This is a genomic window from Mangrovimicrobium sediminis (genome assembly GCF_004745945.1).
Classification (GTDB): Bacteria; Pseudomonadota; Gammaproteobacteria; order Pseudomonadales; family Halieaceae; genus Mangrovimicrobium; species Mangrovimicrobium sediminis.
Genome location: NZ_SRLE01000012.1, coordinates 114,558 through 229,900, shown reverse-complemented (window position 1 = coordinate 229,900; position 115,343 = coordinate 114,558). Strand labels below are relative to the sequence as shown.

92 protein-coding genes, 1 tRNA gene and 1 riboswitch (2 of these 94 cut by a window edge) are annotated in these 115,343 nt (G+C 66.0%); of the genes, 43 read left to right on the top strand and 50 right to left on the bottom strand.

Going from position 1 to position 115,343, the window contains the following annotated elements:
* From E4634_RS17305 to E4634_RS17275, 6 genes are all read right to left on the bottom strand, one after another.
* On the bottom strand, window positions 1-492 hold the 5' portion of the coding sequence (locus E4634_RS17305) for a tetratricopeptide repeat-containing sulfotransferase family protein (RefSeq protein ID WP_135445911.1). Its footprint begins 1,023 nt before the window's first position; only the first 492 of its 1,515 coding nucleotides appear in the window; the start codon lies at window positions 490-492; the stop codon falls past the left edge of the window.
* A 296-nt stretch (window positions 493-788) separates the two neighbouring features.
* Window positions 789-1,331: a VPLPA-CTERM sorting domain-containing protein gene (locus tag E4634_RS22150; RefSeq protein WP_206046928.1), complete on the bottom strand. Its 543-nt coding sequence runs from the start codon at window positions 1,329-1,331 to the stop codon at window positions 789-791.
* 28 nt (window positions 1,332-1,359) lie between these two features.
* Window positions 1,360-1,455, bottom strand: a riboswitch (cyclic di-GMP riboswitch).
* 310 nt (window positions 1,456-1,765) lie between these two features.
* Window positions 1,766-3,118, bottom strand: a complete 1,353-nt coding sequence (gene prsR / locus E4634_RS17290; protein ID WP_135445910.1) for a PEP-CTERM-box response regulator transcription factor — start codon at window positions 3,116-3,118, stop codon at window positions 1,766-1,768.
* Window positions 3,108-5,222: an XrtA/PEP-CTERM system histidine kinase PrsK gene (gene prsK, locus E4634_RS17285; RefSeq protein ID WP_135445909.1), complete on the bottom strand. Its 2,115-nt coding sequence runs from the start codon at window positions 5,220-5,222 to the stop codon at window positions 3,108-3,110. Before prsK ends, prsR begins: the two co-directional genes overlap by 11 nt.
* Before the next feature lie 64 nt (window positions 5,223-5,286).
* The gene (locus E4634_RS17280; protein ID WP_135445908.1) at window positions 5,287-5,559 is read right to left on the bottom strand and encodes a hypothetical protein; all 273 of its coding nucleotides are present in this window, start codon (window positions 5,557-5,559) and stop codon (window positions 5,287-5,289) included.
* A 203-nt stretch (window positions 5,560-5,762) separates the two neighbouring features.
* Complete coding sequence (locus E4634_RS17275; protein ID WP_135445907.1) at window positions 5,763-7,067, bottom strand: UDP-glucose dehydrogenase family protein; 1,305 nt, start codon at window positions 7,065-7,067, stop codon at window positions 5,763-5,765.
* A gap of 159 nt (window positions 7,068-7,226) precedes the next feature.
* Here E4634_RS17275 and E4634_RS17270 point away from each other — a divergent pair, with 159 nt between their 5' ends.
* A complete protein-coding gene (locus E4634_RS17270) occupies window positions 7,227-8,528 on the top strand; it encodes a serine hydrolase domain-containing protein (protein WP_167854959.1) in 1,302 nt (433 codons plus the stop codon).
* 67 nt (window positions 8,529-8,595) lie between these two features.
* Here E4634_RS17270 and E4634_RS17265 read toward each other — a convergent pair whose 3' ends face one another.
* The 9 genes from E4634_RS17265 to E4634_RS17225 all read right to left on the bottom strand — a co-directional run bounded on the left by E4634_RS17265 (window position 8,596) and on the right by E4634_RS17225 (window position 17,868).
* Window positions 8,596-9,111, bottom strand: a complete 516-nt coding sequence (locus E4634_RS17265) for a VPLPA-CTERM sorting domain-containing protein (RefSeq protein ID WP_135445905.1) — start codon at window positions 9,109-9,111, stop codon at window positions 8,596-8,598.
* A 374-nt stretch (window positions 9,112-9,485) separates the two neighbouring features.
* The gene (locus tag E4634_RS17260; RefSeq protein ID WP_135445904.1) at window positions 9,486-9,932 is read right to left on the bottom strand and encodes a VPLPA-CTERM sorting domain-containing protein; all 447 of its coding nucleotides are present in this window, start codon (window positions 9,930-9,932) and stop codon (window positions 9,486-9,488) included.
* Between the two features lie 499 nt (window positions 9,933-10,431).
* Window positions 10,432-10,977 (bottom strand): PadR family transcriptional regulator, encoded by a 546-nt coding sequence (locus E4634_RS17255; protein ID WP_135445903.1) that lies wholly within the window; start codon window positions 10,975-10,977, stop codon window positions 10,432-10,434.
* A 122-nt stretch (window positions 10,978-11,099) separates the two neighbouring features.
* Window positions 11,100-11,765: an exonuclease domain-containing protein gene (locus E4634_RS17250; RefSeq protein ID WP_135445902.1), complete on the bottom strand. Its 666-nt coding sequence runs from the start codon at window positions 11,763-11,765 to the stop codon at window positions 11,100-11,102.
* A gap of 2 nt (window positions 11,766-11,767) precedes the next feature.
* The gene (locus E4634_RS17245) at window positions 11,768-13,645 is read right to left on the bottom strand and encodes a DUF294 nucleotidyltransferase-like domain-containing protein (RefSeq protein WP_135445901.1); all 1,878 of its coding nucleotides are present in this window, start codon (window positions 13,643-13,645) and stop codon (window positions 11,768-11,770) included.
* Window position 13,646: 1 nt separating this feature from the next.
* On the bottom strand, window positions 13,647-14,114 hold the full coding sequence (locus E4634_RS17240) for a hypothetical protein (protein ID WP_135445900.1): 468 nt from the start codon (window positions 14,112-14,114) through the stop codon (window positions 13,647-13,649).
* A gap of 302 nt (window positions 14,115-14,416) precedes the next feature.
* Window positions 14,417-16,147, bottom strand: a complete 1,731-nt coding sequence (locus E4634_RS17235) for a sodium:solute symporter family protein (protein ID WP_135445899.1) — start codon at window positions 16,145-16,147, stop codon at window positions 14,417-14,419.
* A gap of 11 nt (window positions 16,148-16,158) precedes the next feature.
* Window positions 16,159-16,428: a DUF4212 domain-containing protein gene (locus E4634_RS17230; protein ID WP_135445898.1), complete on the bottom strand. Its 270-nt coding sequence runs from the start codon at window positions 16,426-16,428 to the stop codon at window positions 16,159-16,161.
* A gap of 93 nt (window positions 16,429-16,521) precedes the next feature.
* Window positions 16,522-17,868 carry a DcaP family trimeric outer membrane transporter gene (locus tag E4634_RS17225; RefSeq protein WP_206046927.1) on the bottom strand — a complete coding sequence of 449 codons (1,347 nt, stop codon included), beginning with the start codon at window positions 17,866-17,868 and terminating at the stop codon, window positions 16,522-16,524.
* A 380-nt stretch (window positions 17,869-18,248) separates the two neighbouring features.
* Between E4634_RS17225 and E4634_RS17220 the strand changes: the two genes are divergently transcribed.
* Entirely contained in the window at window positions 18,249-18,926 is a 678-nt protein-coding gene (locus E4634_RS17220) for a response regulator transcription factor (protein ID WP_206046926.1), read from the top strand.
* 21 nt (window positions 18,927-18,947) lie between these two features.
* On the opposite strand, the gene E4634_RS17215 is transcribed toward E4634_RS17220, so the two are convergent.
* Window positions 18,948-20,297, bottom strand: coding sequence for a malonyl-CoA decarboxylase domain-containing protein (locus tag E4634_RS17215; protein WP_135445897.1), 1,350 nt, complete (start codon window positions 20,295-20,297; stop codon window positions 18,948-18,950).
* Window positions 20,298-20,471: 174 nt separating this feature from the next.
* Here E4634_RS17215 and rep point away from each other — a divergent pair, with 174 nt between their 5' ends.
* A complete protein-coding gene (gene rep / locus E4634_RS17210) occupies window positions 20,472-22,469 on the top strand; it encodes a DNA helicase Rep (protein ID WP_135445896.1) in 1,998 nt (665 codons plus the stop codon).
* 22 nt (window positions 22,470-22,491) lie between these two features.
* Here the strand turns inward: rep and E4634_RS17205 are convergent, their stop codons facing one another.
* The 4 genes from E4634_RS17205 to E4634_RS17190 all read right to left on the bottom strand — a co-directional run bounded on the left by E4634_RS17205 (window position 22,492) and on the right by E4634_RS17190 (window position 28,701).
* Window positions 22,492-23,031 carry a hypothetical protein gene (locus tag E4634_RS17205; protein WP_135445895.1) on the bottom strand — a complete coding sequence of 180 codons (540 nt, stop codon included), beginning with the start codon at window positions 23,029-23,031 and terminating at the stop codon, window positions 22,492-22,494.
* 137 nt (window positions 23,032-23,168) lie between these two features.
* Window positions 23,169-26,336 (bottom strand): efflux RND transporter permease subunit, encoded by a 3,168-nt coding sequence (locus tag E4634_RS17200; RefSeq protein WP_135445894.1) that lies wholly within the window; start codon window positions 26,334-26,336, stop codon window positions 23,169-23,171.
* Window positions 26,337-26,344: 8 nt separating this feature from the next.
* Window positions 26,345-27,484 carry an efflux RND transporter periplasmic adaptor subunit gene (locus E4634_RS17195; protein ID WP_135445893.1) on the bottom strand — a complete coding sequence of 380 codons (1,140 nt, stop codon included), beginning with the start codon at window positions 27,482-27,484 and terminating at the stop codon, window positions 26,345-26,347.
* Between the two features lie 794 nt (window positions 27,485-28,278).
* Window positions 28,279-28,701 carry a c-type cytochrome gene (locus tag E4634_RS17190; RefSeq protein WP_135445892.1) on the bottom strand — a complete coding sequence of 141 codons (423 nt, stop codon included), beginning with the start codon at window positions 28,699-28,701 and terminating at the stop codon, window positions 28,279-28,281.
* 159 nt (window positions 28,702-28,860) lie between these two features.
* On the opposite strand from E4634_RS17190, the gene E4634_RS17185 reads away from it, so the two are divergent.
* Complete coding sequence (locus E4634_RS17185; protein WP_135445891.1) at window positions 28,861-29,490, top strand: glutathione S-transferase family protein; 630 nt, start codon at window positions 28,861-28,863, stop codon at window positions 29,488-29,490.
* A 37-nt stretch (window positions 29,491-29,527) separates the two neighbouring features.
* Here E4634_RS17185 and E4634_RS17180 read toward each other — a convergent pair whose 3' ends face one another.
* From E4634_RS17180 to E4634_RS17160, 5 genes are read right to left on the bottom strand one after another with little or no spacing between them, the layout of a single operon-like run.
* Window positions 29,528-30,787 carry a hypothetical protein gene (locus E4634_RS17180; protein WP_135445890.1) on the bottom strand — a complete coding sequence of 420 codons (1,260 nt, stop codon included), beginning with the start codon at window positions 30,785-30,787 and terminating at the stop codon, window positions 29,528-29,530.
* Window positions 30,784-31,491, bottom strand: coding sequence for an ABC transporter ATP-binding protein (locus E4634_RS17175; protein ID WP_135445889.1), 708 nt, complete (start codon window positions 31,489-31,491; stop codon window positions 30,784-30,786). Before E4634_RS17175 ends, E4634_RS17180 begins: the two co-directional genes overlap by 4 nt.
* A gap of 10 nt (window positions 31,492-31,501) precedes the next feature.
* Window positions 31,502-32,740 (bottom strand): ABC transporter permease, encoded by a 1,239-nt coding sequence (locus tag E4634_RS17170; protein ID WP_135445888.1) that lies wholly within the window; start codon window positions 32,738-32,740, stop codon window positions 31,502-31,504.
* Window positions 32,737-33,969: an ABC transporter permease gene (locus tag E4634_RS17165; RefSeq protein ID WP_135445887.1), complete on the bottom strand. Its 1,233-nt coding sequence runs from the start codon at window positions 33,967-33,969 to the stop codon at window positions 32,737-32,739. Before E4634_RS17165 ends, E4634_RS17170 begins: the two co-directional genes overlap by 4 nt.
* A complete protein-coding gene (locus E4634_RS17160; protein ID WP_135445886.1) occupies window positions 33,966-34,718 on the bottom strand; it encodes an outer membrane lipoprotein-sorting protein in 753 nt (250 codons plus the stop codon). Before E4634_RS17160 ends, E4634_RS17165 begins: the two co-directional genes overlap by 4 nt.
* 150 nt (window positions 34,719-34,868) lie before the next feature.
* On the opposite strand from E4634_RS17160, the gene E4634_RS17155 reads away from it, so the two are divergent.
* The 3 genes from E4634_RS17155 to E4634_RS17145 all read left to right on the top strand — a co-directional run bounded on the left by E4634_RS17155 (window position 34,869) and on the right by E4634_RS17145 (window position 37,683).
* On the top strand, window positions 34,869-35,969 hold the full coding sequence (locus E4634_RS17155) for a DUF3080 family protein (protein ID WP_135445885.1): 1,101 nt from the start codon (window positions 34,869-34,871) through the stop codon (window positions 35,967-35,969).
* Window positions 35,970-36,069: 100 nt separating this feature from the next.
* Window positions 36,070-36,687 (top strand): DUF4136 domain-containing protein, encoded by a 618-nt coding sequence (locus E4634_RS17150; RefSeq protein WP_135445884.1) that lies wholly within the window; start codon window positions 36,070-36,072, stop codon window positions 36,685-36,687.
* 54 nt (window positions 36,688-36,741) lie between these two features.
* Window positions 36,742-37,683 (top strand): diacylglycerol/lipid kinase family protein, encoded by a 942-nt coding sequence (locus tag E4634_RS17145; RefSeq protein ID WP_167854958.1) that lies wholly within the window; start codon window positions 36,742-36,744, stop codon window positions 37,681-37,683.
* On the opposite strand, the gene E4634_RS17140 is transcribed toward E4634_RS17145, so the two are convergent.
* Window positions 37,680-39,362, bottom strand: coding sequence for a glycoside hydrolase family 3 N-terminal domain-containing protein (locus E4634_RS17140; protein ID WP_135445882.1), 1,683 nt, complete (start codon window positions 39,360-39,362; stop codon window positions 37,680-37,682). The genes E4634_RS17145 and E4634_RS17140 overlap by 4 nt on opposite strands.
* A 185-nt stretch (window positions 39,363-39,547) precedes the next feature.
* On the opposite strand from E4634_RS17140, the gene murA reads away from it, so the two are divergent.
* Both murA and E4634_RS17130 read left to right on the top strand, forming a co-directional pair.
* Complete coding sequence (murA, locus tag E4634_RS17135; RefSeq protein ID WP_135445881.1) at window positions 39,548-40,801, top strand: UDP-N-acetylglucosamine 1-carboxyvinyltransferase; 1,254 nt, start codon at window positions 39,548-39,550, stop codon at window positions 40,799-40,801.
* A 156-nt stretch (window positions 40,802-40,957) separates the two neighbouring features.
* Window positions 40,958-41,773 carry an SDR family oxidoreductase gene (locus E4634_RS17130; protein WP_135445880.1) on the top strand — a complete coding sequence of 272 codons (816 nt, stop codon included), beginning with the start codon at window positions 40,958-40,960 and terminating at the stop codon, window positions 41,771-41,773.
* A 15-nt stretch (window positions 41,774-41,788) separates the two neighbouring features.
* Here E4634_RS17130 and E4634_RS17125 read toward each other — a convergent pair whose 3' ends face one another.
* A complete protein-coding gene (locus tag E4634_RS17125; RefSeq protein WP_167854957.1) occupies window positions 41,789-42,319 on the bottom strand; it encodes a VOC family protein in 531 nt (176 codons plus the stop codon).
* Between the two features lie 430 nt (window positions 42,320-42,749).
* Between E4634_RS17125 and E4634_RS17120 the strand changes: the two genes are divergently transcribed.
* Window positions 42,750-43,964 (top strand): cytochrome P450, encoded by a 1,215-nt coding sequence (locus tag E4634_RS17120; RefSeq protein ID WP_135445878.1) that lies wholly within the window; start codon window positions 42,750-42,752, stop codon window positions 43,962-43,964.
* Between the two features lie 28 nt (window positions 43,965-43,992).
* Here the strand turns inward: E4634_RS17120 and E4634_RS17115 are convergent, their stop codons facing one another.
* Complete coding sequence (locus tag E4634_RS17115; protein WP_135445877.1) at window positions 43,993-44,907, bottom strand: VOC family protein; 915 nt, start codon at window positions 44,905-44,907, stop codon at window positions 43,993-43,995.
* Window positions 44,908-44,915: 8 nt separating this feature from the next.
* The gene (locus E4634_RS17110; protein WP_167854956.1) at window positions 44,916-45,536 is read right to left on the bottom strand and encodes a TetR/AcrR family transcriptional regulator; all 621 of its coding nucleotides are present in this window, start codon (window positions 45,534-45,536) and stop codon (window positions 44,916-44,918) included.
* A 378-nt stretch (window positions 45,537-45,914) separates the two neighbouring features.
* Here E4634_RS17110 and doeB2 point away from each other — a divergent pair, with 378 nt between their 5' ends.
* The 4 genes from doeB2 (at window position 45,915) to E4634_RS17090 (ending at window position 51,110) form a co-directional block, all read left to right on the top strand.
* The gene (doeB2, locus tag E4634_RS17105; RefSeq protein ID WP_135445875.1) at window positions 45,915-47,075 is read left to right on the top strand and encodes a N(2)-acetyl-L-2,4-diaminobutanoate deacetylase DoeB2; all 1,161 of its coding nucleotides are present in this window, start codon (window positions 45,915-45,917) and stop codon (window positions 47,073-47,075) included.
* A gap of 150 nt (window positions 47,076-47,225) precedes the next feature.
* Window positions 47,226-48,461 carry an aspartate aminotransferase family protein gene (locus tag E4634_RS17100; RefSeq protein WP_135445874.1) on the top strand — a complete coding sequence of 412 codons (1,236 nt, stop codon included), beginning with the start codon at window positions 47,226-47,228 and terminating at the stop codon, window positions 48,459-48,461.
* Complete coding sequence (doeA, locus tag E4634_RS17095) at window positions 48,458-49,744, top strand: ectoine hydrolase (RefSeq protein WP_135445873.1); 1,287 nt, start codon at window positions 48,458-48,460, stop codon at window positions 49,742-49,744. Before E4634_RS17100 ends, doeA begins: the two co-directional genes overlap by 4 nt.
* A complete protein-coding gene (locus E4634_RS17090; protein WP_135445872.1) occupies window positions 49,728-51,110 on the top strand; it encodes an NAD-dependent succinate-semialdehyde dehydrogenase in 1,383 nt (460 codons plus the stop codon). Before doeA ends, E4634_RS17090 begins: the two co-directional genes overlap by 17 nt.
* Window positions 51,111-51,248: 138 nt before the next feature.
* Here E4634_RS17090 and E4634_RS17085 read toward each other — a convergent pair whose 3' ends face one another.
* A complete protein-coding gene (locus E4634_RS17085; protein ID WP_135445871.1) occupies window positions 51,249-52,163 on the bottom strand; it encodes an oxidoreductase in 915 nt (304 codons plus the stop codon).
* Window positions 52,164-52,565: 402 nt separating this feature from the next.
* Between E4634_RS17085 and car the strand changes: the two genes are divergently transcribed.
* From car to E4634_RS17070, 3 genes are all read left to right on the top strand, one after another.
* Window positions 52,566-56,114, top strand: a complete 3,549-nt coding sequence (gene car / locus E4634_RS17080; RefSeq protein WP_135445870.1) for a carboxylic acid reductase — start codon at window positions 52,566-52,568, stop codon at window positions 56,112-56,114.
* A 49-nt stretch (window positions 56,115-56,163) separates the two neighbouring features.
* The gene (locus E4634_RS17075) at window positions 56,164-56,883 is read left to right on the top strand and encodes a TetR/AcrR family transcriptional regulator (protein WP_135445869.1); all 720 of its coding nucleotides are present in this window, start codon (window positions 56,164-56,166) and stop codon (window positions 56,881-56,883) included.
* 290 nt (window positions 56,884-57,173) lie between these two features.
* Window positions 57,174-58,994, top strand: a complete 1,821-nt coding sequence (locus tag E4634_RS17070; protein ID WP_206046925.1) for a di-heme-cytochrome C peroxidase — start codon at window positions 57,174-57,176, stop codon at window positions 58,992-58,994.
* Here E4634_RS17070 and E4634_RS17065 read toward each other — a convergent pair.
* The gene (locus E4634_RS17065) at window positions 58,991-60,874 is read right to left on the bottom strand and encodes a pyruvate kinase (RefSeq protein ID WP_135445868.1); all 1,884 of its coding nucleotides are present in this window, start codon (window positions 60,872-60,874) and stop codon (window positions 58,991-58,993) included. The two genes, E4634_RS17070 and E4634_RS17065, sit on opposite strands and share 4 nt — an antisense overlap.
* 205 nt (window positions 60,875-61,079) lie before the next feature.
* Between E4634_RS17065 and E4634_RS17060 the strand changes: the two genes are divergently transcribed.
* Window positions 61,080-61,156, top strand: a tRNA-Arg gene (locus E4634_RS17060).
* Here the strand turns inward: E4634_RS17060 and E4634_RS17055 are convergent.
* On the bottom strand, window positions 61,127-61,348 hold the full coding sequence (locus E4634_RS17055) for a hypothetical protein (protein ID WP_135445867.1): 222 nt from the start codon (window positions 61,346-61,348) through the stop codon (window positions 61,127-61,129). The genes E4634_RS17060 and E4634_RS17055 overlap by 30 nt on opposite strands.
* A 193-nt stretch (window positions 61,349-61,541) precedes the next feature.
* Here E4634_RS17055 and E4634_RS17050 point away from each other — a divergent pair, with 193 nt between their 5' ends.
* Entirely contained in the window at window positions 61,542-62,165 is a 624-nt protein-coding gene (locus E4634_RS17050; protein ID WP_135445866.1) for an outer membrane protein, read from the top strand.
* A gap of 47 nt (window positions 62,166-62,212) precedes the next feature.
* Here the strand turns inward: E4634_RS17050 and E4634_RS17045 are convergent, their stop codons facing one another.
* Complete coding sequence (locus tag E4634_RS17045; RefSeq protein WP_167854955.1) at window positions 62,213-63,562, bottom strand: phospholipase D family protein; 1,350 nt, start codon at window positions 63,560-63,562, stop codon at window positions 62,213-62,215.
* A 797-nt stretch (window positions 63,563-64,359) separates the two neighbouring features.
* Between E4634_RS17045 and E4634_RS17040 the strand changes: the two genes are divergently transcribed.
* The 3 genes from E4634_RS17040 to E4634_RS17030 all read left to right on the top strand — a co-directional run bounded on the left by E4634_RS17040 (window position 64,360) and on the right by E4634_RS17030 (window position 67,542).
* Window positions 64,360-64,812 carry a DUF2721 domain-containing protein gene (locus tag E4634_RS17040; protein ID WP_135445864.1) on the top strand — a complete coding sequence of 151 codons (453 nt, stop codon included), beginning with the start codon at window positions 64,360-64,362 and terminating at the stop codon, window positions 64,810-64,812.
* Between the two features lie 96 nt (window positions 64,813-64,908).
* On the top strand, window positions 64,909-65,526 hold the full coding sequence (locus E4634_RS17035; protein ID WP_206046924.1) for a paraquat-inducible protein A: 618 nt from the start codon (window positions 64,909-64,911) through the stop codon (window positions 65,524-65,526).
* A gap of 126 nt (window positions 65,527-65,652) precedes the next feature.
* Window positions 65,653-67,542 (top strand): acyltransferase family protein, encoded by a 1,890-nt coding sequence (locus tag E4634_RS17030; protein ID WP_135445862.1) that lies wholly within the window; start codon window positions 65,653-65,655, stop codon window positions 67,540-67,542.
* On the opposite strand, the gene E4634_RS17025 is transcribed toward E4634_RS17030, so the two are convergent.
* The 3 genes from E4634_RS17025 to E4634_RS17015 all read right to left on the bottom strand — a co-directional run bounded on the left by E4634_RS17025 (window position 67,539) and on the right by E4634_RS17015 (window position 71,785).
* On the bottom strand, window positions 67,539-68,918 hold the full coding sequence (locus tag E4634_RS17025; protein ID WP_135445861.1) for an aromatic ring-hydroxylating oxygenase subunit alpha: 1,380 nt from the start codon (window positions 68,916-68,918) through the stop codon (window positions 67,539-67,541). The two genes, E4634_RS17030 and E4634_RS17025, sit on opposite strands and share 4 nt — an antisense overlap.
* 181 nt (window positions 68,919-69,099) lie before the next feature.
* Entirely contained in the window at window positions 69,100-71,388 is a 2,289-nt protein-coding gene (locus E4634_RS17020) for a TonB-dependent receptor (RefSeq protein ID WP_206046923.1), read from the bottom strand.
* Between the two features lie 154 nt (window positions 71,389-71,542).
* Entirely contained in the window at window positions 71,543-71,785 is a 243-nt protein-coding gene (locus E4634_RS17015) for a hypothetical protein (protein WP_167854954.1), read from the bottom strand.
* 206 nt (window positions 71,786-71,991) lie between these two features.
* Between E4634_RS17015 and E4634_RS17010 the strand changes: the two genes are divergently transcribed.
* Together E4634_RS17010 and E4634_RS17005 are read left to right on the top strand one after the other, a co-directional pair.
* Window positions 71,992-73,593 carry a GMC family oxidoreductase gene (locus E4634_RS17010; protein ID WP_135445859.1) on the top strand — a complete coding sequence of 534 codons (1,602 nt, stop codon included), beginning with the start codon at window positions 71,992-71,994 and terminating at the stop codon, window positions 73,591-73,593.
* Window positions 73,594-73,627: 34 nt separating this feature from the next.
* Complete coding sequence (locus E4634_RS17005) at window positions 73,628-74,611, top strand: LLM class flavin-dependent oxidoreductase (RefSeq protein WP_135445858.1); 984 nt, start codon at window positions 73,628-73,630, stop codon at window positions 74,609-74,611.
* A 36-nt stretch (window positions 74,612-74,647) separates the two neighbouring features.
* Here the strand turns inward: E4634_RS17005 and E4634_RS17000 are convergent, their stop codons facing one another.
* Window positions 74,648-75,382: a S1 family peptidase gene (locus E4634_RS17000; protein ID WP_135445857.1), complete on the bottom strand. Its 735-nt coding sequence runs from the start codon at window positions 75,380-75,382 to the stop codon at window positions 74,648-74,650.
* Between the two features lie 238 nt (window positions 75,383-75,620).
* On the opposite strand from E4634_RS17000, the gene E4634_RS16995 reads away from it, so the two are divergent.
* From E4634_RS16995 to E4634_RS16985, 3 genes are read left to right on the top strand one after another with little or no spacing between them, the layout of a single operon-like run.
* Complete coding sequence (locus E4634_RS16995) at window positions 75,621-76,499, top strand: SDR family NAD(P)-dependent oxidoreductase (protein ID WP_135445856.1); 879 nt, start codon at window positions 75,621-75,623, stop codon at window positions 76,497-76,499.
* On the top strand, window positions 76,492-77,034 hold the full coding sequence (locus E4634_RS16990; protein ID WP_135445855.1) for a nuclear transport factor 2 family protein: 543 nt from the start codon (window positions 76,492-76,494) through the stop codon (window positions 77,032-77,034). The genes E4634_RS16995 and E4634_RS16990 overlap by 8 nt, the downstream gene beginning before the upstream one ends.
* A gap of 10 nt (window positions 77,035-77,044) precedes the next feature.
* A complete protein-coding gene (locus E4634_RS16985) occupies window positions 77,045-77,908 on the top strand; it encodes an SDR family NAD(P)-dependent oxidoreductase (protein ID WP_135445854.1) in 864 nt (287 codons plus the stop codon).
* Between the two features lie 15 nt (window positions 77,909-77,923).
* Here E4634_RS16985 and E4634_RS16980 read toward each other — a convergent pair whose 3' ends face one another.
* Window positions 77,924-79,756 carry a M2 family metallopeptidase gene (locus E4634_RS16980; RefSeq protein WP_135445853.1) on the bottom strand — a complete coding sequence of 611 codons (1,833 nt, stop codon included), beginning with the start codon at window positions 79,754-79,756 and terminating at the stop codon, window positions 77,924-77,926.
* A gap of 316 nt (window positions 79,757-80,072) precedes the next feature.
* Here E4634_RS16980 and E4634_RS16975 point away from each other — a divergent pair, with 316 nt between their 5' ends.
* On the top strand, window positions 80,073-82,268 hold the full coding sequence (locus tag E4634_RS16975; protein ID WP_135445852.1) for a hypothetical protein: 2,196 nt from the start codon (window positions 80,073-80,075) through the stop codon (window positions 82,266-82,268).
* Window positions 82,269-82,313: 45 nt separating this feature from the next.
* Here the strand turns inward: E4634_RS16975 and E4634_RS16970 are convergent, their stop codons facing one another.
* Both E4634_RS16970 and E4634_RS16965 read right to left on the bottom strand, forming a co-directional pair.
* A complete protein-coding gene (locus E4634_RS16970) occupies window positions 82,314-85,682 on the bottom strand; it encodes an EAL domain-containing protein (protein WP_135445851.1) in 3,369 nt (1,122 codons plus the stop codon).
* A gap of 251 nt (window positions 85,683-85,933) precedes the next feature.
* Window positions 85,934-86,533 (bottom strand): TetR/AcrR family transcriptional regulator, encoded by a 600-nt coding sequence (locus E4634_RS16965; protein ID WP_135445850.1) that lies wholly within the window; start codon window positions 86,531-86,533, stop codon window positions 85,934-85,936.
* Window positions 86,534-86,623: 90 nt separating this feature from the next.
* Between E4634_RS16965 and E4634_RS16960 the strand changes: the two genes are divergently transcribed.
* From E4634_RS16960 to E4634_RS16915, 10 genes are all read left to right on the top strand, one after another.
* A complete protein-coding gene (locus tag E4634_RS16960; RefSeq protein WP_135445849.1) occupies window positions 86,624-87,610 on the top strand; it encodes a zinc-dependent alcohol dehydrogenase family protein in 987 nt (328 codons plus the stop codon).
* A 2-nt stretch (window positions 87,611-87,612) separates the two neighbouring features.
* Window positions 87,613-88,839, top strand: coding sequence for an MFS transporter (locus E4634_RS16955; protein ID WP_135445848.1), 1,227 nt, complete (start codon window positions 87,613-87,615; stop codon window positions 88,837-88,839).
* Window positions 88,836-90,788 carry a pyrroloquinoline quinone-dependent dehydrogenase gene (locus E4634_RS16950; protein WP_135445847.1) on the top strand — a complete coding sequence of 651 codons (1,953 nt, stop codon included), beginning with the start codon at window positions 88,836-88,838 and terminating at the stop codon, window positions 90,786-90,788. The genes E4634_RS16955 and E4634_RS16950 overlap by 4 nt, the downstream gene beginning before the upstream one ends.
* A 13-nt stretch (window positions 90,789-90,801) precedes the next feature.
* Window positions 90,802-91,236: a nuclear transport factor 2 family protein gene (locus E4634_RS16945; RefSeq protein WP_135445846.1), complete on the top strand. Its 435-nt coding sequence runs from the start codon at window positions 90,802-90,804 to the stop codon at window positions 91,234-91,236.
* A gap of 30 nt (window positions 91,237-91,266) precedes the next feature.
* Window positions 91,267-92,208: a DUF7064 domain-containing protein gene (locus E4634_RS16940; protein ID WP_135445845.1), complete on the top strand. Its 942-nt coding sequence runs from the start codon at window positions 91,267-91,269 to the stop codon at window positions 92,206-92,208.
* 2 nt (window positions 92,209-92,210) lie between these two features.
* Window positions 92,211-92,891, top strand: coding sequence for a phosphotransferase-like protein (locus tag E4634_RS16935; RefSeq protein WP_135445844.1), 681 nt, complete (start codon window positions 92,211-92,213; stop codon window positions 92,889-92,891).
* A gap of 106 nt (window positions 92,892-92,997) precedes the next feature.
* Window positions 92,998-94,245, top strand: a complete 1,248-nt coding sequence (locus tag E4634_RS16930) for a cytochrome P450 (RefSeq protein ID WP_167854953.1) — start codon at window positions 92,998-93,000, stop codon at window positions 94,243-94,245.
* A gap of 40 nt (window positions 94,246-94,285) precedes the next feature.
* Window positions 94,286-96,346 (top strand): PQQ-dependent dehydrogenase, methanol/ethanol family, encoded by a 2,061-nt coding sequence (locus E4634_RS16925; protein WP_135445842.1) that lies wholly within the window; start codon window positions 94,286-94,288, stop codon window positions 96,344-96,346.
* Window positions 96,306-97,985, top strand: coding sequence for a collagenase (locus tag E4634_RS16920; protein ID WP_135445841.1), 1,680 nt, complete (start codon window positions 96,306-96,308; stop codon window positions 97,983-97,985). Before E4634_RS16925 ends, E4634_RS16920 begins: the two co-directional genes overlap by 41 nt.
* A gap of 44 nt (window positions 97,986-98,029) precedes the next feature.
* Window positions 98,030-99,598 carry a DUF1570 domain-containing protein gene (locus tag E4634_RS16915; protein ID WP_135445840.1) on the top strand — a complete coding sequence of 523 codons (1,569 nt, stop codon included), beginning with the start codon at window positions 98,030-98,032 and terminating at the stop codon, window positions 99,596-99,598.
* Here the strand turns inward: E4634_RS16915 and E4634_RS16910 are convergent.
* The 3 genes from E4634_RS16910 to E4634_RS16900 form a co-directional block, all read right to left on the bottom strand.
* On the bottom strand, window positions 99,552-100,319 hold the full coding sequence (locus E4634_RS16910) for an alpha/beta fold hydrolase (RefSeq protein ID WP_135445839.1): 768 nt from the start codon (window positions 100,317-100,319) through the stop codon (window positions 99,552-99,554). The two genes, E4634_RS16915 and E4634_RS16910, sit on opposite strands and share 47 nt — an antisense overlap.
* Before the next feature lie 62 nt (window positions 100,320-100,381).
* A complete protein-coding gene (locus E4634_RS16905) occupies window positions 100,382-100,744 on the bottom strand; it encodes a hypothetical protein (protein ID WP_135445838.1) in 363 nt (120 codons plus the stop codon).
* A 7-nt stretch (window positions 100,745-100,751) separates the two neighbouring features.
* Window positions 100,752-101,945: a zinc-binding metallopeptidase family protein gene (locus E4634_RS16900; protein ID WP_135445837.1), complete on the bottom strand. Its 1,194-nt coding sequence runs from the start codon at window positions 101,943-101,945 to the stop codon at window positions 100,752-100,754.
* Window positions 101,946-102,258: 313 nt separating this feature from the next.
* Here E4634_RS16900 and E4634_RS16895 point away from each other — a divergent pair, with 313 nt between their 5' ends.
* On the top strand, window positions 102,259-104,427 hold the full coding sequence (locus E4634_RS16895; protein WP_135445836.1) for a hypothetical protein: 2,169 nt from the start codon (window positions 102,259-102,261) through the stop codon (window positions 104,425-104,427).
* An 891-nt stretch (window positions 104,428-105,318) separates the two neighbouring features.
* On the opposite strand, the gene ahpF is transcribed toward E4634_RS16895, so the two are convergent.
* The 3 genes from ahpF to E4634_RS16880 all read right to left on the bottom strand — a co-directional run bounded on the left by ahpF (window position 105,319) and on the right by E4634_RS16880 (window position 109,873).
* Window positions 105,319-106,902, bottom strand: a complete 1,584-nt coding sequence (gene ahpF / locus E4634_RS16890; RefSeq protein WP_135445835.1) for an alkyl hydroperoxide reductase subunit F — start codon at window positions 106,900-106,902, stop codon at window positions 105,319-105,321.
* Window positions 106,903-106,983: 81 nt separating this feature from the next.
* Window positions 106,984-107,547 carry an alkyl hydroperoxide reductase subunit C gene (ahpC, locus tag E4634_RS16885; RefSeq protein ID WP_135445834.1) on the bottom strand — a complete coding sequence of 188 codons (564 nt, stop codon included), beginning with the start codon at window positions 107,545-107,547 and terminating at the stop codon, window positions 106,984-106,986.
* A gap of 148 nt (window positions 107,548-107,695) precedes the next feature.
* Window positions 107,696-109,873 (bottom strand): sensor domain-containing diguanylate cyclase, encoded by a 2,178-nt coding sequence (locus E4634_RS16880; protein WP_240725236.1) that lies wholly within the window; start codon window positions 109,871-109,873, stop codon window positions 107,696-107,698.
* Between the two features lie 166 nt (window positions 109,874-110,039).
* Between E4634_RS16880 and E4634_RS16875 the strand changes: the two genes are divergently transcribed.
* The gene (locus tag E4634_RS16875; RefSeq protein ID WP_135445832.1) at window positions 110,040-110,939 is read left to right on the top strand and encodes a hydrogen peroxide-inducible genes activator; all 900 of its coding nucleotides are present in this window, start codon (window positions 110,040-110,042) and stop codon (window positions 110,937-110,939) included.
* A gap of 13 nt (window positions 110,940-110,952) precedes the next feature.
* Here E4634_RS16875 and E4634_RS16870 read toward each other — a convergent pair whose 3' ends face one another.
* Window positions 110,953-111,726, bottom strand: coding sequence for a class I SAM-dependent methyltransferase (locus E4634_RS16870; RefSeq protein WP_135445831.1), 774 nt, complete (start codon window positions 111,724-111,726; stop codon window positions 110,953-110,955).
* Window positions 111,726-112,355 (bottom strand): TetR/AcrR family transcriptional regulator, encoded by a 630-nt coding sequence (locus E4634_RS16865; protein ID WP_135445830.1) that lies wholly within the window; start codon window positions 112,353-112,355, stop codon window positions 111,726-111,728. The genes E4634_RS16870 and E4634_RS16865 overlap by 1 nt, the downstream gene beginning before the upstream one ends.
* Before the next feature lie 239 nt (window positions 112,356-112,594).
* Between E4634_RS16865 and E4634_RS16860 the strand changes: the two genes are divergently transcribed.
* From E4634_RS16860 to E4634_RS16850, 3 genes are all read left to right on the top strand, one after another.
* Entirely contained in the window at window positions 112,595-113,536 is a 942-nt protein-coding gene (locus tag E4634_RS16860; RefSeq protein ID WP_135445829.1) for a homocysteine S-methyltransferase family protein, read from the top strand.
* A gap of 87 nt (window positions 113,537-113,623) precedes the next feature.
* The gene (locus E4634_RS16855; RefSeq protein WP_135445828.1) at window positions 113,624-113,911 is read left to right on the top strand and encodes a 4a-hydroxytetrahydrobiopterin dehydratase; all 288 of its coding nucleotides are present in this window, start codon (window positions 113,624-113,626) and stop codon (window positions 113,909-113,911) included.
* Window positions 113,912-113,917: 6 nt separating this feature from the next.
* Window positions 113,918-114,229 (top strand): antibiotic biosynthesis monooxygenase family protein, encoded by a 312-nt coding sequence (locus E4634_RS16850; protein WP_135445827.1) that lies wholly within the window; start codon window positions 113,918-113,920, stop codon window positions 114,227-114,229.
* Between the two features lie 16 nt (window positions 114,230-114,245).
* On the opposite strand, the gene E4634_RS16845 is transcribed toward E4634_RS16850, so the two are convergent.
* Both E4634_RS16845 and E4634_RS16840 read right to left on the bottom strand, forming a co-directional pair.
* A complete protein-coding gene (locus tag E4634_RS16845; protein ID WP_135445826.1) occupies window positions 114,246-115,142 on the bottom strand; it encodes an enoyl-CoA hydratase-related protein in 897 nt (298 codons plus the stop codon).
* A 17-nt stretch (window positions 115,143-115,159) separates the two neighbouring features.
* Window positions 115,160-115,343 carry the end of an acetyl-CoA C-acetyltransferase gene (locus E4634_RS16840; RefSeq protein ID WP_135445825.1) on the bottom strand. 1,025 nt of this gene lie beyond the right edge of the window, so 184 of the gene's 1,209 nt are visible here — the last part of the coding sequence; the start codon falls outside the window, past its right edge; the stop codon is at window positions 115,160-115,162.

Here is a 115,343-nt window from a genome sequence, read left to right as displayed (position 1 = left end):
CGCGATTTGGCTGAGCCCGAACATAGCCAGTACATCACCGGGGGTACTTTGCAGGGCCAGATCGAAGTGTTCGGCGGCGCGCGCTGCCTCCCCGGTAGTGATAAAGGTATCGGCCAGTGCCCGCTGCAGGCCTCCAGCTCGCTCGGCGGGGGCGCGCTCCAGGGCACCGCTCAGCAGGGAAAGGGCTCGAGCCGGCTCACCGAGTTCACTGTAAAAGGCAGCGACTTCGATGACCGGGTCGGCGTCGTCCGGGAACATGGCCTGCAGGCGGTAGGCCAGCATCTGCGCCGCCTCGTCCTCGCCTCGGGCGCGCAGGCTGGCCAGCAGGCGGCAGGCCGGGCCAGCGTTTTGCGGGCATTGCTCCATGGCCTGGCTGTAGATGTGTTCAGCCGCACCGTGGTCGCCGCGCTGGGCGGCAGCGGCGGCCAGGCGCATGGCCCGGGCCAGCGGCAGGCGTCGCGGGTTCGCGCCGAAAGCATCGCGAAGCTCCACCGGTGTGTTGTCTGCGCCCGGGGCCCCGCGTCGATGTTTCTTCTTTTTATGGGTTTTTGCCACGCTGCAATTCAGGGGTTTTCACTGAGAGTTTTCGTTATGTGTATTGCGCCTGTTGCATTGGCGCTTTGGTCCAGTGCTCGGCTCTGCCACCATGATTGGGCGGCACGGGGCTGTCAATACACGTTCGGCGCTTGGGGGCTGCAGCGCCGGCCATCCTGGAGCCGCGCAGCCGGCAATAAAAAACCCGTGGCGATTCCATTCGCCACGGGTTTTGAACAACGCTGATGCGTTGGTTACGCAGCTGCCTTGCGGCGGCGAGTAACACCGGTCAGGCCGAGCAGCGCAGAGCCGAACAGCCACACCGCGGCGGGAACCGGCACGGCGCTGACATTGAAGGTCACAGTCTTCAGGGCACCCTGGGCCAGGTCGCTTACGGTGTACTGGATACCAGAGGCATCGAAGCTGTCCAGGTTGAAGCTGTCGTAGGGGTTCGGGTTCATGTCTGCATAGGGGCAGATGTCGAAACCGGAGACCGGCGTACAGGTGTCGTTGTCCTCGACGAAGGTGCCGGCGAACAGGTTGACAGTCTGGGTACCGGTGATGAAGTTCTCTGCGCCCACGGACGGAACGATCGTGGTCACGGAGAAATCCAGGCTCATGATGCCGGTGGCATCATCGAAGGTGCCGCTGACTTCATAGGAGAACGTGCTCTGGGAGATGCCACCGATGGTAGCGTCGCCGGAGCCGGTGCCCTCTACCTGGACGACTGCCGCGGATGCCGAACCCGCGGATGCCGCGAGAATCGCAGCGGATGCAAAAGTCGCAAGTTTATTCATTGAGAGTGCCTCTACTTATTGAACTTCGTAGGGCGGCCCAGCCAACTCGAAACACAACCCCTCCTGGATATCGAGTCCTGTGACTTTCCGTCCCGGGGTCGCCCCCGGTTTGGCCTTTCCTCGCCTAGTAATGGTGCGTACCCGAAGCAGAACTGCACTGGAGGCTTCGATGCTCGCCCCCGGTACTATTCAACTAGTGTGCCAAGCAGCACAGGCCCTTGTTTTAACGCGGTTTTTTGCCTCGAAATTGGTGCCTGATAGCCTGTATGGGCCAGTCGTTCGGCAAATCCCGGGGCGATTGTAAATATTCCTGACTGAAGTACTCGGGCGGCACAGGTGAACCCCCTGCGCAGGCGGCCAGGCGGCATGCCGGGCGGCGCCGGGTGTCAGGTTTTTTTACAGGGAGGAGTGACGCGCAGGCGCGCCACTGTGAATTAACGCAGCTGGTATTTTTCCAACAACTTGTAGAGCGTGGGACGGGTCACCCCCAATACCTGGGCCGCATCGCTGATATTGTGGTCGCACTGCACCAGCGCGCGCCACACCACGCGGCGCTCGGCGTCCTCGCGCACCTGCTTGAGGTTGATGGGCAGCGGTTCGCCCTCTACATCCGCGAGTTCCAGGTCGGCGGCGGCAATCTGGCCATTGTCGGAGATGATCATCGCGCGCTTGATTTTGCTCTCCAGCTCACGCACGTTGCCCGGCCAGGCGTAGGCCTCGATGGCTTCGATGGCATCCTTGCCCAGCACCCGGCGTGGACCGCCCAGTTCCTGGTTGAAGCGCTCGAGGAAGGCCTTGGCCAGCAGTACGGCATCGCCGTCGCGCTCGCGCAGCGGCGGGATGCGGATGCTGATCTCGCTGATGCGGTAGTAGAGGTCCTCGCGGAAGGTCTTGTTCTCGATCATCTGCAGCACGTTCTGGTGGGTGGCGCAGATGATGCGCGTATCCACCGGGATTTCCTTGCGGCCGCCGACGCGCTCGACGACGCGCTCCTGCAGGAAGCGCAGCAGCTTGGCCTGCAGCTCCAGTGGCAGGTCGCCGATCTCGTCGAGGAACAGCGTGCCGCCGTGGGCGCGCTCGATCTTGCCGATGTGCTGGGAGGTCGCACCGGTGAATGCGCCTTTCTCATGGCCGAACAGTTCGGACTCGAGCAGGGTGTCGGGAATCGCGGCGCAGTTGATGGCGACAATGTTCTTGCTGCCGCGCGGGCTGCGCGCGTGGATCGCCTGGGCGATGCGCTCCTTGCCGGTGCCGCTGGCGCCGAGCAGCAGCACGGTGATGTCCACCGGCGCGACGCGCTCGACCATGCGGCACACTTCGAGCATCTGCGGGCTGCTGGCGATCACGCCCTCCAGGGGGGATTCCTTCTGATTCAGCTGCAGGCGCTTGTTCTCCGCCTCCAGCTCATACACCCGGTAGGCGCGCTCGACGATAAGCCCGAGCACTTCGGGGTCGACGGGCTTCTGGTAGAAGTCGTAAGCGCCGAGGCTGATCGCCTCGATGGCGTTGGCGCGGTCGTTGTCTCCGGTGACCACCACGATACGGGTCTCTGGCGCCAGGGAGAGAATTTCACGCAGCGTGGCAAAGCCTTCGGAGACCCCGCCCGGGTCCGGCGGCAGGCCGAGATCGAGCAGGACCACGCCGGGTTGCTCGCGGCGCAGGATGGCGATCGCCTCGTCCCGGTTGCCGGCGAGTGCGACAGCATAATCTTCAAAAGCCCAACGTAACTGATTTTGCAGCCCGCGGTCGTCTTCCACTACCAGCAGGCACTTCCTGTCATCCGCCAACTACGACATCCCCGGGTTTTTCTATTGTTATATGCAAATGCGGCGCACATGGTAGCACCACAGTAAAGCAACTGCCCACCCCCGGGGTGCTGTGTACGTGCATCTCGCCGCCCAGGCTGCGCACGTACTCGCGGCTCTCCACCACGCCGATACCCATGCCGGTGAGCCCCTTGGTGGTATCGAAGGGCGTAAACAATCGGTGCTTGATGAAATACTCGTCCATGCCCTTGCCGGAGTCGCGGATGGAGATCTTCACCCGCCCATCCACCGGCTGCAGGTTGATGCTCACCCTGCCATCCGGCGGCGTCGCCTCCTGGGCGTTCTGGATCAGGTGGCCGAACACCGTCGCCAGTTGCTCGCTGTCGGCCTCCACCTGGTAGTCCGCCCGCGGTGGCGAGAACTCCGGCTGCGGCCGCGTGGCGCTCTTCGAATCGACCACCCGCTGCAGCAGCGGCACCAGTTCCACCGGCTCCTTGGCCTCGCCGCGCACGCCGCTGCGCATCTGTGCCATCAGCCGGGTCATGCGCTGCACCGAGTGCTCGATGGTCTCGAACACGTCGTCCAGGAATTCCGGGTTGTTGCGGTGGCGCGCGGCGTTGGAAACGATCAGCGACTGCTGCGCGAGAATGTTCTTCAGGTCGTGTACCACATAGGCCGAGAGCCGGTTGAAGGCCTCGAACTGGCGCGCCTCGACGAGGTCCGCGTGGGCCTGGAAGCGCGCCAGGTGGGTGGCGGCGGCGCGCCCGGCCACCTTGAGCAGGTCGCGGTCCTCCCAGTTCAGGGCCGGCACGATGTCCGGCTTGAGCAGCAGCAGGATGCCCTGTAGTCGGTCGGTGAACATCAGCGGGACGATGAGCCAGGCGCGCGGCAGGGACTCCAGCGCCTCCGGCAATTCCAGTTCAGCGTAGATCGCGGGGTTGTCGCGCAGCTCGTCGAGATCGATGATCCAGCCGGTGCGCTCCAGCCAGGTGGCCATGGATGAGAAATCTCCCAGCGGGCCGGGGTCGGCCATCTGCCACTGTTCGATCAGCGTGAAATTACGTGCCTCGGTGCGCATCCACAGCAGCGCCGAGGGGCTGCCGCAGATCTTGGTCATCGCCTGGGTGATCGCCCGCGGCGTGGAGCTGGCGCTCTCCGCCAGGGTCTGGGTGAATTCCAGCCATTCGCGCCGGTAGTCGTAGCGGTAACTGAAGAAATGCTTGCTGAGCCAGACCCGCACCAGGTCGCGCACCCGCGCCGAAAGCACCACGGTGAGAAACGCCAGCGCGGCCATGGACAGAAAGGTGATCTGCAGTACGCCGCCCCAGGTGCCGCCCATGACGTTGATCGCGTAGGCGACACAGGCGATGAAGATCAGGTAGACGCCGGCCACCAGCAAGGTGACCGTGTGGAACACCACGTGCCGGGAGACCTGCATTTCCGGGCTGCGGATGCGGCTGCGAATCACCGACAGGCCGATCAGCGGCGCGGTCACCGCGACCACCGCTCCGCGCGCCTGCCACATCACCGGGTTGAGCTGGCGCAGGATCAGCGCCTCGGTGTACATCAGGAAGTCGTAGACGAAGATGAACCCCAGGCCGAGGCACATGTACTTGATGCGCCAGCGCTCGGAGGTCGTGCTGATGCGGTAGACCTGCTCCAGCAGCACCAGCGTGCCCAGGGAAAAGCACAGCCACATGAAGTAGGTGAAGTCGCGCTCGAGGGATTGCGGCAAGCCAAAGGCGCGCAGCGCCCAGTCCAGGGTGAACAGGTGCAATAGCAGCAGCACGACGCCGGCGAAGAACCAGGGCAGCCAGCGCCGGGTGGAAAAGAAGTGGCCGGAGCCGCGCAGCTTCATGCCGTACATGTTGTAGAGCATGAACATCCAGGCGCCGTTGCGCGCCGCTTCCGCGACCTGGTAGAGCTTCACCGGCGGGTAATCCAGCAGCGAGCCGAGTCCGACCACGGCCCCCCAGATCGCCGTCAGCGACACGCACACGGTGGCCGCCAGTGAAATGGCGCGATTGCGCAACAACGCGGACAACCCGATTCCCAACAGGGAATAGGTCACCCAGGTCGAGCCGTAGCTGATCAGGTTGATGTCGATCTCTAACCCCCCCGCCAAACCCGCGAGAGCTTATTATTATAGGGCTTCGCCGGCTCTGGCCGGGGTCGCCGTTTCAGGCTGCTTACGCGGCTTCGCGCTTGCGCCGGTCCGGTAGTTTACGCCGGTCTTCGGGGATTAGCATACCGTCCAGCGACAACGGAAATGATACCGGTCTGCCGCTGCGCCGGTCGCGGGAACTGCGCTCGCGATAGCGGTGCCCGGCGCCGCCATTGAGGCCGAGGCTGGCGCGGTCGCCCTTGTCACCGTCGCCGATATAGGTGCGGTTGGCATCGGCGAGGATATACAGCGCCAGTACCACCGAGGCGAAGCCCATAACGGCGAGGATGATCAACACAGAGTCCATTCTTCTAGGGAGCCCGCAGCATGTAGGGAAGTATTTGGTGACTTCGGTGCTGAAAACCTTAAAGCAATTATTACGCCGATACAAAAATTATGTGTTCAAACAGTGAGATAGCTCACATTAAAAATATCGGAATGGTGACACTGTAAACGTTTATGACACATGTGTGACAACTTCAGAGTGGGGTAGTGCGCAGCTCAGCGGCCAACACAGGTATAGCGGAAGCCGTACTCGGCCATCATCTTCGGCTCATAGACATTGCGCAGGTCGATAAAGGCGTCGCCGCGCATGCTGGCCTTGACCCGCGGCAGGTCCAGCCCGCGGTAGGCGTTCCACTCGGTGAGCAGGACCACCGCGTCGGCACCCTCGATGGCGGTGTAGATATCGTCGGCATACTCTACTGAGTCGGGCAGCAGGGCCTTGGCCTCACGCATGCCCTGCGGGTCGTGGGCAACAATCACGGCGCCCTTGTCCACCAGCGGCGGCAGGATGGACAGCGCGGGCGCGTCGCGCATGTCGTCGGTCTCCGGTTTGAAGGTGAGGCCGAGCACCGCGATGCGCTTGCCCGCCTCGGAACCGTCCAGCGCGTGGCGCACTTTCTGCACCATGCGCGCCTTCTGCGCGGCGTTGACCTCGACCACGGATTCCACGATGCGCGAGGACACGCCGTACTCCTGGGCGGTGCGTACCAGCGCCAGCGTATCCTTGGGGAAGCAAGACCCGCCATAGCCGGGCCCCGCATGCAGGAATTTCTTGCCGATGCGCCCATCCAGCCCCATGCCGCGGGCCACCGCGTGGACGTCCGCGCCCACCGCCTCGCACAGTTGGGAGATTTCGTTGATAAAGCTGATCTTGGTGGCGAGGAAGGCGTTGGCGGCATACTTGATCAATTCCGCACTCTCCAGGTCAGTGACCAGGATGGGCGCCTCGATCAGGTTGAGCGGCCGGTACAGTTCGCGCAGCAGCGACTCGGCGCGTGAACTCTCCACGCCGAGAACCACGCGGTCGGGGCGCAGGAAGTCACTGATCGCCGCGCCCTCGCGCAGGAATTCCGGGTTGGACGCGACATCGAAATCCGCACCCGGGTTGGTCTCGGCGATGATGCGCCGCACCTGTGCCGCGGTGCCCACCGGTACCGTGGATTTATCCACCACCACGGTATAGCCGCGCAGGTGCGGCGCGATGTCCCGGGCGGCGGCATACACGTACCCGAGGTCGGCGTGGCCGTCGCCGCGCCGCGTGGGTGTACCCACGGCGATAAACACGAGATCGGCCTCGGTCACCGCCTCCGCCAGCGCGGTGGTGAAGCGCAAGCGGCCGGCCTCGCGGTTGCGGGTGACCAGGCTGGAGAGGCCCGGTTCGTAGATAGGGATCTGCCCCGCCGTAAGCGCATCGATGCGCTCCTGGTTGAGATCGACACAGACGACATTTGCGCCAAATTCGGAAAAGCACGCACCGGAAACCAGGCCCACGTATCCCGCGCCGATCATCACCACATTCATAGTTGTCTCTCTTTCAAAATTTTAGTGCCGGCATTGTTCAGTGCCGACGTGAAACATGCAAGCTGCAGGCCATCTGGTGGGTGCGCGGCGCCTCCGGGGGCGCTTTTCCCTATGCGCTGTGGGGTATATGCTAGACCCCGCCAGATCGGGAGAACCACCATGCTTGCCTGCCTGACCAGAAAAGCCCTCGCCAACCCCTTCCGCCGGGTCGCAATCCCGGACGATCTCGACAGTATTACCAGCATAGATGACAAAGCCGAGATTCCCGCGGAGGAGAGCGGGCTGCAGCCGGACGCCGCCGAGGCGATCTGGGACGCCACCCTGGGCCTGTACCGCACCGGTGTGCACCCGCTGATCAGCATCTGCCTGCGGCACCGCGGCAATATCCTGCTCAACCGCATCGTCGGCTACCAGAAGGGCGACGCGGCAGACCCGAAAGCGGTGGTCGCCAAACTGAACACCCCCATCTGCCAGTTCTCCGCCGCCAAGGGCGTGAGCGCCATGCTTCTGCACCTGCTGGCCGAACAGGGCGAGATTCACCTGCTCGACCCGATCAGCTATTACATTCCGGCCTACGGTTCCAACGGCAAGCACAACACCACGATTTTCCAGCTGCTGGCCCACCGCGCCGGCGTTCCCGGCGTGGGCGAGCGGGTCGACCCCAGGGAGTTGTTCGACCGCGAGGCGATTGTCGAGCGCATTTGCGCCGCAAAGCCGCTGGACTACCACGGCCGCACCCAGGCGTACCACGCGATCACCGGCGGCTTCATCATCGACGAGTTGATACGCGTAACCACCGGCCTCACCGCGCAGCAGTACATGGACCGCCACTTCCGCAAGCCGCTGAAGATGCGCTACTTCCGCTACGGGCTCACCCGGCGCGACCTGCCGCGGGTGGCCATGAACTACGCCACCGGCCTGAAGCCCGGGCCCATCGTGGGCGGCACTTTGGAAAAAGTGCTGGGGGTCGGTGTGGACGAGGCGGTCGATCTGTCCAACACCGAGGAATTCCTTACCGCGGAGTTGCTGGCGGCCAATATCTACAGCACCGCCGAAGAGGCGGGCCGTTTCTACCAGATGATGCTCGACGGCGGGGTGTACGAGAACCGCAGGGTAATGCAGCCGCTGACCATCCACCGCGCCACTCAGGAAGCGGGCAAGTCGCAGATGGACGCATCACTCAAGATGCCGATGCGCTACAGCGCGGGGTTCATGCTGGGGAACTCCCCGTTCGGCCTGTATGGCCCCAACACCCAGCACGCTTACGGCCATCTCGGCCTGTCCAACGTGCTGTGCTGGGCGGACCCGTCACGCGAAATTGCCGTGTCTATCCTGACCACGGGCAAACCGGTGGTGTCACCCCACCTGGTGGAGATGTTCAAAATGTTGTTTGCGATTTCCCGCCACTGCCCTATCACCCGGAACATGCGCCAACCCAACGAGAATTGGCTGGCCGCGTAAACGGCCAGCCAGTCGGATTAAAGCATTGTCCCGATCCGACGCGCCGGGAGCAGCGCGTCTTAAAGATTCAGGCGGTCTGTACCTGGCGGCGACGCATCACCGAGCCCAGGCCCAGCATGGCTGAGCCAAACAGCCAGGCGGCTGCGGGGACCGGCACGTTAGTGACCACGATATCCCAGACACAGTGCGTGCCCTGGACACAGGTGCCCACCGCCGTGTTGCTATCCATCACTGAATAACCTTTGGTTCCACTGGGGTCGCCGAACATATCGACGTTGCTCGCCCAACCAGCCCCCGCTTCACTCAGCGTGAATTCGGTGAAATAGCCGTACAGCGTGATGGACTCGCCCGCGTCGAGCGACAGGGTGACTACCCGGTCGGTCTCCTGCAGGACAACGTCGATCACCACCTCGAAATCACCGGAACCACCAAGCTTGGTGATATTGATAACATCGAGAAACGGCGCATTGGGGTGTGGGTCGTCAAAATAGATTGTCGCAGCCTGGGAAGACAGCGGCGCGGCGATGCCCGCGGCCAGGGTGACTGCCGCGAGAGTATTACGAATGTGGCCAGAATGTTTCATAACGGTCCGAAGCCTCCTCGAAGAGGGCTTGTGGAAGATATGGGTGCATTGTTACCACGCTGGCGGGGGTTGTCTCGGGTCGCCTAGTTACAGCTTACAGAGGGCCTGACCGACGGGCGTGTATTCCTTTACGCGTGCCCAGATCATGGTGCCTGGACGGACTCACACGCTGTTCGAATGTGAGTAACTAGAACTGTAGACCAATTCGTCAGGCTGTCAAAAAAACTGTCAAAATGTGATGCATTGCGCACTATTACAGCGCGCGCAGGATTCAATGCCGCCGATCGACGCAGCGCAAAGGATCAGGGGAGCTGTGGGGAAACCTGCCAGGTCGCCAGGCGGCGACCTGCCAAGTAGAGGAAGAGCGGTGTGTGTCAGGCCGCCTGTTGCCCGCGACGGCGCATGATGCCACCGAGGCCGAGCAGGGCCGAACTGAACAACCATGCCGTGGCCGGCACCGGTACGTTGGTGACCACGATATCCCAGACACAGTGCGTGCCCTGGACACAGGTGCCCACCGCCGTGTTGCTGTCCACCACCATGTAGTCCTTGGTGCCGCTCGGGTCGCCGAACATGTCGACGTTGCTGACCCAGCCGCTACCGGACTCGCTGAGGGTGAACTCGGTGAAGTAACCGTAAAGGGTGTAGGACTCGCCTGCCTCGAGAGTCAGCGAAACAACCCGGTCGGTCTCCTGCAGGACTACATCGATCACGAAATCAAAATCACCGGAACCACCAAGCTTGGTGATGTTGATGACGTCGAGATACGGCGCGTTGGGATGCGGATCATCGAAGTAGACCGTGGCGGCCTGAGAGGCCATTGGCGCCGCCAGCACTGCCGAAGCAGCGCATGCAAGCGCCAGCTGCTTTGTGCGTTTTGTCAGAGCGTTCATAACCTTATGTACCTCGTTTAGGTGACCAATAGAACTGCTTTAACCAGTTGATGACTTTTACAACGGGAACTCATGGACCCGGCCAGAAGCCTAGCCAGCAGCACGCTAACGATGGTGAAATTATTGTGAAGCTGTATGACAGCGTCCTTCCATGGACGGCCACTGTCGGGGCTAGATCGCACTTGGTTAAAAAAGCAGCACATTCCGTGCCACCACAATAAAATCAAAGACTTAGCGATTTTCGGCGATTTTGGGCAGGGAAACTTGAATCAAAAGTGTGCGCTAGGTCACAGTTTGTGCACTCAAGATGCGCGGTGAGCCGGCCGCGAGCACCGGCTACACAAGCAGCCACCCGTCGCAATCACGATATGTCTCAGGGCGTCCAAGAGCCTGCAGGCGCGGGTTCCCGGGCGGCGTGCCGGCGCACTCAGGCGGGCTCCACGGTAGAGAGCAACGCCAGCGCCTCGTCACACCAGGCCAGAAATTGCTCGCCGTGGGAAATGCCGGCGGCGAGCGCCAGGTAGACCCCCTTGTGACGTGTGGGTAGCGCCGCTGGCTCGGCGTAGTGGGTGCGGCGAACTTTCTCGTACAAATAAAGCCGCTGCATCATGTCCTCGCGACGCTGGGTGATCTCATTGGCCAGGTGCTGCGCGTTCTGGGCGTTGAGGTTGTAGAGCTTGAGCAGCAACTCGTCCTTCGCACTTTGCATGCGCGTCTTGCCAAACACCCAGTCGGCCAGGGCCTCGCGCCCGGCCTGGGTCAGCCCGTAGACGATGCGATTGGGCTTGCCGCTTTGCTGGACCTCGCGCCGGTTCAGCCAGCCCTTGTCGGCCAGTTTGTGCAATTCCTGGTAGATCTGCTGGTGGGAGGCCTGCCAGAAAAAGCCCAGCGATGTCTCGAAGTCTCGAGACAGTTCCGAGCCTGACAGGTCTGCATCGAGCAGCGCTGTCATGATTGCATGGGCCAGGGCCATGGGTATCCCCGCAGAAAAATGACTGGCGGAAAGAATAGACGCTACGCGCCCTCGTTGCATGGACCTTTGTGGGTGAGTTGCCCGAACTGTGCGGGTGGGCCGGGGTTTCGGCCCGCGCCGGGCTAGGGGGCGAGCAGTGCCCCGAGCGAGGGGCCGCCGCGATGCGTGGCGTGTGCGAGGAGGAGTTCGGCGGTGGCCAGGGCATCGACCAGCGCGTTGTGCGCCGCCGCCCGCGGCAGACCGTAGCGGTCGCGACAGCCCTGCAGGCGCAGGTCACCCTGGCGAATGGGCTGGTCGCGGCGGCGCATCAAGGCCTCCTCCAGCAGCAGGGTGTCCACCACCGGCATCAGCAGTGGAGCGCCGTGGCGCTCGCGCGCGATCTCGTCGAGGAAGGCGAGGTCCAGGCGCGCGTTGTGGAATACCAGCGCCCTGCCCTGCGCCGCCTGCAGCAGCGCATCGAGTACTTCACCGGGGTCCTGCGCGCTGTCGAATTCGCAGTCGCGCAGGTTGTGGATCGCCGCGCTCTGGCCGACACTCTGCCGCGGCCGGGCCAGGATATGCCGCGCGCTGTCCAGGTGGATCGCGCCGCCGTCGATAGCGACCCAACCGAGGCTGAGCAATTCGCCGTCGGCGGGATCGAGGGCGGACATCTCGCCGTCAACCGCGAGGAAAGAGACTTCCCGCCAGTCGCTCGAAGTGGATGGCAAGGGCACCTGCCAGCAATTGCGCAACGCTCCTTGTCGCAACTGGCGTCCCTGCAGCAGGCGTCGCAGTCGCAGTCCCCACATGACTACAGCCCCGCGCGATAGGTCTGGCGCACGGAGGACTGGGCTTCGTCGATAATGGTGAAGGCATCGCGCAATTGCTCCCTTGCCATCTTGGGCAGGTCCCGGGGGTTGAGGAAGTTGGAGGGCGCCTCACCGCGCAGCACCTGCTCGCACTGGTGCTTGATGCGCAGCTGCTGCACATAGTGCAGGGCATCCGACAGGTTGCGGCTGTCCGCGATACCGAGGTGACGCTGGTGGGCCAGCGCTTCCAGGCGCTCGTCAGTATTCACCGCGGTGATCTTGTGCGCCAGGGCGTGCAAGCGCACGATCTCGGTGACCGGCAGCACACCGCGCTTTTTCAGGTCCAGCTCGTCGCGGTGCTCGCCACCGCGCTCTACCACGAAGCGGCGGAAAATCCCCAGCGGCGGCGGGTTGTCGAGCACGTTGGCGGCCAGCGCGGCGAGGAAAATGGAATTGCGCGAGGACTGTTCCAGCATGGTCGCCTGCAACTGCTCGGCGAGTTGTTTCTCGCCGTGCACGCAGCGGATATCGAAGAAGATACTCACCCGCATCACGGCGTCCGGGGTCGGCGCCCGCGCCCACTTGCGCACGGTCTCACGCCAGCGCGAGAGCGGCTGGCGCCACTCCTCGGTCTTCGCCATGATACCGCCGGGACAGTACTTGTAGCCGCACTGGGCGAGACCGTCGCAGACCAGTTCCGCGACCTGGCGAAACCAGGGCAGCTGCGCCTCGGTAACGCTGTTGTCGATCACCATGCCGTTGTCCTGGTCCGCGCCCAGCAACTGCTCCGAGCGCGCCTGCGAGCCGAAGCCGCACCAGCACCAGGGTACCGGGGCGGGACCGAAACGCTCCTCCGCCAACTGGATCAGCCGTACCGTCACCGCATCGGAAATCGCCGTGAGAATACGGCTGACTTCGCGGGCGCGCATGCCCGCCTTCACCCACTGCACCATCAGGTTGGGCATACCGGCGAGCAGTTCGCGGATGCTGTCGGTATCGTGCTGCCGCGAGATGTGCTGCACCAGGTACACCGGGTCTTCCTGGCGCGCCAGGATCAGGTCCGAGGTGGTCACGATACCGACCGTGCGGCCAGCTTGCTTCACCGGCAGGTGGTGCAGGCCGTAGCGGGTCATCAGCAGGGTGCTGTCGAACAGGCTGTCCCCGGCCTGCACCGAGACCACCTCGCGGGTCATGATCTCGCTCACCGGCCGCTGCGGCGAGACCCCCTTGGCCACGCAGCGCACGCGCAGGTCGCGGTCGGTGACGATACCCAGCAGTTCGTCGTCTTCCACCACGAAGGCGGAGGACACCCGTCGCTCCGCCATGGCCTGGGCTGCGCGCTGGATGCTCTGCTGCGGCGCCACGGTCAGCAGGTTGGTACTCATCACCGTCTGCACTTCGCGCAGCATGCCGTTGGGTTCGGGCTGGTAGCGGGCGGCCCGGCGCAAGCGCCGGTTGCGCTGCGCGCTGAAATAGCGGTCGAAGTCGCGGTCTTTCTCGCGCAGGGCGCGGTAGTCCTCGTCCGGGAGCAGGTAGAACAGCGCGTCCTCGATCACGGTGGCAACGACAACACCGCGCTCGGCGTTGAGGTTGGCGATGTGGAAACTCTCGCCCTCGCCGAGGCGATCGAGCAGTTTGTTGTCCGCATCGCGCAGGTCCACCGCGCCGCTGCGCAGCACGCGCAGGCCTTTCTCCTGGGTGTCCGCGTCGAAACGCTCACCCTGGCGGTGGTAGCTGATGCGAATCCGGGCGATGACCGGGTTCAAAAGCTCCGGCGCCAGGGCGTTGAAGGGCAGGGTCAGCGCGACAAACTCCGCGATGCTCGCCAGCTCCGGCGTCTCCAGACCCTCGGTGTTGTGGGCATCGGGTTCGGCGGCCATATCAGGGCTCCCGTGGCTGCACGAAGGTCGTGGCGGCCTCACCGAAATAGCTGCTGCCGCCGGCGCGCGCCACCAGGTGCAAACGCTCGTCCGGCGCGGGGACGGCAGCCAGTGCGATACGCCAGCGCAGGCCCTGGCCGTCGGAGGGCCGCATCGGCTGCGGTTGTACCTGGGCATCCTGATTACCCAGGCCAACCAGCACACCCTCCAGCGGATGGGAGGCGACCAGCTCGAACTCCGGTCCGGAGGGGCCGCTATCCAGGGTCAGGTGCAGTCGGAAATCGGCATTGCGCAGGTCGCAGGCGCCGCTGGTCCAGCGGCAGTTGCTCTGCTCCACCAGGGGGTAGGCCTGGCCCGGCTGAGCCGGGGCGGCCTTCTCACCGGCAAAATGGCCGACGCCGAACCAGGCCAGCAGCGCCAGCACCGGGGTCACCAGCATGGCGACGATAATGTGTTTATTCTTGAACAAGGCAGGTTCCGTAATCACTGATAGCCCGGCACCGCTTGCCATTCTATCGCCCGACAGATGGCTGGGAAAACAGGGCATCGATAAAAGGTAGTTCGCGAGGCTGGAGGGAGGGGTCAGAGCCACGGCTCTGACCCCGGGCCGCAATCCATGAGAGAGGGGTCAGAGCCGAGGCTCTGACCCCGGTATAGCTCCCGGACAGTCTCCCCTGGAGAGGGGTCGGAGCCGCGGCTCTGACCCCGGTGAAGCCCCACCAAAAAAAAGGGGAGCACCGCGAGGTAGCTCCCCAATCACGCACCACGCGATCAGTGTCCGGTTGCCTCCGAGGCACCTACCGGAATACGAATGTGCTCTACCAGTTCCTGTACTTCCTGCGGCGGCGCGGCGGTGACCTTGGAGACACCGATTGCCACTGCGAAGTTGACGATGGCACCGACCACGCCGAAGGCGTTGGGCTCGATACCCAGGAACCAATTCTCCGGGGTATCGCCGAGGAAGGCCGTGCCGGGGATGAACATGATGCCCTTGTGCTGGAACACGTAGAACAGGGTGACGCTGATACCGCCGACCATGCCGGCGATCGCGCCCTCCTTGGTGATGCCCTTGGAGAAGATCCCCATCATCAGTGCCGGGAAGATCGAGGATGCCGCCAGGCCAAAGGCCAGTGCCACCGTTCCCGCCGCGAAGCCCGGCGGGTTGAGGCCGAGATAACCGGCTCCGGCGATTGCGAAGCCCATGGCGATACGACTGGCCATCAACTCCGACTTTTCACTGATATCGGGTTTTATCATGCCCTTGATCAAATCGTGGGAGATGGCCGAGGAGATCGCCAGCAACAGGCCCGCCGCAGTGGACAGCGCCGCCGCCAGGCCACCGGCAGCCACCAGCGCGATCACCCAGTTGGGCAGCTTGGCGATCTCCGGGTTGGCCAGCACCATGATGTCGTTGTCCACCTTGACCATCTCGTTGGTCTCGGCGTTGGAGGTGTACTGGATCAGGCCGTCGCCGTTCTTGTCCTCGAAGCCGAGCAGGCCGGTCTTCTCCCAGTTGCGGAACCACTGCGGGCGTTCCTCGTACGCGATGTACTGGCCGGGTTCAGGCTCGATGGTCTGCATCAGGTTGAGGCGCGCCATGCCGGCCACTGCGGGGGCAGTGGTGTAGAGGATGGCGATGAACACCAGCGCCCAGCCCGCGGAGGAGCGCGCGTCCTTCACCTTGGGTACGGTGAAGAAGCGGATGATCACGTGGGGCAGGCCCGCGGTACCGATCATCAGGGACATGGTGTAGGCGAACATATTCAGCGTTGATAGCCGCACACTGGTCGTGTACTCGGCGAAGCCGAGATCGGTCACCACCTGGTCCAGCTTGTCGAGCAGGTAGACGTCGCTACCGGCCATGGTGCTGCCCAGGCCCAGCTGGGGCAACGGGTTGCCAGTCAGCTGCAGGCTGATGAAGATCGCCGGTACGGTGTAGGCGAGAATCAGCACGCAGTACTGCGCGATCTGCGTGTAGGTGATGCCCTTCATGCCACCGAGCACCGCGTAGAAGAACACGATGATCATGCCCACATACAGGCCGGTGTCGTAATCCACCTCGAGGAAGCGGGAGAAGGCCACGCCCACACCCTTCATCTGGCCGATAACATAAGTGACCGAGCAGATGATCAGGCAGACTACCGCCACCGCACGCGCGGACTTGGAGTAGAAGCGATCACCGATAAACTCCGGCACCGTGAACTTGCCGTACTTCCGCAGGTAGGGCGCGAGCAGCATGGCGAGGATCACGTAGCCGCCGGTCCAGCCCATCAGGAAAACCGAGCCGCCATAGCCCATGAAGGCGATAAGACCGGCCATGGAGATAAACGAGGCCGCAGACATCCAGTCCGCCGCGGTGGCCATGCCGTTCTGTACCGGGTGAATGCCGCCGCCGGCGACGTAGAAGTCCTTGGTGGATCCGGCACGCGCCCAGAAGGCGATGCCGATGTAGATGGCGAACGTCAGGCCCACCACGATATAGGTCAGGGTTTGCAGTTCCATGTCGTGGTCTCCTAGTCGTCTTCGCCCACACCGAACTCACGGTCCAGTGCTGCCATCTTGCGTGCGTAGTAGAAAATCAGTACCACGAACACGTAGATCGATCCCTGTTGGGCGAACCAGAAGCCAAGCTTGTAACCACCCACGCGGAACTGGTTGAGGAAATCCACCAGCAGGATGCCACAGCCGTAGCTGACCACGAACCAGACCACCAGCAGCTGGACCACCAGCGCCAGGTTGCGCTTCCAGTAAGCGCGGGCCTGTTCTTCATTCAAAGGGGACATCAGATACCTCCTCGGATATTGTTATGATTGTCGCTGCCCCGATACTACGCGGGGCAGTGACAGCAGGCTCTTGGACTTTGGTCTAGGCCGTTCTCAGAAGCCGTACTTGGCCGCGAACTGGAAGCGACTCAGGTCGCCGCTGCGGCCATCCTCCAGCTCTTTCTCCGCCCAGATCAGCTCCCCGCCGAAGCGCAGCTTCGGGTGCGGCTGGTAATTCAGGCTGGCGTGCATCGACTGGTACTCGCTGGCCAGGCCGTCGGCGCCGGCGAAGTCGTTGCTTCCCGGGTTGTCCACCTGGGCCATCGAGTAGGAGAAGGTGCTGTGCCACTTCGGCGACCACACGTGGCGGTAGGCGATGAAGCCGCCCCACTGGTCGGTGGTCTGGATGTCGCCGCTGGTGTCGACATAGCCGTCGTTGAAGGCGTTGAGGCCCATGTAGCGGCCCAGCGCGTCGCCGTAGTTGAACATGAAGCGCAGGTCGTCCGCGCCGATGCCCCACTTGCCGGCGAAGCTCAGGGCGTAGCCGTACTGCGAGTCGTTGGCGCCTTCCACGCTGAGGTTGGAGCGGTCCTCGTAGCTGAGCTCGCGGCCCATGCCGGCGATCGACCAGGACAGGCTGCCCATGGTCGCGTTGTAGCGCGCGATCAGGTCCGGGATACCCTCGTGGTCGTTGTCCCAGGCCACGCCATTGAGGCGGGTGGCCGCGTTCTCCACCGCCAGTTGCAGGCCGCCCATGGTCCAGCGGACCTGCGGCTGGCGCACGAAGATGGTGCCCACCGGGCCGACGAAGTCGAGGTTGTCCGGCAGGGCGCCGACGTTGAAGAACGTCGACCAGCTCTGGCCGGCCATGATCGAGCTGCCCTTGGCGTAGTCCCACTGCAGGAAGGCGTGGCGCAGGCGCGAGTTCCAGGAGTTGGAGATGCGCTCGTCGCCGCTACCGCTGAGGATAAAGTCCAGCTCGATACGCGAGGATATCTTGCCCACGTCGGTCTCGGTCGCCGTGGTGAAGAAGAAGCGCGAGGTCTTGGCGTGCAGGTTGGTCGAGGTGTAGGAATCCCCGCTGCCACCGGCCGGTTCCACCGGGATCAGGGAGGGCACGAGGAAATCGTCGATCAGGTTGTTGCCGGGCTTGCCCTCGCTGTAGTCAGAGGCGATGGCGTCCAGCTGGATGAAGCCGCCGTAGGTAAACTTGGTGCCCTTGGCCATGGGCCGGGCTTCCTCGATATCGGCAGCGTTGGTCTTGATGCTTTCACTGTTGGCGGTGATCGCCTGTTCCTGGACGGTGTCCGCATCCTTGTTGGCGGCCACCATGGCCTTCAGCTCGGCGAGCTGGCGTTCCAGTTCGGCGATGCGTTCCTCCGCAGTCGCGGCCTGGCCAGTGGCGGCATAGGTCATGGAGCCAAGAGCCAGCAAGGCGGCGGCAAGGGGTTTTTTATTCATCGTGCGCTCCCTCTGTTAGCGTTTGTGTGGATGAGCCCGCACAGTATTAGCCCCCTGCCGGGGCGCGACCCATTAGACCTTGGTCAAAATTGACCGCCGCTGTAGACCAAAGTCGAATACCCGCCCCGCACCGGGCGCCTACACTAATCCACCTGTTCTAACCCCCCGTAGGCCCCGCCTGGGGTCTGCTGTGTTGCCGGGCAACGCGTTTGCCCGGCTTTTTTTGGGTACCTCCCTGCTTCCACGTACTTTTGTTTGAGTACCCGAGTGTGAGTGCCTCGCCGTTACACAGCCCGTGACCGGCGCCAACCGCGGGGCTTGCCAGCCCGCGGTGGTGTCCGGACAATACAGCTATAACTACAAGCAGGGACTCACCACCAGTGAACGCCACCACGCTTTGTATTCTGGTCGCGGACGATCACCCGCTGTTCCGCAGCGCCCTGGAACAGGTGATCACGCAGGCCTACCCCGAGGCGCAACTGCTCAGCGCCGATAGCGTCGCCGCCCTGCAGGCGCAGGTCGAGGCGCACGCGCAGATCGACCTGCTGTTGCTGGACCTGCACATGCCCGGTGCGCTGGGTTTTTCGGCGCTGTCCTGGTTCATCGGGCAACGCCCGCAAACGCCGGTCGTGGTCGTCTCCGCCAATTCCCACCCGGAGACCGTGCGCCGCGCCATAGACCACGGCGCCGCGGGCTTTCTCTCCAAGTCGTCGGATGTCGCCACCCTGCAGGGCAGCATCGGCCGGGTATTGGCCGGCGAGCGCGAACTGCACCCGGGGCTGGACGCCAACGCCAGTGGCGCCTCCCTGCAGTCGCTGGATGTGGCCGATGCCCTGTCCAACCTCACCCCGCAACAGTTCCGCGTCGCCTCCATGCTGGTGGAGGGACTGCTCAACAAACAGATCGCGTGGGAATTGAACGTAAAGGAAGCGACCATCAAGGCGCATATGACGGAGATTTTCCGCAAGCTGGGTGTGCAATCGCGCACCCAGGCGGTACTGGCGTTATCCAGCCTGGCGGTGGAGCCGCCCGGGGACCTGGCCGCGCCGCCAGCCTAGGGCCGGCGCGCGGGAGCGGGCTCAGTCGAGCAGGTTGGTGATGGTCTTGGACACCGAGATCACGCCCTGGTCGAAGTAGGCCTCGTGGTTCTCCTCGATCTTGCCGAGGTCGTACAGGTAGTTGACCATCATGCCGGCGGCCTGCTCGCGACCCTTGGCGGTGAGGTCCGCACCCCAGTGCATGCGGTGCAGGCGGGCGCCGTTGCCGAGGTGAAAACGGGCGACCGGGTCCCTGGCCAGCACACCGGACTTCTCGCGCACCAGGTAGTGGGCGCACAGTTTCATCAGCGCCTCCTTGGTCTCCGATTCCACCACCTTGCCCACCGGCGCCTTGACCCGCGCGATCATGTCCTCGTCGACCAGTTCCGAGAGGTCCGCGTTCAGCAGCCAGCGACGGAAGCCCGGCACCGGCGACAGGGTCACGAACTGCTTGAGCCAGGGCATCTCCTGCTTGAGCTCCTCGACCACGCTCTTGATCAGGAAGTTGCCGAAGGAGACGCCGGCGAGGCCGCGGTGGCAGTTGCTGATGGAATAGAAGACGACGGTATTGGCCTTGCTGCTGGGCAGCGAGTCGCGATCCTGGTCGAGCAGGGGCGCTATGGCGCCGGGGATCGCGTCGGTCAGGGCCACCTCGACGAAGACCAGCGGGTCGTGTTCCAGCGCCGGGTGGAAGAAGGCGAAACAGCGGCGGTCGTCGCGCAGGCGGCTGCGCAGGTCGTCCCAGCCGTTGATCTCGTGCACCGCCTCGTAGGCGATGATCTTTTCCAGTTCCAGCGCCGGGGCGCCCCAGTCGATGTGGCGCAGTTCCAGGAAGCCTTTGTTGAACCAGGACACGAACAACTGGCGCAGGTCGTGTGCTACGGGCTTGAGCTCCGAGTGGTCACGCTCCAGATCGAGGATCTGCTCGCGCATCTTGACCAGCACCGCGGTGCCCCCCGGCGCCATGTTGATGCGCCGGAACAGCTTCTGCCGCGGCGACTCCATGGCCTTGGACAGGTTCTGGAAATGCTTGCGCGAAGGGTCGCCGACGTAGGCAGTGGCCGCAGCCTGCACCGCCTCGCTGTCGGGTTCGAAGTCCCGCGCCAGGCCGCGGAAGAAGGCCAGGCGATCACTGGCGTCCGCGCGCTGGTACTTGTCGAGGATATCCCGCGCCAGGGCCAGCCCCGACGCCTCGCCGCGGTGGTACAGCAGCTCCCGGCACTCCTCGAGCAGGGCCTTTTCCGCCGCGGTGCCCGGGGAGCTGATCAGCCCGCGCCGGGTGAGGATCACCCGCCCCACGTCCATCACCGAACCCAGCATGCGCGCCAGCGAGCGCTGGCTCACGGCGGGGCTGTCTTCGGCGGTTTCGGGCAGGGACTGTTCTGTACTCATGGGATAAAACCTCTGTTTTTCCCGGGAATTCCGTATCCCGGAGGGGGTAGTGATGATCCGTGTTCTACCCCAGCGCGTCAACTCCCGCCCCGGCGACCGGCGGTCCTGTGCAAGCGCGCGGCAGCGGGGTAAACTGGCCGGCCTGTCAGTGCCGGTAACCACCCAGAACGCCCCGTGAGCCAACTCAACCCCCGACAGCGCGAGGCCGTGCGCTATATCGACGGCCCCCTGCTGGTGCTCGCCGGTGCCGGCTCCGGCAAGACCAGCGTGATTACCCAGAAAATTGCCTACCTGGTCGAGAATTGCGGCATCCGCGCCAACCGCATCGCCGCCGTGACCTTCACCAATAAGGCGGCGCGGGAGATGCGCGAGCGCGTCGGCAAGCTGCTCGGCGGGGGCGCCAGCGAGGGCCTGACGGTGAGCACCTTCCACCAGCTGGGCCTGAAGATCATCCGCACCGAGCGCCGCCAGCTGGGCCTGAAAAACGGCTTTTCCATCTTCGACAACCAGGACGGCCAGGCCCTGGTGCGCGACCTGCTGGTCAGCGAGCACGGCGCCGACGGCGACCAGGCCGGCAACATCGTACAGCGCATCTCGCAGTGGAAGAACGACCGCGTGCTGCCCGAGCAGGCGGTGGCCGCGGCCCAGGGTCCGGCCGAGATGCTCTGCGCCCAGGCCTACCTGCGCTACCAGCGCGCCCTGCGCGCCTACAACGCGCTGGACTTCGACGACCTCATCCTGCTGCCCACCCTGCTGTTCGAGGAGCACCCGGATATCCTCGAGCGCTGGCAGAACCAGCTGCACTACCTGCTGGTGGACGAGTACCAGGACACCAACGCCAGCCAGTACCTGCTGGTGCGCCAGCTCATCGGGATGCGCGGCGGACTCACCGTGGTCGGCGACGACGACCAGTCGATCTACGCCTGGCGCGGCGCGCGGCCGGAGAACCTCGGCCAGTTGCAGGAGGACTTCCCCGGCCTGCGCGTGGTCAAGCTGGAGCAGAACTACCGCTCCACCGGGCGCATCCTCAACGCCGCCAATACCCTGATCGCCAACAACAGCCACCTGTTCGACAAGTCCCTGTGGAGCGAGCTGGGCCCCGGCGAACCGCTGCGCGTGCTGCAGTGCGCCGACGAACAGGACGAGGCGACCCAGGTGGTGGCGGAGATCATCGACCACAAGCTGCGCAAGGGCGGCCGCTACGGCGACTACGCCATTCTCTACCGCGGCAACCACCAGTCGCGACTGCTGGAACTGGAGCTGCAGCAACAGCAGGTGCCCTACCATCTTTCCGGCGGCACCTCCTTCTTCGCTCGCAACGAGGTCAAGGACGTCATGGCCTACCTGCGGCTGCTGCTCAACCCGGACGACGACAACGCCTTCCTGCGCATCGCCAACGTGCCGCGGCGCAAGCTCGGCGCCACCACCCTGGAAGCCCTGGGCCAGTTCGCCAACGGCGTGCACTGTTCGCTGACGGCGGCCATCGGCCGTGTCGACAGCAGCCAGATGAACGAGGCGGGCCTGGCCCGGCTGCGCGAGTTCCGCAACTGGCTGGACGGCGTACGACGCGCGGTGGACGCCGGCGACGGCATCGCCGCGGTGCGCAGTATGCTGCGCGACATGAACTACTTCGAGTGGCTGCGCTCGCAAAGCTCCAGCCGCGAGGTCGCCGAGCGGCGCATGAGCAACGTGGATTTCCTGGTCGACGGCCTGCAGCGCCTGATGGGCGAGGACGAGGTCGGCCTCGACGAGGCCATCTCGCGCATGGTGCTGCGCGACCTGCTCGAGCAGCAGGAGGAAGAGGCCGCGGGCCCCGAATCGGTACAGTTGATGACCCTGCACGCCTCCAAGGGCCTGGAGTTTCCCCACGTCTACATCATCGGCATGGAAGAAAAACTGCTGCCCCACCGCAGCAGCATCGACGAGGGCAATATCGACGAGGAGCGCCGCCTGGCTTACGTCGGCATTACCCGCGCCCGGCAGAGCCTGACCATGTGTATGGCGCGCAAGCGCCGCCAGTTCGGTGAGAGCATCGACTGCGAACCCAGCCGTTTTATCGCGGAGCTGCCACAGGATGACCTGCGCTGGCAGGGCCGCGAGGACGACGCCCCCGAGGCCAACGTGAAACGCGGCCAGGAGACCCTGGCCGGTTTGAAGAGCCTGTTAGGCTAGATGAAGATGGCGCGCGCCGCGACTAGCGGATGCGCACGTAGGGGTCGATCGGGTCGCAGCCGTCGGTGTACAGGGTGTACTTGTAGTCGATGTCGTTGTCCGGGATGCTGCCGAACACGATCGGGTTGACGGTGCGCTTGGTGTACGCGGGAGTGGTCATCGTCTCCAGTGCCGTCGGGCCCTCGAACGGGTCGAAGATCACGTTGAAGTCGAGGTCGAAGGGGCTGAAGCCCGTGGGTGAGTTGGGGTCGAGCACCTTGGGCGCCCAGGCCAGTTTGCGCGGCGAGTCATTGCGGTCGATGGTGACCGAGAAGTTGGTGACGTACACCGGGCAATCCGGGCTGCCGTTACTCCCTGGCGACACGATTACGAAGGTGTACAAGGTGTCACCGGCGGCGGTCGTCGGGCTCGCCGAGCCGCCCCCCGATTTGACCGTGTCGGAGACCTCCGTCGCCGCCACCGCGGTTCCGCCGGCCAGCAGCGATAACGCGACCGCTGCGCCGGTCAGGGCGCGACGCCCCTGGATTGCACTGCCCTTTACCCTGTAAAAAACTGCTTTCATAACCTACTCCTTGTTGCGTTGGATCGGCGCCGGTTTTCTTCCGTAGGCACCTCTTGCTTCCTGTTCCTGTAGCGGAAGCCTGCACGTAGTTTAGTGCAAGGCCGTCAACGCGCGAGACCCCGAGGCGAGAAAAGTACCTATTCGGGCGTTTCTGTGGTGTGCTCGGAGGTTTTCGGTGTATGCATGCCAAGCCGCGCCTTGAGTTTCTCGCGCTGGGCCTGGACGATGGCGTAGAAACCGGGAATGAACAAGGTACCCACCAGCAATGCGGCGAGCATACCGCCGAACACGGTCAGCCCCAGCGAGCGCTGCCCCGCCGCGCCGGCACCGGAGGCCAGGACCAGCGGCAGGATACCGAGGATGAACGACACCGCGGTCATGCACACCGCGCGAAAACGCAGGCGGCCGGCCTGCCGGGCGGCATCGAGAATGCCCACGCCCTCCTCCTCGCGCAGGTGCCGGGCAAACTCGACGATAAGAATCGCATTCTTCGCCGCCATGCCGATCAACAGCACGATGCCGATCTGCGCATAGAGGTTGAGCGCGAGTCCGGCGAGGTTGAGTGCCAACAGCGCGCCACCGATCGCCATCGGGACCACCAGGATGATCGCCGCGGGAACCGACCAGCTTTCATACTGCGCAACCAGGAACAGGTAGACGAACACCAGCGCCAGCAGATAGGCGTAGATCGCGCTCTGTCCTGCGGCCTGCTCCTGGTAGGCCATACCGGTCCAGGCCGTGGCGTAACCGTTGGGCAGGACCTGTCGCGCCAGTTGCTCCAGCTTGCTCATCGCCTCGCCGGTGCTGTAACCGGGGGCGACATCGCCGTTGATCGGCGCAGTGCGGAACAGGTTGAAGCGGGTCACCACGTCCGGGCCGAGAATCGGTCGTGTGCTCACCAGTACGCTGAGCGGGACCATGCCGCCATAGCTGGATTTCACGTAGTACTTGTCGAGGTCCGACAGGTCCGAACGGAAGTCCGACTCGGCTTGCATCACCACCTGGTAGGTCTGGCCGAACTTGTTGAAGTCGTTGATGTACAGCGAGCCCATCTGCGCCTGCAGGGTGGCGAATATCTCGGACAGCGAGACACCGAGGCTCTTCGCCTTGACCCGGTCGATGTCGATAAAGTATTGCGGCACGTTGGCGCGGAAAGCGCTGAATACGTTGCGCAGCGCCGGCGACTGGTTGGCCTCCACCAGCAACTGGTTGAGGGCGCCGGAGAGCTCCGCCGGCGGGCGCGACAGGGTGTCCTGCAGCATCATCTCCAGGCCGCCCACCGCACCGATACCGGGCACTGCCGGCGGGGTCAGGGCGAATACCGAGGCCTCGGGAACCTCGGTAAAGGCGCGCACGTTGGTACGCTGGGCCACTGCGAAGGCGGACTGTTGGCTGTCGTCGCGCTCCTCCCAGGGCCGCAACACGACGAACAGGGTGCCGGCGTTGCTCGCGCGCGCGCCGGAGAGAATGGAGAAACCGGTGATCGCGGTGACCGATTCCACCGCCGATTCCTCGCGCAGGATATCCGACACCTTGTGCATGGCGTCCTCGGTACGCTGCATGGAGGACGCGTCCGGCAGTTGCACGCTGACGAACATCACGCCCTTGTCCTCGGCGGGCACAAAACCGGTCGGCGTGGTGACGAAGCCAAACAGGGTCGCCCCCATCCAGGCCACGAACAGCAGCGCGACGATGCGCAGGTGGCGCAGCACCCAGCCCACGCCGCGGCTGTAACGCTCGGTGATCGCGCCGAAACCCTGCAGGAAACGCCGGTACCATGCGGCGGTGTGGGCCTCGCCCGGGCGCAGCAGCAGGCTGCACAGGGCCGGACTCAGGGTCAGTGCCACCAGCGATGAAAACAGCACCGCCACGCAGATGGTCACCGCAAACTGCCGGTACATGACACCGGTGATCCCCGGCAGCAGCGCCACCGGAGTGAACACCGCGAGCAGCACCAGGGTGGTGGCGATGATCGCGCCGCCCACCTCGCGCATGGTCAGTTCGGCGGCGCGCGCGGGCGTCATGTCCGGGTCCTCGCGCAGGTGGCGATCGCAGTTCTCCACCACCAGGATGGCGTCGTCGACGACAATACCGATGGCCAGGATCAGGCCGAACAGGGTCACCGTATTGATGCTCATGCCGGCCAGCATGAGCACCACGAAGCTGGAGATAAGCGACACCGGAATGGCGATGCTCGGCACCAGGGCCGAACGCCAGCTGCCGAGGAATACGTAGGTGACCGCGATGACCAGGAGTACCGCCTGTACCAGGGACATGATGACCTGGGTGACCGCGGTTTCCACGTAGCGCGTGGTGTCGTAGCCGATCACGTATTCCATGCCTTCGGGGAAGCGCTCGGCCAGTTCCGCCACCAGCGTGTCGATACTCTCCCCCACCTCCAGCGCGTTGACGTTGGCCATCTGGTACAGCGCCAGGTTGACCGCCGGGCGGCCGTTGGTCTCGCCGAAAATGCCGTAGCTGGCCTGCCCCAGTTCCACGTCGGCGACGTCCTTCAGGTAGATGGCCGAGCCGTCGGTGCGCGCGCGCAGCACGATGTTCTGGAACTCCTCCACGTCCTCCAGTCGGCCCTTAGTCTGCAGCGTGTACTCGGTCTGCAGGGCGCCGTCGAAGGGCGGCGCGCCGATCTTGCCCGCCGCGACCTGCACGTTCTGTTCGCGCAGGGCGCTGGCGATGTCCTGTACCGAGAGGCCGTACACCGCCATGCGGTCCGGGTTCAGCCACAGGCGCATTGAGTATTCCGCCTCGCCGAGGATGCTCACCGAGGACACACCGTCGATACGCGACAGCGCACCGAGCAGGTTGATCTTCACGTAGTTGGAGATGAACTTGTAATCCAGCGAGCCATCGGTGGACTGGAAGCTGATGATCTTCAGCATGTCCGGCGATCGCTCGGCGATATTCAGGCCGATGGCGGTCACCTCCGAGGGCAGCGAGGACTCCGCCAGCTTGACCCGGTTCTGCACGCGCACCAGCGCCATGTCCGGGTCCGCGCCGACCTCGAAAGTCACGGTCAGCGAATAGCTGCCGTCGTTGGCGCTCTTGGAGTTCATGTAGATCATGTTCTCCACGCCGTTCACCGCATCCTCGATGGGAATGCCCACGGTGGCCTCGACGATCTCCGCCGAGGCGCCGGGGTAGGTGCCTGAGACGACAATGTTGACCGGCGAGATGGCCGGGTACTCGTTGATCGGCAGCAGGTTGATGGCCAGCAGACCGGCCAGGGTCAGCGCGATGGAGATGACCATCGCGAACTTGGGGCGGTGTATGAAAAACGCGCTGAACATGGCGGCGGCTACTGGGCGGGCGGGGTGGCAGGCGCGGCGGCGGGGCCATCGACACTGCGCGCGGTGACCGTCATGCCCGGGCGCACCAGTTGCAGCCCGCGCACGATCACCTGGTCACCGGCGGCCACGCCGCCGTGCACGCGCACCAGTTGGTCCATGCGCTCGCCGAGTTCCACGTTGTGACGCACCACCACGCTGCCCTCTTCCACCGTGAGCACATAGCTGCCCTGCTGGTCCACCTGCACCGCCGCCTGGGGCACGAACAGTCCCTCCACCAGCGTGGTGCGCTGCAGGATGACCCGCACATACTGCCCGGGCACCAGCAGCGCGTGGGGGTTGGGGATGGCGGCGCGCGCCTCCAGGGTGCCGGTCTCGGCGTCCACCCGGTTGGAGAAGTAGTCCATGTAGCCGACCTCGGGGTAGCTCACCCCGTTGGCCAGCTCCAGGGTCACCTCCAGCGCGCGCAGGCGCTCGACATCGATATCGCGGGTCAGGTCCGCGCCGAGCGTGGCCAGGTAGGTGGTCTCGCTGACCTGGAACAGGGCCTCGATAGGGTCGATGCTCACCAGGGTGGTCAGGTTGCCGGAGTTGGGGCCGACCAGATCGCCGACGCTGGCGATGCTGCGCCCGATGCGCCCGGTGATGGGCGCGGTAATAGTGGTGTAACTGAGATTGACCTCGGCGCTGGTCACCTGCGCCTCGGCGGACTTCAGGCGCGCATCGGCATCCAGCTTGGTGGCGGTCAGGTTGTCCATTTCCGCCTGCGAAATGGCCCCCTTCGGCAACAGCTCCTTGCCGCGCCGGAAGTTGCGCTCGGCATTCGACTGCACGGCCACCGCCGCGGCCAGCTCGGCCCGCGCCCGCGCCAGGGCGGCGTCGTACTCGGAGGAATCGATGGTATACAGCACCTGCCCGGCCTGCACGACCTGGCCCTCGTCGAACTCCCGCGTGGTCAGGTAACCGGACACCCGCGCCTGGATGGCGACGTCGTCGCGAGCCTGCAGGCGGCCCACATACTCCCGCTTGGGCTGGTACGGCTCCTCGACGACGGTATCGACCACCACCTGCACTTCGCGCGGCGGTGGCTGCTCGCCGGAACAGGCCACCAACAGGAACAGCAACGCGACCACGGGGACGCAGCGCTTCATGGGCACACTCCTTACAGTTGCGCCTGCATTCTAGCAGCATCCGGGGGCGTGATGCGGGCCTGCGTCCGTTTGGGTCGACTCTGTGTCCATTTTTTTGCTCGGGACGCCGGCTGGAAGATTGGGTCGTGGCCGGAGGTGTCAGCCCTTCCAGGGTTCGAAAAGCACACTCACCCTGGAAGGGCTGACACCTCTGGCCGTGCGACATCGTTTTGGCCGCGAGACGGCCACGAGCTCAGTTCGCCACTGACGGACTGGCAGCATGCCTGTTGTCCGCTCCAGTCTGGCGCCGCTCCGCGGTGCCCTCAGTCGGTCGGGAGCCTTAAAGCGCTGCGCTGTCTCCCGCCTCTCCCTCGGCGCCAGACGTGATTTCCGCGGCCAACAGCCGTGCTGCCAGTCCTCGCATTGCGCGAGCCGCGATGCCTGAGGTTCGAGCCGCAAGTGCCGGGAGACGGGCGGGCGGAGCGCTCGCAAAAGACGCGCCGAGGAAGTGGAGCGAGACAGCTCGCTGGCTCGCGACCGACCGAGGGCACCCCGGAGGGGCGCGTTCTTGAGAGCGCTCTGCCCGCGGGTCTCCCGGCAACCCTCGAAGCCCCCCGGACTCGGCAGGCGATCACCGCTTGGGTCGAACCGGCAAGAGGCAGGTGCGGGCGTGGTAAGCCCCCGCCGCGACTGAGCTTTTGGAGCGACGGGGGCTTACCACACCCGCGCCTGCCGGCCAGCCACCCCCCAAACGCCAGGCCAAAAAAAACCGCGCCACCCAAAAGTGACGCGGCCCTATTCCAGCGCAGAGCGAGTTACTGGCTGTTCTCGACCATGTAGTCGACCGCCGCCATAACCTCCTCGTCGGAGCAGGTCATGCAGCCGCCCTTGGCGATCATGCCAGTGCCGGCCACACCGTTAATACCGCTGTCGTGCAGCACGTCCATGCCCTTGGCAATACGCGCAGCCCAGGCGCCGGCGTCGCCCAGTTTGGGAGCGCCGGCCGCGCCAGTGCCGTGGCAGGCGAAACAGGCGCCGTTGTAGACGTCTTCGCCCGAGCGCGGGCCGCTGGCGGCGGAGGCCGCGGCGCCGCCACAGGAGGTGTCGCCCTGCAGGCAGACTTCGCCGACCGGCTTGATGCGCGACTCGATGTCGGAGCGCTGTGCGTCGGTCAGTTCAACGGCGGCGGCGCTGAACGCCAGGGCCATCGCCGCGAGGGTGAATGCGATACGGGTCATCACTTGAAATCCTCTGAAAGTTCGGCGCGCATTATAGCCACTTCTGCCGGTCGGGAAAACTCGCCGCGCGGGCCGGCGGTGGCAAGGGCCGGGCAATCGCGAGTATTCTGTGTCGGCCTCACACGTCCAACAATCATACCAGCCAGCCGGAGCCCGAGCATGAAACTGTATACCTTCGACCCCGCCCCCAACCCCGCGCGCCTGACCATGTTCATGGCCTACAAGGGCATCGAGATCGAGACCGAGCAGGTCAACCTGATGGAGGGCGCCCACTTCAAGGACGAGTATCGCGCCCTGGTGCCGGCCATGACCGTGCCCGCACTGGTGCTGGACGACGGCACGGTGATGTCCGAGGTCATCGGCATCTGCGTCTACCTCGAGGCGCTGTACCCGGAAAAGCCCCTGCTCGGCAGCACCCCGCAGGAAAAAGGCCAGGTCATCAGCTGGGACCACCGCCTGTTCAACGAGGTGCTGGTAGCCATCGCCGAGATCCTGCGCAACACCAGCCCGGCGTTCAAGGACCGCGGCCTGCCCGGGCCGCTGGACGTGGCGCAGCTGCCGGAACTGGCCGAGCGCGGCCGCTTCCGCCTGGCCGAGGCCTGGAAGGAGCTGGACGCCACGCTGGCCGGGCGCCAGTGGCTGGCGGGAGACAACTTCAGCTTCGCCGACATCGACATGGTCGCCTGCGAGAGCTTCTCTGGCTGGGTCAAGGAAAAGCCGCCGGAGAGCCTGGCCAACCTGCACGGCTACCTGGCCCGCGCCCGCGCCGAACTGGGTATCGCCGAATAGACGCGGCCTGAAGAAAGCCCACAAACCGCCGCCCGGTTCAGAAATACCAGGCGAGCTGCACGAAGCCGGAGGGGCCCACCGCCAGGGTGCGCTCCTCCACCCCCGTCTCCAGCCCCCCGTACTCGCTGCCGCTGCCGCCCAGCGGCAGGTTCAGCGCCCCCAGCACCTGCCAGTTCTGGCCCGCGTCCCACTGCAGCACCGCCTGGGCCAGGGCCGACTGGTCGCCGAGATTGCAGAACAGGTTGGTGCTCAGGTTGAGCAGCGGGTGCAGTTCCACCAACAGGGAACCCGCAGCGTAGTGCCGGCCGATGGTGAACAGCTCGCCGCGGGCCAGGCGCTCGCGCAGTTGCATGGCGCGGCTATCCCCGGGTCCGTCGAGCAGCAGCTCGCCGTAATCGTCCTCGTCCAGGCCGAAGCCGTTGTAGAAGTACTCGGCGATGGCGCTGACATTGCGCCCGCCCCACACCCAGGACCAGGTCCAGTCCGCCACCAGGCTGGCGGTCCAGCCATTGTCGCTGTCGCTCAGCACCAGGTCGCCGCGCAGTACCGCGTCGCCGATGTTGGCCAGGCCGCCCGCGGCGACAATAGCCTGGTCGTAGTGCTGCGCCAGCAGCAGGTCGTACTCACGCTCGGCGCCGAAATGGTGGAACTTGATCGCGCTGGAGCTGACCTCGCCGCTGCGGCTGCCACTGGCATCGCGCCGCTGCACGTTGACGAATTGCCAGTCGTGGCCGGCGTCCAGCAGGTACTGGGCGTAGAGCATGTCGTCGCCGAGCTTGTACTCGGTGTCCACCGCGGCGGGGTCGAAGGGGTTTAAGAAATCCAGCGGCGTGTAGATGAGGCCGTTGCCCCAGCTCACCGCCTGGCGGCCGAAGCGCAGCACGGTTTTTTCGCCGCTCCAGGCGATATTCAGCCGGTCCAGGCGCTGCACCACGGCGGTGTCGTCGCGCTCGCGCAGGGTGTCGGTGAGGTCCCACCAGCGCGTCGCATCGTCCGGCAGGCCGCCGGGCGGGGCCAGTGCCGCGGGCGCGCTGTCCACCAGCGCCAGGGTATCGCCGTGGCGCGCCAGCAACTGGTAGTGGGCCTCCACGCCGAGGCCGCCACTGCCGCCGGCGAAACGCAGGCGCAGGGCGCCGCCGCTGTCCAGCGCACGCTTGCCGAGCTCCTCGCGCCACAGGCTGTCGTCGGGGAAGTGGGTGTCCTGCAGGTTCAGCTTGGTGTGCCCGCCGTCAAACAGCGGCAGCGCCAGCGCCGGTGCGCTGGCCAGCAGCAGCAACCAGCAGGCGGCCCGCCTCATTCGTGGGCCATGCGTTGCGGGGTCTGTGCCTCGTCGGCGACCACGCGGCCGTCGAGCATGCGCACCAGCCGCCGCGCGTAGCCCATCACCCCCGGGTCGTGGGTGGCGATGACAAAGGTCACCCCGCGCTCGCCGTTGAGCTGTTCGAACAGGTCCATCAGGTGGGCGGAGCTGTGCGAGTCGAGGTTGGCGGTGGGCTCGTCCGCCAGCACCAGGTCCGGCCCGCTGGCCACCGCGCGGGCCACCGCGACGCGCTGCTGCTGTCCGCCGGAGAGCTGCGCCGGGCGGCGCTCCTCCAGGCCGGCCAGCCCCACGGCGGCGAGCATCTCGTCCGCTACCGCGCGCCGGCGTGCGGCGGACAGACCCTGGACCTGCATGACAAACTCGACGTTCTCGCGGGCGGTGAGCACCGGGATCAGGTTGTAGGCCTGGAACACGAAGCCGATACGGCGCAGGCGCAGCTCCGCCAACTCGGCCCGCGACAGGCTGCCCAGGCGCTGCCCGCCCACGGTGATCTCGCCGCCGTCCGGGGTATCCAGGGCACCGATCGCGTTGAGCAGGGTGGTCTTGCCGGAACCGGAGGGGCCGGACAGGCACAGGAACTCCCCGGGCTGGATTTCCAGGCTGACATGGTCGAGACCGGTAATCAGCGCATCGCCCTGGTGAAAGGTCCGGCACACGGCCTCGCAAACCACTGCACTCATTTATGCCTCCTCATACCTGGTTGATCGCCTGCACCGGGTCCAACCGCGCCGCCCGCCACGCCGGCAGCAGGCTGGCCAGCACCCCCAGCAACACCACGACCGCGGTGGAGAACAGCATGTCGCTCCAGGCCAGCGCCGGGTACAGCGTGGTGCCCAGGCCCATCATGGCCATGCCCTCGGCGACAATTGAAAGATCGATACCCCGCTCCAGCGGCTTGATGGTCAGCCAGGCGGCGAGGTTGCCGGCGACGAGGCTCAATAATAGAAGGTACAGGCTCTCCAGCAGGAGCAGTCGCAGGATCGCCCCGGGGCGCATGCCCAGGGCCTGCATCAGGCCGATCTCGCGCACCCGCTCGAATACCGCCATGGCCAGCGTGTTGACCAGGCCGAAGGAGAGCACGGCGAATATCACCACCATGAAGATCAGGCTGAAGCCGTCCTGCACGCGCAGCATGGTGCCGAGATAGGGGTCCAGCTCGCGCCAGGTTTTTACTTCCAGTTGCGGGCCCGCGGCGCTCACCAGCGCCGGCGCCCAGCGCGCAGTGTGGCGGTAGTCCCCGGCGCTCGCGGCGACCTCGGAAATCTCGTCGCCGATGTTCAGCAGCGCCTGCAACGGCTGCCGCCCGGTGTAGGCGTACAACTCCTCGGTGCCCTCCAGGCGCGCGCGAAACAGCCCGACCACGCGCATGCCGCGGTCGGCCACGTTGTTCTGTGGGTCCTGCGACATGATGACCACGCGCTTGCCCAGGCCGGTGTCGAGCTTGCGCGCCAGCGCGGCGCCGAGCACGATGCCATCGTCCCCGGGGCCTTCGAGAAAACGTCCCTCGCTGATCTCGTCGGCGTGCGGCGCCGAACCCAGGGCGCGCTCGCTGGCCGGGTCCACGCCGAGCAGGGTCACTCCGCGGCTCTCGCGCTCGCTGGCGATCATCGCTGGCACCCGCACCCGCGCGCTCCAGGCCTGCACCGGCGGCTGTTGCAGGGCGCTCAACAATGCGCCCTGCGGCCAGGCCATGCTGTTGGCGACACTCGGGTCGTCGCGGTAGCCCGGCGCGTGCACCTGCACCTCGCCGGGCAGGGTGCGCAGGCCGTTGCGCACCATCTGGTCGGTCATGCCGCGCATCAGCGCCGACATGAAAATCATCGCCCACACGCCGATCGATATCGCCGCCAGCATGATCAGCGTGCGCCGGTGATTGCGCCACAGGTTGCGCCAGGCCAGCCGCGCGCTCACCGCCAGCGCGCCGCTCATCGGGCCGCCCGCATTGCGCTGACCGGCGCCAGTCGGAACAGGCTCAGGGCCGGGTAGATCGCCGCCAGCAGGCAGAACACGAACACCACCAGCGGCCCCCAGGTGAGGGCCACCACGCTGAACTCCGGGTAGATACGCCCGGCCATGTTGAAGCGCGCCGCCAGTTCCTCCATGCCCGGGTAGGTGAAGCCGGCAACGCTCAGGTAGGCCACCAGTAGCGCGCCGCAGAGCAGGCCGAGGGCCAGCCCCAGCAGCGAGAGCAACATAGTCTCCATGGCGACCAGCCGCGCCAGCCGGCCCGGCCCCAGGCCCAGCGCCAGCATGACGCCGAATTCATGGGTGCGCTCCATCACCGACATCAACTGCGTATTGAGCACGCTGAAGGCGACCAGCAGGATGAGCACCGCATACATGAACCAGGCGCTGGCCATGTCCGACTGGATCGCCTGGCGCAGGCCCGGTTGCAGGGCGTCCCAGTCCAGCACCGCCAGGTTTTCCTCGGCGGGGAGCAGGCCGCGGGTTGTCGCCACCGCCGCCTGCACCTGCTCCAGGTGAGCCATACGCACCACTACCGCGTGGCCGGCCTCGCCCATGGCGAACACGTCCTGGAACCAGGCCAACGGGACCTGTGCCATGCCGCGGTCCACCTCGGGGATGCCGCTGTCGAGGATGCCGACCACGGTGGCGATACCGGCGGCGATGGAACCGTCGCGCCCGCTGCCGATGAAGGTGAGTGCATCGCCCGGCGCCACGCGCAGGTTGCGAGCCAGTACCGCGCCGACGACGATCGCGTCGCTGTCATCCGGCTGCAGGTAGCGGCCCTGCGCGACCAGGCCGGGCAGGCTGGAGACCAGCGGCTCGTAGGCGGGCTGCACCCCGGTGATCTGGATGCCGAAGGAACGCTCCTCAGATGAAGCCAGGGCAAAGGCCTGGCCGCGCGCGGCGACACCCACCGCGTCCAGTTGCCCGCGCATCTCCTCCGCCAACGCCGTCACCTGCGGCACCGTGTCGCGCAGGCGCTGGTCGGCGCGGTAGTCGGCCTGCTGCACCTGCAGGTGACCGCTGAACAGGGCCAGGCTGTTGTCGATCATCACCTGGTAGGAACCCAGTTGCAGAGAAATAAGAAACACCAGCAGCACGTTGCAGAACAGCATCGCGCCCACCGTCAGCCAGGTGCGCCGGCGGTGGCGCCACAGGTTGCGCCAGGCCAGCACCCAGGTGAGATTCACCGGCGCGGGTTCCGCAGGCTGGAAAGCGTGAACAGGCCCTCGGGCAGTTCCAGGTCGAACTCCACCTCGGCGGTGACCACCTCGGTCCACTCCTGCGGCTTGTCCGCCTGCTGCATGCGCAGCCGGCTGGCCACCTCGCGCCCGCCCATGCTGCTGATCTCCTGCGCCTTGAGGGTCTTCACCAGTTCACCGTCCTGGTCCCAGAACTGCTGCTCCAGCAGCACCCAGTCGTCGCGGATGACCAGGACCTCTTTGCCCCACACCACCGGCGCATCCTCGTGCGGTATGGACTCGATGACCCAGGCACGGTGGCCGTCGAGTTCGCGGGTCTCCAGGAGGCGGTGGTCGTACTCGTCGATGATCGCGGTGTCCTTGCTGATGTCGCGGTTGGAAAAGTCCGAGCCCATCCAGTTCTGGCTCATCAGCGAGGACGGCACCTTGATCACGCGGTTGATCTTCGGCGTGAAGGTCCACATGTTGCCCTCCAGCGTCAGCGTGCCGTTGCCGGCATCGCGCGCCGGCGCCACCACGCGCACCAGGCTCTCGTCGTCGCCGCGACTCCAGGCGCGCATACTCATGCTGCGCTCCCAGTCGGGGCGGTGGATGGTCATGGTCAGTTCGGAGAAGGAGGTCTGCCCGCGGTAGTGGTCCATCGCGCGGCGAATGATGTCGCGGGCGCTGGCGGGGTCGTCGGCCTGCGCCAGGCCGGCCAGCAGGGCGAGGACGAAGGCGGTGACGAGGCGCGGCATGTGACTCTCCTGTGGGTTCCCGGCCCGGTAGGCACCGCAGCAGTGTAAACACTGGACGCGCGCGGTGCGAGCGCGCTGCCTGCAGTGAGCGCATGCGCACCACGTAAAATGATGCGGCGCAGGCCGGGCGATATACGTTATAAGAGGCATATGCATCACAGCAGCCGCAACTGGGCCAGCACGCAAACCCCGCGCACAGGGCGAACCTGGCGCGCGCACCGCCCGTGGCTGCCGTGGCTGTGCCTGGCTGGCCTCGGCCTGTTGCTGACGGCCTGCAGCAGTGGCCCCGACCAGCCGCTACATACCTACCTGCAGCGCCTGTCGCGGACGCTGGACCTGCCGGCGCCGGCAGCGCCCGAGCCACGGCTCATTCCGCGCCTGCCGCGCAGCGGGCAAATGCGCCTGGAAGTCACCGGGGATCGCCTCGGCGGCCTGGACTTCCTCGACCTGCACGGCTGCGAACTGCAGGTCACCGTCGGCAAGCGCAACAGCTCCCTGGGCCGCCTGGCGCGCGATTCCCAGCTGCTACTGCTGGAACTGGAATACCTGCGCCTGGCCCCGGCATGCATCGACCAGTTGCGCGCGGAAGGTGAGGTAGCCCTCGCCGAGACCCTGGCAACAGCCTGGGAACACAAGCGCACACAGCTGCCGGCGCGCATCTTCAACGCCACCCTGGCCGGCGAGGAGTACCGCACCCTGTGGCGGCCGCAACCGGCGACCACCGCCTACCCCGACAACACCGCGGGCGCGGTGATCGACGCACTCGCAGCCGTGGATGCACTCGCCGCGCGCTGGCTGGCCGGCGACTATCGCGCCGACAACCGGGGCTTCGAACTGCTGCTGTCGGAGATTGCGCGCGGCGACGGCGGCCAGTTGTGGAGCGCGCTGGCCAGCCAGGCGGACTGGCTGGCCCTGGCCGACGCGCAACTGGCCGAGCGCGCGGCACAGGGACCATTGTGCGCACCGCGCTACCGCCACGCGGCGGCGGATATCCTGCCCAATGTGGTACGGCGGTTTTTCATCGACGCGGTACAGCCGCGCGCGGCGGCGCTCGGTCGCCGCTACCACCAGTTGCTGCCGCCGCAGCAGGCGCTGGAGGCACGGCTGGCGCAGGTGCTGCCGGACAACTACCAGCGCTGGCGCAGCCTGCGCGAGCAGCAGTTGCCGCAACTCGCAGCGGCGCCGCGCCGGCATGTCGATGCCCTGCAGGCACTGCTCGCCGACTGCGGCGGGCCAGCCCCCGAGCGCTAGCGCCAATCGCCCCGTGCAAAGCGTGAGTTGCAGTGTCACTGCCGACAAAATTCGCTACACTAGACGCGCGACCCATACCCATAATCCCCGGGAGACGCCGATGATCCGCGCCCTGCGCAACCTGTCCCGCAGCCTTGTCCTGATCAGCGCCGTTGCGCTGCTCGCCGCCTGTGCCAGCACGCCGACGCCGGTGGTCGACTACAAGCCGGACTACGATTTCAGCGGCGTAAAGAACATCGGCTTCCTCGACGAGTCCGGTAAGGTAAGCGGCGATAACCCGCTGCTGCTCAGCGACATGCAGATAGATCGCATCGACAGCGCACTGGCAAACGAACTGGGCAACAAGGGCTTCACCATCGTGCAGGACGCACAGCAGGCCGACCTGCTGCTCAGCTGGCACCTGGCCACCCAGAACAAGACCGACGTCAACACCTACGAGACTCCGGCCATGGGCGTCGGCTACGGCAGCTACGGCCGTTACAACCGCTACAGCATGTACAGTTGCTGGAACTGCACCAACACGGAAGTCCAGGTGCGCAATTACACCGAGGGAACGTTCATCGTCGACATGATCGACCCGCGGCAGGACAAGAGCGTCTGGCGCAGCGTGACCCAGACCAAACTCAAGGGCAAGCGCGGCGAAGACCCGGCTGACTACACCGCCGCAGCCGCGGTGGTGCTCGGCGGCTTCCCACCGGGTCTGCTACCGGCGCAGTAGCACCGCGGGCGCCACCCGCCAAACGTGTCAGCCGCTTGCGGCGCGAGGAACCCGGTGAAACTGACGCTGATACTCAAGGGCAACATCACCCGCCGCGGGCACTTTGAAAAGTCGCTGGCCACCCTGCGCAACGCCCTGCCGGGCGCCTACATCTCCCTGCTCGAAACCCGCCGCGCCGGCCAGGCCGTCGAACTCGCGGCGCGCGCCTGCGTGGAGAGCGACTACCTGATCGCGGTGGGTGGCGACGGCACCGTCAACGAGGTGGTCAACGGCTGCCTGCGCGCGCAGGAGCAGTCGCCGGCGATCACCCTGCCGGCGCTGGGCATCCTCGCCTACGGCAGCGCCAACGACCTGGCCCGCTCGCTGGGCCTGCGCGGCGAAGTCGGCGAACTGATTCACCTGCTGCTGAGCCAGTCCACCGCGCGCATCGACGCCGGCCGCCTGTACTACACCGACGCCGACGGCACACAGGCACAGCGCTATTTCCTCAACGCCGCGGATATCGGCGTGGGCGCGCGCACCGTGGAATACCTGAACCGGCGCCCGCGCCTGCTCGGCAGCAACCTGCACTACCTGCGCTCGGTGTTGAGCACCCTGGCGACCTACCGCCCGCAGGAAGTCCACGCGGTTTCCGACCACGGCCTGGACTGGTGCGGCAAGTCGCTGGCGGTGGTCGCCGCCAACGGTCGCTACCTGGGCTCCGGCCTGTGCGTAGCCCCCGGCGCGCGCCTGGACGACGGCCTGCTGGCGATTACCCTGGTGGGCGAGGCGGACGCGGCGGATTTCCTGCGCAACCTGGGCTACCTGCGTCGCGGCGAGCTACTCAACCACCCGGCAGCCCACTACCATCACGCCGCGCGACTGGAGATCGAGCACGGCGGCCAGCCGGTGCCGGTGGAAGTCGACGGTGAATTTCTCGGCCACACCCCCGCCTGCGTGGAAGTGATTCCGGCTGCGGTGGAGATCCTGCACCCGGGCCTGGAAGCGTCCGCCTAGGGCGCCGGCAGTTTGACCGGCAGGCAGCCGCGCGCCGCGAGACGTCCGACCAACACTTCTGCCAGCGCGCCAAAAGCCGGCCCGGGCGCACCACCCCAGCCCACTGCAGCCCCGTCGTAACTGGCCAGCACGGTCTCTGCACAGTCGAAGAACGTCGGCGCCGGGTAGGGTGAGCCCAGCATCAGCACCGTACGCCGCACTCCTGTCGCGTCCTCCAGCAGCGCCCGGCACAGGCTGGTCGGGGCAGCCGAGCGCTGCACGAGCGTATCCTCGGCGCCGCCTGCGACCACCGCGCTGGGCGCCGGCTCACTGATGCCGACAATATAGTGCTGCGCCGCGCGCGCCAGCTCCCGCTCGCGTTCGATATCCAGCCGGTCCAGGGATTGCGAGCTGATCACCAGCGCGGGCTGCACCAGGGTCAGCGCCCGGGCCATGGCGCGGGCGCTCGCCGCGTCGGGCATGAGCAGGTGGACACGGGTGCCTGGCGCCAACGGTACCGGCGTGCCATGCAGGCAGGTGATGCTCAGCTCGGCGAGGTGTTTTTCCAGGTGGCGGTGGGACAGCACGCCGACCCCACCCGGCTTGCCGACTGCCGCTGCCGGGTACGCCGCCTGCAGCGCGGCCACCCGCGCCGCGCTGGCGCGCATCTCGGCCTCGTCCAGCTCGCCGGCGCGCACCCGCCCGGCAATGTAGTCCACCAGCGCCTCGAGCCTGTCCAGTCCGGCCGGGTCGCGCGCCCGCAGCGGCATCAGGGCGATATCCACCCCGGCGCGGAAGCATTCGAGCACCGCCGCCTCCGGTGCGAGCAGCTCGCTGATCGCCGCCATGTCCAGGGCGTCGGAAATCACCACGCCGCGATACCCCATCTGCGTCCGCAGCAGGTCGGTGATGATCGCCCGCGACAGGGTCGCCGGGCGCACCACGTCGCTGCCGGGCAGGGTGCTGGCGTCGAGTGCGGGGTATTGGATGTGGGCGCTCATCAGCGTCGCCGGGCGGGCGCTGGCGAACACGCTGGCGAAGGGCGCCAGGTCGATGCGCCCAGCCTCTTCGCGCGAGCGGTCCACCCGCGGCAGGCCGGTGTGGCTATCCTCGCAGGTATCGCCGTGGCCGGGGAAGTGTTTGACACAGGCAGCGACCCCCGCGGTCTGCATCGCCGTCACCAGGGCGCCGCCGAGCCGGGCGACCAGCGCCGGGTCGTCGCCGAAGGAGCGCACGTGGATGACCGGGTTGAGCGGGTTGCTGTTGACGTCGAGGCAGGGAGCGAAATTCAGGTTGAAGCCCAGCGCGCGCAACTCCTCGGCCTGGGCGGTGGCGAACTGCCCGGCAATGCTGCTGCGCTCCGGCTCCGGGCAGGCGGCCAGGGCCATGGCGCCGGTAAAGCTGGTGCAGGCCTCGCGCGGCAGCCGGGTGACGCGACCGCCCTCCTGGTCGACGCCGACCAGCAGCCCGGAGGAGAGCTCGCGCAGTTCCGCGATCAGCTCGCGGGCCTGGCCAATGTCCACCAGGTTCTCGCGAAACAGGATCACCCCGCCGGGCTGCAGGCGCGCCAGGCCAGCGGCCAGCGATGGCGGGATCACCCGCACCGGCTGCGCGGCGCCGTGCTCCGCATAGCGGCGGATGTCCGGCATCAGGCGCAGCGCGATACAGCGCTCCAGGCTGGGTTGCGGCGAATCTGGCATGCGAAGCGATGCTCCCGCGGTAGTTGCATCGCACCTTAACGCCTCAACCGGCCACAGGGGAAGCCGGCGCAGTCACTATTCCGCTGACCGCCCCCAACTGCTACCCTAGCGCCCTTTTCCACCGCCCGGCCTGCGCCTGGCGCCACGTCCAGCCCGGCCCGTGCCGGGGCAATACGGAGCACTCCTTGGATTCCATCATCGTCCGCGGCGGTCACCGCCTGAACGGCACCGTCGCCACCAGTGGCTCGAAAAACGCGGCCCTGCCGGTGCTGTTCGCCTCCCTGCTGGCGGACGGCGAGCACCGCTTCGACAACGTGCCCTACCTGCGCGACATCCACTCCACCCAGGAACTGCTGGGCTCCCTCGGCGCCCACAGCCGGCGCGAGGGGGATACCCTGGTGGTGCAGGTGGGCGCGCCCGAGGCGCACGTGGCCGACTACGAGATGGTGCGCAAGATGCGCGCCAGCATCCTCTGCCTGGGCCCGCTGCTGGCGCGCTACGGCGAGGCGCGGGTGAGCCTGCCCGGCGGCTGCGCCATCGGCTCGCGGCCTATCGACCTGCACATCGAGACCATGCGCAAACTGGGGGCGGAAGTCTCCAGCGACGGCGGCTACGTGGTGGCCCGCGCGCAGCGCCTGGAGGGCGCGGACATCCTGTTCGAGAAGGTCACCGTCGGCGGTACCGAGAACGCGCTGATGGCGGCCAGCCTGGCGCGCGGTACCACGGTGATCGAGAACGCGGCCAAGGAACCGGAAGTGGTGGACCTCGCCTGCTACCTGCGCGCCATGGGCGCGAAGATCAGCGGCGAGGGCAGCAGCGTGATCACCGTCGAGGGCGTGGACGAGCTGCACCCGGCCCACCACCGCGTGGTACCCGACCGCATCGAGGCCGGCACCCTGCTGCTGGCCGGCGCCATCACCGGCGGGCACGTCACCGTGAGCGACTGCGTGCCCCACCACCTGCAGTCCCTGGTCGACAAGCTGCGCGATGCGGGCTTCCGCATCGACATGGGCGAGGACAGCATCACCGTGCAGGGCACCGACGGCTGGGAGGCGGTGGATATCGCCACCATGCCCTACCCGGGCTTCCCCACCGACCTGCAGGCCCAGTTCATGGCGCTGATGACCCAGGCCCGCGGCACCGCGGTGATCACCGAGCACATCTTCGAGAACCGCTTCATGCACGTGCAGGAACTGGCGCGCCTGGGCGCCGACATCACGCCCATGACCCAGGTCGCGGTGGTGCGTGGCGGCCGCCGCAAGCTGGGCGGCGCGCCGGTCATGGCCACCGACCTGCGCGCCAGCGCCTGCCTGGTGCTGGCCGGCCTGGTCGCCGAGGGCGAGACCCACATCAGCCGCATCTACCACCTGGACCGCGGCTACGAGCACCTGGAAGAGAAGCTCGCCGGACTGGGTGCGGACATCGAGCGCGCGCACTGACGCCCGGGAAATAAGCAGTAAATAAAACGCAGACAACAAGGCACAGGGACTAACACCCAGGAATCAGGGTCCAGGAATCGGCGACCAGGAATCGGTGAACAGAAATCGGGGCCCGGGAACTGGCGCGGTCCCGGGCCGACAGGTGGAGCAGGCAATATGCGAGGCAGTGTCATCATCACCGGCGGCGCGGGGGGCATGGGCCTGGCCTGTGCGCAGCGCATGGGCCGCGACCACCGGGTATTCATCGCCGACATGCAGGCGCCGCGCCTGCAACAGGCGGCGGCTGAACTGGCGGCGCAGGGTATTGCCTGCGACACAGCGCAATGCGATATCACCGACCGCGCGGCGGTCGAGGCACTGGTCGCACAGGCGGTGGCCGCAGGGCCGCTGGTGGCGGTCATCCACACCGCCGGACTGAGTCCGCAGATGGCCGACCCCGAGGCGATCCTGCGAGTCAACGCGCTGGGTACGGTGAACATCACCGAGACCTGCCTGGCGCAGGCGCAGTCCGGCTTCGTCCTGGTCAACATCGCCTCCATGGCCGCCCACATGATCCCGGGCTGGCTGGCGCCGTTGAAAACCTACCGCCTGGCCAGCAGCGACCCGCTGCGCTTCCTGAAAAAGACCGCGGCGCGCTGCCGCTTGATCCCGAAGGATTTCTACCGCCGCGGTATGGCCTATTCGCTGAGCAAGCACTTCGTGATCTGGTACAGCCGGCACATGGCGGGTGAATTCGGCGCGCGCGGCGCGCGCATCCTGTCGGTCTCCCCCGGCACCTTCGATACCGAGATGGGCCGCCTGGAGGAGAAAAGCGGTTCCATGCAGTTACTGGAGGACGCCGCCCTTAAACGCCCGGGCCGGCCCGAGGAGATCGCCGCGCTGATCGCCTTCTGTGCCAGCGACGAGGCCAGCTACCTGACCGGGACCGATATCCTCTGTGATGGCGGTGCGGTGGCGGGTCGGGAAGGCTGAAGGCTTCCTGGAGGCTCAACCCAGGCGGCGCACGAGGTCCGTGCCGTCCCAGCTGTCGGCGGCCTCGCGAAACTGGCGGAATACCGCTTCCTTGAGGGGGTTCGCGGTGATCAGCTCAGTCATGAAGCCGAGCGTCGCGGTGGTATCCAGCCAGCACACCGGCGCCCCCTTCATCAGCCCGCTGAAAGCCACCTCGGTGCCGGCGTCCCGGTACCAGGCGAGGTCGGCATCGAAGTCGTGGGTATAGGTCGACATGTGGTGCAGGCCGCTGCGGCCGGCGGGGACCACGTCACGGAAGATTGAATGCCCCTCCTCCAACTGGCTCACCAGTTCGATCTGCAGGTGCCCGGCCTGGGCGATGGCGGCATGGAATTTCACCGGTTGCCAGGGCTCGCCGCGGTAGACCGGATTGTCGTAGACCACGTCGTCGAAGTAGAAAAACGGCCCGATACCCGCCTGTCGCGCCCACAGGTGTATCGCTTTCTCGAGGTCGGGCACGACCCAGCAGGCCTGCATGTAGTCGCGGCTCGGCAATCGGGTCGCCATGGCAGTCACCTCCTTAAGCTTACAGGTTGTAGGTTTCAGGTCCGGGTCGCAGGTGTCCATGCCGGCGCGGCGTGCGCCCCGGCGTCGCGACAAATCCACCCCCTGTTATAGCTGCCAGAGCGACCAGCGTCTGGGCATTTCGCGCCCGGCCCTGTGCCCGGCCCGACCGCGGTGACGGAAACTGTCGACATGGCGACGCGCGGCGTCGAGAAACGGTAGCGGTGGCCCGCGCTAAAATCAGCGGGCATCACGGAGGCCCCATGACGACAACAACGACAAGCATCCAGCCCGGGACAACGGCGGCGAACGCCACCGGTCGCGACCAGCGCCCGGCACCCCGCGCCTGCGCAAGCAACACGAGCGGCTGGCCTGTCGCGGCATTCGGGCCGGGCGGCGAATACGACCGGGCCCTGCACGCGGGGCTGTGTCCATGACCATAGCCATCGGCGATCTGCAGCTACCCGAACTCCCCATCGACCGCGCGGAGTTCGCCCTCGACCCACAGCGCTTCCTCGAGCCCGCCCGCGAGCAGCATCCCTGGCTGGCGCGCTTCAGCAAGGGCTTCGTGGTGCACGGCCACCAGGCGGCTCGTGACCTGCTGTTCCAGGATGACAAGATGGGCCCGCACTTCGCCGGCCTGGTGGAACACTTCGGCGCCGAGAACACCGGCTGGGCGCGTTTCATGATCGAGCAGATGGCGACCATCTCCGGCCCGCGCCACGACCGCCTGCGCGCCAGCGTCGCCACCGCCTTCACCCCGCGTCGCGCCAACCAGACGCGGCCGCTGATGCGCCAGGTGATCACCGCGCTGCTCGACGAATGGGCACCGCGCGGCCGTTTCGATTTCGCCGAGTTCGCCTCGTACTTCCCCATTACCGTCATGTGCGGCCTGCTCGGTGTGTCGGCGGAGCCGGTGCGCGGCATCCGCGCGGCGCTGGACGCGCAGATGTCCTGCATGACCCTGGATCGCGACCTGCTGCCGACCATCCTCGAGGCCTTCGAACTGCTGTGGAATTTCGCCGACTCGGTGATCGTGGAGCGCGAGGCCAGCGGCGAAGTGGACGAGGACTCGCTGCTCGACGCACTGATCGCCTCGAAGAACAACGGCGGGCTGAACGAGAACGAGCTGCGCGACCTGCTGATCTCCATGCTGCTGGCCGGCTACGACACCTCGAAGAATGAACTCACCATGACCATGTACCACCTGCTGCAGCATCCACAGATGCTCGAGCGCTGCGCGCAGGACGCGGCCTACTGTCGCAAGGTCATCGACGAGGGTTTCCGCCACAGCTCGGTAGTCTCGCCCAGCCGCACGCTGGACACCGCACTGGACTACGACGGCATCCACATGCCCGCGGGTACCTACCTGTGCTTCGCGCTGCCCATGACCGGCCGCGACCCGGCGGCCTTCCCCGACCCGCTGCGCTTCGACCCGGACCGCAGCGGCGGCGCGCGCCCCATTCCCTTCGGCCGCGGCACGCACATCTGCCTCGGCCAGTACCTGGCGCGGGCGCAACTCGAAGAGGGCATACACCTGATCGCGCAGCGCCTGGTCGCGCCGCAGCTGGATGGCGAAGTGACCTGGCGGCCGTTCCTCGCCGTGTGGGGCATCCAGGAACTGCCTATCGCATTCACCCCGGCCTGAGCGCCCGGGTGCCCACAGCGGGGCGCGCTCAGCCGAAGAACGGCTCGCGCGCCTCCAGCCCCAGCGCCGCGTCCATGCCCTCGGGCAGGACGCAGAACTCCACCTCGCGCTCGGCAGCGTTGACGTAGGCGGCGAGCAGCTCGCCGGTATCGAAAATGCGCTCGGGTTCCACACCGCCGACGCGCAAGCGCCCTATGGCCGCGCGCACATCCGCCGTCTGCCGTGAACCCAGCGCCACGTTGAAGAAGCCCTGGTCCGAAGCGCGGTGATCCGCGCGCCGCGGCTGCCCCTGCGGCGCCAGGTAGTGCACGACCTCCAGCAGCACCTGCCCGGTATCCACCAGGAAGCCCTCGCGCCGGGCGCCGGGCAATCCCCACAGCGTCTCGTCCTCCGTGCGGTGCAACAGCTCCAGCGGCAACAACGGAAAACCCAGAATCTCGTGGTAGTAGCGGCGCGCGCCATCGAGGTCGGATACGGAACTGGTGGCATACAGCAGTTCGGGGCCGTCACCTCCCTGCGCTTCGCGTACCTCGATACAACACCCCACCCACGGATCGCGAAAGGCGCAGCGACGCAGTCCGTCCGGACCTACCGCCTGGCCGCTCAGCGCCAGGCCATTGCTGTCGATCGCGGCCAGGGTCGTGTCGTAATCCGCCACCGCCACGCCGAAACGCACCCAGCCGAGGTCGCACGGCCGCCAATTCTCGGGCAGCGGACGCTGCGCCGGCCGGCTGTGCTGGAACAACTCGAGCTGGAAGAAATCCTGCGCGCCGACCAGCCACCACATGATGGCGCGGCTGTCCGGCGCCAGGCCCTGGATGCGGATGGTCTCGCCCCACAGGGCCTGGCCGCCGGCATTGCGAAAACCGAAGGCTTCGGCGTACAGGCGCAGCGAGGCGGCCATGTCGAGGGTGCTGAGACCGAACTGGACGAGCGAGAGCATGGGGCAACCTAAGGTTTGCTGTTGGCCGCTGCGAGTTGCCCCACGAGGAACTCGAGCAATTGCGAGCGGCGGCGTGCGGGCGGGGGCGGGAATTGCGCCAGGCCACGCAGGGTGCATTGCGCGCAGCCAACCTGTAGGTCCACGAGACCGGATTGCTGCCATTCCGGGATCACCTGGCGAGTCAGATCAACCAGAAGTGCGTCGGCTTCCTTCTCTGCTTTGTGCAGTAAATCACCAAGCCAGGCATCCGTACGCGCCGCGGCCAGCAACTCCAGGTACGCCACCTGAGCGGGCGTCAGCAGGCCAGCCCACAGGCTTTCCACCCAGATTTCGACACGCGTCTGCATCGGACTATCCTGGCGCGCCTGCAATACCTCATGCAATTCCCGGTGCGCCGCGAGCCGCTGCACGTGCAGGTACGCGACCAGGGCCTCGATCACCAGATTGCGCGAGGGGAAATGGTGCATCATCGCCCCCCGGGATACCTGCGCCTGCTCGGCAATCATGGATGTCGTCGTCTGGCTGTAGCCGCGCTCTGCCAGGCACTCCGCCGCGGCTTCGAGAATCGCCCCGCGGGTCAGGGCGCTCTTCTCCGCCTGCCATCCATCCCCCTTGCGCGGTTTGCGCACTGCCTGTTTTCTCGCGGCTCGCCCCGTCAATGCCACAATCCCTGGCCTCCCACCAACAACCGAACTTTCTGCGTTTCAATGATCTTATCGTCTCCCGAAAACAAGAACCAGAAAAACCAGTTGAAATGCTTTTTTCCATACATCGTCTCCTGTGCGCCCCCCGTTCAATACCTCGCCTCGCTCTCGTCTCAGCAACAAATTTCCCAGTTTTTCCGGACGAAAAAGGTGTCGCCAGATACGACGTCGACGACAGGCTCACCGGTGATCCCAGACCCGGCGACACCCTTGAATCGGTCGACCTCACGGTTGTAATCCGCGGCCGATCCCTCTAGGGTGGTCGTCTGCAACAACATTTATGCCACGGAGCACACGTAATTCATGCAGGCGACCTGGTCGACTCTCCTCGACGAAGCCCTGACATTCCGACACCAACTGCACCGCCAGCCGGAACTCACCTGGCAGGAGGCGCACACTGCGAGACTCATCCGCGAGGCGCTGACCCGGCTCGATATTCCCTGGCGGCCCTGCGCCAAATACGGCACTGTCGCCACCCTGGCCGCGGACGCCAAAGGCGAGCACATCGCCCTGCGCGGTGACATCGACGCCCTGCCCATCCTTGAAGCCACCGACCTCAGCTACCGCTCGGAACACGCAGGCTGCATGCACGCCTGCGGCCACGACGGCCACACCGCGGCGCTGTGGGCCACCGGCGCCTGGCTGAAATCCTGCGAGGCGCAACTGCCCGGCCCGGTCTCCCTGCTGTTCCAGCCGGCGGAGGAAGGCGGCCATGGCGCGCGCGAGATGATCGCCGATGGCGCGCTGGAGGGTATTGACTGCATCTACGGCTGGCACAACTGGCCGGCGATTCCCTTCGGCAAGGCGGTGTGCCCGGACGGCGCAGTGATGTCCGGCAACGGCACCTTCGAGATCACCGTGCGCGGCCGCGGCGGGCACGCCAGCCAGCCCGAGCTGTGCAGCAACCCGGTGACCGCGGCGGCGGCCATCGTCGTCAACCTGCAGCAGATCATCAGCCACCGGGTCGCGCCCCAGGACGCCGGCGTGGTCGCCATTACCAGTATCGACGCCCCCAGCGGTCCGACCATCATCCCGGACACCGCGCGCCTGGCCGGCGGCATCCGCCTGGCCCGCCCGGGCATGCGCGCGGAGTTCGACCGCCTGATCCGGCAGATCAGCAAGGACACCGCGCGCACCTACGGCGTCGAGGCCGAGGTGGATATCCAACCGCGCTACGAGGCGACCATCAATCATCCGGGCCCGGCGCAGCGCTTCCGCGAAGGCCTGGCGGCGGAATTCGGTGACGACTGGCGCATGGCCGAACTGGCGCTGCCGATCATGGCCTCCGAGGACTTCAGCTATTACCTGGACGCCATCCCCGGCGCCTTCGCCCTGATCGGCATGGCCCAGGACGGCTGTTTCGACATTCCGTGCCACAGCCCGCGTTACCAGTTCAACGACGCGCTGATCGCACCCGTGGTACGCACATTTTCACGACTGGTCGGGGTCTCCCCGCCCGGCTGACACGACGCGGCGCGAGTCGGTAGCCACCATCGCGCCAGAACACACCGCCGGTGCGGCGCGCTGTTGTTGCGCCGCCTGACTGCCGGCAGCCAATTGCCCGCCACGCAAACCGGGCGGCACACCGCACGCAACGTGCCCAAGGAGTAAAACATGGAAACTTTTGACAAGTGGGAATCCGAAATCCGTGGCTACGTGAGGTCCTACCCCACCGTGTTCGCCACCGCCTCCAACGCCACCATGGTGGACAAGGCCGGTAAATCCTATATCGATTTCTTCGCCGGCGCCGGCGTGCTCAACTTCGGCCACAACCACCCGAAGATGAAAGAGGCGCTGATTCGCTACATCGAGTCCGACGGTATCGCCCACAGCCTGGACATGGCCTCCACCGCCAAGGAGGAATTCATACAGGCCTTCGCCGATACCATCCTCATCCCGCGCGACATGCACTACAAGATGCAGTTCATGGGCCCCACCGGCACCAACGCCGTGGAGGCCGCGCTCAAGCTGGCGCGCCGCGTCACCGGCCGCACCAACGTGGTGGCCTTCACCCAGGGCTTCCACGGCATGACCCTGGGCGCACTGGCCTGCACCGCCAACCGCGTATTCCGCGGCGCCGCCGGCGTGTCGCTGGACAACGTCACCCACCTGCCCTTTGAAACCGACAACACCCAGGCCTCGCTGGCCTGCATCCGCGAGGCGGTGGAGAACCCCTCCAGCGGCATCGACCCGCCCGCGGCGTTCATCGTCGAGACCATCCAGGCCGAGGGCGGCGTGCGCATCGCCTCCGCCGAGTGGCTCAAGGGCCTGCAGCAGATCGCCCACGACAACGGCGCGCTGCTCATCATCGACGACATCCAGGTGGGCTGCGGCCGCACCGGCAACTACTTCAGCTTCGACGGCATGGGCCTTTCGCCGGACATCGTCACCCTGGCCAAGGGCATCGGTGGCTTCGGCACGCCGATGGCGATGAACCTGGTCAAGCCCGAGCACGACGCGCACTGGAAGCCCGGCGAACACACCGGCACCTTCCGCGGCCAGGGCCTGTCCTTCGTCGCCGGCCGCGAGGGCCTGCGCTTTTTCGAGAACGACGAGCTGAACGCACAGACCCGCGCCCGCGAGGCCAAAGTACACAACTTCCTGAAAGGGCTGGGCGGTTACACCGTGCGCAGCAAGGGCCTGATCCACGGCCTCGACGTGGGTGACGGCACCGCGGCCAAGGCCATCGCCCGCGAGTGCTTCGACAACGGGCTGATCGTCGGCCCCTGCGGCGTGGCCGGCAGCGTGGTCAAGCTCATCCCGCCGCTGACCATCGGCGACGCCGAACTGCAACAGGGCCTGGAGATTCTCGGCAACGCAGTGAACAAGCAGATGGAGGCCGCGGCATGAGGGAACGCGATGACATGACCTTCCCCTTCGCCGAGTACCAGCGGCGCATCGAGGGGTTGCGCGAGCGCATGGCCAGGCGGCTGATGGACGCGGTGATCATCACCGACCCCGAAAACCTGATGTACCTGACGGACTACCAGACCACGGGCTACTCGTTCTTCCAGGCCCTGGTGGTGCCGCTGGAGGACGAGCCGTTCATGATCACGCGGAAACTGGAGGAATCCAACGTCCACGCGCGCACCTGGGTGGAGCTGACCCGGCCCTACCCGGATACCGGCGACGCGGTGCAGATGCTGGTGGAATCCCTGCGCGAGTTCGGCCTGTCCGACAAGGTCCTCGGCTACGAGCGCAACAGCTATTTCCTGCCCGCCTACCACCAGGACCAGCTCAACACCACCTTCACCGACGGCCGCCTGATGGACTGTTTCGGCATCGTGGAAGAGGGCCGCGCCACCAAGTCCGCGGTGGAGATCGAGATCATGCGCCGCGCCGCGAAAGCGGCGAAGGCCGGCATGCTGGCGGGCCTGGAGATGGTGCAGCCGGGTGTCACCGAGAACGAGATCGGCGCCGCCATCTGCGAGGCCATGTTCAAGGCCGGTGGCGAGGTGCCGGCGGTGATGCCCTACGTCACCTCCGGCCCGCGCACCCTGATCGGCCACGCCACCTGGGAAGGGCGCACGGTACAACCCGGCGAACACGTGTTCCTGGAAGTAGGCGGTTGCTTCCGCCGCTACCACACCGCGCTGATGCGCACGGCGATCTGCGGCGAGATGAACGACGCCATGCGCGAAGCCCAGGACACCATGAAATACGCCCTGCACCGCGTGCGCGAGGAACTGCGCCCGGGCCTCACGGTATCCGACGTGGACAACCTGGTGCGCACCATCATCACCGACAACGACGTCGGCGCGCGCCTGATCACGCGCTCCGGCTACTCCATCGGCATCGCCTTCCCGCCGAGCTGGGACGAGGGCTATATCATCAGCCTCAAGCAGGGCGACAGCCGCGTGCTGGAGCCGGGTAACACCTTCCACATCATTCCCTGGATGTGGGCAGTGGAAGGCGACAAGACCTGCGGCATCTCGGACACCTTCTACATCACCGAGGACGGCTGCGGCTCGTTCTTCGACGACGTCGACCAGAATTTCGTGATCAAGCCCGGCCAGGGCAAACCGCAGGCTGCGGCACCGGAGCTGGTCAGCGTCCCCAACGGGCCGGCCGCCGAAAAAAGCGACAAGAAAGACAGGAAAAAGGAGACGAAAGCCGATGCCTCAGGCCACTGACCCGACCACGGGCACACCGCTAAAAGCCTACCCGGCCCTGGACAAGGCCGGCCTCGACCAGGCCGTGGCGGCCGCCCAGGCAACGTTCCGCGACTGGCGCAAGGTCGGCTATGCCGAGCGCGCCGCCCTGCTGAACAGGGTCGCAGACCTGCTCGAAGCGGAGCAGGACGCGCTGGCCGTGATCATGGCCGAAGAGATGGGCAAGCCCCTGGCCGAGGGCCGCGGCGAGGTACAGAAGTCCGCCTTCTGCGCGCGCCACTACGCGGAGAACGCCGAGAAATACCTGGCGCCGGTCACCCTGCCCTCGGACGCCACCCACAGCTACGTGCAACACCTGCCGCTGGGGCCGGTGCTCGGCATCCTGCCCTGGAACGCGCCGGTCTGGCTGGCCTTTCGCTTCGGCGCCCCGGCACTGATGGCCGGCAACACCTGCCTGATGAAGCACGACCCGCACGTGCCCGCCTGCGCCGAAGCCATCGCCGGCCTGTTCGAGCGCGCCGGCGCCCCGCCCGGCCTGCTGCAGAACCTGCCGCTGGACAACCCGGACGTGGCCGACGCCATCCGCCACCCGGGCGTGTGCGCAGTGTCCTTCACCGGCTCCAGCGCTGCCGGCGCCAAGGTCGCCGCGCTGGCCGCCGGCGAGATCAAGCCGTTCGTACTCGAACTGGGCGGCTCCGACCCCGCCATCGTGCTGGCGGACGCCGACCTCGACGCCGCCGTGGATACCGTGAGCCTGTCGCGCATCATCAACGCCGGGCAGTCCTGCATCGCCGCCAAGCGATTGATTGTCGAGGCACCGGTCTACGATGCGTTCGTGGAAAAGCTGCACGCGCGCCTTGCCGCGCTAAAAGTGGGCGACCCGCGCGACGAGAGCAACCAAGTCGGCCCCATCGCCCGCCCGGACCTGCGCGACAACCTGCATCGCCAGGTGCAGGCCAGCGTCGACGCCGGCGCGCGCTGCCTGATGGGCGGCGAGATGCCGGAGGGCCCCGGCTATTTCTATCCGGTAACCCTGCTGGCGGACGTGACCGGCGAGATGACCGCCTGCCGCGAGGAGACCTTCGGCCCGGTGGCCGTGGTGATGAAAGCGGCGGACCTCGACGACGCCATCGCCATCGCCAACGACACCCAGTACGGGCTCGGCGCCGCGGTGTGGACCGCGCCAGAGCGCGCCGCTGCGCTGGCCGCGCAGGTCGCCTCCGAGATCGAGGCGGGACAGGTGGCGGTGAACGGTATCGTCAAGACCGACCCGCGGCTGCCCAGCGGCGGCGTCAAGCGCTCGGGCATCGGCCGCGAGCTCGGCCCCCACGGCATCCTCGAGTTCGTCAACGTGCAACAGGTGTGGGTCGGCCCCAAGGTCGACTGAACGCCGCGGCGGTGCCGGCCCGCGCGCCGGCACTGGCCGCACTCGTCAAGCTCGCTTTACCTACCGTCATCAGTTCGCTTGCCTGGCCCGGCCAATCGGCCTGAAGCCAGCAGACTGGCTTGAAGTCAGCCAAACGGCCTACAGCGGGTAGCGGAAGTCGCACAGCTCCTCTGACATCGCCCACAGCCGCGCGCGCTGGTCATCGTCGCGCGCGTTGTCGTTGGGCGTGACCACCACCGGCGGACCGCGGGTCTCGTTGCGCCCGCTCGGGCCGATGGCCTCGCCGCCGTGCAGGTCCTCCCCCAGCGCGGCGTACAGCGTCGGCAGTGCGCCGTCCGCGGTGGACTGCATGATCAGCCCGCCGAATACCGACAGCATCAGGCGCAGCGGCGCCGGCAGGTGCCGCGACAACTCCGACTTCGAGTAACCCGGGTGCGCCGCCAGCGAAATGGTGCCCTGCCCGGCCGCCTGCAGGCGGCGATTCAGCTCCAGGCCGAACATCAGGCAGGCCAGCTTGCTCTGTGCGTAGGATTTGCGCGCATCGTAGCCGCGCTCGAACTGCAGGTCGTCGAACTGGATGCCGTCCCAGCTGGCGGCCACGCTGTACAGGCTCACCACCCGCGAGCCGGGCGTGCGCAGCAGCGCCGGCAACAGCAGGCCGGTGAGCAGGAAATGCCCCAGGTGGTTGACGCCGAGCTGGCCCTCGATGCCGTCCTCGGTGACGAAGTGCGGCGTGATCATGATGCCGGCGTTATTGATCAACAGGTCCAGCTTACCGTAGTCGCGGGCGAAGTCCTCAGCGAAGTTGCGCACCGAGGTGAGACTGCCGGTATCCAGCAGGCGCACCTCGGCCTGCGCGCCCGGCACGCTCGCCGCGATGCGCTCCCGGGCAGCTTGCGCACGCTCGGGATTGCGGCAGGCCAGAATGACCCGCGCGCCCTTGCCCGCAAGGGCCAGCGCCGTCTCGTAGCCAAGACCGGTATTCGCGCCTGTGACCACCGCCACGCGGCCCATCTGACTGCCGGCGTCATCCAACGACCAGTATTTCTGCATGCCCCAGGTACTCCAGTAGTTATTAGCGCGCCGGCTGCCGCGGGCTCGCGGAGCAGCCGGCGTGGGCCTGGCTCCTGCCCTGTTCCCGCCCGTTTCGTGCTCGGCTTTTGCCAGTTCGCCTCTTGTCGGCCGGGCTCTTGTGAACTCGGCTTTCGCCAGTTCGTGCCAGCCCGGCTTTTGCTCGGCTTTTGCTCGATTTTCGCGGGGCCTACGCCTTGCTGTCGCTTGACACCGGCACCGCGATCGACCAAATTGAGTCTAAACCAACCACTTGGTTGGTTTCAATCTTCACCACTCAGGCGGCGGCTCAAACCGCTCGCAGGTGACACATTCGGCCGCGCACAGGCGGCTGGCATATAACCCATAACACGGCAAAGCCGGCCCAAACAGGAACGTATCTTCATGAGCACTGCCCAGAAACGAGACCCGCTGCAAGGCAACCAGGGGGCGGACGCGGAGCGCGAAAAACAGGCCCAGCGATTCCTGCAACTGCACGCGGAGGATGCCCAGTTCCGCGACGCCATGGCGCTGGAAGCGGTCAACGAGGCCAAGCGCCAGCCCGGCCTGCGCCTGGCCGAGGTGGTGAAGATCGTGATGGAGGGTTACGCCGAGCGGCCGGCGCTGGGGCAGCGGGCGCGGGAGATCGTCACCGACCCGGCCAGCGGGCGCAGCACCATCCGCCTGCTGCCGCGCTTCGAAACCGTGAGCTACGCACAACTGTGGCGGCGCGCCTGCACGCTGGCCGCCGAGTGGCACAGCGACGCCGATGCCCCGCTGCGCGCCGGCGATTTCCTCGCCATCCTCGGCTTCGCCAGCGTGGACTACGCAACCAACATCCTCGCCGGCATCCACCTCGGCGCGACCCTGGTACCGCTGCAAACCAGCGCGCCGGCGAGCAACCACGCCGCGATCCTGGCGGAGACCGAGACCCACACCCTGGCCTGCGGCATCGACTACCTCGACAAGGCGGTCGAGGCGGTGCTCGCCGGGCACGCACCAAAACGCCTGGTGGTGTTCGACGTGGAACCGCGCGACGACGCGCAGCGCGAACGCCTGGACGTCGCCCGTGCGCAGTTGCAGGCGGCGGACTGCCCGATCCGCGTGGATACCCTGGAAACACTGGTCGAGCGCGGCGCCACGCTGCCCGCGGCACCGCTGTATGTTCCCCCCGAGGAGGAGGACCCGCTGGCCTGGTTGTTCTACACGTCCGGCACCACCGGCACGCCCAAGGGCGCGATGTTCCCGCAGAGCCTGGTGATCAACACCTGGCTGCTGGAAATGCCGCTGCCGGCCATCACCCTGAGCTTCATGCCGATGAGCCACCTGGTCGGCAACGGCTTCATGCTGATGAGCCTGGGCTGCGGCGGCACCAGTTTCTGCTCGCCGAAGAGCGACCTCTCCACCCTGTTCGAGGACCTCAGCCTGGTGCGCCCGACCATGGTGTCGCTGGTGCCGCGGGTGTGCGAGATGCTCTACCAGCACTTCCTGCGCGAGGTAGACCGGCGCGTGGCCGCAGGCGAGGACGCCGCTGCCGTGGAGGACGCGGTCAAGCGCGAGATGCGCGAGCAACTGCTGGGCGGTAGGTTGTTCTCCGCCGGCACCGGCTCCGCGGCGCTGGCACCGGAGATCTACGCGTTCATGAAGTCCATGCTCGATATGCACATGCCGATCGGCTACGCCTCCACCGAGATCGGCGGCGGCACGGTGCTGGTGGACGGCAAGATCCAGCGCCCGCTGGTGATCGACTACAAGCTCGAGGACGTGCCGGAGCTCGGCTACTTCACCACCGACAAGCCCTACCCGCGCGGTGAACTGCTGGTGAAGACCAGCCAGTTCATGGGTGGTTACTTCAAGCGCCCGGAACTCACCGCCGAGCGCCTGGACGCCGAGGGCTTCTACCGCACCGGCGACGTGATGGCCGAACTCGGCCCGGACCACCTGCAGTTCGTGGACCGCAGCAACAACGTGATCAAGCTGTCCCAGGGCGAGTTCGTCGCCGTGGCCCGCCTGGAAGCGCTGTATTCGCAGAGCCCGCTGGTGCACCAGATCTACATCTACGGCACCAGCGAACGCGCCTTCCTCCTCGCCGTGGTGGTGCCGGCCGTGGAACTGCTCGGCCGCTACTCTCGCGGCGGCGCCGATGCAGAGCAGGTCAAAGCGGAGATCCGCCAGTCGCTGCAGGCCATCGCCGAGCACAACGGCCTGAACGGCTACGAGCTGCCGCGGGATTTCATCATCGAGACCGAGGCTTTCAGCCAGAAGAACGGGTTGCTGTCGGAGATCGGCAAACACCTGCGACCGATGCTGCGCGCACGCTACGGCGACACGCTGGAAGATCTGTATGCAGAAATGGCACAGGGACAGGTAGAAGAGCTGCGTGCGCTGCGCACCGGCGGCGCCGACCAGCCGGTGCTGGAGACCGTATTGCGCGCGCTGAAGGTCTGCCTCGGTGCCGCCGCGCTGGACGTACAGCCGGAGGACCGCTTCGGCGACCTCGGCGGCGACTCGCTCACCGCCCTGGAGTTCGCCATCCTGCTCGAGGAAATCTTCGACGTGGAAGTACCGGTAGGCACCATCATCAACCCGGCGGGCAGCGCGCGGCTGGTGGCGGAGACCATCGAGCGCGCACGCAACTCCAATCGCGCCACCTTCGCCAACGTACACGGCAAGGGCGCCACCCGGGTGAAAGCCAGTGACCTGACCCTGGACAAGTTCATCGATCCCGACACGCTGACCAACGCGACGGGCCTGCCGCCGGCCGGCGATGCATCGGGCACCGTCCTGCTCACCGGTGCGACGGGCTTCCTCGGCCGCTTCCTCGCCATCGCCTGGCTGGAGCAACTGGCGAAGACCGGTGGCAGGCTGGTACTGATCGCCCGCGGCGCGGATGCGCAGGATGCCCGCCGCCGCGTGGAGAGCGCTCTGGCCACCGATCCGGCGCTGCTGGAACACTTCCGCGAACTCGCCTGGGACCACCTCGAGGTGGTGGCCGGCGACCTCGCCGCGCCGGACCTCGGCCTGGATGCCGACAACCTGCAATCCCTGGCCGAGCGCGTGGACGTGATCGTGCACTGCGGCGCCCACGTCAATCACGTGCTGCCCTACAAGCAGTTGTTCGCCGCCAACGTGGCCGGCACCGCCGACCTCGTGCGCCTGGCCATCACCGGCAAGCGCAAGCGCATTCACTACATCTCCACCCTGGGCGTCAGCACCGTGTGCAAAAGCGGCCTGGTGGACGAGACCAGCGACATCCGCGAGGCGGCGCCGGAATGCGAGCTGCGCGAGGACTACGCCAACGGCTACGGCGTCAGCAAGTGGGCCAGCGAAGTACTGCTGCGCGAGGCGCACGACGATTTCGGCCTGCCGGTGTGCGTGTTCCGCCCCGGCATGATCCTGGCGCACAGCCAGTACGGCGGCCAGCTCAACGTGCCCGACATGTTTACGCGTTTGCTCTACAGCCTGGCGGTCACCGGCGTAGCGCCGGCGACCTTCTACGCGCAGGAACTGGCTGACGGCGAGCGCCCCGGGGCGCGTTACGAGGGCTTTACCGTGGACTTCCTGGCCGCCGCGACCACCGCCATCGGCCTGCGCGTGACCAGCGACTTCCACGCCTACAATGAAGCCGGCGCCGGTACGGGCAATGTCTCGCTGGACGATTTCGTCGACTGGCTGGTCGATGCCGGCTGCGCGATCACCCGTGTGCCGCGCTACGATGAATGGCTGGCGCACTTCGAGACCGCCATGCAGGCCCTGCCGGAAGAGCAGCGGCGGCAGTCGCTGCTCGCCCTGCTGGCGCCCTACCGCCAACCCCAGCACCCGGGCGTGGAGAGCGTGCTACCATCCGGGGAGTTTCGCGCCGCGGTGGAGGCATCCGGACTCGCGATGCCGCAGTTGTCGCGCGCACTGATCGACAAGTATGTCGCCGACCTGCGACAGCTGGCACTGTTGTAAGCCGGGCATGTACTGACCCGGCAATGTCGCACAAGGAGAGAGCAAGGGAATGACGGCAGACCCATCCACCAGGCAGCGCAGAGCGCAGCAAGAGCAGGAGCAACCCAAAGCACACGAAGGCCAGCGCGAAACACCCAGCGGGCGGCGCCACTACCTGCCGGCACAACTGCGTCGCGAGCACATCCTGACTACCTCCCGCGAGGTTTTCGCCCGCAGCGGCCTCAAAGGCGCGCGCACCCGCGAACTGGCGGCCGCGGCGGGCATCAACCAGTCCACCCTGTTCGAGCACTTCCGCTCCAAGGAAGAGCTGTTCATCGCCGCCGTGGTCGAACCCCTGGGTGAGACCATCGATAAGTCGCGCCAGCGCATGAATGGCTACGCCGAGGCCGGCAACGCGGAAGACCTGCGCGGCCTGCTGCAGGCCGGCATGCTGGAGAACCTGCACGGCATGGTGGAGATCTACCCGCTGCTGGTACAGGCACTGTACTCGGACGTGGAACTGGGCAAGGCGGTGTACCGCGAGCACCTGGCACCGTTCATCAGCGCGCGCGCCGAGATAGCACAGGACATGCTCGGGGACGGGATAGACGCCCGGCTGCTGCAACTGGCGAGCTTCGGCATGATGTTCGCGGTAGTGCTGGACCGGGCTTGCCGCGAGGACGCCGCACAGCCGACCTCGCAGGAGGAACAGCAACAGGAACTGGCGGACATCGCCCGCCAGTTGACCGACCTGATCACCCTCGGCGCCCCCCCGCCCAAACCGAAATAGACCAGGCTCGCGTCACAGGCCGGCGTCGCCCGCCACTGCGGTAACAACACACCCTCGTCCCCAGGGCACTTCGCCCTTGCCTGCGCTGCATGGCTGAACCGGCTCCCAGCAACTATATTCCCTCCACCCCCGGCCGACGGAAAGCGGCCGCGGGCGAGTCGCAAGCGCAAGCGACTCCCGCCGGCGAACGTGTAATACGGTGAAATGGCCGGCCCCGCCGTGCGGACCTAAGCTTGCGCTGCTTCGTACCACCGATAACAACACCTGACAAAACCAGGGAGGGTCTCACCATGGCAAAGCTCAAGGGCAAGGGAATCGCGCTCGCCGCCACGTTGCTGGCAGTCGTCGCAGGCTGCAACACACCGCCGGATAACAACGGCCCCGGCAAACCACAACCGGCACCGGGCGGGCAGCTGGTGTACACCGCCCAGGGTGACGCCTGGAACAACAACCTGCGCCAGCAGTTCTACAGCCAGGACCAGGGTTCGCGCATGCTGCCGCTGAGCTGGATGCAGGCCCTGCGCCAGGCCAACGGCACCCCCTTCCTGGCGGGCAGCCTGTCGCGCTACGGCTACCTGCCCAATGAACTGGAGCCGGGCACCGGCCTGCCGATCGGTTTCAGCGTGGCGTCGATGAACGGCGAGGACTACCTGGGTATGACCTGCTCGGCCTGCCACACGCGCCAGATCACCTACCAGGGCACCTCCTACCGACTGGACGGCGGGCCGGGCATCGTCGACTTCCAGCAGATGCTGGCCGACATGGACGCCGCCTTCGGGCTGTTGCTGGCCAACCCCGCTACATTCGACCAGTTCGCCAAAGACGTCCTCGGCCAGCAGGCCGGCGCAACGGCGCGCGCCGAACTCAAGCTGGCGGTGGAGACCTGGTACCTGCCCTTCCACACGATTACTGTAGGCTCGCTGCCGGCGCAGCCCTGGGGGCTGTCGCGGCTGGATGCGGTGGGCATGATCTTCAACCGCCTGACCGGGCTGGATATCGGCCCGCCGCCAAACCACATCATCGCGGAAAACATCCACGTCGCCGATGCCCCGGTGCGCTACCCCTTCCTGTGGAACGCCGCCCGCCAGGACAAGACCCAGTGGCCGGGCTTTGCCGATAACGGCAACGCCCTGTTCGGTCTGGCACGCAACGTGGGTGAGGTCATCGGCGTATTCGGCCAGTTCCAGCCAGAGAAGCGACAGCTGGTGGGCATCGACTACATGAACAACAACTCGATCAACTTCGGCGGCCTCAAGGCCCTGGAGGAATGGTTGTGGCTGATCGGCCCGCCGGCCTGGCCCTGGGAGCTGGACCCGACACTCGCCGCACAGGGCAAGGCCATCTTCGACCGCGACACCGAGGCCGGCGGCTGCGTCGAATGCCACGGCATCAGCAAGGGCGCCTTCCGCTCGCTGGACCACGATACCTGGAAGACGCCGGTGGTGGATGTGGGCACGGATACGCGTGAGTGCGAGTTGCTTACGCGTACGGCGAAAACCGGCGTACTCGAAGGCGCGAGAATACCCGTGGTCAAGCCCGACCCGCTGAAGGAAACCGACGCCGCAGTGAACATCCTCGGCCTGGCGGTGATCGGCAGCATCCTGCAGTACGAACTGGGCCTCGGCAGCAGCGACAAGATGAAGATGGGCGCGGCGCCGGGCGAGCCGCTCACCCTGGAGCAGGTTCTCTCCGAGCGCTCCGTCTCGGACAACCTGAAGACCCTGGAATCCGCGTTTCCCACCGTGGTGCTGCCGAACCAAAGTGCCGACGGCCCGCCGCGTATGATGGGCGCCGCGCCGGGCTGCGCCTATGAAGCGCGCGTGCTGCAGGGTATCTGGGGCGCCGCACCCTATCTGCACAACGGCTCGGTGCCGACCCTGGCCGACCTGTTGGAACCAGCGGCGCTGCGGCCGGCCAGTTTCCGGGTGGGCGCGGAGTACGACCCGGTGAAGGTGGGGCTGAGCGGTCAGCAACCGGGACTGGCGGATACGCTGCACACCACCGACTGCGCCGCGCTCGATTCCGGCAACAGCCGCTGCGGGCACGAGTTCGGTACTGAACTGCCGCCGCAGGAGAAGCTGGCGCTGCTCGAGTACCTGAAGTCGATTTAGGCGACGCCCGGGTCGATGTAGCGCGCGAGACTCAACTCGCGCAGCATCGACTGCTTCTTGAACTGGTGGCCCTGCATGCGCCGCAGGATGTTGTCCAGCGTGCGCACCGTCTCGCGGATGTGCGGGCCCTTGTTGAGCATGACGCACTCGGCGCGGTGGCCCATCGCCGCGTCGGTGATCTCAGCGCGGGTCGGCGCGCCGGTACGCGCCTGGGTCTCCAGCACCTGGGTGGCCCAGACCACCGGCACGTGGGCCGCCTCGCACAGCCACAGGATCTCCTCCTGCACTTCCGCCAGGCGCTCGAAGCCCGCCTCCACCGCGAGGTCGCCGCGGGCAATCATCACCCCGCACAGGGGCGCCGCCATCGCCGCGAGCAGCATGTCCGGCAGGTTGCGGAAACCCTCGACGGTTTCGATCTTCAGTATCACTGCTGGCGCATCGGTGCCGTAGGGACGCAATTGTTCCGCCAGGGCGTGGACGTCTTCCACGTTGTTGGCAAAGGACAGCGCGACCATGTCCGCGTGTCCGGCGACGAAGGCGAGGTCCTCCACATCCTTTTCCGTGACCGCCGGCAATTGCAGGCGACTACCGGGGAAGTTGATGCCCTTGTCCGCCCGCAGGCGACCACCGCGCGGCGCGGTGTGGCGAATGCGCAGGTGTAACTGGCCGTCGCAGATGCTCTCGACCTCCGCGCCGATCTTGCCATCGTCGAACCAGACCTCCTCACCCACGCGCACGCAGGCCAGCACCTCGGGCAGGGTACAGCCGATGTGCGCCGGGGTGAGCAGTACGCCCGCCTCGTCGTGGGTCGCGGCACGCCCGGCGCGCTCATCCGGCCGCAGGATCAACAGGTCTCCGGGCACCAGTGTGATGAGCGGCTCGCGCTCGGGCACCGCGTACACACGGGTCTTGCGCCGCTTGTGGCGGCCGAGGCGATGCAGCACCGTGCCGTTGGAGAAGTAGGCGGTCTTGCGCCCGCCCAGCCAGGCGCCTTCCGGCGTGACGTCCAGCACCTGCATGCGCCGGCGCGAGCCGCGGGTGTCGGTGAAGCGCACCGTGTCGCCCGTCGAGAGTGACTGCAGCCACGCGCTATCCACCTGCAATGCGAGGTCCGCCGTCGAAGGCGCGGGGGACGGATGTTCGCGGGCACTGAGCCACAGGCGCGAGGGCTCCGTCACCACCCCGAAGGCATCGCGCTGCGGCCGGCATTTGGTCACCGCCAGCGCACCGGCGACAGGCCCGGTGCGCAGCTTGGGCCCGCCGAGGTCCATGCTCACCCGGCAGCTGCGCCCCAGTTCCTGCTCCGCACGGCGCAGGTTGCCGAGCATCGCCGACCAGGCGCCCGGCGCGTCGTGGGCGCAGTTGATGCGCATGCAGTCCATGCCCGCGCGCAACAGGTCGCGCACCAGCGGGTAGTCGCGCGCGGCGTCGCTGGGCATGGTGACCATGATCCGCGGATTGCGACCGGCGGGCACCGGCCCGAGCAGGGCCTGGCTGTGCTGTTCCAGCAACTCGCTACCGTGGCGGAAGTCCGCCTCGCTGCTCGGCGCTTTTGCTCCCTCCCAGGATCGACCGGCGAGTTTGTAGAGTGTGGCGAGAACCGCATCCACCGATGCGAGTACATGGGACTCGGAGCGCCCGAGCGACGACAGACCGAGCACCGCCAGCCGCGACTGCAGCGGGCGCAGGTCGCGCTGGCGCAGGCTGAGGTAGTGCAGCAGGTTGGCGGCGCTTTCGCGCTGCGCCGGGTGAATCGATGCCGGCACCGCGCGCCCCGCCGCCAGCATCTGGGTGCGGATGCCCGCGAGTTCCGCGATCAGGCTGTTGAGTTCAGTTTCCCCGCTGGCGACAGCCCCGGGGGACGGCACGATGGCGACCATATCCGCCCGACTCCTTCACAACGCATGAAATGTCATGAAAGCAGTGTAGGCGGGCTGTGTGACGGTTTGGCGATGTTGGTCTGGTTGCGGCAGAAAAGCCCGGGCGGCTATTCCAATCGCGCCGGGCAGCGAGTACAATTGCCGACCCCTAAGTCGTTCAATTTATTCGGATTTTGTATATCCGTCAGGGACTTGGGAGCACTAACCGCCCGTAGCTCAGCTGGATAGAGCGCTGCCCTCCGGAGGCAGAGGTCAGAGGTTCGAATCCTCTCGGGCGGGCCATTCATAAAGAAAGCCGACCTCGCGTCGGCTTTTTTTATGAACGGTCTGCTCGAGGGCTGATGAGAACCTCTCAGGTTCGACAAAACGCGCCAGCGTTTTGAACCGAGCCGCAGGCGAGCCCGCAGGGCCGCAACACCCCAAAGGGTGTTGTGGGTTCATCCTCTTGCGCAGATTATGCTTGCCCAGGTCCATACCGCAGACCTCCTTTAAAGATTCCGCCCGGGCGCCGCCCTGGCTATCTGGTGAGCGCGCGCTGGTTGCCTTAACCTAGATAGCGGTCAGTAGCGACACACTAAAACGACATGTCCATACACCAGTGACTCCACCAACCCAAACCCATCGCAGTGACACTCACCGGAAGCAACAGCCAGCAAAGGACCACCCCATGACCCGACCCACCTGCGCACTAATCCTCGCCCTGGCGTGCGTGTCCGCTCCCGCAGCCGCCACCGACCTGACCCTCCTACTGGGCTGGCAGTACAACGAAGACATGGAAATCAGCGACCCTCCGCCCGCAGGCACCCCGGGAAAAGCCGGCGACACAGTCCGCATGGACGATGCCGCGGCCTATACCGCGGCACTGGATTTCCCCCTGCCCCAGGACCCCGATACCCGGCTCGGCCTACTGCTGACGCACAGCGAGACCCAGATCGGCAGCAAGGCGGGCCTGGGGGACGATAACCTGGGTATCACCCACGTTCATTTCACCGGCATGCGGTACTATCCCACCGGCGCGTGGGAACCCTTCGTCATGGCGGGCATCGGCGCTGCCTACTTCGACCCCGATGACGCCACGCTCGACAGCACCACGCGCGCTTCTGCCCATATCGCCGCCGGCACCAATTTCAACTTTGCGCAACACACACTGTTACGCCTGGAGGCGCGCTGGATCGGCACCTTCTTCGATAGCCGCGGTTCGGCTATCTGCTCGAACGGTTGTGCCGTGGCCTTCGAATCGGACCTGTACTCCCAGGTCCAGCTGAATATCGGCCTGCAGTTCCGCTTCTAGGGCGCGGCATCATCACGTTGCGATGCGCGCTGCATCTTGCAGCCCGCCTACAACTGGTCTTCCAGCGGTAGCAGACGGTAAAACCCGGCCATGAAACGCCTGCCAAAGCCCGCCTGCGGTTCGCGGGACACGGTGTACTGCTCCCCGTCACCCAGGTACACCCAGCGGAGTTTGTTCCGCTCGTCGAGTTCCACGCGGTAGGCGGCGGACGATACGGTATTCCCTACTTCGCCAGCAAAGTCCGTCGCCAGTAGCGGCGAACGAATCATCAGGCCCAGTTCACTGTTGAGCTGAATCGACCGCGGATCGAAATTCATCGAACCGACGATCAGGGTAGTCCGGTCGATCACTGCGGCCTTGGTGTGCAGCGTCAGGCGTTCACGCGAATGCCCCCAGTCACTCGCCTCGCCGTCCGTCGCCGCGGCGATTTCATAGATCTCCGCACCGGCCTCAAGCAGCCGCTTGCGATACCGGACGTAGGCACTGTGCACCGGTACGTGGTTGGTAGAGGCCAGGGAATTGGTCACGATCACCACACGCACGCCGCGCGCCAGCAACGCCTCGATATTCGCCGCACCGCTCTCCAGCGGTATGAAGTACGGCGTCACCACCAGCAGCTCGCGCTGCGCGGCCAGCATGTGGCGGCCAATCTCTGTCGCCATTGTCCTGTGCGCAACGTCCGCAGGGTTCGACTTCAGCTTTTGCGGCAGGTCGGATACCAGGGTTGCGGGTGCTGCAGTCAACGTCACCTGCCCCTCGCGTATCTCGCGCAGCATGGTGGAGGCGTGCGCCTGTGCGTAAAGACCCGATGCACCCGGGGCCACTTCCTCGCGCATGGCAGCCCGCCACTGCTCCACGCGCGCGGTGTCCCCGGCGCTGCCGATGGCGGCTATCGGCACCGCGAGTCGGCTGTTCCAGAACGCATCGAAACTCGCGCTGGTTTGCTCCACCACAGGGCCGACGGCGAGCATCTCGAAGTCGTCGAAGGTGCCGGCGGTTTTCAGGTCGAAGTACTCCTCGCCGATATTGCGCCCGCCGATGATGGTGACGTTGTTGTCCACGGTAAACGACTTGTTGTGCATCCGCCGGTTGGCGCGTTTGAAGTCTGCCAGGTAGCCGGGGTACTTGAAGACACCGCGCTGCAGCGGGTTGAACAGGCGAATGTCGATGTTGGGGTGGCTGGCGAGCAGCACCATCTCGTCGTCAAAGTTGGGGGTAAAGATATCGTCCAGCAGCAGCCGGACGCGCACCCCGCGGTCCGCCGCGAGCAGCAGCTTGCTCAGCAACAACTTGCCGGCGCGATCCGGCTTCCACAGGAAGTACTGCGCATCGATGCCGCGCTGCGCCAGTTCGATCAGGCGCAGGCGAACACCCAGGGCGTCCCGGCCGCTCGACAAGCCCAGGAATCCGGAGTCACCCGGGTACTGTTCGTGCCACGAGGACGACAGCTCTCCCAGCGGACCCGCCTGCTCTGGTGGATACGCGGTGGTAACAGTTTTCGGATAGTCGAGTGGGATCGATGTACAGGCGCCGAGCAGCAGCGCGCAGAGTATGGCGAGCGCACGCAGCACCGCGCCCGACAGCAGTGGCAAGGATGGATGTCGCGGGAAACACAAAGGAAGGGGCCCGCTCGTTTCGCTGGACAAGAGTGGGCGCACTGTCACAGGAGCGCCTCCGGCACCGGGGTTTTTCACGCTAGCGCCGCCTGGCTACCATCTCAGGCTGGCACAAGGGCATCGCTGGTTGGCACAGGGAACCCCGGCCCCCGCGCTTGCACTGCCGTCCCGACCCGGGTTGGAAACACGCAACAACCATACATCTCGTCCTGGAAGGTATTCTCTGGCTTGGGATTTACTGTCTCCTCGCGGTGCTGCCGTTTGTCACGGTACAGGTGGCGAATTCCGGGCGCACCCAGCGGCCATGCCTCATCGAGCCGGACGTGGCGCCGGGCTTTTTCGGCATCGCAGTCATGGCGAAGTCGATGCTTACCACGCGCATCCTGCCCGCAGCTGCAACCTACGTGGAAAACATCTTACCGCAGTTCCAGGGCAGGCTCTCGCTCCTCACGCCGACTACACCGCCTCCACGATAGCGCAGGCACTCGCCGTGGATTATTCATTAGGGGAAGGTTGACTTGCGCCCGGCCCCAGCTGTTGTATCGTGACCATCCAGCCTCCGCGGAAGCAGGCCAGCCATGCAGCCCCTAGCCAACATCACCGAGTTACCCCACCTCATCCAACTCTCGGTAGCCCCGGTCTTCCTGCTCGCGGGCATTGCCGGCTTCCTCAACGTCATGTCCGGCCGCCTGGCGCGAATCGTCGATCGCTCGCGCACGGTAGAACGCCGCAGCCATACACTGACCAACCCGGAACTGATCGAACTGAACAACCGCGAGCTGGCCGCCCTGCGCCGCCGCATCCGGCTCAATAATCTGTCCATCGGCTTCTGCACCTTCTCCGCGCTGCTGGTCTGTATCCTGGTAGTCACGCTGTTTGCCGGCAGCTACTGGAGCCTCAACGTCGGGACGGTAATCGCCGGCTTCTTCGTGTGCGCCATGCTGCTCCTGATCATTGCCCTGGTCCTGTTCCTGAAGGAAACCCAGCTGGCGACCCGCACGCTGCGCGAGGCCTCGGAGTTTCCGGAATAGCGAACAGGTGTCCTGGTTCTATTGCTGCGGCGACCCGGGGTTTTCGCGTACCATAACGCGCAGGAACCCCACCGCGTCGCCCTCGCCCGAATGCCCATGACCCGTTCATACAAACCAATGCTGTTCGCCAGCATCCTGCTCGCCCTCGCCCTGCTCTTCCCGGGGGTAACCCAGCCGGTGCTCACCCTGGAAGGCCATATCGAAAAGTCGGCGCTGGCGCAGATGGGCGTGACCCTGATCGCCGGCGACGACATGGACAGCCAGGGCCGGCAGATGCTGCAGGGGCTGATCAGTTTCATGGGGCTGGACCGCATCGAGGGCCAGGTGGAAATCTACAGCTCGACGCGCTCCATCTGGCAGACGGCGGTGGACCTGGCGCACGAGCAAAACCTGTTCGTGGCGGGCCTCATCGTGCTGTTCAGCATGGTCATTCCCACCTTCAAGCTGTTGCTACAAGCCGCGGCGCTGCTGGTGGAGCACCCGTTGCTGCTGCCTCTCAATGCAGCACTCAGCAAGTGGTCCATGGCCGACGTTTTCGTCATGGGCTTGCTGGTCACCTACCTCGCCGGCAGCGCCTCGGGGGAGATGGGCAACCAGCTAATCATGAACGCGCGGCTGGAGCCGGGGTTCTATTTCTTCCTCGGCTACTGCCTGTTCTCCATCGCAGCGGGACAGTTGCTGGCGCGGGGAATGACAGTAAAGAACCCCGGGTAATCACGCTACAGGCACACCTGCCCGGGGCCAACCGCCGTCTGGCGATGGTATAATTTGCGCGTTTCACCGCGAGCAGTTGGCTCCTTACGCTGCCCGCTACCACCGCTGTGCACAAGGACGTCGCAAATGAGCAAGGATGCCGGCAGGCGCCCGGATATCGACCTGCTTCGAGCGGTCGCAGTCTTATCGGTTATCTTTTACCACTTCAAGGTCCCGGGTTTCAGCGGCGGGTTCCTGGGTGTCGACGTGTTCTTCGTGATCTCCGGTTACCTGATCACGCAGCATGTCAACCAGCAGCTCGAGGCCGGCAGTTTCAGTTTTGCCGGTTTTTATGCGCGCCGTATCCGCCGCCTGGCGCCAGCGCTCGCGGCGACCATGGTGCTCTCCAGTATCGCTGCCCTGGCCATCCTGCCCCGCGACCTGTTGCTGGACTACGCGCACTCGCAATTGGCGAGTGCCCTGTATGTCTCGAACATCTACTTCTGGTCGATCGCCGACTACTTCGATACCAGTTCCTACCTCAAACCGCTGCTGCATACCTGGTCGCTCTCGGTGGAGGAACAGTTCTACCTGGTGTGGCCGGTCATGCTCTTTGTGCTGGGTGCTGGCTGGCGCTACCGGGCCATACTGGTGCTCGGCATTGTCTCACTGGTTGCCGCGGAGTGGGTGTACGGAATCTCTTCTTCCACCACGTTCTACATGTTCCCCTTCCGCATCTTCGAATTTGCGGTCGGGGCACTGCTCGGCTCGCCCGCGCTGCAGACTTCCCGGGGACGGGGAAACCACGCCCTGCTCGCGCTGGCGGCGGTGGGTCTGCTCGGCTCGCTGCTGTACTTCGATACCCTGGATCGTTTCCCCGGGTTGCTGTCGCTGCCGGTTTGCCTGTCCACGGCGCTGATCATCTGGTTGCGACACCCGGCGCTGCATGGGCGCGGCCTGTTGCAGGCGAGCTTCCTGCGCGTGGGGCTGATTTCCTATTCGGCCTACCTGCTGCACTGGCCGGTGGTGGTGTTCTACGGCGTGCTCAGCGAGGCGCCGTTGCGCTGGCTCGACATCCTGTTGCTACTGGCAGTAACCCTGGGCGGAGCCGAGGTTCTCTACCGCCTGGTGGAACAGCCGACGGCGCGCCTGCGCCTGCAGGGCTACACCATCTGGTATTTCGCCGCGCTGCTGGCCGCGGGCCTCGCCGCCTGGATATTCGTGATGCTTGCGCCCTGGGTATACCAGGCACTGCGCGCGCAACCCGACAGCGTGCAGGCCATCATCGACAACACCCCGGTGCGCAAGGACGTCATCCCCCAACTCGTCGAAGAGCAGAATTTTCCCACCAACCGTAAAGCGTCGTTCAAGCTCATGGTGGTGGGCGATTCCCACGCCGAGGACATGGCGGTCGCCCTGGCGTGGGCGCTGCAGGGCAAAGACATCAGTGTGGTGAAGTACAAGCGCTACTGTGAACCGCTGACGCCGGAAAGCGTTGGCGACAACATGGAAGAGTTGTACCGGACCCACCGTATACCAAACGTGAACGCGCAGAAGTGCCAGCGCATCCAGGCGGAGTTCCTGCCCAACATCGAAGAGGAAGCGCCAGACCTCGTGGTGTTCTCCGAGCAGTGGCGTGAAGAGGAACTGCCCTACATCGCCCAGACCATTCGGCAGATTCGCGAAGCGACCGGCGCACAGGTACTGGTGCTGGGACCCAACTTCGAGTTCATCAAACACCCGAAGGTAGTGCTAGGCAAGGTGGAGCACGCCTGGCACATCAACGCGTACGCCCGTGAACACCAGAAGTTCGAGCGCCACGAGATTGAGGAGCGGCTGCGAAAACAACTGTCGGGCACTGACGCACACTTCATCTCCAAGTTCGACCTCGTATGCCCCAACGACCGTTGCGACATCCTCCTGGACGGGCAACTCGCCTACCTCGACTACACCCACTGGTCCGTACCCGCCCTGCGCCTGTTCGGCGAGCGCCTGGCAAACCACCCCGTCTTCAGCAAACTGACCCCACCTTCTTAGTCGAGAGGGGTGGGGGTGCCAGTGCCCATGTAGCGCGCGAGGTTGCGGTGCAGGGAGACGACGGCGCCCTCTGACTTGGGGTTGGGGATGACGCCGCGGAAGCCGACGTTCTTCATGCCCTCCTGTACCGCCGCCATGTTGGAGAAGTCCTGGCGCAGCACGTGGGGGAAGTCCTCCGGTGCGGCGTAGGTCCATTCGGTCTCGGGGGCCTCGCCCTCGGGGTAGAGTTCGTAGACGGCCACCTCGAAGTAGCATTTATCGGGGTTGTTGCCGTAGGGGCGCGCCTGGTAGCACAGCATGTTGTTGACCGCGTGGCCGATCTGCTGGTTGGGGAATATCTGCCAGGCGGTACCGCTGGCAGCGACGTGGGCCGGGTCCACCTGCGGCCAGACCACGCCGCGTTTGGCGTCGATCTCGCGCGCGGTATCCAGCCAGTAGCGCAACACTTCGGCGGGCGGCGTATCTTCGGGCAACACCTCGGGCAGGGTCTGGGCGACATCCACCAGGGTCTGCGTGGTGTTGGTGTTCACCCCCTCCCAGGTGTATTTCTGCATCTGCGCCGTGGAGGTGCGCGGGTCGCCGATACCCAGGCGCAGCTTGGCCTTGTTCTCCTCCAGGCCGCTGTTGTCCTCCTCGCCCTTGGGCGCGTCGTAGCCGATATGGCTGTGCTTGCCCTGCGGCCGCGCCCAACCGGTGAAGTCGCCAAATGCGTTGAACTCGGGGTGGGTAGTGCGCACGTGGTAGGTCTCGTCGAAGGCCTCCAGCGCTACCTTCCAGTTGCAGTCGAACACCGTCCAGTTGCGCCAGCGGCAGCGCATGTTCTGCAACTGGAAGGGGTCGAGCATGCTCGCCGCCGGCTCCAGGTAGTCGCGCAGGGGTTCCGCTTCCGGGTCGAGGTTAATCCAGATGAAACCGCCCCAGGTTTCCACCAGCACCTTGCCCAGCCGGCTGCGCTCGTCGGTGAGCTTGCCCTGCCAGTCGTCCTGCTGCTGGATGTTGTGGCAGTGGCCCTCGATGTCGAAGTTCCAGCCGTGGAAGCCGCACATGAAATGCGTGCGCTTGCCGCGAGCGTTGCGCTGCCCCGGCGGGGTGTCGACCAGGCGGCGGCCGCGGTGGGTGCAGACGTTGTGGTAGGCCTTGATGGTGTCCGCATCAGTGCGCACGATCAACACCGAGTCGGCATGGATGTCGTAGGTGATGTAGTTGCCGACCTCGGGAATGTCCTCGACCCGTCCCGCCTGCAGCCACACCTTGCGCCACAGCTTGTCGCGCTCGGCCTTCGCGTAGTCCTCGCTGATGTAGGCCTCGACCGGGAAGATGACGGGTTCGGCTGATTCGTCCTGCGGCTTGTCGACGTGCTTGACCACTTCGTTCATGCGACACCTCTTGGTTTTATGTCCGGATAATTAATCCATCGTGGAGATCGCCCAAGAGGTTCCTCCAGGTCACGCTGTCGCGACATGACCTGCGTCAAAAAATGCACTATCCCTAGAAAATGCAGGCGGGGATTCTCCCGAGAGAGACATCCCCGCCCAGAACCGCTGTTTATTGTCCGGACTAGAAATTCATACCCAGCGAGATACCCCAGGTCGCCGGCGCGCCCCACACGCTGCCGATACCCAGGGTGTTGAAGAGCACCTGGGTGCGGTAGTCCTCGTCGGTCACGTTGTCGCCGAATACGGCCACGGTGTAGCGGCCGCTGGCGTCGGTCCACTGCCCGCGCAGGGACACCAGCGTGTAATCCTCCTGGCGGAACTGCTGCTCGGGGTCGAAGTAGAACTCGGAGGTGTAGTAGATGTTGCCCGACAGGGTCAGCAGGCTGCCGCCCAGGGGAATGTCGTAGCTGGCGCCCAGGTTGCCCGTCCACTCCGGTGCGCGTTGCATCTCGCCATCGGAGGCATCGGTGAGCGACTGCACCAGCGAGCCGGCGCCCAGGCCGCCCAGTTCGGCCGGCAGGCAGAAGAGCAGGCTGGTGGCATCCGCGGTCGGGTCGCAATAGCTGTAGTACGGCGCGTTGGTGAACGACTCGTAGCGCGCGTGGGTCCATGCCACACCGGAGTACACACTGAAGTCACCGCTGACCTGCCAGCGCAGCTGCGCATCCAGGCCGTAGATTTCCGACGACGCGGCGTTGCGGATCTGCGCCGCGCCGCTCTGGTAGCTCGACACCTGCAGGTTCTTGTAGTCGTAGTAGTAGCCGGCCAGTTCCAGCGCGAGCACGCGGTTGTCGAACTTGTAACCCACTTCCCAGGCCTCGATCTCCTCCGGCTCCACCGGCTTCTGCGACAAGCCGCCGACGTTCAGGATGCCCGCCTTGTAGCCCTCGGTATACGAGGCGTAGATGCTGGAATCGTCCGTGGGCGTGTAGCGCAGCACGATGCGCGGGGTGAAGTCGTCGTTCTTGAGGTCATCCACCGGAATCACGGTGCCCGGCGCCCCGGTGAAGGGGATAAATTCGCCGTTGGGGCCCTCGTAGAAGAAGGTGAACGGGTTGGTGTCGAAGCTCGCGTCCTCCACCCGGTCGTCGCTGTAGCGCCCGCCGAGGGTGACGAACCAGTTGTCGGAGACCTGGTAGGTCGCGTCCACGAAGGCCGCCCAGGACTTGGTCGTGGTGGTGGAGCCGCCGTAGTCGAAGAAAGGCGCGCCACCGAAGGAGGCGTCGACGTCCCAGGTGTCCTCGATCTCGTAGTAGTTGAGGCCCGCCGTCCACTGCAGCGCGGAATCCGTGTTGGAGGCGAGGATGAACTCCTGGGAGAAGCTCTCGTCGTCCGGCCCGACGTACAGGTTGAAGATCGGGATCGCGGTCGCGTCGAGGTCCGCGTAGTAGGGCGAGCTGTCCTCCCGGTACTGCGTGTAGGAGGTCAGCAAAGCAAAGCCGAGGTCCGCCTTCACCGTCGCCTGGTAAATATCGGACTCGGTCTTGAACTCCACCGGCGGGTTGAGCGCGACGTCGCCGGGCTTGGTCGGCACGGGTACCGCGAATGGCGCGTAGAAATACACCAGCGGCAGCCCGCGGGTATCGTCCACGCCGTAGACGGCCCGGCCGGCGGCGGAGACCTGGCTGAGGAAGCCAGCGTCGCCGTCATCGACGAAGGCGTTGGTGAGTTGGGTGGTGGGGTCGTCCTTGTCGGTCTTGGTGTAGCGCAACAGCAGCGAGACGTCGTCGGAGATGTCCCACTTCAGGCCCAGGCGCACGGACCAGCTCTCGTATTCGCCGATCTTGTCGTCGCCGCTGAGCTTGTCGTCGAAATAGCCATCACCCGTGCGATACATGCCTTCGATATCCATCGCCACGTTATCCGCCAGGCCGAAGGTGGCATAGCCCTGTGCCACCTGCCGGTTGTAGCTGCCGTAGGTAAGGCGCGCCTCCGCGGCGGTCTCCGTGCTCGGATCGTCAGTGGTCACGATAATCGCGCCGCCAGTCGTGTTGCGGCCGAACAGGGTGCCCTGCGGCCCCTTCAGTACCTGCACGTTTTTCACCCGCAGCAGGTCGAAGTCCGCCACGTAGCTGTTGGCCTGGAAGAAGCCGTCGACATAGATGCCCACGTTGGGACCGCCGCCGGAGGTGGTGATGGCGGTGCCCACGCCGCGAATCGTCGGCTGCATGGACGGACCCTGGGTATCGAAGCGCAGGCCGGGAGTCAGCTTGGCGGTGTCCGACAGCGTAGTGATATTGGCGGTGGCCAGCTGTTCACTGCTGAGCGTGGTGACCGTAATCGGCACGTCGCGAGAGGCTTCCGCGCGGCGCTGCGCGGTAACGACGACTTCCTCCAGCTGGGATTGTGCGTAGACGGGAACGGCCAGGACAGCGGCGATGGCACAGGTCAAAAGGCGCGGTGCGTGCACGGTGCGTACCTCCAGTGAGGGGCTTTATAGTTATGGAAAAATCACTGATGGGGGATTCTACTCGCTGCCTTGGCCGCAGCAAAAGGGAATCGGGCAACGACAGACAAAAATATTTTCTTGTACGGACAAACGGCCGGCGCTGGCCGGCGGCGCGCTACCAGTCCTCCTGCTCACTCGACGGCCGCGTCATGCCGGCCATCCGCGAGAGAATAGCCTGGAACTCCGCCTCGCTCATGTCCACCAGTTCGAGCACCCGCCCGTAGAGCATGATCGTCGGCACGTTGCGGCCACCCGACTCCGCCTGGGTTTGGTGCAGGCAGTACAGCACGGCGCGCTCCTTGCGCGTGAGGCCGTCGCGCGCGTCGGGAATGTCGTCGAGACCGGACCCACGACTCACAGCGGCAATCCCGGGGCACGACACAGCAGCCCAACGCACACGACACTGTTCGTCACTCTATACATTATCTTCATGCCTCACTAACATAGGCGGCGGTGCGGGGATACGCAGCGGCCTGGGGATGCGCCAGGACGCGGGTTCAGGGAGCCAACCCCGATCCGACCGCAACAAAAATCATACAATAATCCGATCACCAGGGGGCACGCATGACAGGCTCGGAGCACTACGACTACGTCGTCATCGGCGGCGGTTCCGCCGGCTGCGTGGTCGCCGGCCGGCTGACCGAAGAAGGTACCGGCAGCGTGCTGTTGCTGGAGTGCGGCGAGTCCGGCCACGAGCACCCGGAAGTGCTGAGCGCCGACGGTTTCAAGCTCGCTTTCGCCAACGACGCCACCATGTGGGACCGCCTCTCGGAAACACAGCCCCACGCCGGCAAACGGAAGATCTACGCGGGCACCGGCACCGGCCTCGGCGGCTCCGGCTCGGTCAACGGCATGGTCTACACCCGCGGCGACCGCCGCGACTTCGCCCAGTGGCCCGCGGGCTGGCACTGGGACGACGTGGCGCCGAGCTTCGACGCGCTGGAACAGCGCCTGGAAGTTAGCCACCGCGGTCCCACCGATTTCACCAGCGCGGCGCTGGCAGCTGCGGAAAAGGTCGGCTTTGCGCGCAAGGACGGCCTCAACGACGGCGACCTGTGCGGTTTCATGGGCTACAACGACATGAACTTCCGCGGCGAGCAGCGGCGCAGCTCCTACACCGCCTATCTCTTCGGCCGCGAGGCAAAACTCGAGCGCCTCACCATCCGCACCAACGCCCGCGCGCAGCGCATCCTCTTCGATAACGAGCGACGGGCAATCGCCGTGGAATACGAGCGGGACGGCGAACTGCACACGGCCGGTATCGGCCGCGAAGTGATCCTCTGCGCCGGCGCCCTGGAAACACCCAAACTGCTGATGCTTTCCGGCGTCGGCCCGCGCGAGGAACTGGCGCGCTTCGACATACCCACGGTGCTCGAAGCCCCGGCCGTCGGCGCAAATCTGCAGGACCACCCCAGCGTTTGCGTGTTCTACCGGGGCAACAAGCCAGTGGATTTCCACTACCCGCAGGTCTACGGCTTCGACCGCATGAACCCGCAACTGGACCTGCCCGAAGGCCAGGCCGACACCTGCTTCGTACTCATGTCGCTGGGCTCGGTAGTGAAGTACACGCTGCGCCGCATGGTGCCGGTGATGGCGCTGCCGGGCGGCCTGTACCGCAGCCGCTTCCTGCGCGGCGCGCTGCGCGCCCTGGTGGAACTGGCCTTCAAACTCCCCTACCTGACGCGCTTTACCCAGCAGGTCTATGGCCTTGTGGTCATCCTCGGCAAGCCGGTCTCGCGCGGGCGGGTGCGCCTGCGCTCGCGCGACGTTCGCGACACCGCCGCCATCGACCTCGCCTATTACGCAGACCCCACGGACATGGAGACCCTGGTTGCCGGCGTCAGACACGCCGCGCGCATGGCCGAACAGGAAAGCCTGCGCGATTGGGGCAACCAGCTGCTTTCAAAGGCCGTCGCCAGCGACGACCGCGAGACACTGGAAAAATGGGTGCGCGCCGCCACCATCACCGTATTCCATTTTTCCGGCACCTGCAGCACGGGCGAGACCGACGACGCCCCGGTGGATACCCGCCTGCGCCTGCGCGGCGTGCCCAACCTGCGCATCGCCGACGCCTCGGTGATGCCCGTGGTGCCGGTGTCGGCGCTGAACGCCCCAAGCATGATGATCGGCTACCGCGCCGCACAGTTCATTCTCGACGGCGAGTGAACCCGAGGCCACTTCCAGGCGGTATAATCCGCCCATGACTGCACTTTCGATTCTCGACCTCGTCCCGGTAACCGAGGGCAGCACCCCGGCGGATGCCCTGCGCAACGCACAGGACCTGGTGCAACTCGCCGAGCGGCTGGGGTTCACTCGCTACTGGGTGGCCGAACACCACAACATGGCGGGCATCGCCAGCGCCGCCACCGCGGTAGTCATCGGCCACCTGGGCCAGGTGACCAGCCGCATCCGCCTCGGCGCCGGCGGCATCATGTTGCCCAACCACGCGCCGCTGGTGATCGCCGAACAGTTCGGCACCCTCGCGGAGCTCTACCCAGGGCGTATCGACCTCGGCCTCGGCCGTGCACCGGGCACTGACCAGCGCACGGCACAGGCCCTGCGCCGCACCCTGCGCGGCACTGTCGACGATTTCCCCCAGGACGTGCTCGAGCTGCGCAACTACCTGCGCCCGCCGCAGCCCGGCCAGGCGGTGGTCGCCACTCCCGGGGCGGGGACGGATATCCCGTTGTGGATTCTCGGCTCCAGCCTGTACGGCGCGGGCCTCGCGGCACAGCTCGGCCTGCCCTTTGCCTTCGCTTCGCACTTTGCACCGGACTACATGGAGATGGCCATCGCGCTGTACCGGGAGCGCTTCCAGCCCTCGGAGCAGTTGCAGGCCCCGTACGTGATGCTCGGCTACAATGTGTTCGCCGCAGACAGCGACGAGCAGGCGCAGCTGCTGCAAACATCCATGCTGCAGTCCTTCGCCCGCCTGCGCCGGGGCCAGCCCGGCAAGATGCCGCCGCCGCTGCCGGGCTTCGCCGAGTCGCTGACCGCGGCGGAACGCCAGGGGCTGGCGGAGATGACCCGCTGTACGGCGGTCGGCTCGGCGGAGACGGTGGCGAGGGAAATGCGTGAGTTTATTGCGGCGACCGGCGCCGACGAGCTGATGCTGGTCTCCCATATCTACGACCACCAGGCGCGACGTCGCTGCCTGGAACTGGTTGCCGGCCTGGACCTGTAGCAGGCCCGCCTATTACCAACTCAACAAGCGTCAGCCCTACTCGGTAAGCGTCAGCAGGATATCCGCGTACCAGGCACAGTTCAGGCCCAGCGCCTCGTCCTGCTGCAGGTCGCGGGTGCCGACATCCAGCCGCGCCGAATGCACGCCGAGCAATTGCCAGTGAAATTCCGGCTGCGACGCCGGGCCGCTGTCCACGCGCATGACTACCGGCGCGCCGCTGATGCCGCGGTGGGTGCGTGCATCGGTGAGGAAATACCCCATTCCCTGGAAGCGCAGGCCGAAGGAGGAAGCCAGCCCCGCCTGGCGCGCCACCGGCAGGTGGTGCAGGGTGTCGGCAAAACCCAGCGGGAACCCCACCACCATCAGCGCCGTACCCACCTCCACCTCTGCGTCGGAGGGACACAATGTGTCGGGGGTGAAGGCGGTGAACACGGTCGGCTCGGGCAGCGCCGCCTGGTCGATTTCTATCACTGCCACATCGATCAGGCCGGCACTGTCGCTGGCCTGTTTCCACAACGCCTCGCTATCGCGGTACAGCGGTATGGAAAAACCGGTGGTGCTGGCCAGGTTGGCGGCGTCGTCGAACAGCACGATTTGCAGGCTCTCCGGGCGGTGGCCCGCGCCTTCGTCGATCACCACGTGGCGACTGGTGACCAGGAACAGGCGCTCCCCGCGACGGAAGAAAAACCCGGTGGCATTGGTCAGGGACTGGTTCTGCTGGCGGGTGGTAATCGCGGCTATGGTCAGCAGCAGGGGTTCGACGTCGGGCATAACACTCACCGGGGACGGGGAAAACACTACCTTACCAGACACACCTCGCACACGACGCTTCCCTGCCATATTTTTGGCGCGATCTGCATCGCCAACTCCCGAGCAGCCATTGCCAACGCGACGATGCGACTTCAGGGAATGCTTAACGCGGCGACCATTTGTGTTCCCCCGACAAGTCCCCTAAAGTCTTGGCCACCCGCAACAGCGATAAACCTACCGAAGAAAAAGGCAAACCAATATGGGAACACTGACAGGCAAGGTCGCCGTGGTTACCGGTGCCAGCCGCGGTATCGGCAAGGGCATCGCTCTCGCCCTCGCGGCGGAAGGCGCCACGGTTTACGTCACCGGCCGCACAGTCGAGGCCGGCAGCTACCCGCTCCCCGGCACGGTCGGCGAGACCGCCGCGCAGTGCGATACCCGGGGCGGCAAGGGCATCGGCGTGGCGGTGGACCACGCCGACGACGCCGCGGTCGCAGCCCTGTTCCAGCGCGTGCGCAGTGAGGCCGGCCGGCTCGACATCCTGGTCAACAACGCCTTCGCCCTGCCCGATGACCTCACCGACCCCGGCGGCTTCTGGGAAAAACCCCTGAGCAACCTGCAGATGTTCGAGGTGGGCGTGCGCTCCAACTTCGTCGCCGCCTGGCACGCCGCGCAGATCATGGCGCCGCAGGGCAGCGGGCTGATCGTCGCCATCTCCGGCTACACCGGCGTCAGCTATACCTACGGCACCATCTTCGGCACCTGTAAGTCGGCGGTCGACCGTATGGCCCGCGACATGGCCGTGGAACTGGAGCCGCACAACGTGTGCTCGATCTCCCTGTGGCAGGGCCTGACGTTGACCGAGCGCGCCCAGCGCAACCTGGCCAATATCCCAGGACTGGAGGGCCGCGCGTCCACCCGGATGCAGGACGGCTGCACGCCGGAACACCCCGGCAGAGTGATCGCCGCCCTCGCCGCGGACCCCGAGGTCATGCGCCATTCCGGCGGCACCTTCATCACCGCGGAAATGGCGGACGTGTACGGCGTCACGGATATCGACGGCAACCGCATTCCCTCGCTGCGCGATACACGCGGCGCGCCGATCTGGCAGCCCATCAGGAGTAGCAGCCATGAATAACCCTCTAGACCGCCTGCAGGAACTGCTCGACAAGCAGGACATCGCCGAGTGCCTGACGCGGTTCAGCCGCGGTATCGACCGCCTCGACCGCGCGTTGTTTCTCTCCGCCTTCCACGACGATGCGGTGATCGCCGCCGGCCCCTTCGTCGGCAGCGCGGCACAGTGCTACGACTGGGCCGGGCCGCTGCACGAGGCCGGCCAGTTCGCTACCCAGCACAACCTGCTCAACCTCACCATCGACCTGGAAGGTGATACGGCACACACCGAAACCTATTATTTCTTCGTCGGGCGCAATCGCGATGAGACCAACTGGATGGCCGGCGGCCGCTATGTCGACCGCCTGGAACGCCGCGCCGGCCAGTGGAAGATCGCCCTGCGCACCAACGTGATCGAATGGCAGCAGGTGGGCCCGGGCATGGAACCGCCATTCGGGGACCTGCCGGACGTCGCGCTCAACGGCAGTGCCGCGCGCTCGCCCGAGGACATCTCCTATCGCCGGCCGCTGACCAACCGGCGCGAACCGCAGCTACCCTGAGGGGACCACCATGCGCGCACTGGCAGGAAAGGTTGCGGTGGTCACCGGGGCCACCCGCGGCATCGGCAAGGGCATCGCCCTGGCGCTGGCGGAACACGGCGCCACGGTTTATGTCACCGGTCGCTCGCTGACTCCCGGCTCGCACGCGCTGCCCGGCAGCCTGGAAGAGAGCGTGGCGGCGGTGAACGCGCGCGGCGGCAGGGGTATCGGCGTGCCGCTGGATCTAACTGATGACGCCCAGATCGCGCAGCTGTTCGAGCGCGTAAGGGAAGAACAGGGTCGCCTCGACATCCTGGTCAACAATGCCATGGCGATTCCTGACGAGATGACCCGCCGCGCCGGCTTCTGGGAAAAATCCCTGGAAAACTGGGCGATTTTCGACACCGGCGTGCGCGCCGCCTTCATCGCCGCCTGGCACGCGGCGCGCATCATGGTGCCGCAGGGCAGCGGCTTGATCGTCGCTTTATCCGGTTACGTGGGAGTCACCTACACCTACGACGTGATCTTCGGCACCACGAAGACCGCCACCGACCGTATGGCCCGGGACATGGCGATCGAACTGGCGCCCCACGGCGTCGCCTCGCTGTCGCTGTGGCAGGGGTTTACGCGCACCGAGCGCGCGGTGGATAACCTGAGCAAGGTGCAGGGCATGGCCCAGCAGTTGAATAGTGCCGAGGGCAGTTCCACCGAGTTCCCGGGGCGCGTGATTGCCGCCCTGGCGCAGGACCCCGCGTTGATGGAGAAGTCCGGCGGCAGTTACATCAGCGCCGAGCTGGCGCAACAGTATGGGGTTACCGACATCGACGGCAGACAGGTGCGTTCGCTGCGCAAGGAGCGCGGGGCGCCGGTTTGGGGGCCGGTTGGGGAAGCTTGATCCGACCCCACTTTTTTACCACCCACACTGCCGCCCGGCGTTCTGCTCTTCCAGCCAGGCGGACAGCGGCGCGAAGTACTCGATAATCGCCGAACCATCCATCTCGCGGCTGCCGGTGAACCCCTCGAGCAGTTCCGGCCAGGGCCGGGCGCGGCCCTGTTCGAGCATCGCGCGCAGTTTCGCGCCGGCGGCCTCGGAGCCATAGATCGAGCAGCGGTGCAGCGGACCCTGCCAGCCGGCGGCCTCGCAGGCGGCGCGGTGGAACTGGAACTGCAGGATGCGCGCGATGAAGTAACGGGTGTAGGAGACGTTGCCGCCGATGTGGTACTTCGAACCCGGATCGAAATCCGCGGCGTCGCGCGCCACCGGCGGGCGCAGGCCCTGGTACTGTTCGCGCAGTGCCCACCAGGCGTCGTTGTACTCCTGCGGCGAGACCTCGCCAGAAAACACCTGCCAGCGCCACTTGTCCATCAACAGACCGAAGGGCAGGAAGGCGATCTTGTCCAGGGCCTGGCGCAACAGCAGGCCGAGGTCGGCGGAGGCGTCGGGCACGGTGTCGATCAGACCGATGCGCTGCAGGTATTCGGGCGTGATGGACAGCGCCACCAGATCGCCGATCGCCTCGTGGAAACCGCCGTTGGCGCCGCCGCGGAACAGAAAGTCCTGGTCCTTGTAGGCGCGCTGGTAGTAGTTGTGGCCGAGTTCGTGGTGCACGGTGGTGAAATCGTCACTGGTCACGCGAGTACACATCTTGATGCGAATATCATCGCGCCCGTCGAGGTTCCAGGCGGAGGCATGGCAGACCACGTCGCGGTCGCGCGGTTGGGTGAACAGCGAGCGCTCCCAGAACGTCTGCGGCAACGGTTCGAAGCCCAGTGAGGAAAAAAACGCCTCGCCGGCCTGCATCATCTTCAGCGGCGTGTATCCCTTTTCCACCAGGGCTTTGTCCAGGTCCACTGCCAGGGGCTGGTCTGCGGGGGCCACACGGGAATAGATGTTGCCCCACTCCTGCGCCCACATATTGCCCAGCAGATCTGCGCGGATGGGCTGGTCCAGCGGCACCACCTCGTCGCCGTAGACCTCGTTGAGTCGCGCCCGCACATGGCAGTGCAACTGCTCGTACAGCGGCTTCACCTGGCTCCACAGCCGGTCGGTCTCCGCGGCGAACGCGTCCGGGGCGAGTTCGTAGCGCGAGCGCCACATGGCGCCGGCATCGTCGTAGCCCAGCTCGCGTGCGCCGGCATTGGCCAGTTCCACCATCTGCACGTAGTCCTCGCGCATCGGGCGCGTCTGCGCCCGCCAGTCCGACCACAACTGCGCCAGCACTGCCGGGTCCTGTTCGACGCGCACGCGCTCCTCGAGGTCGTTGATCGCCAGCTGTTCGCCGTCGACATCCACGCGGCTGGTCGCGAAACGCGAAACCATGCGCGTATTCACCTCGGCAAGCTCCGCCGCGGCGCCCTCGCGTGCAGGGGCGGGCAGGTTGACCTTGAGTTTCAGGAAATTCAGTTTGCGGTGCAGGTCTTCGGGCAGTGCCCCCGACTCGAACTGCCGCGCCTGCTGGGCGTTGTCCACGGCGAGCCGGGTCTCCTCGGCGTCTACCCGGGTGTACAACCAGTCGGTGTCGTAGGTGATGAAGTTGGCGCGCACCCAGCTGACGTGGTTCGAATAGGTTTCGAACTCCTCCAGATCGCGCTCGACGCCGGCGATAAACTCGCGTGCCTCGCCCGGCCCCGCCCCCGCCGGCGCGGCGGTCACCGCCTGCGCTGCGGACTGGCCGGTTTCCTCACCGGGCGAACAGGCAACCAACAGGAATAGTGGGGGTATTAGCGCATGGGGAAATTTCATCGGCTGCAATCTCGACCAGAATAACAGCGGGGAGTGTGCCCGCGACGGCGCGCGCCCGCAAGGTAACTACCTCCAAGGTGGTAGATGACGCCAGGCAACTACCCACACGGGCCAATATCGCAAAAAACCCCTGTAAAAACAGGCTAAAAGTTATATCACGGGTCTCTCCTCGCGAGAAAACAGTCTACGCAACCCGGTTTTGCTCCACATATACTCGAATGGCGTTGAGGGACGTGTTTCCACCTTGACCGCTAGCTCTGGCCAGTCCAACCAACAATTTCATCCCGCCAGATTGAGAGAAAACGGAGAGTCTCTGATGAAGGGAATAAGATATTTCTGTGCCACACTCCTCAGCTGCGCCGTCAGCGGTGCATTCGCTGCCGGCGCCGAGGTCTACGGACCGTTCACGGTTCCGCCAGCCGGCATCGACGTCGACGCCGCCAGCCACCGCATCGGCAGCATGCCCGCCGCGGACCTGAGCGCGCTGCGCGCCGCCGCCGGCGAACTCGACAATGCCCAGGCGACGACCCCCGCCAGCATCCAGATCCTTACCCAGGCCAGCGATGCCAGCCCCAACTTCGGGCTGTCCCCAGGTAGCGACGGCAGCGGCGGCGACGAGTGTTTCGCCGGCATCGGCGAACCCTACCCGACCCCGTCCGGCGGGGAGTGCGTGAACAGCCGCCGCAAGCAGAACCAGTCGTACCCGTGGGGGGTTGCGCAGGTGAAGCTGCCCGACAGTGAGCCTGGCGAGGGCCACCGACTGTGGTTCGGCACGGTCGCCAACCCCGCCTGTGTCACCGGCGGTTTCGGTCTCGGCTCTTTTGAACCGACGCCCGCGGAATACGACGCGGAGCCGTTCCCCCTGGAAGCAAGTGCAACGCCGGTGGCCGACCCGGCACCCGCACCGGGGTGTGTATTTGAAGAGGGCGTGGACACGGTCTGGCAGTGCCCGGCGCCAAACAGCCCCGAATATTTTTGTGAATTCGGCGAGAGCCAGATTGCCAAGGAACTGGGATTTCGCGCGCCCAGCGGCGACTGGCGCCAACCGCGCGTCTACGAGTTGAATCGTGACACCGGCGTCCTCACCGACTACACGCCCGCGGGTTCAGCCGCGGCGGCCGCGGCTTCGCAGCTGACCGGGTTCCGCTTCTGTGCCCCGACGCCCGATCAGCAGGTCGTGTTCTGTGGCGGCCCGGCACTGGGCTTCGGCGTGCTCATTCTCGCCTTCGACACCAGCGGCGAAGGACCCCGCTATATCGGCTCGCGCCAGTACGGCGGTTACGTCAATGTGCGCAAAGGCTTCAACTTCGGCACGCCGGCCAATCTCTACCTCGGCGTGCGCTCCGCCAGCGGCGATACCGGCCGGTTGTTACGCTGGACCGGCAGCACCGCGCCATCGCAGTTCCCCGAACTGCGGCGGCTGCAGGTGTTCCAGTTCCAGGAGGTCGGCATGCTCGACGGCGACCCGCGCGAGTTCACCCTGGTCGGCCCGGACACGGAGGGCCGCTACCGCATCGCCGCCAGCACCACCCAGCCGAGCTTCGATCCCGGCGAGGCCTCCGGCGTGTGGCTGAGTCCGCTGTTCGGGGAGGCCGGACTGACCACGGCCGATGCCGGCAACTGGCAGAAGGTCTTCGACTTCGGCGCCTATGAACCGGACCGCGCATTGTTAGCCAACACCTCCGGCGGCGCCATCGTCGCCTTCAACGCCGACGGTTACCTCTACTGGTCCTCGCTGCATGTCGCAGGCTACGGCGCCACTTTGCACACCTACTGCCTCGCGTCCTACTGCGCTGGCTTCGGCTACTCGCTGCGCCAGCCCGCTCGGCTGCTGCTGTTGACCAACCGCGCGGCGACTTTCTGGCGCGCCCCGATCCAGCCCGATCTCGGCATCGACACCGCGGCGATCGAACTGCTCTGCGGCGAACCCACCCTGCCAACCTGGAGCGACGCCGCCGGCGATTTTGTCGATGTCGCCACCGGCTGGACACCCAGCTACCCGAGTCCCACCGGCGACGGCCCTTGCGGCATGGGCATGAGCGTCGCCGGGCAGCTCAAGGCGGAGGAGGCGCCCTACCTCGACTACCTGTACCTCAGCTCCTACAGTTGGGCGGCTAACCTGAACAACCCCGCCAACCCCGCCGACCAGCGCATGTGCTTCGGCACGCTGGACCTCGGCTATACGATTTTCGGCCAGGACAGCCGGTCGCAGTGGGGTGCCGACCTGTACTGTCACGCGCCGGGCGGAAACCAGTTCTACGTGGCAGACACCGGCGGCGCCGGCAATGGCCTGAACTACGGCTACCGCATCGTGCGTCCCGACGAGGCGGACCCCACCGGCACGCGCTTCCTGGTCGGTATGGCCAACCCGTTCAGCCTCGAGTTGAGCCAGCTTGAAAGCCGCAACGGCACGCCGTGGCCCAACAACCATGCAGACACCGGGTGGACCGGCGGATGGAATATTCGCTCGATTACCGTCGACCCGGGTCCGGCGGTCCCCAGCGGCCTGTAGGAAAAGGAGGTTAGAATGCGGCCGGCCCGCGGGCCGGCCGCCTGTTCAGGAGGCCGCCAACGGCCGGCGGCGCCGGGTGATCCAGTCCGGAATCTGTTCCGCCGGCATCGGCTTGCTGATGTGATAGCCCTGGCCGTAATCGCAGCCGTAACCGGCAACCCGCTCGAGCATTTCCTGGTCTTCGATCCCCTCCGCAGTGACGCTGAGGCCGAGTCCATGGGCGATGGCGATCACCCCCTGCACGATCACCTGGTTGCTCGGTTCCTCCAGGTCCATCACGAAGGCCTTGTCGATCTTCAGGCGGTTGAAGGGCAGGTTCTTCAGGTAACTGAGTGACGACTGGCCGATGCCGAAGTCATCCAGCGACAGCCGGATGCCGACGTCGCGCAAGCGCCCCAGCACGTCGATGGCGTGGAACGGGTCGGTCATGATCGCGCTTTCGGTCACCTCCAGGAACAGGCGTTCCAGCGGGATGCCCGCGTCGCGCGCCAACGCCAGTATCTCGCTGCTCAGGCGCGGGTTCTGCAGGTTGCGTACAGAAATATTCACCGACAGCTCCAGGTCCAGGCCGCGCTGTTTCCAGGCGAACACCTGTCGCGTCGCCGTGTGCACCACCCAGTAGGTGAGCGGGTTGATCAGGTCGGTCTGCTCGGCGAACGGGATAAACTTGTCGGGATACAACAGGCCATGCTGCGGACTCTGCCAGCGCACCAGTGCCTCCACCCCGGTCACCTCGCCACTGGTCAGGTCGATTTTTGGCTGGTAGTGCAGGCACAACTGGTTGCGGTCGATGGCGTTGCGCAGCTCGCCGATTACCGCGATCTGCGCCGGGTCGTGGCTGTCGAGATCGCTGGCGTAGTAGAGGCTGGTGAGATAGCGCTGGCGCGCCTGGCGCAGGGCGATATCCGCGCGTTGCCAGAGCAGCTCGGCGCTGGCGCCGTGCTCGGGGTAGAGCGCCACGCCCATGCTCATCTCCACGTTGACCGGAATCCGCGCCACCACGAACCCGTTCTGCAGGTTGCGCTGGATCTTGTCCATCACCCGGTCGACCTGCACGCGACCGACGCTGTTGAGCATGACCAGGGCAAAGGTGTCGCCGCCGAGGCAGGCGACGAAGTCCGCCTCCCAGGCACACTCCTCCAGCATGCGCGCGACCTGGATCAGCAGCGCGTCGCCATTGCTGTGCCCCAGCGCTTCGTTGATATCGTGAAAACCGCTGATATTGGCCAGGATCAGCGCAAACGGCGCGCCGCCCTCGCCGCCCGCGGTCAATCCGGCGAGCCGGTCGTACAGCGCAGTGCGGTTCTTCAGGCCGGTCAGTGCGTCGCTGTAGGCGAGATGGTTGAGGCGCTCTTCATTGCGCAGGTACTGCTCGGCAAAAGCGATATCAGAGGCGAACTCCTCGAGCAGGGCGACTTCCTGCTCGTCGAAGAAATCCTTTTCCCGTGCATACAACACGACCAGCCCGCCGAGACCGTGGTTGCCCGGCAGCGGGAACATCGCCGCCGAGTGACAGCCGCGCTGCTGCGCCTCCAGCGCCAGCGGGATATCGCGGTGTTCATCGCCCTCGCGCTGGATGGCGTTGTCGATCACCGGACGGCGCCGCTCCAGCGCCCGGCGCACTGCATCGCGGTTGCGCTCGCTGGACAACATCTGCTCCAGTTGGCCCGGACCCAGTTCATGTTCCGCGGTGCGGTTGGATACCAGGATGCCGCCGAGGTCACCGTCGTCGTGGAACTGGCCGATCCACACCTGGCAGAAGTTCCCGTGGGTGACGGCGATGTCGCAGGCAGTCTGGAACAGGCGGTGGCGGTCGTGCACCCGCACTACCGCGTTATTGATGCCGCTGAGCATGGCGTACAGGCGGTTGAGCTTGGCAAGGTGTTCCTGCTGCTGGCGGACTTCGAGGAATTGCGCGATCTGGTTGGTGATACCGATGAGCGCGTCCAGCAGCACATCGTCGCGGGGACGCGCCTGCGGCAGTAACAGCGTCAGGATTCCCTTCACCTCGCCGCGCAGGTTGATCGGCAGCGAAATGACGGCGTGCCAGCCGTAGCGTTCGAACAGTTTGCTGACGGGACCGCCGTGCTCGAAGCGCGTGTCCGCGGGCAGGTCCTCGACCCAGACCAGGTCGCCGTCTATCGACAACTGCAGCAGTTCGCTCTGGGTCGCGCGCGCCTCGATGTTGCGCGAGATGCGCCGGAAATCGTCCAGCTCACCCGGGTCGCTGTGCCAGCCATCGAGCACGCGGAACAGGCCTGCCTCGGCCTCGGAGCTCCACAGCCAGCAGCCGGCGAACTCCAGCGCCTCGCCGATCACCCGCAACAGGCCCGGCACGATTTCCTCGTAGGACGCGTCAGTAGCCAGTACCTGGGAAACCTCGAACTGGGTCAGCAGGTGCAGCTGGGTGCGGTTGTGCCGGCTGATCTCTTCCTCGAGCGGATCCACCTGCTCCAGCGCGTGCTGGTCAGGGCAGGCGCCCGCGTAGCAACGCCCGGCCCGCGCCGCGAGCAGCGACACCAGCATCTCGTCCTCCGCGTTGAAGCCAACGCCGGTCACGCACAGCCAGCCGAGGTTGCGCTGGGCTCTTGTGACCGGTCCCGGCACCGGCACCACCAGCAGCGCGGCGCCCAGCGGCAAGTCCGCGGGCAGTTCCGCTTGCGCCGTACGCAGGTCCTCCCCCGCCAGGATGATGCTAACCCCCTGGGACAGGACCCGGTCGAGCACGCCGCCACCGGGTTCCGTCACGCGACAGGCACCGGGGACGCCGCTGGTGGCGACATGCTCCGCAACCGCACCGTCGCCCGAGGTAACCATCAACAGGGCGCAGTCCGCCCCGGCGAGCTCCCGCGCGCCATCGCAGGCGGTGCCCAGCAACGTGGCAGGGTCGCCCTGTGCGGCGAGTTGCTGGCTCAGTTCGAGCAACCTGGCGATACGCTGGCCCAGCACCAGGTGGCTCTGCACTGTTCCCGACAAGGGGCAGACGCCCGCTTGCAGCTGTGCCGCCGGCTCGCCAGTAACCCCCTCGGGCGCCACGGCGGTCCCGGCCACTTCCAGGGTCTCGCGCACGGCGCGCAGCAGCGCCTCGCGGTCACAGGGTTTGGGCAGCAGGCGGACGACACCGCCGAAGTGGGCGAGTTCGCAGGCCGCCTCGACGGTATTCAGCGCAGAGTGGAATATGACCGGCGTGGCCGCGATCTCCGCCTCGGCGCGCAGGCGCCGGATAAATTCGTAGCCGTCCACCACCGGCATGAGGATGTCGCAAAGGACCAGTTGGGGAAGATCGTTGCGCACCAGTTCCAGGCCAGTGCCACCGTCGGGCGCACAGACCACCCGATAGCCAGCGGATTCCAGCGAGGCGCGCAGGAAATCGCGGCTGTCGCCGTCGGCATCGATGACCAGGATGGTATCCACGGACGGTCAGGTCCCGGCGCCGGCCGGCGCTACGAGAGGGGGAAAATCATTTTCCAGGGGCGTGGTCATGCAACCTCCGCTTCCGTGCTACTGCGGCTGCGTTTCCCGGCGGAAACTGTCAGTGAGGCTGGCACCACTGCCTCGCATCGTCACCGGGAGGCCAACAGTTTCTCAGGCGAAGTATAGTCCCAGCACACGCGCATTGACATCCATGCGCATGCCGCGCGCGACGGACTCGGCGGGCGCTGCAATCAGCGTCGGGACGCGGGCTGGTAGGCCTCAAGCGCGCTCTCGTCGCCGTCGACGATAGCCTGGGCGGTATGCGCCAGCCAGTTGGCCACGCTGGCCCGCGCGGGACTGGATTCCTCGATCAGGATATGCCGGTTGTAGATGATAAAGCCGGTACTCAGCATGAGGATGGTATAGGCACGTGCACTGGCCCGCGGCGGCCCCAGCCACTTCGCCACCGGCTTGATAATGTGCTGACGGGCGAAGCGCGCGGAGATCGCCGCCGCCTCGGCATCGCCGATGGACAATGTAAGCATCGCGGGAATGGTGATCGGGCGCCGGGTGTCGAGCACCGCGCTCACAAGGTTCTCGCCGAACCGCGAGCGATCCTCCGAGGTGATGAACTCCAGTTCCAGAGCATTGGACAGGGCCGCCTCGAACAGCCCGGCCTTGCTCTCGTAGTACTTCACCAGCAGGGTCGAGGACACCCCCGCGAGGCTGGCGATCTCGCGCAGGCCGGTCTGCGCGTAACCGCGTTCGGCGAACAGCGCCTGGGCTGCGGCGAGTATGTTCGCCCGGCTGCGCTGCGGGTCGCGCCGCTTGATGGTCGCGGGAGTGGTCATCGGTCGGTCCAATGATATCGGTTGACTGGGTTCGAGGCGGTTGCTAGGTTAACGCGCGTTTACTTACAAGTCCAAGAGCGCATACCCATAATGATAGATGTCGTTCGCTTCCATCGGACGGGCGGACCGGAAGTACTGCAGATCGAGCAGTCGCCGGCACCCCGGCCCGGCCCCGGCGAGGTGAGTATCACCGTCGAGGCCATCGGCCTGAACCGGGTCGAGAGCATGTTCCGCAGCGGCGGCTTCGGCGCGCCACAGTTTCCCTCGACCATCGGCTACGAGGCCGCCGGGCGCATCCAGGCACTCGGCGAAGGCGTCGAGGGCTGGTCTGTAGGTGAACGCGTCGCCACCCTGCCCGGGCTGTCCATGGAACAGTACGGCACCTGCGCCGAGGTCATCCTCTACCCCGCCAACATGCTGGTGCGCAGCCCGGATAACCAGTCCGCAGTGGAGGCCGCCGCCACCTGGATGCAGTACCTCACCGCCTACGCGCTGGTCGCGGTCGGGCGTGTCGCCGCCGGCGATACCGTGGTGATCACCGCGGCCTCCTCCTCGGTGGGCCTGGCGGCGATCCAGATCGCTCGCGCCGAGGGGGCCGTGCCCATCGCCGTCACCCGCGGCCGCGGCAAGGCCCAGCGCCTGCTGGAACAGGGCGCCGCCCATGTCATCGTCAGCGACGAACAGGATGTGCCAGCAACAATCATGGAAATTACCGATGGCGCGGGCGCGGCACTGGTGTTCGACGCGGTCGGCGGCCAGGCACTGGCGGGACTCATCGGCGCGCTGCAACCGCGCGGCACGGTGATTCTCTACGGCGAACTCGGCGGCACCCAGGCCACGCTGCCCCTGCAGCCCATCATGTTCCACGGCCTCACCCTGCGCGGTTACGCCGCCTACGAGTTGTTCCTGGACCCGGCGCTGCGCGAGGCGGCCATCGACTACATTCGCAACGGCCTTGCCAGCGGCAAGCTGCAGCCACTGGTCGACAGCACCTTCCCACTCGCCGAGGTGGTCGAGGCGTATCGCTACCTCGAGGGCAACACCCAACTCGGCAAAATCGTCCTCACGGTAAACTGAGCATGGCACCCGCGACTTCCGCCTACCTGCGCGAGTTCCGACTGGGCTGGCGCCCGCTGCTCGCCGCCACCATCGGGCTCAGCGCCGGCATGGCGCTCAACGCCTATGTCACCAGCATTTTCGGGCCCTACCTGATCGACGCCTTCGGCTGGAGCAAGTCACAATTCGCCCTGGTCGGCGCCATCAACCTGGTCACCCTGCTGCTCATTCCGCTGGTGGGCCGGCTCACCGACCTCTACGGCGTGCGCCTGGTGGCCCTGCCGGGAATCATCGGCTACCCCGCCAGCCTGCTCCTGCTCAGCAGCATGAGCGGCGATATCGGCGTGTTCTACGCCATCGTGTTGTTCCAGGCCCTGGCCAGCATGAGCACCACCACCACGGTGTACAGCCGCGTGGTGGCGGAGCAGTTCAGCCTGGCCCGCGGCATGGCGCTGGCCATCTGCGCCTGCGGCCCGGCGGTCGCCGGCGCCCTCGCCAGCCCGCTGCTCACCGCCTACAACGAGGCCTTCGGCTGGCGCGCCGGCTACCAGGTGCTGGCCGGGTTCTCCATCGTGATGGGGCTGCTCACCCTGGCGCTGCTGCCGCGGGAGAAGGTCGCGCCGGCACAGCGGCGCCAGCAGCGTGACGCGCGCCGCGACTACGCCGGCATCGCGCGCAGCCCGGTGTTCTGGATCGTGCTCGCCGCCGCCTTCCTGTGCAGCCTGCCACACGCGCTGGCGTTCTCCCAGGTCAAGGTCATGCTGCTGGAGCACGGCGTCAACGCCACGCAGGCCGGCTACATGGTCTCGGTGTTTGCTGTGGGCGTACTCGCCGGGCGCTTCGGCGCCGGCGTCGCCCTGGACCGCATGCCCACCTACCTGGTCTCGGCCATTGTCATGGGCCTACCCGCCATCGGCCTGCTTGTACTGGCATCGGATACCACGTCGCTGCTGGCGCTGGGTTTCGCCGTAGTCCTGCTCGGCTTGTCCTTCGGTGGCGAGGCGGACGTGCTGGCCTACGCCACGGCGGACTACTTCCCCATCGGCATCTACAGCAGCGTGTTCGGGTTGCTGACCAGCGCCGTCGGCGTCGCCATCGGCCTGGGTTCGCTTATGCTCAGCTTCACCCTGAGCCTGTCCGACAGTTTCAGCCTGTACATGTACATCGCCGCTGCGACCACCTTCGCCGGCGCGGCAAACCTGCTGCGCCTGCGCAGCCACGCGCCGGTGCGCGACGAGGTGACAGCGTGAAGCGCGACGCCGTATCGCGGGGAATAAAGTTCCTGGCCTGCGTCGCGCTGCTGGCAAACCAGGCCCAGGCCGGTGCCGCGCTCGACAGCAACCGGGCCGACGACTACCAGGCCGGCACCAAATACTCGTCGCTGCAGCAGATCAACCGCGCCAACGTCGGCGAACTGGAACTAGCCTGGGAGTACCACACCGGCGATCTGGCACCGGAGGGCTTCCAGGGCCTGGTGGCTTTCGAAGACCACCCGCGACTCGTGGACGGCAAACTTATCGTCTGCTCCATCGAGCGCCGGGTGATCGCGCTGGACCCGGCGAGCGGCGAAGAGTTGTGGACCTTCGACCCGGGCCGTTCGGCATCAATGACCAAGAAGTGCCGCGGCGTCGGCCACTGGGTCGACCGGGATGCGCCCGCGGGCACGCAGTGTCGCTCGCGCCTGTTCCTGGGCACCGACGACTACCGCCTGCTGGCCATCGACGCCGCCACCGGCAGGGCCTGCGAGGACTTTGGCGAGGACGGCGTGGTCGCCATGCCCACCGACCGGCCGCTGCTGTGGACCGGTGAAGTTGCCGCCGGCTCGGACCCCGCAGTGGTAGGCAACGTGGTGGTGGTCGCCTCGGCGGTAGTGGACAGCCAGCGCGTCGCCGCACCCAGCGGCCGGGTTCTCGCCTTCGACGCGCGCAGCGGTGCGCCGCTGTGGCAGTTCGACCCCGTGCCGCGCGACCCCAACGACCCGGCCATGACGAGCTGGGGCAAGGGTACGGAGGGCTTCGGCCAGGGCAACGTGTGGAGTTCGATGGCCGTGGACAACAAGCTGGGCCTGGTCTACCTGCCGACCACGTCCACCTCCGACGATTTCTACGGCGGCAACCGCCCCGGCGACAACCACTACACCACCTCGGTGGTCGCCCTGCGCGGTGCAACCGGCGAGGTCGCCTGGCACTACCAGCTGGTGCACCACAACGTCTTCGACTACGACATCCCCACCCGCCCCATGCTCATCGACTACCCGGTGAACGGGCGGTTGGTGCCGGCCCTGCTGCAGAACACCAAGCAGGGCCTGGTGTTCATCTTCGACCGCGCCAGCGGTGAACCGCTGGTACCCATTGCCGAGCAGCCGGTGCCGCAGACCGGCGCGGTGCCCGGCGAACAGCTCTCGCCGACCCAGCCCATCCCCCAGGGGATGCCGACGCTGGCGCCGCAGGGTTTTTCCCCCGATGACGTCTGGGGCTTCACGCCGCTGGACCGCCACCTGTGCCGGAAAAAGGTGGAGGAACACCTGTGGGGGCCCGCGTACATGCCCGCGAGCTTACAGGGCACGGTCATCTCGCCGGCCTTCGGCGGCGGCCCCAACTGGGGCGGCGGCGCCTACGACCCGCACAGCCACGTGATGGTTGTGCCCAGTAACCGCGTGCCGAACATCATCCGCCTGATCCCGCGCGACGAACTGCAACTGGAGGGCGGTTTCAAAGTCGAGGCCTCGGGTAAGATGGTGTTCGAGAACAAGGGCTCGCCCTACGCGCCGGAGATCCAGCCGCTGTTGTCGATCTTCGGTGCGCCCTGCTCCGAGCCGCCGTGGGCAGCGCTCACCGCACTGGATATCGTGCAGAAAAAGATCCTGTGGGAAGTGCCGCTGGGCAGCATCAAGGAACTGTCGCCGATTCCGCTGGATTGGAACCTGGGTGCGCCGGGCGCCGGCGGCCCCCTGCTCACCGCCGGTGGCCTGGTGTTCATCGGCTACGCCACGGACAACACCCTGCGCGCCTTCGACGCGGCGAGCGGGGAAGTGCTGTGGCAAGCACCGCTGCCCGCCCCCGCCAACTCGGTGCCGGTGACCTACGAGGTCGACGGCGAGCAATACCTGGTGGTGCCCGCCGGCGGTCACAGCGTCTACGGCAAGACCACGGGCGACAGCGTGCGCGCCTATAGACTGCCGCGCGCCGCGGCGCACTGAGGGGTAGTGACACATGGAAGCCGTCGAGCGACTGCTCGCCATTGAGGCCATTCGCACACTGAAGGCACGCTACTTCCGCTACATGGACACCAAGCAATGGAAGCAGCTCGCGAGTGTATTCACCAGGGATATGCGCGTGATATCCCCTGACGGCGAGACCTGGCTGGAGGGTGGCGAGGCGTTCGCAGACAGCCTGCGCCATTCGCTGCAGAACGCCGTGTCGTGCCACCAGGGCTTCACCGCCGAGATCGAGATTCTCGACGCCGACAACGCCACCGGCATCTGGGCCATGCAGGACGTGATCGACTGGGAGGACCGCCACCCGCGCGAGGGCTGGAAGTCGATCGTCGGCCGCGGCCACTATCACGAAACCTATCGCCGCGAGGGCGGCCAGTGGCGCATCGCCACCCTGAGCCTGACCCGCTTGCGGCTGGATGTCGTCGAGTAATCGACGCGCTGGAACCACGAGGACATCGCCATGCAAACGCTGCCCGTCGCCGACCGTTTCTGCGACAACCCCACCGACAACCCGTACTGGAACGAGAGCGTGTGGTTCTCGGTGTCCATCCCCGAGCGCCACATCCACGGCATGATCCAGTACTACTTCCGCCCCAACATGAACATGTTGAACGGCGGCCCCATCCTCTGGGACGCCAGCGGCCTGGAGACGCACAACTGCCGTCACTACAACTGGGCGCACCTGCAGGCGCTGCCCCCGGGGATGCAGAAGTTCGACATGCGCGCCAACAACTCGCTGGCGGTGAAAGTGCTGGAACCGCTCACCCGCTACAGCCTCAGCTACGACCACGACGATCTGCAGTTCGAGCTGGAGTGGAACGCCATCGGCCCGCTGCACGAACTGAAAACCGGCGACGCCGGCCAGACCGCCACCGCCAAGTTCCACATCGAGCAGCCCGGGCGCATGACCGGCACCCTGCGCAGCGGCGACGAGACCTTCGCCATCGACTGCCTGTCGATGCGTGACACCTCCTTCGGCCAGCGCGACTACGCCTCGCTTTCCAGCGGCGGTTATTTCTGGGGCATTGCCGACAACAGCGCTTTCCACGCCATCGCTATGGGCAAGGGGCGCGAACAGAAAGTGATCGGCGGTTTCATCTGGAAGGATGGCGAGCTGTCCAGCATGGTCTCCGGCACGCGCAGCGTCGAGGACTATCACCGCCTGGGACCGAAGCGCGTGACGTTCACCGCCACCGACAAGCTCGGCCGAACCGTGGAAGCCACGGGTGAGATCGACGAGGGCTTCGTGTTTACCGGCTACACCGATCACACGGTAGTCTGGTCGCTGCTGCGCTGGGACTGGGACGGCGTCACCCACTGGGGTGACAACCAGGAGTTCGCGCCGGCCCTGCGCTTCCGGCGCATCGCCCGCGGCGACATCGTACTGGGCAGCGGGGACTGAACATGGCCGGGCAGATCATCATCGTCACCGGCACCTCGGGCTCCGGCAAATCCACCGCCTGCGAACTGTTCGCCAAGCGCTCGCAGGATTTCTGGCTGCTGTTTGGCATAGACCACTTCCTCGCCGGCAGCTTTCCCGCCAAGTACGGCCACCACGGCCCGCTGTGTGCGCAGGGCTTCCAGGCGGTACCGGTTGACGAGGGCGACCCCGACGGCGCCCTGCGCTGGCAGTTCGGCGAGTGGGGCACGCGCGCCTTTGCCGCCTTCCACGAGTGGGTGGCGGCGGCCTCGCGCGCCGAGTGCAATATCATCATCGACCACCTCATGCTGCTCGACCCGCCGATCCTGCAGGACTGCATCTGGCGCCTGCGCGACCTGCCGGTGACGCTGGTCTCGCTCAAGCCGCCCTACGAGGTGCTGATGGAGCGCATCGCCTCGCGCAAGATGGACAAGAAAATGCCCACCGCGGAGTTCGCCGACGACGACCCGGTCAAGCGCATCATCGAACGCCTGGGCCGGCTGCGTCCCTGGTTCTACGAGGCGAGCTACGCCAACGACATCAACGATCTGGAGATCGACACCTCGCAACACGACCCGGAAGCGGTGTGCGAGCAGATCGAGGCGCGCCTGTCACAGGGCCCTGGCGAGGCCTTCGCCGCACTGCGCGAACGCTATCCACGCTAGTCCCTTTACCCGCAGCGGCCCGTTGCAACGGGCGTTTTCGGTGCGCTGCTAACACGGTGATAGCATGCGGGCCCAACGCCCCGGAACACGCCATCAAGGACAAGACATGCCCGCGAGCACCACAGACGATATCGGCTACGACCCCTTCGACGTCACGGTGATGGGCAACCCCTACCCCTACTACCAGAAGCTGCGCGCGCAGCAACCGGTGTACTACACGCCGCAGTACGACACCTACTGGCTGTCGCGCTACGCCGATATCGAGGACATGCTGCAGCCGCGGAACAACAGCAAGCTGGTCTCCTCCGAGTCCTCCATCCCCATGCCCGAGGTATTGCGCCAGCACCACGCCGGCAAACCGCCGCAGGCCTCGCTGGACCCGATGGCGCCGATGACCCTGCTGCACAGCCCGCACTACGACGAAGTGCGCCGCGCCCACGCGCAGCCGTTCACGCCGCGTGCAGTTGCGCAACTGGAGGACTTCGCGCGGCGCACCACCCGCGAATTGCTGGCGCCGTGCCTGGCGCGCGGCGAGTTCGACCTGTTCCTGGACTACGGCGGCATGCTCAGCGCACTGCTGACCTGCCGGCTGTTCGACATCGACCCGGCCCTCGCGCCGGAGATCCTCGAGACCGTCAATGCCACCACCGCCTACGACCCGGAGCGCGGCGGTATCGACAACGCCCAGCTGTTCTTGCGCATGCAGCGCTTCATGCTGCCCTCGGTGGCGCGGCGCCGGGCGGCGGGCGCGGACGGCAGTGCGCCGCTGTTCGACGGGCTGATCAACTACCGCACCAACCCCGACGGCCGCGCCCTGCGCGACGAGGAAATCTGCGACCAGCTGACCTGCGCTTTCGTGGCCAACACGGAAACCCCCGGCAAGGTTGCGGCACAGGGCCTGCTGGAACTCTCGCGGCGTCCGCAACAGCTCGCCGAGGTACGCGCCGACCTGGCCACCAACGTACCGGTGGCCGCCGAGGAAATGCTGCGTTATTGCGCGCCGGCCCAGTGGTTCCTGCGCACGGTACACGAGGACGTGGAAATCGCCGGGGTAACGATGCGCGCCGGCCAGCGCGTTGCGGGATTGATCAACTCCGCCAACCGCGACGAGCGCGAATATGAAAACTCGGAAGAATTTATCTGGAACCGACCGATCCGCAAGCAACTCGCCTTCGGCATGGGCCAGCACCACTGCCTCGGCCTGCACATCGCGCGGCTGCAGATCCGCGTGCTGGTCGAGGAGTTCCTGGCGCGGGTGGAGAGCTACGAGTTCGACCTGGACCGCGCCGTGCTGCGCCCCAGCTATTTCCACTGCGCCTACACCAGCCTGCCGGTCCGGGTGACCGCGCGCTGAACAGACTCGTCACACCAGCCACACTGCACCGGAGACTCCCATGTCGAAGATTTGCCGCCCGCTCCTGATCGCCGCAGCCGCCGCCGTGCTCGGCGCCTGCAGCGCACCCCCGGTGACCACGGGTGCCGCTTCCGCGGATGTCGACTGGCCCGGCTACAACAACGGCGCGGACGAAAGCGGCTACAGCCCGCTGGAGCAGATCAACCGCGACACCCTGGACGACCTGGGCCTGGCCTGGACCCTGGACCTGCCCGGTGAAAACACGCTGGAGGCCAGGCCCATCGCCGTCGACGGCGTACTCTACTTCACCGGCTCCACCGCCGACGTCTACGCGGTGGACGCACGCAGCGGCAAGCTGCTGTGGAAGCACGCCGCCGAAGTGTGGAAGCACAACCCGCGCAAGATGAAGTTCATCTTCCCCATCAACCGCGGCTGCGCCTACGACAACGGCCGCATCTTCTCCGCTACCACCGACGGCCGCCTGCTGGCCCTCGATGCGAAAAGCGGCGAGCTGCTGTGGAGCACCCAGACCCTGGACCCGGCGTCGCCGGAGACCATCACCGGCGCCCCGCGCACCTTCGACGGCAAGGTGATGATCGGCCACGGCGGCGGCGATATCGGCGTGCGCGGCCACGTCGCCGCCTATGACCAGGTCACCGGCGAGGAAGTGTGGAAGTTCTACGTGGTGCCCGGCTCTCCCGAGCAGAACGCCGGCGACCCGGCCATGGAGCGCGCCGCCACCACCTGGACCGGCGAGTACTGGAAGACCGGCACCGGCGGCGCGCCCTGGGACAGCCTCACCTACGACCCGGAGCTCGACCAGGTGTACATCGGCACCGGCAACAGCGGCCCCTACGACCCGGAAAAACGCAGCCCCGGCGGCGGCGACAACCTGTACCTGACCTCCATCGTCGCGCTGGATGCGGACAGCGGCGAATACCGCTGGCACTACCAGCAGAACCCGCGAGAAGCCTGGGACTACAAGTCTACCGCCAACATGGTGGCAGCCAACCTGGAGATCGACGGGCGCGAGCGCAAGGTGCTCATGCAGCTGCCGACCAACGGATTCTACTATGTGCTGGACCGCGTCACCGGCAAGCCCATCGCCGCAGAAAAGGTCGGCAAGGTCACCTGGGCCGAGCGCATCGACCTGGAGACCGGCCGCCCGGTGGAGAAGCCCGGCATCCGCTACCAGAGCGGCGAGGCGGTGCTGTGGCCCAGCGTGATCGGCGCGCACAACTGGATGCCCATGGCCTGGAGCCCACAGACGGAGCTCGCCTACATCCCCTACATGCAGCTGGGCATGCGCTTCATCAAATCGCCGGCGAACTTCACCGGCGTGGAGCGCGAGGCGGTGCTGGAAGACGAGCGCGACGGCAAGGGCTCGCTGGTCGCCTGGGACCCGGTGGCCGGCGAAGAAGCCTGGCGCGTGGACCACGACTGGCTGTGGAACGGCGGCCTGCTGGCCACCGCCGGCGGCCTGGTCTTCCAGGGCACGGCGGACGGCTGGTTCAGCGCCTACGACGCCGCCGACGGCGAGCGACTGTGGCGCTTCAACGCCGGCCTCGGCATGATCTCCGCCGCCAGCAGCTACAGCGTGGACGGCGTGCAGTACATCGCCATACTCGCCGGCTACGGCGTGCCCAACCTGGACCACATGCCAACCAAGAACCCGGGCTGGCGCTACGGCGCCCAGCCGCGCCGGCTGCTGGTGTTCCGCTTGGGTGGCGATGCGCAGCTGCCGCCGACCGCGCCGCCGAGCTGGGAGCGCAATATCATCGACGATCCCGAACTGGTCATCGACCCCGCGGATGTCGCCGCCGGCCAACTGCTGTTCGGCAGCTGCCGCAACTGCCACGGCGCCGGGGCCATCTCCTACGGCGCGCCGGCCCCGGACCTGCGCGAATCCGCCCTAGCCATGGACCTCGAGGCCCTGTACAGCGCGCTGCAGCAGGGCACCTTCACCCCCCGCGGCATGCCCTCCTTCGACGAGCTGAGCCGCGAGCAGGTGCGCCAGATTCACGCCTTCATCCGCGACCGTGCGCGCGCGGCGCTGGCCGGTGAGGAAGCAGCCACCACGAAGTCCAGCGCCGGCTCCTGAGGCGACGCCAGCGGCGCAGGCAGCGAACCTCGCCGGGCCACGCGCAAAGGGTGGCTGGCAGGATGACATATGGGTTAAGGTTCCGGGTTTGGCAGAACTTAAACCACAGGGACGTTTGATCATGTCGGGGCGCTATACGACCATCCGGGCCATCGGGCTTCTACTGGCACTGGGCGGTTTCCACCCATCTGTTTCCGCGGGCGACTGGTACCGCTATACCTCCGATAATTTCATCGTTTACTCGGATGACAGCGAGCGCCGGACGCTCAACATGCTGCGCGAGTTCGAGGCATTTCGGGAAGTGGTGATGACCATCACCGGCCTGCCCCGGCAGCCGGAAAACTCACGCATGCAGATTGTAATTTTCGACAGCCTTGGCGAGTACAATGCCGTCGCCCCGGAGCAAACTCTCGGTTTCTTTTTCGAAAGCAGCGCCGGGCCCCGCATGGTAGTGGCACCCCAGAGCAGCGACCTGGAACTGACCGAGACGCTCTACCACGAGTACATCCACTACCTCCTCAACGAGCACAGCGATTTCAATTACCCGCGCTGGTATCAGGAAGGTTTCGCCGAATTCCTGTCCACCGCGCAGATCGACGATGGCCGCGCCATCATCGGCGAAGCACCCAGCAACCGCTTGCCGACCCTGCAACGCGACAAACCGGTCAAGGTGGAGGATCTGATCGCGCCCAGTGATGCCGAGTGGGATTCCATTTTCTTCGTATCCCGGTTCTACGCCAACGCCTGGCTCATGACCCATTACCTGCAAATAACGGGTTTTACCGAGGAACCCGCACTGCGACAGAAACTTCATGACTATCTGATTCGCTACGATGGCGGCGACCACACAGTCGAGGCCTTCGAGAAAGCCTTCGGCGCATCCGCACAGGACATGGACGCGCAGCTGAAGAAGTACCGCCTGAAGCGCGTTGGCGTGTTAGGGCTGGCTGTACCGGAATACGCGGGCGAGATTCGTAAACTGGAACTTGGGGATAACCAGTCACTGTTCCTGCGCGCCTCGCTGGCGGCGGAACTGGGTCGTGGTGACGAGGTGCTGGATTATACCGGCAAGCGGGATGACGAAGCCGGGGGCGCCGCGCAGTTGTTCGCACTTCAGGCAGTCGAACTGAATCATCGGGACGAGATCGAGGAGGCACGCGCAAGCGCCGAAAAAGCACTCGAACTCGCCCCCGATCACATCAAGGTACTGGAGCACCTGAGTCACTGGGAGTGGGACAATTACGAAAGGGCGTTGAAAAACGGCGAGGACGGCAGTGCTGCCCTGGAGCGCTGTTTGCAATATGGCCAGGCCGCCATCGCAGCGGACCCGGATGATCTCGGCGCCTATCGCTATGTCTGGCAGGCACAACAGCGTAGAGGCGAGAACGTCGCCGCAGCCAAAACGCTCATGGCCGCCTACCAGCGCGCGCCATCAAACTCAGGCATCAACCAGGCCGTAGGCGACTTCCTGCTGCAGATCGACAAGCCCCAACTGGCACGCCCGTTCCTGCAGCGCGTGTACAACTGGAGCCACTCCGAGGAAACGCGCAAGGCGACGGCGAAAAAACTCGCCAGGATCGACGCCAGCGCCGAGTCCGGGGCAGCCGAGGAGGAAGCAGACGCCGCAGCCGAGCACTGATCATCCGCGGTGCGCGCAATGATGCCAGCCAGCGAAGACACACTGTGAACACTCCCGGCAACAGACAATTCCCGCAGCGACCGTTCCGGCCGGCGTGGTCGCTCGCGGCCGCCGCCTGTGTCGCCCTGCTCCTGTTTGGCCCCCTGCCCGCCCAGGCCCGCGACTGGACCGCCTACACCTCCGAGCACTTCACCGTGTACTCCGACCGCAGGGCGAGCCGCGTGGAACCGATGCTGCGCGAGTTCGAGGCGTTTCGCACGCTGGTGTTGATGCTGGTCGGCGCAACGGACCGCAGCGAACACGCGCGGGTCACCATCATCATGTTCGACAGCCGCGGCGAATACCGCGACGTGGCGCCGCCGAATTCCGCGGGCTTCTACGCAGAAACGCTCAACGGTCCGTACATGGTGACCGGACCGGGGACCCGGGGCATCCAGCAATCGCACATCCTGCACCACGAGTACGTGCACTATCTCGTACGCGAACTCCTGCCCGAGGTCATGCACCCGCAGTGGTATCGCGAGGGCCTGGCCGAATACCTGTCCGCCAGCGAATTTTCCCGCGGCGAAATCATACTCGGCGCAATACCGGAAGTGCGGGCGCGCACCCTGCAATACGAGGAGTTCGGCGCCCTCCCGGTGGCCGAAGTGCTGGCACCGGACCCGGAACGCATGGCATCGCCGCGCCATCGCTCGCGCTTTTACGCCTACGCGTGGCTGCTCACCCATTACCTGCAGACCACCTCGTTGACCGAGGGTCCGCTATTGATGCGGCAGCTCAACGCCTACCTGTCGCGCTATGCCCAGGGCGAGGAGTCCATCACAGCCTTCGAGGCCAGCTTCGGAATGAGCACCGACGAGATGGACGCGACGCTGGCCCGGTATCGCAAGCAGCGCCGCTTCAACGTGGTGCGGATTCCACAACCGGCGTACACCGGGGAGATCCAGGCGCGCAAGCTCAGCCTCAACGAGTCCCTGGTCCTGCGCGCCGAACTCGCGATAGAGGCCGAGAAGATCGACGCGGCGGCGGATTACCTGGATGACATCGACGTCGACAGCCCCGGGGTAGGCCGAGCGCTGTCGCTGATCGCCACGCTGAACGCTCCCGGCAGCGATGTACCGAGAGCGGCCGCGGAGCGAGCGCGCGAGTTGGACCCCGATGACCCTGCCGTACTGGCCAACCTGGCGACGTTTGCCTGGCACCGGGCGGTCGCCAGCGAGGACGATACGGCGGCCCGCGAATCTGCGCTGCAGGACTGCCTGTGCGACGGCGAGCGCGCCATAGCCCTGGCAGCGGAGCGGCTCGGCGCCTACCAGAGCGTGTGGCAGTGCCAGCTGGCGATGGGTGACAGGGCGGCGGCGGGGCGCACCCTGATGGCGGCCTACCGACGCTACCCGGGTTCGCTGGACATCAACCTGCAACTCGGCACGCTGATGCTGGAGTACAACCCGCCGCTGGCGCGGCCGTTCCTGGAACGCGTGCACGCCTGGAGCCATTCGGCAGAACAGCGCGCCACCATCGCTGAGATACTGGAAGTGCTGGACGAGGCACAGTCCGGCGCAGCGCTCAAGCCGGGGACAGCGTCCCCGCCGGCGTCGTCGCCACCGCCCTGACCAGCAGCTGGGCAAGTTCCGCCGGCTGACTGAAGAACGGCGAATGCGAGGCGTCGATGTCCAGCGGCTCCACCCCCAGCCGTGCAATCACACTGTCGCTCATGCTCGCCGGCATGGCGCGATCCTGCAGGCAGCGGATAAAACTGCGCGGCGGCTGCGCTGCCCAGAAGCGCGGTACGTGCACCGGCTCGATGTTGAAGTGATGGGGGGCAGGCGTCAGGCGCTCGAAGGCGCGCCGCGCGGTTTCCGCATCGCAGTCGTGGTAGAAAAAGTCCGTCGCGCCGCGCAGGTCGCTCACCGCCAGTCGGCCGTCCTCCAGCGGTTGCAGGAAGGCGAGCATGCCGGTCTCGTCATCCATCAACTGGGTCACCGCCCCTGCGTCGTCATCGCGGGCGCCGCCGGTGGCCTCGAGCACGCTGCGCCCTTCCAACGGCAAGCCGGCGGCAAAGTAGACCAGGTGCCGCACGCGATCCAGCGCGGCGTCCGCAGCGACAGTGATGTCGTAGCCGCCACCGGAGTGGCCGACCAGCACGTCGCCGGGCTGCAGCACGTCGAGGATGGCGTCGCGGCGATCCGCCAGGGTCGAGCGCTCATCGCGGCGCGCGCCGTGGCCGGGCAGGTCGATGGCCAGCCCCTGGTGGCCGAGTTTTTCCAGTTCAGGAAGCAGCCGCTCCCAGCACCAGGCGCCGTGGAAGCCGCCGTGCACGAGTACGAATCGCATGGATACCCCGCTGTTATTGTCAGTCTCCGGGCCGGCACCTTGTCGCGCCGGGAAGCCTGATTCTAGCGGGCGGGGGGTTCGTCGTCCTGCGCTTTCGCCGGCGGGCGTCCGGCCTGCGAGGCGATACGCTCGAACGACTCGATGGCCTCGTCCATGGTGTGCTCGCCTTTCTCGCGGTGTTCGTCGAACAGGTTGATGTAGCGGTCCGTGCGCCGCCCCCAGGACATCAGCTTGAGGTACAGACTCTCCTCGATCGGCGGCCTGCGGATGGCGTCGAGAAAGAACACCAGGATGCTCAGCGGGCTGAACACGAAATCGCGCACCGCGTCCGCCGCCAGTTTCACCTGGAAGGCGAACAGGTGGCGGAAGGCCCTGCCGCCGGTGACCTGGGTTTTCTCCTCGGTTTCCTTGTCGAAGAACGCCACGGCCGGATCAGGGCAGCAGCTCGCCGACCAGCTGGGCGATGGTCGCCGCCAGCGGCGCGGCCACGGCTTCGAGCGCCTCGGGCGAGGTGCTGTCCGCCAGGTCCGCCTCGGTGTGGAACTTGTCGAAGGCGCCGTAAAAACCGAACGCGCGGTAGCCCTGGTCCATGATGTAGGCCAGCTCGCCCGCGGTGTTGCTGCTCTCCGGCTGCGGGTTGAAGCCCACCGGGGCCAGGTTGGCCTGCAGTGCCGGGGCCAGGGCTGCGTCGTTGTAGTCCAGGGCGGCGAAGCTGCGCACCGGCACCCCTTCCACGTCCGCCTCGGTCACGATGGAGGCGCCCAGGTGCACCCAGAACAGCACGCCTTCCGGGGGAATGAAGGTGTCGATGAATTCACGGGTGCCGATGTAGCCCAGTTCGTGGCCGGAGCTGGCGACGAAATACAGGTTAACCGGCAGCGACTCGGCGGCCGCCCAGCGGGCGATGGCCAGCCACAGTGCGATGCCCGGGCCGCGTTCACCGCCGGCGCTGAACCAACCGGAGCTCGGGGTGGAGATCACCACCGACTGCGCCGCACCGCGGTCCAGGAAACCGACCACGTTGCGCGCGGTGGAGTCGGGCTTTTCCTTGCCGAAGACTTTCAGCAGATCGACGTCGCGGGTGCTCTCGTTGGCGCCGTCGAGCAGCGCGATCTCGCTGTTACCTACCACGATGACCGGTACCGGGAAGGGATTGGCGGCCTCGTCAAAGGGAGCGTTGACGCCGACCACGGCGTCGTTGATGGTGTTCACGGCGATTACCGCGGAGGCGCCGTTGGCGATGGCGTCCTCGATGCGCGCGCTGCCGAGCATGGACTCATAGCTGTAGCCGCGGATCTTCACCACGGAGACCAGGTCGTTGCGCACGGTGCTGCCGTTGGGGTGCCACAGAGAGAAACACTCGGTGTTCACCCCGGCGATCTTCAAAATACAGGTGACGTAGTTGAAGCGGTCCAGGGTCCAGTCCTGGAACATGCTGTCGACGCCCGCGGCGTCCAGCTCACCGGCCAGCCAGCTGGCGACGCGACGGTCGGTGAAGGTACCGGTGCGCTTGCTGCTGCCGAGGTCGACGTACTGCTGCACATCGGCGTACAGCTCAGGCCCGTCCAGGGGCCCGGCGAGGGCGCCGCGCGCACCCGCCAGCACCAGGCCCAGGCAAAAAAACATCCCTGCGGCCGCGCCACGGCGGCCCCGAAACAGTGCACTCAACATCCCAGCTACCCCCAAGAGAATCGCAGCGCCCATCGTCGCACCGCGTAAAACAGAGATTCAACGCACAAAAAAAAACTTTTGCACATTTATTGCTTGACAGAAGTATAGACCACTATACTGCAAGAGTATTGCAGTCTGCCATGAATCGGGCAATTTCTTTACTCCCGGTCGCGGTAATGATCGCCAGAGCAAGAGCGCATGGTTTCAAAATGCGCCATTCCCAAGAGTTATTTCTGCCAGGGTCCAAAAAACGTAGGGAGAGTCCCGCATGAGATCGATAGTATTGCCGTTGCTCCTCGCAGCGGTGGCAGGCCAGAGTTTCGCCGACGTCGGTGAAATCTACACCCCGCTCGGGGTCGCGCCCGAGGGCGTAGACATCCAGCGCAGCACCCTTATTCCACTGCGCCTGCCCCGGCCCACCGCCGAAGCGCTTGAACAGGCTGCGGCGGGAACCGTCACCCAGCAGGCCAGTGAACTGCTCAGCGTCGAGATCCTCACCGAGGCACGCGATTTCACCGAGTCCTACGGACTGGTGGACGGCGTCGACGGCGAAGGCGGCGACGAGTGCTACGCCGGCAACGGCGTACCCTACCCGCCGATCACCGGCGGCGGCTGCCCTAACGGCCGGCGCAAGCAGAACCAGACCTACCCCTGGGGACTCACCCAGATCAAGCTCCCCGGCAGCGAGCCCGGCGTGGGCCACCGCATCTGGATCGGCACCCTGGCCAACGGCGCCTGTGTCACCAAGGGCTTCTCTTTGGGTGACCTGAGTGCCACCCCGGAGTGGTACGACGGCGAGCCCTTCCCGCTGATCGCCAGCGAAACCCCGGTCGCCGACCCGGCGCCCAACTCAGCCTGCGTGCAGGAGGAAGGCGACGAGTTCTGGCAGTGCCCGGACCTGCCGACCATCGAGTACAACTGCGAGTACGGCGAAAGCCAGATGCTCTCCCACCCCGGCGTGGGCCCGCACAACGGCGACTGGCGCCGGCCGCACATTTACGAATACAACCGCGATACCGACGTGATCACCGACTACACCCCCGATGGCAGCGCCGCCGCCGCGGCCGCGGACGAGGTCATCGGTTTCCGCTTCTGCGCCGCGACCCCGGGCAACGAAGTCGTGTTCTGTGGCGGCCCGGCCCTGGAGGGCGGCGATATCGTGCTGGTCGCCTTCGACACCACCGGTGAGGGTTCGCGCTTTATCGGCAGCAAGCGCTACCGCAACTACAGTAACGTACGCAAAGGCTACAGCTACGGCGACCCGGGCGCGCTGTACTTCGGCGTGCGCTCCAAGCGCGGCGACCACGGCAAGGTGCTGCGCTGGGTGGGTGACGCCACGCCGCGGCGCAACGCCAATGTGCGCAAGCGCCGCGTGTTCCAGTTCGAGGAAGTGGGCAGCATGGACGGCGACCCGCGCGAGCTGACCCTGATCGGCCCGGACAGCGAGGGCATGTTCCGCCTCGCGGCGAGCACCACGCAGCCGAGCTTCATCGCCGGCGAGGCCTCCGGCGTGTGGGTCAGCCCGCTGTTCGGCAGCGAGGGCCTGACCGCCGAGGACCTGCCCAACTGGCAGAAAGTCTTCGACTTCGGCAGCTACGAGCCGGACGCCCCGGCCCTGTCCAACACCGCCGGCGGCGCCATCGTCGCCTTCAACCAGGAGGGTTACCTGTACTGGTCCTCCCTGCACGTGTTCGGCTACGCGGCGACCATCCACTCCTCCTGCCCGTTCTCCTTCTGCGCCGGTGAGGCCTATGCCGCCACCAACAGCGAGAAGTTGCACACCATGGTCAACCGCGCGACAACCCTGTGGCGCGGCGCGATCAGCGAGGACCTCTCTATCGACCCGAACTCGGTGGAAATGCTCTGCGGCGAACCGCACCTGCCGGCCTGGGACCAGCAGACCGGTGACTTCGTCGACACCGATACCGGTTGGACCCCGAGCTTCCCGCGTCCGGGCGGCGGCGGCCTGTGCGGCCAGGGCCTGAGCCAGGCGGGCAACGCGATCGTCACCGACGAGTTCGGCTTCCGCTACGAGTACCTGATGGCCTACAGCTGGGCGGGCGACATCAACCACCCGGCCAATCCGGCGGAGCAGCGCATGTGCTTCGGCACCCTGGACCTGGGCTACTCGATCTTCGGCATGATTACCCGCTTCCAGTGGGGCGCGGACCTGGTGTGCAAGGCACCGGGCACCAACACGTTCTACCTGGCGGACCGCGGCGGCGCCGGCAACGGCCTCAACTACGGCTATCGCATCGTGCGCCCGGACGCGGCGGACCCGGAGGGCAAGCGCTTCCTGGTTGGCATGGCGAACGGCTTCAACCTGGAGCTCCTGCAAACGGAGCCGCGCAACCTGAGCACCTGGCCGAACCAGGCGGCGCAGATGGGCTGGCGTGAGGGCTGGAGTGTGCGCACTGTGCGGGTGGCGGACGAGTAGTTCGGCTGACTGCTGTGCTTTCTGGACGCCCGCTTTTTGCGGGCGTTTTCTTTTGTGGCTACGGATGGATGCGCTTGTGTATATGCGTAGCCTCGCCGGCAATCGGGAATGAGGTCTACCTACGACGCTCCAAAAGCTCAGTCGCATCGTAGGTAGACCTCATTCCCGACTGCCTCCTGCCGGAACTACCCGAGCGGTGATCGTCTGCCGATCCAGGGGGATGGGAGGGTTGCCGGGAGACCCGCGGGCGGAGCGCTCTGAAGATCGCGCCCCTCCGGGGTGCCCTCGGTCGGTCGCGAGCCCGCAAGCGGTCTCGCTCCACTTCCTCGGCGCGTCTTTTGCGAGCGCTCCACCCGCCCGTCTCCCGGCACTTGCGGCTCGATGCTCAGTGGTGCGCGGTTCCCATAGTGAGTGACCTGCCGGATAAAAACGTCCGTGCGCGCGGATCGCGCTGTGCGATAACACGCTGCTCGAAACTCCCAATCGCTTTTCTCGCGCAATGCGAGGCCCGGCAGTGGGGGTGTTGGCCGCGGAAATCACGTCTGGCGCCGAGGGAGCGACGGGAGACAGCGCAGCGCTTTAAGGCTCCCGGCCGACTGAGGGCACCGCGGAGCGGCGCCGGACTGGAGCGGGCAACGCCCCCGCTGCCGGGCCGTCTTTGGCGAACTGGGCCGGTAGCAATCTCGCAGCAAGCTGGGTGTCGCAGGGCAGGGAGCGTCAGCCCTTCCAGGGTGAGTGTGCTTTTCGAACCCTGGAAGGGCTGACGCTCCCTGCCAGGAACCGAACCAGCCACTCGCGCTACACGGCTGTTCAACGGAGTCAGAGAAAAGACTTGGCAATCGAAAACCGGGGTCAGAGCCGTGGCTCTGACCCCTCTGGCGGGAGGGCCAGTCAGGCGGCGAGGTCTTCGCCGGCGGGTACCGGGTTGAGCATCAGGTACTCGAAGCAGGCCAGGGAGGCTTTCGCGCCTTCGCCCATCGAGACCACGATCTGCTTGTAGGGGACCGTGGTGACGTCGCCGCAGGCGAAGATGCCCTCTTCCGAAGTGCGGCCGCGCTCGTCGATCACCACCTCGCCGTGTTTGGTCAGGTCGACCACACCGTCGAGGAACTGGCTGTTCGGCACCAGGCCGATCTGCACGAACACGCCGGCCAATTCGCGGGTGTAGAGGTCGCCTGTTTCGCGGTCCTCGTACTCGAGGCCGACCACCTTGCCGCTGTCGGCGATGACCTGCTTGGTGGCCACGTTCTTCAGAATCGTGATGTTCTCGCGTTTCTCGGCCTGCTCGACCAGCACCTTGTCCGCTTTCAGTTCGGGCAGGAACTCGAACACCGTGACCGAGTTGACGATGCCCGCCAGATCCAGGGCCGCCTCGATGCCGGAGTTGCCGCCGCCGATCACCGCCACGTCCTTGCCCTTGAAGAACGGGCCGTCGCAGTGCGGGCAGTAGGCCACGCCGTTGCCGATGTTTTCCTTCTCGCCGGGCACGCCCAGCTCGCGCCAGCGCGCGCCGGTGGCAACGATCACGCTGCGCGTGTCGATGCGCTCGCCGGAGGACAGGGTCAGCTGCTTGATCGGCCCTTTCTCGATACTCGCCACCTTAAGGTGTTCGCGCAGGGTGATGTCGTACTCGCGCAGGTGCTCCATCAGCTTGCCTGAAAGTTCAGGGCCGGTGGTGTAGGGCACCGAGACCAGATTTTCGATGCCCATGGTGTCCTTCACCTGGCCGCCGAAACGGTCGGCCACCAGGGTCACGGCCAGGCCCTTGCGCGCGGCGTAGATCGCCGCGGCGACGCCGGCGGGACCGCCACCGACCACGGTGACATCCTGCAGGGGCAGGCTGGCGGTGTCGGCTACCTGCGCCATGCCGGGGTGATTCTCCAGCAGTTTTTCCACCAGGCCGGCGGCGTCCACCTTGCCGTTGGCGAACAGCTCGCCGTTCAGGTAGACAGTGGGCACGCCCTGGATGTCGCGCTCGGCGATAACCTCAGGATAGAGGCCGCCGTCGAGCATCTCGGTGCTGATGGCCGGGTTGAGCAGGGCGAACTGGTTGAGCGCCTGCACCACGTCCGGGCAGTTGTGACAGCTGAGGCTGACGAACACTTCGAAGTGCAGCGCGTCGTCGATGTTACCCAGCATCTCCGCGATGCTCGCATCGAGCTTGTGCGGTACGCCGCCGCTGTGCAGCAGGGCCAGCACCAGCGAGTTGAATTCGTGGCCGCCGGGCACGCCGGAGAAGCGAATGCCGGTGTCCTCGCCGTCGGCTTCAATAAGGAAGCTGACGGGGCTGCGCAGTACAGCGGACATGTCGCGCTCCTCGACGCTGACGAGGTCGGACACGCCGGCGATGCCGCGCAACAGTTCCAGCAGCTCGCCGCGCTTGGCGTGCTCGCCGGTCTGCACCACGAAGGTGACCGGGCGGCTCATGCTGGCGGTGTAGCCCTTGAGGGCTTCGAGAATATCCTTGGTCAACATGCTAAAACTCCTGAAACTGGGGGTTCTGTGAGTGGCGGGCCCGCAGGCCCGCCGCTGGAGTGTCGGTGCTAAGCGAAGGGCTTAGATCTTGCCGACCAGGTCCAGTGAGGGCGCGAGGGTGGCCTCGCCTTCCTTCCACGCCGCGGGGCATACTTCGCCCGGGTGGGACGCCACATACTGGGCCGCCTTGACCTTGTTCAGCAGGTTCTCGGCGTCGCGGCCGATGCCCTCGGCGGTGATTTCCATCGCCTGGATAATACCGTCGGGGTCGACGATGAAGGTGCCGCGGTCGGCCAGGCCCATGCCTTCACGCATCACGTCGAAGTTGCGGGTGATGTCACCGGTCGGGTCGCCAATCATGGTGTACTCGATCTTGCCAATGGTCTCGGAGGAATCGTGCCAGGCCTTGTGGGTGAAGTGCGTGTCGGTGGATACGGAGTAAATCTCCACGCCGCGCTTGGTGAATTCCTCGTAGTGATCCGCCAGGTCGCCCAGTTCAGTGGGGCAGACGAAGGTGAAGTCGGCGGGGTAGAAGAAGAATACCGACCACTTGCCCTTCAGGTCGGCGTCGGAAACCTCGACAAACTCGCCCGCCTTGAATGCGGTCGCCTTGAAGGGTTTGATCTGGGTGTTGATGAGGGCCATTGCTATCTCCTGTCAGTCTTTGCTTCAGTCATCACTTGCCGCGTTCTGCGGTGGACAGGGACAGAATAGGGATTGGCGGTTATTCGATAAAACGGTTAATAGCGATAGTGAGGTTCGGTTTTTTTGATCGAACTATCCGGACGCCGGTTCAGGCCTCGGCCACCCGGGCCAGGTTGCGGCCGGCTTTCTTGGCCACATAGAGCGCCCGGTCGGCGCGCTCGAGCAGATCGGTGAGCGACTCGCCCCGCTGCCACTGGGCGACGCCCAGGCTGACGGTAACACCGATTCGCTCGCCCTTGGTGGTCTCGATAACCACGGATTCCACCTGCGCCCGCAGGTCCTCTGCGCGCTGCAAGGCCTGGTCGACCTGGGTTTCCGGCAACATCACCACGAATTCCTCGCCGCCGTAGCGGGCCAGCACGTCGCTGCTGCGAATCTTGCTGTTGACCAACCGGGCGATGCTGATCAGCACCTTGTCGCCGGTGGCGTGGCCGTGGGTGTCGTTGATGCGCTTGAAGTGATCGAGGTCGAACAGGATCAGCGAGAGGTCCGAGCCCTGGCGACCAGCGCGGGCGATCTCACGGGTGCTCGCATCCTGGAAATAGCGCCGGTTGAAGCAGCGGGTGAGCGGGTCCAGGGTAGCGATCTGCTCCAGGCGCTCCGCGCGCTGGCGCTGCTCCTGGGCCTCGAAACGGTCGCTGAGGTTGCGCACATAGCCCTGGAAGCCGATCAACCTGCCGTTTTCGTCGCGGCGCTGGGTGGCCGCCACCGAGACCGGCACGCCATAGCCGTCGCGATGGTTGAGACGGGTGATGAAATCCAGGGTGGAGCCCTCGTTGGCGACGATGTCGAACATGCGCCGGCGCTCGCTGCGTTCGCCCAACTGGTCGAGGTTCTCCATTGCCACGATCTCCTCGGGCCGGTAGCCGAGCAGCGCCTCACAGGAGGGGCTGACATCCAGGATGTGGCCCTCGATATCGGCGAGGAAGATCACATCCTGGGAATCCTCGAACAACTCGCGGTACTTGCGTTCGCTCTGCTGCAGGCTGAGGTTGCGCTCTTCCAGGTCGTGGGACAGTTGCGACAGGCGGCGGTCCTTGTCGGCGCTGCGCACCGAGAGCATGAGGGACTGCACCAACAGGAAGGCGAGGAAACCGACGTGGCTCAGGTTACCCCAGGACAGACGCCCGGTGAGGTGCAGCGCCTCCATGGTGTTCAGGCCGCCGACCAGCGCCGAGGCGGCGAGGATGTAAGGCCAGTAGTCGCGCCGGCGCTGGAACACGCGGACCAGGCACACGAGCATGACCAGCAGGGTGCTGAAGTAGACCACTTCAAAGGCCGGGATCAGTTCGCTGGCGAACAGGGTGCTGGAGAACAATGTCACTATGCTGAAAGCGAGACCCAGCGCCCACAGCGTGCGCAGCAGGAAGCGCGGGAACTCCTGCGGATACAGGGCGCGCATGAAGCCGGTGTAGAACGCCGGTGTCAGGAACACCGCCATGTACTCCAGGCGCAGCAGCCACGGCCACGCCGCATCCGGCGCCAACCACAGCAACAGGCCCTGGCTGGTCAGGCTGGCGCGCAGGCCCACGGCGAGACTGAGCAGGCTGAAATAGAGCGAGGATTTGTCCTCCCGGTGAAACAGGAAGAGCATCAGGTAGTGCAGGGCGAACACCAGGATCATGCCGATGACAAACGCATCCGCCAGCCAGGCCAGGCGCTGGCTAGTGTGCAACTGTTCCGCATCGCCGAGTATCAGGGCGTTGCGGAAGCCGGCCTTGCGGTGGTTGAAGTTGGCGATCTGCACCACGATATCCAGTTCGCCATCGTGGTCGCGCAGGAAGTAGGTGCGGCGGTGGCGCGCCGGCTGGGTGGTGTCCGCGTCAACACCGACCCTGCCGACGCTGCCCAGGCGCTCGCCGTTGACCCAGAGGGTATAGGCGGAGCCCTCCCCGGGCGCATAGATCGCCAGTGCGCGACTGCCCTGCTCCACCAGGACACGCAGGTGGAAGGTGGCGAAGCCGGTAGCCGGGAGGTCGCCGGGATACTTGGTCCAGTAACCGGGCACCGGTGCGTAGGCCGGCGGTGAGGCCGGCAGTTCATCGGGCTGCAGCAGCTGCTGCCAGTAAAACCCCCACTGGCCCGAGAGTTCGACCGGGCCGTCGCGCTGCGGGTGCCAGTCGCGCAGGTCCAGTTCCCCCTGTCGCGCGGGCGCGGGTGTGTCTGCCAACTGGCCGCAACCGGCCAGTGCCAACAGCAAAAGACCTGTCAACAGCAGCCACGGCAGGGCGAAATTCGCCGTCCGGGGCGCCGCCATAACCTGCATCACGGGATGATTCCTACCGGGCCTGTCCACGCGACCGGGGTGGTGACTGGGTCGACCGTTCCGCACCCGCGAGGGAGGTGGCTTTGCTTTTACATACCGCCGCAAATGAATGTATTGTGCTTACACTACTGCGCAAGACCAGATCGTTTGAAAGTAGCATAAATCCATGATTTCACTGAAACAGATCCACTACGCGCTCGCCGTAGAGCGCACCTTGCACTTCAAGAAGGCGGCGGAAGAATGCCACATTTCCCAGTCGGCCTTGAGTACCGCGCTCGCAGAATTGGAAAAACAGCTCGGATTCCAGATCTTCGAGCGCGACAACCGCAAGGTCCTGGTCACACCGCTGGGACGCGAAGTGCTGTCCCGCGCCCGCGACATCGCCCTGCAGGTGGAGGATCTGCAAAAACTCGCGGAGGCACAGCGCGAGCCGCTGAGCACGCCGCTGGCGATGGGCGTGATTCCCACCATCGGCCCCTACCTGCTGCCGCGCGTGCTGCCCGCCCTGCAGTCCAGCTACCCGAAACTGCAGCTGGATTTCACCGAGGACGAATCCGCGCAACTGCTGGACATGCTGCGACGCGGCGCCCTGGATACCGCGATCCTCGCCCTGCCCTATGACTGCGAGGGGCTGCTGAGCTTCAGCTTCTGGGCCGAAGACCTGTACTGGGTGACGCACGCGGAGGACCCGCTGGCGAAGTCGCGCAAGATCACCACCCGGCAGATGAGCGACGCCCACCTGATGCTGCTCAAGGACGGCCACTGCCTGAAGGAACACGCCCTGGCCGCCTGTCACCTGGAGGACCTCTCCAGCCACCGCCTGAGCGCCACCAGCCTGGCCACGCTGATCCAGTTGGTCGCCGCCGGCATGGGCTCCACCCTGGTGCCCGAGATTGCCCTGCACGCGCTGATCGAGGACAACCCCAAACTCGTGGCGATTCCCCTGGCCGAGCCCGGACCGCACCGGGAACTGGCCTTCGTGGTGCGCCCCAACTACCCGGGCGTCGCCAACATCGAGGTATTGATGCAGTTGTTCAGGGCCGAGTTGCAGCCGCTGCACAAATAATAATAGAGCCGCTTTAGCGGGTGGCGGTGATGGTGAAGACGAGGGGTGCCTCGTGGCCGCGGTGTTCGAGGTAGAAACGACCCGGCTCGCGTTCGACCAGGCCCTCGAAGCAGTTGTAGGGGCTGAACGGGTATTCGTTGAGACGCTGGATGACCAGCCCCGCACCGAGCAGGGCGTTGACGATTTCCGACATCGGGTGCGACCAATTGGCGAGCGGCGTGGACAGCTCCCCGCTGTTCTCCGTATAGCTGCCTTCCGTCTCGATGTCCGGCGCAGCGTGCGCGAAATACCTATACCCGGCGAGCAGGTCGTACAGCGGGTGAAAATCGGCGATGTAAAACGTCCCGCCCCGCGCCAGGTTCCCGGCGATAACCCGCGCCCAGCGATCCAGGTCCGGCAGCCAGCCGACCGTGCCGTAGGAGGTGTAGACGATATCGAACGGCTCCGGCGTGCTGCGCTGGAAGCCGTACACATCCGAGCAGATGAACTGTGCCGGCAGGTCGGCGGCGCGCTGTAGCTCACGCGCCTTGCCGATCGCAACCGGCGAGAGGTCAACGCCGGTACAGTGCGCACCGAGACGCGCCCAGGACAGCGTGTCCAGCCCGAAATGGCACTGCAGGTGCAATAGACGCTTGCCGGCCACGTCGCCCAGTTCCGCCAGCTCGATCTCGCGCAGGGAACTGGCCCCGGCGAGAAACCCGGGCACATCGTAGAACGCGGAATCGAAGTGCAGTTCGGCGCGCGCATCCCAGGCCGCGCGGTTGATCGCCAGGTAGTCCTCGGCCATCAGGCGAGCACGCCCGCCGCCGGCGTGTACATCAGCTTGATGTAATTCCGGTACTGCTTCAGTTGCTGTACCAGCAGGGCCTTGTCGGCCATTACCCGGGACAGGATGATGCCGCCCTCGATGGTCGCGCTGAGCATGTCGGCCACCTCGTCGTGGTCGACCTCCAGATTCGCACGGTGGCTCTCCTCGATGCGCGCCAGCATACCGGCAAACTTCTCGCGCCACTGCAAAGTACCAGTCGCTATCAGCGCCTTGATGTCCTCGTCGAGGAGCTGGCTCTCGTAGGTGAAGGACGCCACCAGGCAACCGGGATGCACGTCCTCGAGGTTCTCCATGGCCTCCGCTAACAGGTTGATGAACAACAGCATCTGCTGCAGGGGGTCATCGCTCAGCTCGCGGGCGCGTCGTTCGAGCGTGTCGAAGAACACCATGTCGTCGCGCAGGTAGCGCTCCACCAGCGCGCGCGCCAGCTCGGATTTTCCCGGGAAATGGTAGAAGAACCCGCCCTTGGTGATGTGGGCCTTTTCCAGTATTTCCTCGATGGATGTCGCCGAGAAACCCTTTTGCAGGATGCTCGCCTGGGCGACATCGAGGATCTTTTCCCGCCGGTCCTCACCGCGCTTGGACATGCTGATTCCCCCTGATCCCACGCAAACTACTGTACCAACAGTACAGTAACGGGCCTCTCCGCATCCATGCGCCGCGCCGCCAGACCCGAGGCCAGGTGGTAATCATTTGTTTTTAATAGAAAAAATATGCCGCAGCCAAAAAAGCACTCGCGGTCCACTGGATTGCAAACGGGCAAACGCCCAGAATTTCACTCACCGTACGGAACACAAGAAACGTTCACTACAGGAGTTCGAGAACAATGAATACTAGAACCGAACAGGTGCTGGCTCAACTGGCTGCCGCACCGATGCTCACGGATGGCGGTCTGGAAACTGACCTGGTCTTCAATCATGCGGTCGACCTGCCCAACTTCGCCTCCTTCGACCTGCTCTCCACCGACTGGGGTCGCGAGAAGCTGAAGACGTACTACCGCAGCTACCTGGAACTGGCGCGCACCCACGGCTGCGGCTTCGTGCTGGAGACACCGACCTGGCGCGCGAGCCGCGACTGGGGCGAAAAAATGGGCTACGACGTGCAGGCGCTCGCCGCGGTCAACGCCGACGCGGTAGCGATGATGCAGGCGCTGCGCGAGGAGTTCGCCGACGTGGCCCCGGTGCTGGTCAGCGGCAATATCGGCCCGCGCGGCGACGGCTACGTCGTCGCCGACAAGATGAGCGCAGAACAGGCGCGCGACTACCACGCCGAGCAGATCGACGCGCTCGCCGCGGCGGGCGCCGACATGGTCAGCGTGTTGACGCTCAACTATCTCGAGGAAGGTCTCGGCATCGCCATGGCGGCGCGCGAGCGCGGCATCCCCGTCGTGGTCTCGTTCACCGTGGAAACCGACGGCCGCCTGCCCAGCGGCGAAAGCCTCGGGGACGCGATCGCCGAGGTGGATGCGCAGACCGACGGCTACCCGGCCTACTACATGATCAACTGCGCACACCCCAGCCACTTCCACGACATGCTGGCGGCAGCCGAAGGCGACTGGACCGCGCGTATCCGCGGGCTGCGCGGCAACGCATCGCGCTGCAGTCACGAGGAACTGGACGCTGCGGAAGTCCTGGACGATGGCGACCCGCAGGCTTTCGGCCGCGAGTACCGGGAACTGCACGCTGTCCTGCCCAACCTGCGCGTACTCGGCGGCTGTTGCGGCACCGACCTGCGGCATGTCACGGAGATCGCTGCGGCCTGCCTGTGATACGCCAACGGCTCATCGCGTCGCTGAGCCGCTCAACCGGCCCCGGTTTCCTTTGCGAAATCGGGTCCGGCCTCCTACCCTAGGCCCATGCCTATTGAAAAACTCGGCAGCGAAGCGCTGCGCGAACAACTCGAAGCCCTGCCGCAATGGACCCTGCGCGACGACAAACTGCACCGCGAGCTGCGTTTTGCGGATTTTGTCGAGGCCTTCGGTTTCATGAGCCGTGTGGCCCTGCTCGCGGAGCGCGCGGACCATCACCCCGAGTGGAGCAACGTCTACAACCGCGTGAGCATCGATCTCACCACCCACGACGCGGGCGGTATCTCAATGCGGGATATCGAGTTCGCCGCGGCAATCAACCGCCTGCTGGACTGACGCCCCGTGCATTTCATCTTCGAGGTGAAGATGCGCCCCGGCTACCCGCCGGAGCGCTATGCCGAGGCCTGGCTGCGCGCCAGCGAAATTATCCAGCAGGCTCCCGGCGCACTGGGCACGCGCCTGCACCGCAAGATCGGCCACCCGGATACCCTGCTGGCGATCGCCACCTGGGAGTCAAAAGCCGCGCGCGACGCCATGGAGTCCCGCCCCCTCGACACGGTGCAGCGCATCATCGCCGAGCAGTCAGAATTCGTGGAGATCACCGTGCTCGGCGAATACACGGCGCCGGAGTGGCAGGTGATTCCGCCCGATTGAACAAGCGGGGCCGGTGCTACTTGTTGAAGAAGGCGCCGACCAGTTGCTTGGCCTCGGGGGTGACCACCAGTGAACACAGCCCGCGAGTCTCCACCAGCAGCGCGGTGTCGAAGTCCAGGCGTACCGCGGTGACGGCGCAATCGAGGATTTTCTCGGGGGCCGGCCACTTGCCCTGGGTCTTTTTGTACAACATGGGCGGCGCCATCATGATCAGCTGCGCCACCGCGGGGTGGCGGGCATTGCCGCCGGGCACACTGAACCCCTTCACGTCCCAGGGCTTGGTCGCCGCCGCTGCGTTATCGCGGTTCTCCAGGATCCACGCCTTGGCCCGCGGCAGCAGCGCGTCGAGGCTGTCGACGGTCTCGTCGATCAGGCCCAGTTCCAGCGCCTGTGCCGGGGTGAAACGGGTGCCCTCGAGCAGGAACGGCAGCGCCTTTTCCAGGCCCAGCATGTTCACCGTGCGCACCACGCCGCCGGCGCCGGGCAGCAGGCCCAGGCCGACTTCCGGCAGGCCGAGCACGACTTTCTCGTCGTCCACCGCGATGCGGTAGTTACAGGCCAGGCAGACCTCGAAACCGCCGCCCAGGGCAGCGCCGTTGATCGCCGCGACCACCGGCACCGGCAGTTTTTCCAGCGCGCGGAAGTCCGCCTTCATGCCCTCGATCATGTCGAAGAACTGCTGGATGTCGTCTTTCTCCACGGCGAGGATTTCGTTGAGGTCCGCGCCGGCGAAGAAGGTCTTCTTGGCCGAGGCGATCACCACGCCGGTGAGCCCCTCTTCCGCCTGCAGTTTGGCCACCGCCGCCTTCATCTCCGTGCGGTATTCCGCGGACATGGAATTGACCTTGGCGTCCAGGTCCATGGTCAGGGTGACGATGCCGTCGGCGTCTTTTTCGTAGCTGATTCCGCTCATGTCGCTCTCCTCCTGACTCACACGCGCTCGATGATGGTGGAAATGCCCATGCCGCCGCCCACGCAGAGCGAGACCATGGCGCGCCTGAGGTCGCGGCGCTCAAGCTCGTCGAGCATGGTGCCCACCAGCATGGCGCCGGTCGCGCCCAGCGGGTGGCCCATGGCGATGGCGCCGCCGTTGACGTTGGTCACCTCGTGGTCG

What these genes read in the sequence shown, in the direction of transcription:
- E4634_RS22150 (WP_206046928.1), bottom strand. Translation starts at nt 1,331, where the DNA reads ATGAATAAACTTGCGACTTTTGCATCCGCTGCGATTCTCGCGGCATCC.
- E4634_RS17275 (WP_135445907.1), bottom strand. Translation starts at nt 7,067, where the DNA reads ATGAATGTGGTGATGATCGGCGCGGGATACGTGGGCCTGGTTTCCGGT.
- E4634_RS17270 (WP_167854959.1), top strand. Translation starts at nt 7,227, where the DNA reads ATGCTTGCCTGCCTGACCAGAAAAGCCCTCGCCAACCCCTTCCGCCGG.
- E4634_RS17265 (WP_135445905.1), bottom strand. Translation starts at nt 9,111, where the DNA reads ATGAAACATTCTGGCCACATTCGTAATACTCTCGCGGCAGTCACCCTG.
- E4634_RS17260 (WP_135445904.1), bottom strand. Translation starts at nt 9,932, where the DNA reads ATGGCCTCTCAGGCCGCCACGGTCTACTTCGATGATCCGCATCCCAAC.
- E4634_RS17255 (WP_135445903.1), bottom strand. Translation starts at nt 10,977, where the DNA reads ATGGCCCTGGCCCATGCAATCATGACAGCGCTGCTCGATGCAGACCTG.
- E4634_RS17250 (WP_135445902.1), bottom strand. Translation starts at nt 11,765, where the DNA reads ATGTGGGGACTGCGACTGCGACGCCTGCTGCAGGGACGCCAGTTGCGA.
- E4634_RS17245 (WP_135445901.1), bottom strand. Translation starts at nt 13,645, where the DNA reads ATGGCCGCCGAACCCGATGCCCACAACACCGAGGGTCTGGAGACGCCG.
- E4634_RS17235 (WP_135445899.1), bottom strand. Translation starts at nt 16,147, where the DNA reads ATGGAACTGCAAACCCTGACCTATATCGTGGTGGGCCTGACGTTCGCC.
- E4634_RS17230 (WP_135445898.1), bottom strand. Translation starts at nt 16,428, where the DNA reads ATGTCCCCTTTGAATGAAGAACAGGCCCGCGCTTACTGGAAGCGCAAC.
- E4634_RS17225 (WP_206046927.1), bottom strand. Translation starts at nt 17,868, where the DNA reads ATGAATAAAAAACCCCTTGCCGCCGCCTTGCTGGCTCTTGGCTCCATG.
- E4634_RS17215 (WP_135445897.1), bottom strand. Translation starts at nt 20,297, where the DNA reads ATGAGTACAGAACAGTCCCTGCCCGAAACCGCCGAAGACAGCCCCGCC.
- E4634_RS17205 (WP_135445895.1), bottom strand. Translation starts at nt 23,031, where the DNA reads ATGAAAGCAGTTTTTTACAGGGTAAAGGGCAGTGCAATCCAGGGGCGT.
- E4634_RS17200 (WP_135445894.1), bottom strand. Translation starts at nt 26,336, where the DNA reads ATGTTCAGCGCGTTTTTCATACACCGCCCCAAGTTCGCGATGGTCATC.
- E4634_RS17195 (WP_135445893.1), bottom strand. Translation starts at nt 27,484, where the DNA reads ATGAAGCGCTGCGTCCCCGTGGTCGCGTTGCTGTTCCTGTTGGTGGCC.
- E4634_RS17190 (WP_135445892.1), bottom strand. Translation starts at nt 28,701, where the DNA reads ATGACCCGTATCGCATTCACCCTCGCGGCGATGGCCCTGGCGTTCAGC.
- E4634_RS17185 (WP_135445891.1), top strand. Translation starts at nt 28,861, where the DNA reads ATGAAACTGTATACCTTCGACCCCGCCCCCAACCCCGCGCGCCTGACC.
- E4634_RS17180 (WP_135445890.1), bottom strand. Translation starts at nt 30,787, where the DNA reads ATGAGGCGGGCCGCCTGCTGGTTGCTGCTGCTGGCCAGCGCACCGGCG.
- E4634_RS17175 (WP_135445889.1), bottom strand. Translation starts at nt 31,491, where the DNA reads ATGAGTGCAGTGGTTTGCGAGGCCGTGTGCCGGACCTTTCACCAGGGC.
- E4634_RS17170 (WP_135445888.1), bottom strand. Translation starts at nt 32,740, where the DNA reads ATGAGCGGCGCGCTGGCGGTGAGCGCGCGGCTGGCCTGGCGCAACCTG.
- E4634_RS17160 (WP_135445886.1), bottom strand. Translation starts at nt 34,718, where the DNA reads ATGCCGCGCCTCGTCACCGCCTTCGTCCTCGCCCTGCTGGCCGGCCTG.
- E4634_RS17155 (WP_135445885.1), top strand. Translation starts at nt 34,869, where the DNA reads ATGCATCACAGCAGCCGCAACTGGGCCAGCACGCAAACCCCGCGCACA.
- E4634_RS17150 (WP_135445884.1), top strand. Translation starts at nt 36,070, where the DNA reads ATGATCCGCGCCCTGCGCAACCTGTCCCGCAGCCTTGTCCTGATCAGC.
- E4634_RS17140 (WP_135445882.1), bottom strand. Translation starts at nt 39,362, where the DNA reads ATGCCAGATTCGCCGCAACCCAGCCTGGAGCGCTGTATCGCGCTGCGC.
- E4634_RS17130 (WP_135445880.1), top strand. Translation starts at nt 40,958, where the DNA reads ATGCGAGGCAGTGTCATCATCACCGGCGGCGCGGGGGGCATGGGCCTG.
- E4634_RS17125 (WP_167854957.1), bottom strand. Translation starts at nt 42,319, where the DNA reads ATGGCGACCCGATTGCCGAGCCGCGACTACATGCAGGCCTGCTGGGTC.
- E4634_RS17120 (WP_135445878.1), top strand. Translation starts at nt 42,750, where the DNA reads ATGACCATAGCCATCGGCGATCTGCAGCTACCCGAACTCCCCATCGAC.
- E4634_RS17115 (WP_135445877.1), bottom strand. Translation starts at nt 44,907, where the DNA reads ATGCTCTCGCTCGTCCAGTTCGGTCTCAGCACCCTCGACATGGCCGCC.
- doeB2 (WP_135445875.1), top strand. Translation starts at nt 45,915, where the DNA reads ATGCAGGCGACCTGGTCGACTCTCCTCGACGAAGCCCTGACATTCCGA.
- E4634_RS17100 (WP_135445874.1), top strand. Translation starts at nt 47,226, where the DNA reads ATGGAAACTTTTGACAAGTGGGAATCCGAAATCCGTGGCTACGTGAGG.
- doeA (WP_135445873.1), top strand. Translation starts at nt 48,458, where the DNA reads ATGAGGGAACGCGATGACATGACCTTCCCCTTCGCCGAGTACCAGCGG.
- E4634_RS17090 (WP_135445872.1), top strand. Translation starts at nt 49,728, where the DNA reads ATGCCTCAGGCCACTGACCCGACCACGGGCACACCGCTAAAAGCCTAC.
- E4634_RS17085 (WP_135445871.1), bottom strand. Translation starts at nt 52,163, where the DNA reads ATGCAGAAATACTGGTCGTTGGATGACGCCGGCAGTCAGATGGGCCGC.
- car (WP_135445870.1), top strand. Translation starts at nt 52,566, where the DNA reads ATGAGCACTGCCCAGAAACGAGACCCGCTGCAAGGCAACCAGGGGGCG.
- E4634_RS17075 (WP_135445869.1), top strand. Translation starts at nt 56,164, where the DNA reads ATGACGGCAGACCCATCCACCAGGCAGCGCAGAGCGCAGCAAGAGCAG.
- E4634_RS17070 (WP_206046925.1), top strand. Translation starts at nt 57,174, where the DNA reads ATGGCAAAGCTCAAGGGCAAGGGAATCGCGCTCGCCGCCACGTTGCTG.
- E4634_RS17065 (WP_135445868.1), bottom strand. Translation starts at nt 60,874, where the DNA reads ATGGTCGCCATCGTGCCGTCCCCCGGGGCTGTCGCCAGCGGGGAAACT.
- E4634_RS17055 (WP_135445867.1), bottom strand. Translation starts at nt 61,348, where the DNA reads ATGGACCTGGGCAAGCATAATCTGCGCAAGAGGATGAACCCACAACAC.
- E4634_RS17050 (WP_135445866.1), top strand. Translation starts at nt 61,542, where the DNA reads ATGACCCGACCCACCTGCGCACTAATCCTCGCCCTGGCGTGCGTGTCC.
- E4634_RS17040 (WP_135445864.1), top strand. Translation starts at nt 64,360, where the DNA reads ATGCAGCCCCTAGCCAACATCACCGAGTTACCCCACCTCATCCAACTC.
- E4634_RS17035 (WP_206046924.1), top strand. Translation starts at nt 64,909, where the DNA reads ATGACCCGTTCATACAAACCAATGCTGTTCGCCAGCATCCTGCTCGCC.
- E4634_RS17030 (WP_135445862.1), top strand. Translation starts at nt 65,653, where the DNA reads ATGAGCAAGGATGCCGGCAGGCGCCCGGATATCGACCTGCTTCGAGCG.
- E4634_RS17025 (WP_135445861.1), bottom strand. Translation starts at nt 68,918, where the DNA reads ATGAACGAAGTGGTCAAGCACGTCGACAAGCCGCAGGACGAATCAGCC.
- E4634_RS17010 (WP_135445859.1), top strand. Translation starts at nt 71,992, where the DNA reads ATGACAGGCTCGGAGCACTACGACTACGTCGTCATCGGCGGCGGTTCC.
- E4634_RS17005 (WP_135445858.1), top strand. Translation starts at nt 73,628, where the DNA reads ATGACTGCACTTTCGATTCTCGACCTCGTCCCGGTAACCGAGGGCAGC.
- E4634_RS17000 (WP_135445857.1), bottom strand. Translation starts at nt 75,382, where the DNA reads ATGCCCGACGTCGAACCCCTGCTGCTGACCATAGCCGCGATTACCACC.
- E4634_RS16995 (WP_135445856.1), top strand. Translation starts at nt 75,621, where the DNA reads ATGGGAACACTGACAGGCAAGGTCGCCGTGGTTACCGGTGCCAGCCGC.
- E4634_RS16990 (WP_135445855.1), top strand. Translation starts at nt 76,492, where the DNA reads ATGAATAACCCTCTAGACCGCCTGCAGGAACTGCTCGACAAGCAGGAC.
- E4634_RS16985 (WP_135445854.1), top strand. Translation starts at nt 77,045, where the DNA reads ATGCGCGCACTGGCAGGAAAGGTTGCGGTGGTCACCGGGGCCACCCGC.
- E4634_RS16980 (WP_135445853.1), bottom strand. Translation starts at nt 79,756, where the DNA reads ATGAAATTTCCCCATGCGCTAATACCCCCACTATTCCTGTTGGTTGCC.
- E4634_RS16975 (WP_135445852.1), top strand. Translation starts at nt 80,073, where the DNA reads ATGAAGGGAATAAGATATTTCTGTGCCACACTCCTCAGCTGCGCCGTC.
- E4634_RS16965 (WP_135445850.1), bottom strand. Translation starts at nt 86,533, where the DNA reads ATGACCACTCCCGCGACCATCAAGCGGCGCGACCCGCAGCGCAGCCGG.
- E4634_RS16960 (WP_135445849.1), top strand. Translation starts at nt 86,624, where the DNA reads ATGATAGATGTCGTTCGCTTCCATCGGACGGGCGGACCGGAAGTACTG.
- E4634_RS16955 (WP_135445848.1), top strand. Translation starts at nt 87,613, where the DNA reads ATGGCACCCGCGACTTCCGCCTACCTGCGCGAGTTCCGACTGGGCTGG.
- E4634_RS16945 (WP_135445846.1), top strand. Translation starts at nt 90,802, where the DNA reads ATGGAAGCCGTCGAGCGACTGCTCGCCATTGAGGCCATTCGCACACTG.
- E4634_RS16940 (WP_135445845.1), top strand. Translation starts at nt 91,267, where the DNA reads ATGCAAACGCTGCCCGTCGCCGACCGTTTCTGCGACAACCCCACCGAC.
- E4634_RS16935 (WP_135445844.1), top strand. Translation starts at nt 92,211, where the DNA reads ATGGCCGGGCAGATCATCATCGTCACCGGCACCTCGGGCTCCGGCAAA.
- E4634_RS16930 (WP_167854953.1), top strand. Translation starts at nt 92,998, where the DNA reads ATGCCCGCGAGCACCACAGACGATATCGGCTACGACCCCTTCGACGTC.
- E4634_RS16925 (WP_135445842.1), top strand. Translation starts at nt 94,286, where the DNA reads ATGTCGAAGATTTGCCGCCCGCTCCTGATCGCCGCAGCCGCCGCCGTG.
- E4634_RS16910 (WP_135445839.1), bottom strand. Translation starts at nt 100,319, where the DNA reads ATGCGATTCGTACTCGTGCACGGCGGCTTCCACGGCGCCTGGTGCTGG.
- E4634_RS16900 (WP_135445837.1), bottom strand. Translation starts at nt 101,945, where the DNA reads ATGTTTTTTTGCCTGGGCCTGGTGCTGGCGGGTGCGCGCGGCGCCCTC.
- E4634_RS16895 (WP_135445836.1), top strand. Translation starts at nt 102,259, where the DNA reads ATGAGATCGATAGTATTGCCGTTGCTCCTCGCAGCGGTGGCAGGCCAG.
- ahpF (WP_135445835.1), bottom strand. Translation starts at nt 106,902, where the DNA reads ATGTTGACCAAGGATATTCTCGAAGCCCTCAAGGGCTACACCGCCAGC.
- ahpC (WP_135445834.1), bottom strand. Translation starts at nt 107,547, where the DNA reads ATGGCCCTCATCAACACCCAGATCAAACCCTTCAAGGCGACCGCATTC.
- E4634_RS16880 (WP_240725236.1), bottom strand. Translation starts at nt 109,873, where the DNA reads ATGCAGGTTATGGCGGCGCCCCGGACGGCGAATTTCGCCCTGCCGTGG.
- E4634_RS16875 (WP_135445832.1), top strand. Translation starts at nt 110,040, where the DNA reads ATGATTTCACTGAAACAGATCCACTACGCGCTCGCCGTAGAGCGCACC.
- E4634_RS16870 (WP_135445831.1), bottom strand. Translation starts at nt 111,726, where the DNA reads ATGGCCGAGGACTACCTGGCGATCAACCGCGCGGCCTGGGATGCGCGC.
- E4634_RS16865 (WP_135445830.1), bottom strand. Translation starts at nt 112,355, where the DNA reads ATGTCCAAGCGCGGTGAGGACCGGCGGGAAAAGATCCTCGATGTCGCC.
- E4634_RS16860 (WP_135445829.1), top strand. Translation starts at nt 112,595, where the DNA reads ATGAATACTAGAACCGAACAGGTGCTGGCTCAACTGGCTGCCGCACCG.
- E4634_RS16855 (WP_135445828.1), top strand. Translation starts at nt 113,624, where the DNA reads ATGCCTATTGAAAAACTCGGCAGCGAAGCGCTGCGCGAACAACTCGAA.
- E4634_RS16845 (WP_135445826.1), bottom strand. Translation starts at nt 115,142, where the DNA reads ATGAGCGGAATCAGCTACGAAAAAGACGCCGACGGCATCGTCACCCTG.